This is a genomic window from Geomonas paludis, from assembly GCF_014193585.1.
Taxonomy (GTDB): domain Bacteria; phylum Desulfobacterota; class Desulfuromonadia; order Geobacterales; family Geobacteraceae; genus Geomonas; species Geomonas paludis.
Genome location: NZ_BLXY01000004.1, coordinates 115,344 through 229,394, shown reverse-complemented (window position 1 = coordinate 229,394; position 114,051 = coordinate 115,344). Strand labels below are relative to the sequence as shown.

The 114,051-nt window shown below is 63.7% G+C and carries 107 protein-coding genes and 2 tRNA genes (1 of these 109 cut by a window edge); 31 read left to right on the top strand and 78 right to left on the bottom strand.

Annotated features, from left to right (window positions below; genetic code table 11):
* The 3 genes from glnA to H7687_RS13060 all read right to left on the bottom strand — a co-directional run.
* Positions 1–574, bottom strand: the 5' portion of a protein-coding gene (gene glnA, locus H7687_RS13070; protein ID WP_183348026.1) for a type I glutamate--ammonia ligase. The gene continues 839 nt to the left of window position 1, outside the view; only the first 574 of its 1,413 coding nucleotides appear in the window; the start codon lies at positions 572–574; the stop codon falls past the left edge of the window.
* A gap of 38 nt (positions 575–612) precedes the next feature.
* A complete protein-coding gene (locus tag H7687_RS13065; RefSeq protein ID WP_012531513.1) occupies positions 613–951 on the bottom strand; it encodes a P-II family nitrogen regulator in 339 nt (112 codons plus the stop codon).
* A gap of 166 nt (positions 952–1,117) precedes the next feature.
* Positions 1,118–3,199 carry a glutamine synthetase III family protein gene (locus tag H7687_RS13060; RefSeq protein ID WP_281376707.1) on the bottom strand — a complete coding sequence of 694 codons (2,082 nt, stop codon included), beginning with the start codon at positions 3,197–3,199 and terminating at the stop codon, positions 1,118–1,120.
* Between the two features lie 430 nt (positions 3,200–3,629).
* On the opposite strand from H7687_RS13060, the gene H7687_RS13055 reads away from it, so the two are divergent.
* Positions 3,630–4,361: a M23 family metallopeptidase gene (locus tag H7687_RS13055; RefSeq protein WP_183348023.1), complete on the top strand. Its 732-nt coding sequence runs from the start codon at positions 3,630–3,632 to the stop codon at positions 4,359–4,361.
* A gap of 188 nt (positions 4,362–4,549) precedes the next feature.
* Here H7687_RS13055 and hrpB read toward each other — a convergent pair whose 3' ends face one another.
* From hrpB to H7687_RS13010, 9 genes are all read right to left on the bottom strand, one after another.
* Positions 4,550–7,030, bottom strand: coding sequence for an ATP-dependent helicase HrpB (gene hrpB / locus H7687_RS13050; RefSeq protein ID WP_183348140.1), 2,481 nt, complete (start codon positions 7,028–7,030; stop codon positions 4,550–4,552).
* Positions 7,031–7,034: 4 nt separating this feature from the next.
* Positions 7,035–7,709 carry an HAD family hydrolase gene (locus tag H7687_RS13045; RefSeq protein ID WP_183348021.1) on the bottom strand — a complete coding sequence of 225 codons (675 nt, stop codon included), beginning with the start codon at positions 7,707–7,709 and terminating at the stop codon, positions 7,035–7,037.
* Between the two features lie 239 nt (positions 7,710–7,948).
* A complete protein-coding gene (locus H7687_RS13040; protein WP_183348019.1) occupies positions 7,949–8,851 on the bottom strand; it encodes a phosphatase PAP2 family protein in 903 nt (300 codons plus the stop codon).
* Between the two features lie 131 nt (positions 8,852–8,982).
* Positions 8,983–9,057 (bottom strand) — tRNA-Glu (locus H7687_RS13035).
* A gap of 38 nt (positions 9,058–9,095) precedes the next feature.
* Positions 9,096–9,169: transfer RNA gene (locus H7687_RS13030), tRNA-Gln, on the bottom strand.
* Positions 9,170–9,210: 41 nt separating this feature from the next.
* Complete coding sequence (locus H7687_RS13025; protein ID WP_183348017.1) at positions 9,211–9,765, bottom strand: 2-oxoacid:ferredoxin oxidoreductase subunit gamma family protein; 555 nt, start codon at positions 9,763–9,765, stop codon at positions 9,211–9,213.
* Positions 9,766–9,831: 66 nt separating this feature from the next.
* Complete coding sequence (locus tag H7687_RS13020; RefSeq protein WP_183348015.1) at positions 9,832–10,572, bottom strand: thiamine pyrophosphate-dependent enzyme; 741 nt, start codon at positions 10,570–10,572, stop codon at positions 9,832–9,834.
* Between the two features lie 22 nt (positions 10,573–10,594).
* Positions 10,595–11,665, bottom strand: coding sequence for a 3-methyl-2-oxobutanoate dehydrogenase subunit VorB (locus H7687_RS13015; RefSeq protein ID WP_183348014.1), 1,071 nt, complete (start codon positions 11,663–11,665; stop codon positions 10,595–10,597).
* A gap of 114 nt (positions 11,666–11,779) precedes the next feature.
* Complete coding sequence (locus H7687_RS13010) at positions 11,780–11,983, bottom strand: 4Fe-4S dicluster domain-containing protein (protein WP_183348012.1); 204 nt, start codon at positions 11,981–11,983, stop codon at positions 11,780–11,782.
* Positions 11,984–12,176: 193 nt separating this feature from the next.
* On the opposite strand from H7687_RS13010, the gene H7687_RS13005 reads away from it, so the two are divergent.
* Positions 12,177–12,683 carry a Ros/MucR family transcriptional regulator gene (locus H7687_RS13005; protein ID WP_183348010.1) on the top strand — a complete coding sequence of 169 codons (507 nt, stop codon included), beginning with the start codon at positions 12,177–12,179 and terminating at the stop codon, positions 12,681–12,683.
* Between the two features lie 190 nt (positions 12,684–12,873).
* Here H7687_RS13005 and H7687_RS13000 read toward each other — a convergent pair whose 3' ends face one another.
* Entirely contained in the window at positions 12,874–13,662 is a 789-nt protein-coding gene (locus H7687_RS13000) for a pseudouridine synthase (protein ID WP_183348008.1), read from the bottom strand.
* 491 nt (positions 13,663–14,153) lie between these two features.
* Here H7687_RS13000 and H7687_RS12995 point away from each other — a divergent pair, with 491 nt between their 5' ends.
* Positions 14,154–15,125 carry a beta-propeller fold lactonase family protein gene (locus H7687_RS12995; protein ID WP_183348006.1) on the top strand — a complete coding sequence of 324 codons (972 nt, stop codon included), beginning with the start codon at positions 14,154–14,156 and terminating at the stop codon, positions 15,123–15,125.
* Positions 15,126–15,376: 251 nt separating this feature from the next.
* Entirely contained in the window at positions 15,377–16,639 is a 1,263-nt protein-coding gene (locus H7687_RS12990) for a DUF445 domain-containing protein (RefSeq protein ID WP_183348004.1), read from the top strand.
* A 109-nt stretch (positions 16,640–16,748) separates the two neighbouring features.
* Here the strand turns inward: H7687_RS12990 and H7687_RS12985 are convergent, their stop codons facing one another.
* From H7687_RS12985 to dnaE, 3 genes are all read right to left on the bottom strand, one after another.
* Entirely contained in the window at positions 16,749–18,437 is a 1,689-nt protein-coding gene (locus H7687_RS12985) for a hypothetical protein (protein ID WP_183348002.1), read from the bottom strand.
* 663 nt (positions 18,438–19,100) lie between these two features.
* On the bottom strand, positions 19,101–20,060 hold the full coding sequence (locus H7687_RS12980) for an acetyl-CoA carboxylase carboxyltransferase subunit alpha (RefSeq protein ID WP_183348000.1): 960 nt from the start codon (positions 20,058–20,060) through the stop codon (positions 19,101–19,103).
* Positions 20,061–20,110: 50 nt separating this feature from the next.
* A complete protein-coding gene (gene dnaE / locus H7687_RS12975; RefSeq protein ID WP_183347999.1) occupies positions 20,111–23,587 on the bottom strand; it encodes a DNA polymerase III subunit alpha in 3,477 nt (1,158 codons plus the stop codon).
* Between the two features lie 249 nt (positions 23,588–23,836).
* Between dnaE and H7687_RS12970 the strand changes: the two genes are divergently transcribed.
* Positions 23,837–24,535, top strand: coding sequence for a pirin family protein (locus tag H7687_RS12970; RefSeq protein WP_183347998.1), 699 nt, complete (start codon positions 23,837–23,839; stop codon positions 24,533–24,535).
* A 366-nt stretch (positions 24,536–24,901) separates the two neighbouring features.
* Here the strand turns inward: H7687_RS12970 and hisS are convergent, their stop codons facing one another.
* The 3 genes from hisS to H7687_RS12955 all read right to left on the bottom strand — a co-directional run bounded on the left by hisS (position 24,902) and on the right by H7687_RS12955 (position 30,175).
* A complete protein-coding gene (hisS, locus tag H7687_RS12965) occupies positions 24,902–26,155 on the bottom strand; it encodes a histidine--tRNA ligase (protein WP_183347997.1) in 1,254 nt (417 codons plus the stop codon).
* Positions 26,156–26,362: 207 nt separating this feature from the next.
* Positions 26,363–27,742, bottom strand: coding sequence for a GGDEF domain-containing response regulator (locus H7687_RS12960; protein WP_183347995.1), 1,380 nt, complete (start codon positions 27,740–27,742; stop codon positions 26,363–26,365).
* Positions 27,743–27,817: 75 nt separating this feature from the next.
* Entirely contained in the window at positions 27,818–30,175 is a 2,358-nt protein-coding gene (locus tag H7687_RS12955) for a DNA internalization-related competence protein ComEC/Rec2 (RefSeq protein ID WP_183348138.1), read from the bottom strand.
* 370 nt (positions 30,176–30,545) lie between these two features.
* Between H7687_RS12955 and H7687_RS12950 the strand changes: the two genes are divergently transcribed.
* Positions 30,546–31,001 carry a DNA-binding transcriptional regulator Fis gene (locus tag H7687_RS12950; protein WP_183347993.1) on the top strand — a complete coding sequence of 152 codons (456 nt, stop codon included), beginning with the start codon at positions 30,546–30,548 and terminating at the stop codon, positions 30,999–31,001.
* A gap of 3 nt (positions 31,002–31,004) precedes the next feature.
* Here the strand turns inward: H7687_RS12950 and H7687_RS12945 are convergent, their stop codons facing one another.
* The 12 genes from H7687_RS12945 to sppA all read right to left on the bottom strand — a co-directional run bounded on the left by H7687_RS12945 (position 31,005) and on the right by sppA (position 41,323).
* On the bottom strand, positions 31,005–31,889 hold the full coding sequence (locus tag H7687_RS12945) for a radical SAM protein (RefSeq protein WP_183347992.1): 885 nt from the start codon (positions 31,887–31,889) through the stop codon (positions 31,005–31,007).
* 224 nt (positions 31,890–32,113) lie between these two features.
* On the bottom strand, positions 32,114–33,361 hold the full coding sequence (gene glyA, locus H7687_RS12940; RefSeq protein WP_183347991.1) for a serine hydroxymethyltransferase: 1,248 nt from the start codon (positions 33,359–33,361) through the stop codon (positions 32,114–32,116).
* 130 nt (positions 33,362–33,491) lie between these two features.
* Positions 33,492–33,938, bottom strand: a complete 447-nt coding sequence (rpiB, locus tag H7687_RS12935) for a ribose 5-phosphate isomerase B (protein ID WP_183347990.1) — start codon at positions 33,936–33,938, stop codon at positions 33,492–33,494.
* A 1-nt stretch (position 33,939) separates the two neighbouring features.
* Entirely contained in the window at positions 33,940–35,172 is a 1,233-nt protein-coding gene (fabF, locus tag H7687_RS12930; RefSeq protein WP_183347988.1) for a beta-ketoacyl-ACP synthase II, read from the bottom strand.
* Between the two features lie 84 nt (positions 35,173–35,256).
* Positions 35,257–35,490, bottom strand: a complete 234-nt coding sequence (gene acpP, locus H7687_RS12925; RefSeq protein WP_012531540.1) for an acyl carrier protein — start codon at positions 35,488–35,490, stop codon at positions 35,257–35,259.
* A 137-nt stretch (positions 35,491–35,627) separates the two neighbouring features.
* The gene (gene fabG / locus H7687_RS12920) at positions 35,628–36,368 is read right to left on the bottom strand and encodes a 3-oxoacyl-[acyl-carrier-protein] reductase (protein WP_183347986.1); all 741 of its coding nucleotides are present in this window, start codon (positions 36,366–36,368) and stop codon (positions 35,628–35,630) included.
* On the bottom strand, positions 36,368–37,300 hold the full coding sequence (gene fabD, locus H7687_RS12915; protein WP_183347984.1) for an ACP S-malonyltransferase: 933 nt from the start codon (positions 37,298–37,300) through the stop codon (positions 36,368–36,370). Before fabD ends, fabG begins: the two co-directional genes overlap by 1 nt.
* Before the next feature lie 177 nt (positions 37,301–37,477).
* Positions 37,478–38,458 (bottom strand): beta-ketoacyl-ACP synthase III, encoded by a 981-nt coding sequence (locus H7687_RS12910; RefSeq protein WP_183347982.1) that lies wholly within the window; start codon positions 38,456–38,458, stop codon positions 37,478–37,480.
* On the bottom strand, positions 38,455–39,507 hold the full coding sequence (plsX, locus tag H7687_RS12905; RefSeq protein ID WP_183347980.1) for a phosphate acyltransferase PlsX: 1,053 nt from the start codon (positions 39,505–39,507) through the stop codon (positions 38,455–38,457). Before plsX ends, H7687_RS12910 begins: the two co-directional genes overlap by 4 nt.
* Before the next feature lie 53 nt (positions 39,508–39,560).
* A complete protein-coding gene (gene rpmF, locus H7687_RS12900; protein WP_015721360.1) occupies positions 39,561–39,743 on the bottom strand; it encodes a 50S ribosomal protein L32 in 183 nt (60 codons plus the stop codon).
* Between the two features lie 13 nt (positions 39,744–39,756).
* Entirely contained in the window at positions 39,757–40,293 is a 537-nt protein-coding gene (locus H7687_RS12895) for a YceD family protein (RefSeq protein WP_183347979.1), read from the bottom strand.
* A 148-nt stretch (positions 40,294–40,441) separates the two neighbouring features.
* Complete coding sequence (gene sppA / locus H7687_RS12890; RefSeq protein WP_183347977.1) at positions 40,442–41,323, bottom strand: signal peptide peptidase SppA; 882 nt, start codon at positions 41,321–41,323, stop codon at positions 40,442–40,444.
* A gap of 345 nt (positions 41,324–41,668) precedes the next feature.
* Between sppA and H7687_RS12885 the strand changes: the two genes are divergently transcribed.
* The gene (locus tag H7687_RS12885; RefSeq protein WP_183347975.1) at positions 41,669–42,133 is read left to right on the top strand and encodes a metallophosphoesterase family protein; all 465 of its coding nucleotides are present in this window, start codon (positions 41,669–41,671) and stop codon (positions 42,131–42,133) included.
* A gap of 10 nt (positions 42,134–42,143) precedes the next feature.
* Here the strand turns inward: H7687_RS12885 and H7687_RS12880 are convergent, their stop codons facing one another.
* The 12 genes from H7687_RS12880 to H7687_RS12825 all read right to left on the bottom strand — a co-directional run bounded on the left by H7687_RS12880 (position 42,144) and on the right by H7687_RS12825 (position 52,188).
* Positions 42,144–42,533 (bottom strand): hypothetical protein, encoded by a 390-nt coding sequence (locus tag H7687_RS12880; RefSeq protein ID WP_183347973.1) that lies wholly within the window; start codon positions 42,531–42,533, stop codon positions 42,144–42,146.
* A gap of 36 nt (positions 42,534–42,569) precedes the next feature.
* Positions 42,570–42,956 (bottom strand): response regulator transcription factor, encoded by a 387-nt coding sequence (locus H7687_RS12875; RefSeq protein WP_183347971.1) that lies wholly within the window; start codon positions 42,954–42,956, stop codon positions 42,570–42,572.
* Positions 42,957–42,972: 16 nt separating this feature from the next.
* The gene (locus tag H7687_RS12870) at positions 42,973–43,938 is read right to left on the bottom strand and encodes an ABC transporter substrate-binding protein (RefSeq protein WP_183348136.1); all 966 of its coding nucleotides are present in this window, start codon (positions 43,936–43,938) and stop codon (positions 42,973–42,975) included.
* 14 nt (positions 43,939–43,952) lie between these two features.
* Positions 43,953–46,211, bottom strand: coding sequence for a porin family protein (locus tag H7687_RS12865; protein ID WP_183347969.1), 2,259 nt, complete (start codon positions 46,209–46,211; stop codon positions 43,953–43,955).
* Between the two features lie 14 nt (positions 46,212–46,225).
* Positions 46,226–47,227 (bottom strand): DmsE family decaheme c-type cytochrome, encoded by a 1,002-nt coding sequence (locus H7687_RS12860; RefSeq protein ID WP_183347967.1) that lies wholly within the window; start codon positions 47,225–47,227, stop codon positions 46,226–46,228.
* Positions 47,228–48,061: an ABC transporter ATP-binding protein gene (locus H7687_RS12855; RefSeq protein WP_183347965.1), complete on the bottom strand. Its 834-nt coding sequence runs from the start codon at positions 48,059–48,061 to the stop codon at positions 47,228–47,230.
* A gap of 183 nt (positions 48,062–48,244) precedes the next feature.
* Positions 48,245–48,508, bottom strand: coding sequence for a hypothetical protein (locus tag H7687_RS21950; RefSeq protein WP_246404844.1), 264 nt, complete (start codon positions 48,506–48,508; stop codon positions 48,245–48,247).
* A gap of 209 nt (positions 48,509–48,717) precedes the next feature.
* Positions 48,718–49,122, bottom strand: coding sequence for a CoA-binding protein (locus H7687_RS12845; RefSeq protein WP_183347964.1), 405 nt, complete (start codon positions 49,120–49,122; stop codon positions 48,718–48,720).
* Between the two features lie 55 nt (positions 49,123–49,177).
* A complete protein-coding gene (locus H7687_RS12840; protein ID WP_015721372.1) occupies positions 49,178–49,273 on the bottom strand; it encodes a twin-arginine translocase TatA/TatE family subunit in 96 nt (31 codons plus the stop codon).
* Positions 49,274–49,281: 8 nt separating this feature from the next.
* Positions 49,282–50,226 carry a tetratricopeptide repeat protein gene (locus H7687_RS12835; RefSeq protein ID WP_183347962.1) on the bottom strand — a complete coding sequence of 315 codons (945 nt, stop codon included), beginning with the start codon at positions 50,224–50,226 and terminating at the stop codon, positions 49,282–49,284.
* Positions 50,227–50,246: 20 nt separating this feature from the next.
* Positions 50,247–51,053, bottom strand: coding sequence for a hypothetical protein (locus tag H7687_RS12830; protein WP_183347960.1), 807 nt, complete (start codon positions 51,051–51,053; stop codon positions 50,247–50,249).
* Entirely contained in the window at positions 51,031–52,188 is a 1,158-nt protein-coding gene (locus H7687_RS12825; RefSeq protein WP_183347958.1) for an acetoin utilization protein AcuC, read from the bottom strand. Before H7687_RS12825 ends, H7687_RS12830 begins: the two co-directional genes overlap by 23 nt.
* Before the next feature lie 238 nt (positions 52,189–52,426).
* On the opposite strand from H7687_RS12825, the gene H7687_RS12820 reads away from it, so the two are divergent.
* Both H7687_RS12820 and H7687_RS12815 read left to right on the top strand, forming a co-directional pair.
* A complete protein-coding gene (locus H7687_RS12820; protein ID WP_183347956.1) occupies positions 52,427–53,647 on the top strand; it encodes an ammonium transporter in 1,221 nt (406 codons plus the stop codon).
* 133 nt (positions 53,648–53,780) lie between these two features.
* Positions 53,781–54,626, top strand: a complete 846-nt coding sequence (locus tag H7687_RS12815) for a response regulator (RefSeq protein ID WP_183347954.1) — start codon at positions 53,781–53,783, stop codon at positions 54,624–54,626.
* Positions 54,627–54,681: 55 nt separating this feature from the next.
* On the opposite strand, the gene H7687_RS12810 is transcribed toward H7687_RS12815, so the two are convergent.
* Positions 54,682–55,980 (bottom strand): aspartate aminotransferase family protein, encoded by a 1,299-nt coding sequence (locus H7687_RS12810; protein ID WP_183347952.1) that lies wholly within the window; start codon positions 55,978–55,980, stop codon positions 54,682–54,684.
* A gap of 198 nt (positions 55,981–56,178) precedes the next feature.
* Between H7687_RS12810 and H7687_RS12805 the strand changes: the two genes are divergently transcribed.
* On the top strand, positions 56,179–56,451 hold the full coding sequence (locus tag H7687_RS12805; protein ID WP_183347950.1) for a PilZ domain-containing protein: 273 nt from the start codon (positions 56,179–56,181) through the stop codon (positions 56,449–56,451).
* A 53-nt stretch (positions 56,452–56,504) separates the two neighbouring features.
* On the opposite strand, the gene hypE is transcribed toward H7687_RS12805, so the two are convergent.
* From hypE to H7687_RS12730, 15 genes are all read right to left on the bottom strand, one after another.
* Positions 56,505–57,515: a hydrogenase expression/formation protein HypE gene (hypE, locus tag H7687_RS12800; protein WP_183347948.1), complete on the bottom strand. Its 1,011-nt coding sequence runs from the start codon at positions 57,513–57,515 to the stop codon at positions 56,505–56,507.
* Between the two features lie 76 nt (positions 57,516–57,591).
* Positions 57,592–58,683: a hydrogenase formation protein HypD gene (gene hypD / locus H7687_RS12795; RefSeq protein WP_183347947.1), complete on the bottom strand. Its 1,092-nt coding sequence runs from the start codon at positions 58,681–58,683 to the stop codon at positions 57,592–57,594.
* On the bottom strand, positions 58,680–58,910 hold the full coding sequence (locus H7687_RS12790) for a HypC/HybG/HupF family hydrogenase formation chaperone (RefSeq protein WP_183347946.1): 231 nt from the start codon (positions 58,908–58,910) through the stop codon (positions 58,680–58,682). Before H7687_RS12790 ends, hypD begins: the two co-directional genes overlap by 4 nt.
* Before the next feature lie 149 nt (positions 58,911–59,059).
* Complete coding sequence (gene hypF / locus H7687_RS12785; RefSeq protein WP_183347945.1) at positions 59,060–61,339, bottom strand: carbamoyltransferase HypF; 2,280 nt, start codon at positions 61,337–61,339, stop codon at positions 59,060–59,062.
* A 21-nt stretch (positions 61,340–61,360) separates the two neighbouring features.
* Positions 61,361–62,218, bottom strand: a complete 858-nt coding sequence (gene hypB / locus H7687_RS12780; RefSeq protein ID WP_183347944.1) for a hydrogenase nickel incorporation protein HypB — start codon at positions 62,216–62,218, stop codon at positions 61,361–61,363.
* Positions 62,219–62,236: 18 nt separating this feature from the next.
* A complete protein-coding gene (locus H7687_RS12775) occupies positions 62,237–62,419 on the bottom strand; it encodes a twin-arginine translocase TatA/TatE family subunit (RefSeq protein ID WP_183347943.1) in 183 nt (60 codons plus the stop codon).
* Between the two features lie 175 nt (positions 62,420–62,594).
* The gene (locus H7687_RS12770) at positions 62,595–63,080 is read right to left on the bottom strand and encodes a HyaD/HybD family hydrogenase maturation endopeptidase (RefSeq protein WP_183347942.1); all 486 of its coding nucleotides are present in this window, start codon (positions 63,078–63,080) and stop codon (positions 62,595–62,597) included.
* 309 nt (positions 63,081–63,389) lie between these two features.
* Positions 63,390–65,069 (bottom strand): nickel-dependent hydrogenase large subunit, encoded by a 1,680-nt coding sequence (locus H7687_RS12765; RefSeq protein WP_183347941.1) that lies wholly within the window; start codon positions 65,067–65,069, stop codon positions 63,390–63,392.
* Positions 65,070–65,103: 34 nt separating this feature from the next.
* A complete protein-coding gene (gene hybB / locus H7687_RS12760) occupies positions 65,104–66,441 on the bottom strand; it encodes a Ni/Fe-hydrogenase cytochrome b subunit (protein ID WP_183347940.1) in 1,338 nt (445 codons plus the stop codon).
* A complete protein-coding gene (hybA, locus tag H7687_RS12755) occupies positions 66,441–67,367 on the bottom strand; it encodes a hydrogenase 2 operon protein HybA (RefSeq protein ID WP_183347930.1) in 927 nt (308 codons plus the stop codon). Before hybA ends, hybB begins: the two co-directional genes overlap by 1 nt.
* Complete coding sequence (locus H7687_RS12750; protein ID WP_183347928.1) at positions 67,351–68,457, bottom strand: hydrogenase small subunit; 1,107 nt, start codon at positions 68,455–68,457, stop codon at positions 67,351–67,353. Before H7687_RS12750 ends, hybA begins: the two co-directional genes overlap by 17 nt.
* 215 nt (positions 68,458–68,672) lie before the next feature.
* Entirely contained in the window at positions 68,673–69,005 is a 333-nt protein-coding gene (hypA, locus tag H7687_RS12745) for a hydrogenase maturation nickel metallochaperone HypA (protein WP_183347926.1), read from the bottom strand.
* A 64-nt stretch (positions 69,006–69,069) separates the two neighbouring features.
* The gene (locus H7687_RS12740) at positions 69,070–69,990 is read right to left on the bottom strand and encodes a sensor histidine kinase (RefSeq protein ID WP_183347924.1); all 921 of its coding nucleotides are present in this window, start codon (positions 69,988–69,990) and stop codon (positions 69,070–69,072) included.
* A 361-nt stretch (positions 69,991–70,351) separates the two neighbouring features.
* On the bottom strand, positions 70,352–71,722 hold the full coding sequence (locus tag H7687_RS12735; RefSeq protein WP_183347922.1) for a sigma-54-dependent transcriptional regulator: 1,371 nt from the start codon (positions 71,720–71,722) through the stop codon (positions 70,352–70,354).
* A gap of 27 nt (positions 71,723–71,749) precedes the next feature.
* Positions 71,750–73,591, bottom strand: a complete 1,842-nt coding sequence (locus tag H7687_RS12730; RefSeq protein WP_183347920.1) for an MEDS domain-containing protein — start codon at positions 73,589–73,591, stop codon at positions 71,750–71,752.
* Positions 73,592–73,805: 214 nt separating this feature from the next.
* On the opposite strand from H7687_RS12730, the gene H7687_RS12725 reads away from it, so the two are divergent.
* Complete coding sequence (locus H7687_RS12725; RefSeq protein ID WP_183347918.1) at positions 73,806–74,087, top strand: hypothetical protein; 282 nt, start codon at positions 73,806–73,808, stop codon at positions 74,085–74,087.
* Positions 74,088–74,211: 124 nt separating this feature from the next.
* Here H7687_RS12725 and H7687_RS12720 read toward each other — a convergent pair whose 3' ends face one another.
* Positions 74,212–74,934 carry a spermidine synthase gene (locus H7687_RS12720; RefSeq protein ID WP_183347916.1) on the bottom strand — a complete coding sequence of 241 codons (723 nt, stop codon included), beginning with the start codon at positions 74,932–74,934 and terminating at the stop codon, positions 74,212–74,214.
* A 16-nt stretch (positions 74,935–74,950) separates the two neighbouring features.
* Complete coding sequence (rsgA, locus tag H7687_RS12715) at positions 74,951–75,871, bottom strand: ribosome small subunit-dependent GTPase A (RefSeq protein WP_183347914.1); 921 nt, start codon at positions 75,869–75,871, stop codon at positions 74,951–74,953.
* Positions 75,872–76,177: 306 nt separating this feature from the next.
* Between rsgA and H7687_RS12710 the strand changes: the two genes are divergently transcribed.
* A complete protein-coding gene (locus tag H7687_RS12710) occupies positions 76,178–76,615 on the top strand; it encodes a GSU0071 family protein (protein WP_183347906.1) in 438 nt (145 codons plus the stop codon).
* Here the strand turns inward: H7687_RS12710 and H7687_RS12705 are convergent.
* The 6 genes from H7687_RS12705 to H7687_RS12680 all read right to left on the bottom strand — a co-directional run bounded on the left by H7687_RS12705 (position 76,564) and on the right by H7687_RS12680 (position 83,528).
* Entirely contained in the window at positions 76,564–77,220 is a 657-nt protein-coding gene (locus H7687_RS12705) for an HAD family hydrolase (protein ID WP_183347904.1), read from the bottom strand. The genes H7687_RS12710 and H7687_RS12705 overlap by 52 nt on opposite strands.
* Before the next feature lie 187 nt (positions 77,221–77,407).
* Positions 77,408–79,579, bottom strand: a complete 2,172-nt coding sequence (locus tag H7687_RS12700; protein WP_183347902.1) for an alpha/beta fold hydrolase — start codon at positions 79,577–79,579, stop codon at positions 77,408–77,410.
* A complete protein-coding gene (locus H7687_RS12695; RefSeq protein ID WP_183347900.1) occupies positions 79,576–80,337 on the bottom strand; it encodes a glycerophosphodiester phosphodiesterase in 762 nt (253 codons plus the stop codon). The genes H7687_RS12700 and H7687_RS12695 overlap by 4 nt, the downstream gene beginning before the upstream one ends.
* An 88-nt stretch (positions 80,338–80,425) precedes the next feature.
* Positions 80,426–81,916, bottom strand: a complete 1,491-nt coding sequence (locus H7687_RS12690) for a phosphate acyltransferase (protein ID WP_183347898.1) — start codon at positions 81,914–81,916, stop codon at positions 80,426–80,428.
* On the bottom strand, positions 81,900–82,985 hold the full coding sequence (gene buk / locus H7687_RS12685) for a butyrate kinase (protein ID WP_183347896.1): 1,086 nt from the start codon (positions 82,983–82,985) through the stop codon (positions 81,900–81,902). The genes H7687_RS12690 and buk overlap by 17 nt, the downstream gene beginning before the upstream one ends.
* A gap of 75 nt (positions 82,986–83,060) precedes the next feature.
* On the bottom strand, positions 83,061–83,528 hold the full coding sequence (locus H7687_RS12680; protein WP_183347895.1) for a pyridoxamine 5'-phosphate oxidase family protein: 468 nt from the start codon (positions 83,526–83,528) through the stop codon (positions 83,061–83,063).
* A gap of 395 nt (positions 83,529–83,923) precedes the next feature.
* On the opposite strand from H7687_RS12680, the gene H7687_RS12675 reads away from it, so the two are divergent.
* Both H7687_RS12675 and H7687_RS12670 read left to right on the top strand, forming a co-directional pair.
* Entirely contained in the window at positions 83,924–85,960 is a 2,037-nt protein-coding gene (locus H7687_RS12675; protein WP_183347893.1) for a HAMP domain-containing methyl-accepting chemotaxis protein, read from the top strand.
* Positions 85,961–86,162: 202 nt separating this feature from the next.
* The gene (locus H7687_RS12670) at positions 86,163–86,657 is read left to right on the top strand and encodes a chemotaxis protein CheW (protein WP_183347891.1); all 495 of its coding nucleotides are present in this window, start codon (positions 86,163–86,165) and stop codon (positions 86,655–86,657) included.
* A 285-nt stretch (positions 86,658–86,942) separates the two neighbouring features.
* Here the strand turns inward: H7687_RS12670 and H7687_RS12665 are convergent, their stop codons facing one another.
* The 10 genes from H7687_RS12665 to H7687_RS12620 all read right to left on the bottom strand — a co-directional run bounded on the left by H7687_RS12665 (position 86,943) and on the right by H7687_RS12620 (position 96,420).
* Positions 86,943–88,646 (bottom strand): methyl-accepting chemotaxis protein, encoded by a 1,704-nt coding sequence (locus H7687_RS12665; RefSeq protein WP_183347889.1) that lies wholly within the window; start codon positions 88,644–88,646, stop codon positions 86,943–86,945.
* Between the two features lie 283 nt (positions 88,647–88,929).
* A complete protein-coding gene (locus tag H7687_RS12660; RefSeq protein WP_183347888.1) occupies positions 88,930–89,565 on the bottom strand; it encodes a response regulator in 636 nt (211 codons plus the stop codon).
* 126 nt (positions 89,566–89,691) lie between these two features.
* Entirely contained in the window at positions 89,692–90,342 is a 651-nt protein-coding gene (locus H7687_RS12655; RefSeq protein WP_183347886.1) for a response regulator, read from the bottom strand.
* Complete coding sequence (locus H7687_RS12650) at positions 90,339–91,433, bottom strand: PAS domain-containing sensor histidine kinase (protein ID WP_183347885.1); 1,095 nt, start codon at positions 91,431–91,433, stop codon at positions 90,339–90,341. The genes H7687_RS12655 and H7687_RS12650 overlap by 4 nt, the downstream gene beginning before the upstream one ends.
* A gap of 1 nt (position 91,434) precedes the next feature.
* Positions 91,435–92,322 carry a Rossmann-like and DUF2520 domain-containing protein gene (locus tag H7687_RS12645; protein WP_183347884.1) on the bottom strand — a complete coding sequence of 296 codons (888 nt, stop codon included), beginning with the start codon at positions 92,320–92,322 and terminating at the stop codon, positions 91,435–91,437.
* A gap of 279 nt (positions 92,323–92,601) precedes the next feature.
* The gene (locus H7687_RS12640) at positions 92,602–92,826 is read right to left on the bottom strand and encodes a hypothetical protein (protein ID WP_183347882.1); all 225 of its coding nucleotides are present in this window, start codon (positions 92,824–92,826) and stop codon (positions 92,602–92,604) included.
* Positions 92,827–92,973: 147 nt separating this feature from the next.
* Positions 92,974–93,261 (bottom strand): DUF3553 domain-containing protein, encoded by a 288-nt coding sequence (locus H7687_RS12635; protein ID WP_183347880.1) that lies wholly within the window; start codon positions 93,259–93,261, stop codon positions 92,974–92,976.
* Positions 93,262–93,498: 237 nt separating this feature from the next.
* On the bottom strand, positions 93,499–94,377 hold the full coding sequence (locus H7687_RS12630) for a L,D-transpeptidase (RefSeq protein ID WP_183347878.1): 879 nt from the start codon (positions 94,375–94,377) through the stop codon (positions 93,499–93,501).
* 166 nt (positions 94,378–94,543) lie between these two features.
* Positions 94,544–95,182, bottom strand: a complete 639-nt coding sequence (locus H7687_RS12625; protein WP_183347876.1) for a hypothetical protein — start codon at positions 95,180–95,182, stop codon at positions 94,544–94,546.
* 320 nt (positions 95,183–95,502) lie between these two features.
* Positions 95,503–96,420 (bottom strand): PLP-dependent cysteine synthase family protein, encoded by a 918-nt coding sequence (locus H7687_RS12620; RefSeq protein ID WP_183347874.1) that lies wholly within the window; start codon positions 96,418–96,420, stop codon positions 95,503–95,505.
* Positions 96,421–96,633: 213 nt separating this feature from the next.
* Here H7687_RS12620 and H7687_RS12615 point away from each other — a divergent pair, with 213 nt between their 5' ends.
* The 3 genes from H7687_RS12615 (at position 96,634) to H7687_RS12605 (ending at position 101,502) form a co-directional block, all read left to right on the top strand.
* Positions 96,634–99,351, top strand: coding sequence for a carboxypeptidase-like regulatory domain-containing protein (locus H7687_RS12615; protein WP_183347872.1), 2,718 nt, complete (start codon positions 96,634–96,636; stop codon positions 99,349–99,351).
* A gap of 67 nt (positions 99,352–99,418) precedes the next feature.
* Positions 99,419–100,558 carry a M23 family metallopeptidase gene (locus H7687_RS12610; RefSeq protein ID WP_183347871.1) on the top strand — a complete coding sequence of 380 codons (1,140 nt, stop codon included), beginning with the start codon at positions 99,419–99,421 and terminating at the stop codon, positions 100,556–100,558.
* A 200-nt stretch (positions 100,559–100,758) separates the two neighbouring features.
* Positions 100,759–101,502: a substrate-binding domain-containing protein gene (locus H7687_RS12605; RefSeq protein WP_183347868.1), complete on the top strand. Its 744-nt coding sequence runs from the start codon at positions 100,759–100,761 to the stop codon at positions 101,500–101,502.
* A gap of 12 nt (positions 101,503–101,514) precedes the next feature.
* Here H7687_RS12605 and H7687_RS12600 read toward each other — a convergent pair whose 3' ends face one another.
* Positions 101,515–101,961 (bottom strand): DoxX family protein, encoded by a 447-nt coding sequence (locus H7687_RS12600; RefSeq protein WP_183347866.1) that lies wholly within the window; start codon positions 101,959–101,961, stop codon positions 101,515–101,517.
* A gap of 417 nt (positions 101,962–102,378) precedes the next feature.
* On the opposite strand from H7687_RS12600, the gene H7687_RS12595 reads away from it, so the two are divergent.
* The 14 genes from H7687_RS12595 (at position 102,379) to H7687_RS12535 (ending at position 114,037) form a co-directional block, all read left to right on the top strand.
* On the top strand, positions 102,379–102,789 hold the full coding sequence (locus H7687_RS12595; protein ID WP_183347864.1) for a YbjN domain-containing protein: 411 nt from the start codon (positions 102,379–102,381) through the stop codon (positions 102,787–102,789).
* Between the two features lie 275 nt (positions 102,790–103,064).
* Positions 103,065–104,171, top strand: coding sequence for an enolase C-terminal domain-like protein (locus H7687_RS12590; protein WP_183347862.1), 1,107 nt, complete (start codon positions 103,065–103,067; stop codon positions 104,169–104,171).
* Entirely contained in the window at positions 104,168–105,337 is a 1,170-nt protein-coding gene (locus H7687_RS12585; RefSeq protein ID WP_183347860.1) for a DUF819 family protein, read from the top strand. Before H7687_RS12590 ends, H7687_RS12585 begins: the two co-directional genes overlap by 4 nt.
* The gene (locus H7687_RS12580; protein ID WP_183347858.1) at positions 105,316–105,666 is read left to right on the top strand and encodes a hypothetical protein; all 351 of its coding nucleotides are present in this window, start codon (positions 105,316–105,318) and stop codon (positions 105,664–105,666) included. The genes H7687_RS12585 and H7687_RS12580 overlap by 22 nt, the downstream gene beginning before the upstream one ends.
* 17 nt (positions 105,667–105,683) lie before the next feature.
* Positions 105,684–106,343: a transthyretin-like family protein gene (locus tag H7687_RS12575; protein ID WP_183347856.1), complete on the top strand. Its 660-nt coding sequence runs from the start codon at positions 105,684–105,686 to the stop codon at positions 106,341–106,343.
* The gene (locus H7687_RS12570) at positions 106,344–107,045 is read left to right on the top strand and encodes a retropepsin-like aspartic protease (protein WP_183347854.1); all 702 of its coding nucleotides are present in this window, start codon (positions 106,344–106,346) and stop codon (positions 107,043–107,045) included.
* 18 nt (positions 107,046–107,063) lie between these two features.
* Complete coding sequence (locus tag H7687_RS12565) at positions 107,064–107,819, top strand: M23 family metallopeptidase (RefSeq protein WP_183347852.1); 756 nt, start codon at positions 107,064–107,066, stop codon at positions 107,817–107,819.
* 116 nt (positions 107,820–107,935) lie between these two features.
* Entirely contained in the window at positions 107,936–108,352 is a 417-nt protein-coding gene (locus H7687_RS12560; protein WP_183347851.1) for a hypothetical protein, read from the top strand.
* A gap of 321 nt (positions 108,353–108,673) precedes the next feature.
* Positions 108,674–108,808 carry a hypothetical protein gene (locus H7687_RS22115; RefSeq protein ID WP_281376704.1) on the top strand — a complete coding sequence of 45 codons (135 nt, stop codon included), beginning with the start codon at positions 108,674–108,676 and terminating at the stop codon, positions 108,806–108,808.
* A gap of 26 nt (positions 108,809–108,834) precedes the next feature.
* The gene (locus tag H7687_RS12555) at positions 108,835–110,529 is read left to right on the top strand and encodes a hypothetical protein (protein ID WP_183347849.1); all 1,695 of its coding nucleotides are present in this window, start codon (positions 108,835–108,837) and stop codon (positions 110,527–110,529) included.
* 54 nt (positions 110,530–110,583) lie between these two features.
* Positions 110,584–111,285: a flagellar biosynthesis protein FlhF gene (locus H7687_RS12550; protein WP_183347847.1), complete on the top strand. Its 702-nt coding sequence runs from the start codon at positions 110,584–110,586 to the stop codon at positions 111,283–111,285.
* A 181-nt stretch (positions 111,286–111,466) separates the two neighbouring features.
* Positions 111,467–111,940: a nucleoside 2-deoxyribosyltransferase gene (locus tag H7687_RS12545; RefSeq protein WP_183347845.1), complete on the top strand. Its 474-nt coding sequence runs from the start codon at positions 111,467–111,469 to the stop codon at positions 111,938–111,940.
* A 239-nt stretch (positions 111,941–112,179) separates the two neighbouring features.
* A complete protein-coding gene (locus tag H7687_RS12540; protein ID WP_183347843.1) occupies positions 112,180–113,406 on the top strand; it encodes an MFS transporter in 1,227 nt (408 codons plus the stop codon).
* A gap of 25 nt (positions 113,407–113,431) precedes the next feature.
* Positions 113,432–114,037, top strand: a complete 606-nt coding sequence (locus H7687_RS12535) for a transglutaminase-like domain-containing protein (protein ID WP_183347841.1) — start codon at positions 113,432–113,434, stop codon at positions 114,035–114,037.
* Positions 114,038–114,051 lie beyond the last annotated feature (14 nt).

Here is a 114,051-nt window from a genome sequence, read left to right as displayed (position 1 = left end):
GGAGATCGTTCTGGGAGTCGGTCGGGGCAACCGGGAAGTAGCCTTCCTTGTGGCGCGGCTTGTAGCCGAGGTTCGGGAACTCTTCACGGCCGGTGTTCCACGCGCCTTCCACGGAGTCTACGGCGTAGAAAGAGGAGTTCGCGGTGGAGTCGTAACGGACGTCGTCGAAGATGAAGAATTCGGCTTCCGGTCCGAAGTAAGCGGTGTCGGCGAGGCCGGTGGACTTCACGTAGTTCTCCGCCTTCTTGGCGATGTTACGCGGGTCGCGGGAGTAGCTTTCCTTGGTGATCGGATCGAAGATGTCACAGATCAGGGAGAGGGTCGGCACCGCGGTGAACGGATCCATCTTTGCGGTGGTCGGGTCCGGGAGGATGATCATGTCGGAAGCGTGGATCGGCTGCCACCCGCGGATGGAGGAGCCGTCGAAGCCCTGGCCTTCCTCGAAGGTGTCCTCGCCGAACTCGCTCATCGGCACGGTGAAGTGCTGCCAGATGCCGACGAAGTCCATGAATTTGAAATCGACCATCAGCACGCCGTTTTCTTTGGCAAACTCCACTACTTGTTTTGGTGTCATCTACTATCTCCTTTCGAATTAAGTAAAGGATCAGCCAATTAGAGAGCGTCTTCGCCCCTCTCACCGGTCCTGATCCGGACTACCTCTTCCACAGGGGTGACAAAGATCTTGCCGTCGCCGATGCGTCCAGTTTTTGCAGCCTGCTCGATGGCATCAACGACCTTGCCGACAACTTCGTCGGAGACGATGATCTCCATCTTGATTTTGGGAATGAAATCTACGACGTACTCGGCGCCGCGGTAAAGCTCGGTGTGACCCTTCTGACGACCGAAGCCTTTGACCTCACCGATGGTGATGCCCTGGATGCCGATCTCATTGAGTGCTTCTTTCACTTCATCAAGCTTGAAAGGTTTTATGATTGCTTCGACTTTTTTCAAGGCAGTTTCCTCCGCTTGTCGTTCAGTGCGCCGCGAATTATAGATACCTTACAATGTAATTGCAAGTTTTAATAAACCGCGGGCTCATGGTTCGTTTCGTTAAGGCAAAGCTAAAATAGGAGCCCCACTAGGAGGCTCCTATCTGGCAGACAACTGAGGTTACCAATTACAGGACGAAAAGCATTTCCCTGTAGGTCGGCAGCGGCCAGTACTTGGCAGCAATGATCTTCTCCAGCGCGTCGCCGGTGGCCCGCAGTTCACCCATCTTGGTGAAAACGTTGGCCCTGAATGCGGCGGCCTGCTTCTCGGCATCGGCGATGTTGAGAGCGTCTTCAAGCGCCTTCTCCAGCGCCTTGGTGTTGGCGCTCATGGCGGCCAGCTTGTCGCTGAGCTCTTCCAGCAGTTCCTTCTGGGTGGAGACGTCCAGCTTGCTGGACACCGCGGTAACCGCGTTGATCGACGATGCCACGGTGGTCGCATACTCGATGGCGGTGGGGATGATGCTGTGGTTGGCCATGTCGATCATGGTCAGCGCTTCGATGTTCAGGGTCTTGACGTACTGCTCGACCATGATTTCGTAGCGTGCGTGAACTTCTTTCTCGTTGAAGACGTTGTGAGCAGCGAACACCTCGACTGCTTCCTTGGAGACCAGTTCCTTGAGTGCATCGGGAGTGCTGGGGATGTTGGGCAGGCCGCGCTTGGCTGCTTCCTGGACCCACTCGTCGGAGTAGTTGTTGCCGTTGAAGATGATGCGCTGGTGCTTTTTCGCGATTTCCTGCAGCAGCTTGTCGAGGTCGGCGTCGAAGTTGGTGGAGTTCTCCAGGGCGTCGGCGATTTCCTTCAGCGCCTGGGCGATGATGGTATTGATGATGATGTTCGGGCCGGAGATGGAGAAGGACGAACCGAGCATCCTGAACTCGAACTTGTTGCCGGTAAAGGCGAACGGCGAGGTCCTGTTCCTGTCGGTGGCGTCCTTGGGCAGTGCCGGAAGGGTGCTGACACCGATGTCCATGTGACCGCTCATGGAGGAGGATTTTGCTACGCCCTTAACGATCTGGTCGATGATGTCGGCCAGCTGCTCGCCGAGGAAGACCGAAATGATCGCCGGCGGTGCTTCGTTGGCGCCCAGGCGGTGGTCGTTGCCCGCGTTGGCGCAGGAGCAGCGCAGAAGGCCAGCGTAGGTGTCGACAGCCTTGATGGTTGCCATGAGGAAGGTCAGGAACTGGGCGTTGTCATGCGGGGTGTGACCCGGCTCGAGCAGGTTCTGGCCGTCGTTTGAGCTCATGGACCAGTTGTTGTGCTTACCGGAGCCGTTGACGCCTGCAAACGGCTTCTCGTGCAGCAGGCAGACCATGTCGTGCCTGAGGGCGACGCGCTTGAGAACGTCCATGACCATCTGGTTGTGGTCGGTGGCGATGTTGGTGTTTTCGAAAATCGGAGCGATTTCGAACTGTCCGGGCGCGACCTCGTTGTGCTGGGTCTTGGCGGTGACACCGAGTTTCCACAGCTCTTCGTTCACTTCCTTCATGTAGGACAGCACTCTTTCCTTGATGCTGCCGAAGTAGTGGTCTTCCAGCTCCTGCCCCTTGGAGGACATGGCGCCGAAAAGGGTCCTGCCCGCCATCATCAGGTCGGGCCTTTGCAGGTAGAAGGACTTGTCGACCAGGAAGTACTCCTGCTCGGCGCCGACAGTCGAGGTAACCCTGGTGACGTCGTTGTTGCCGAACAGCTTGAGCACGCGCACGGCCTGCGTGGAAAGCGCTTCCATGGAGCGAAGCAGCGGAACCTTCTTGTCCAGTGCCTCACCGGTGTAGGAGCAGAAAGCGGTAGGGATGCAGAGGGTGATGACGTCAGCCTCTTCCCTCAGGAATGCGGGCGAGGTGCAGTCCCAGGCGGTGTAACCCCTGGCTTCGAAGGTAGCCCTCAGGCCGCCGCTGGGGAACGAGGAGGCATCCGGCTCGCCCTTGACCAGTTCCTTACCGGAGAACTCCAGCAGTGCACCGCTCTCGGTGGGGGAAAGGAAAGCATCGTGCTTTTCCGCGGTGATGCCGGTCATCGGCTGGAACCAATGGGTGAAGTGCGTTGCGCCTCTTTCAACGGCCCACTCTTTCATTGCCGCTGCGACAACATCTGCGATGGAGGGATCCAGCGGCAGACCTTCGTCTATGGTTTTCTTGAGGTTCTTGAAAACAGCTTTCGGCAGCTTCTCTCTCATTACAGTCTGGTTGAATACGTTTTGCCCGAACATCTCCACGGTACAGCCTCCTTTTTGTGCAGCGGTGTCTAAAAAATAAGCACAATGCTTATCGAAGGGAATGAGGTTCCAAGGACTTACAGAACCAATGCGTTGAACATCCAGTGTAGTAGCAAGAGAAGTGCCCAGTCCGCCCCCCTCTTGATTATTATTTCCCCACAGGCCGTCCTCCGGGAACGACCGCGACGCCGTTGGATCCGACGCGCAGGCGCGACGATGGCCGGCAGTGCGGGCATGCGTGGATTTATTGAGTTATTTCAAGGGATTGTCGCACTGCCGGCCATTCTGGAGCGGCGTCTGCCGGGTAGTGACCGGCCGACGCCCCGGCGAAGTGCGACTTGCCAAGCGCCGGCAATCCTACTATAGTACGGGTGCTTCTGCGCGGCACCGGGCGGGCTCGGGGCGTTGGGCAAAGGATCACGTGATGAAGAAAAAGGCATACGTACGTCGATGGAAGGCAACATCACGACTGGCGGGTACACTCCTGCCGGCAGCGGTGCTCTGCGCGCTCTCCGCCGCGCCGGCACAGGCCGACTTTTTCCGCTACACCGACGAGAACGGCGTGGAGGTCTTCACCAACACCCCTACCAACAGCGGCGCGGTCCGGGTACTGCGCGAAGCCAAGAAGCCCAAGCAAACCGCCAAGCTGCAGCAGCCGGCATCGGGCAAGGAGGCGCCCGACCTCTCCGGCATCGAGGGGAAACTTCCAGTACAGGGGGTGATCACCTCGGGGTACGGCATGCGGCACGACCCGATCGACGGCAGCCCGAAGCACCATAACGGTGTGGACATCGCGGTACCCACCGGCACCAGGGTGAAGGCGATTGCAGCAGGCAGGGTCGTAGAGAGCGGAGCGCGCGGCGGCTACGGCAACCTGGTCACCATCCAGCATGCCGACGGCATGGTTTCCATGTACGGCCACAACTCGCAACTCGAGGTCAGGGCAGGGGACCAGGTGGAGGCGGGGCAGACCGTGGCATTGTCCGGGTCGACCGGCAGATCGACGGGGCCCCACGTGCACTTCGAACTCTGGAAAAACGGCGTCAACGTGACGCGGAACTACCTCGAAACCGGGGCCGGCATCCCCGAAGTCACCGGCAGCATCAGAAGCTACCTGCACAAGGACGGGTCACTGGTCTTCACCAATATCAACTAACTCGATTTCTCCCAGCCATAGAGTTGATCTTCGCCACATACGTCCACATCCCCTCTCCCCCGGGAGAGGGTCAGGGTGAGGGCGTTGCCAAGAGCAAAATGTGAGCAGTGGGCAGCCCCCTCACCCGCCCTTCGGGCACCCTCTCCCAAAGGGAGAGGGGTGGCGGAAGATCATCGTTGTCAACCGTCTTACATCCTCTTTTTCACATGCCTGGTCGCCGGTGCGTTCCACGGGTCGTCCGGCCAGGGATGCTTCGGGTAGCGTCCTTTCAACTCCTTGCACACCTCACGATAGGCCCCATTCCAGAAACTCTTGAGATCGGCGGTGACCTGGATCGGGCGCCGCGCCGGCGACAAAAGGTGGATCACGACCGGCACCCTCCCCCGCGCCAACCGCGGCGTCTCGGCCAACCCGAACATCTCCTGAAGCTTCACCGCCAGAAAGGGTTCCCCCTGCGCCGGGTACTCCAGCGCGATGCGCGAGCCGCTGGGAACCTGCAGGTGCGTGGGCGCCTCCCGCTCCACGAGCTGCTGCTGCCGGTAGTCGAGCAGCGACTTCAAGGGCTGCAGCAGATCCACCTTGGCCAGCTGGGCCAGGCTGCGCACCCCCTGCAGATAGGGGAGGAGCCACTGGGCAACGCTTGCGGCGAGCGCCTCATCGGAGAGGTCGGGCAACTCCTCCTCGGGCAGGGCCCGGGCCAGGAAGCGCACCCGGTTGCGGTACTGCGCGGCCTGGTCGCTCCAGTTCAGCCCACCGATGCCCGCGCCGGAGAGGATTCCCTGCAGGAGTGCCGCGGCCACCTCTTCCTTCTCGGGAACCGCCGCCCGCTCGGAAAGCACCACCGCGCCGAGGCGCTCCTCGTCGCGGGCCACCACCCTCCCCTCACGCTCGTCCCAGAAGACCCTGCGCTCGCGGGTAATGCCGGCCGCGCATCCTGAGCGGACCGCTTCCAGCGAGACGGCGCTGGCCATGTGGATGTCCGCCTCGCCGGCGCCCCCCTCGACCTCGACGGCCACGATGAAGGGTTGCGCCCTGAGGTTACTGCGCGGGGAGAGCTTGGCGCCGGTGCCGTTGGCCATCAGGTAGCGCCCGGAGCCGGGACTCCGCTCGCGCGCCACCCGGTCCGGGTACGCCATCAGGAGCAGTCGTCCGACCGTGGCCGCATCTGCGTGCGCCACGGTGTCCGCCACCCCGAGGGTGCCGCGAAAATAGGCAGCGAGCCGTTCCACCGTGCGCGCCCCCTGCGGGTCTCGCCGTTCGCGCACCGCGTCCAGTCGGTCCAGCAGGTCGCTGTCGGAGATGCTGCCGCTGCCGCGCGGCAGGATGTCCCGCTCAGAGAGGATGGCCGCCAGCGTACAGGCGAGCGCCGCGCAGCCGGCATCGAGAGAGCCGATCAGCATGGCGGCCAGGCGCGGGTGCATGGGGAGGGCAGCCATCCTGCCGCCGAGGCCGGTGATGGCGCCGCGCTCATCGAGTGCGCCCAACGACCGCAGCAAGCCGCGACCCTCGGCGAGATGGGCAGCCGGGGGCTCGTCCAGGAAACTGAGCGAGGCGGGGTCGGCCACGCCCCACTGCGCCAGGTCGAGCGCCAGGGGCGCCAGGTCGGAAACCTTGATCTCGGGCGGAGTGAAAGGGAGGAGGGTGTTCTGGGTGTGCTCGGTCCAGAGGCGGTAACAGACGCCGGGGGCCACCCTGCCGGCGCGGCCGGCGCGCTGCTGGGCGGAGGCGGCCGAGATGCGCATGGTGACGAGGCGGTTCAGTCCGGTCGAGGGATCGTAGCGGAGCTGGCGGGAATAGCCGGCATCGACCACCACCCGCACCCCTTCGATGGTGAGGCTGGTCTCGGCGATGTTGGTGGCGAGCACCACCTTGCGGCGCTCTCCCGGGAGGATGGCGCGCTCCTGCGCTGCGAAAGGGAGGTCACCGTACAGGACGGCGATGGTCACCTGCGAGCCGACCTGTCCCTGCAGGATGCTTTCACAGCGCCTGATGTCCCCCGCGCCGGGGAGGAAAACGAGGACGTCCCCTTCGGTCTCGGCAAGGGCCTTCATCACCCCGGCACAGGCCGTTTCGGCGAGGCGGGTCGTGGGCTCCGTCTTCAGGTAGCGCACGTCGACGGGGAAGTGCCGCCCCTCGCTGGTGATAAGCGGCGCGCCCCCCAAAAGGCTCGCTACCGGGCCGGCGTCGAGCGTCGCCGACATGACCAGCAGGCGCAGGTCCTCGCGCAGGCCGAGTTGGACGTCGCGGCACAGGGCAAGGGAAAGATCGCAGGTGAGGCTTCGTTCGTGGAACTCGTCGAAGATCACCGCCGCCACCCCTTCCAGCAGCGGGTCGCTCTGCAGGCGGCGGGCCAGGATCCCCTCGGTCACCACCTCGATGCGGGTCGCCTTGGAGACCTTGCGCTCGAAGCGGATGCTGTAGCCGACGGTTTTCCCCACCTCCTCGCCCAGACACTGCGCCATGTAGCGGGCGGCGTTGACGGCGGCCAAGCGGCGCGGTTCCAGCATGATGATGCGGCCGCGGTCGGGAAGCGGCGTATCGAGCAGGGCCAGCGGCACGCGGGTGGTCTTGCCCGCTCCGGGAGGCGCCTGCAGCACGGCGACGTTGCCCTTTTGCAACGCCGCAAGCAGTTCCGGGAGTATGGTGTCGATGACGGCCGGTTTCAGCATGGCATCAGACGAGCAGGCGCAGCCCCTCGAGGTCGACACCGGCCAGCGTCTCCACCACGCGGCAGGCGCCGGTCAGCCGCTCGCCGGGGTAGCTGTTGGTGACGGCAAGCACCTTCAAGCCGGCGCCGGTCGCCGAGGCGATGCCGGCCGGGGTGTCCTCGACGGCTATGCTGCCCGCCGCATCGACGTGCCCGGGGAAGCGTTCCTGGAGCCTTTGCACGGCGAGCCGGTAGCTCTCGGGGTCGGGCTTGCTCGCCGCGACCTCGTCGGCGGTCACCTTGACGTCGAAGGCGTCGGTCAGGCCCAGTTGCTCCAGGATGGGCTTGATATCGCTACTGAGGGCGCCGCTGCATAGGGCAAGCGGGAGGTTGCCGGAGATGGAGCGGATCAGTTCCACCACGCCCGGATACGGCGCCACACCCCCGGAGACGATATCCAGAAATGCCGCAGCCTTCCCCTTGATCAGTTCCTTCAGTTCCTGGTCGGTCAGCGTCCGGCCGTGCACCCGGAAGGCCTCGCGGAAGGCGTCCCGGTCGTCGAAGCCGATGTAGAGATCGAGGTACTCCTGCCAGGAATAGCCCAGGCCAAGCGGCACCAGCAGTTCCTGGAACGCCTTGTAGTGCAACGGCTCGGTGTCCACGATGATCCCGTCGAAATCGAAAACTACTGCCTTCAGCATGCGAAGCTCCTTATAATCAATGTCCAGTTTAAAACTGCCGATTAGCGACTCTCTTCCGCTACCTGCCGCTCCCTTATCTTGCTGGAGAAAGAGGGGGTGCGACGAGGGGGACCGGCTCCGTCAGGTGCCTGTCCCTCTAGCGGAACGCTCCTTTCAGCCCAGCCACCTTCACGAAGCGATAAGGAGACAAAGCAATAAGGGGACAGGCACCTGGCGGAGCCAGTCCCCCTCGTCGCCGCTTAGAATCTGCCCAACAGCGCCAGGGCGGGCGCCCCTTCGATGGACATGGGCGCCACGGTGACGCTTCCGGCAGAGGCGTTACGATACCTGGTGACGGCGGCGCCGGCCAGCTCACCAATGGCCGCCCCCAGGACGACGTCGCTGGCCCAGTGCTTGTTCTGGTACACCCGGGAAAATCCGGCCAGGGTGGCGGCGGCATAGCAGGCGGCCTTGCCGTAGAAGCTCTCGGTCTTGTCGGCAACGACGTGGGCCAGGGCGAAGGAGCTTGCCGTGTGCATCGAGGGGAGCGAATCGTAGCCGTCCTTGAACTGGAGCGGACGGTAGCTCGTGCTGCTGTCGACCTGGTACGGACGTCCCCGCCCGATCACCCCTTTGAGCACGAAGGTGGCGCCGTCGGCTAAAAGCAGCGCTTCCCCCATCTCCTCGCCCAGTTGCATGATGCTGGTCCGGTCGGTGACGGCGCCGGCGCCGTAGAAGGCGGCGGCGACGCCAAGGTGGAGCAGCGGGTTGCTGACCGCGTTGCCGGCATCGGTGATGCCCCTCATCACGCCATGGTGCGAGCCGGCAAACTCGTCCCGGATCTTCTCGTCGAAAAGGTAGGTCAGGCCGAAGACCCCGGCGGTCACGACGGTTCCGGTGAGATAGGGATCGACCGGCCCCTTCAGGAACAGCTTCCCCTCTCCCGCGAAGCGCACCGCCTCTTCCTTGATGGCGTTCGTGCTGGTGAAGACATTCTCGGCGGCATGAAGCGGCGCGACCAGAACCAGTTGGCAGATGCCCAGCAGGACGAGGAGTAACACGGGAAGGCCGGCCCGGGGGCGGCGGATAGTGGTGGGGGTGACGGGTGCTGCAGACTGCTGCGCTGGCGAGGTCCTTACTGAAACGGGCACTGTCTTCGTCATCGACTTCTCCGTCCTATTCTTTATCTCACTCTTCGAGCAACTCCCGGGAGGGAACGGCGGCCACTGACCTGCGGCAGCACCGGCACAGCTTAAAAAAAAACAGCGCCCTGCTTCTGGCGCTGTTTTTAAGGTGGTGATCCCAAGGGGACTTGAACCCCTGTTACCGACGTGAAAGGCCGGTGTCCTAACCACTAGACGATGGGACCTAATTATGTAGCAGCTTGCAATGAAGCTGGGGATGGTATGGCTGGGGTACAAGGATTCGAACCTTGGATGACGGAGTCAGAGTCCGTTGCCTTACCGCTTGGCGATACCCCATCGCGAGAGACCAGTTAAATACCAGAACTGGGATGCCAAAGTCAAGCTTCTTTTTTTGCCCTGGCCGCCTCGGCCCCGGTTTCAATCGCCTTGACGTTGGCCGGGATGAACTTGTGATTGCGCTCGGGGAGCGCCTGGGAGAGCGCCGCGGCAAGCGACGGGAGCTTGACCGCGTCAGTGAGGGCGACGTAGGCGCCCAGCGCCACCATGTTCACCATGCGGGGATCGCCCAAGTCGGTGGCAATCTCGTTCATGGGGACCGACACGATCTCGATGTCGGTGCGCCCCAGGGCAGAGACGTCGACCAGGGACGAGTTGACGATGAGGACGCCGCCGGGGCGCACCCGGGCGCCGAAACGCTCCAGCGAGGCCTGGTTCAGCACCACCAGCACCGAAGGCTGCCCCACCACTGGCGAGCCGACCGCGCCGTCGGCGATCACCACCGTGCAGGTGGCGGAACCGCCGCGCTTCTCCACGCCGTAGGCGGGAAAGTAGCTGACGTTCTTGCCTTCATCTATCGCTGCATAGGAGAGCAGGTTGCCGGCCAAAAGGACCCCCTGGCCACCGAACCCTGCAATCAAGACATCTTTACGCATCCGCGTCCCTCCGAAAACATCAGAACATGTTCTACGTTCTATGTTCTACGTTCTAAGTTACCTGCGCTACGCCTCTTCCTTCTTGAACACGCCCAGCGGGAAGTAGGGGATCATCTCTTCACCAATCCTGGCGTTGGCCTTGAGCGGATTCATGCCCCAGTTGGTCGGGCAGGCGGAGAGGACCTCGACGAAGGAGAACCCTTTGCCCTGGGCCTGGTAGCCGAATGCCTCGCGCATCACCTTCTTCGCCTCCAGGACGTGCTTGGGCGAATCCACGGCGACCCGCGCTGAGTAGGCGACGCCCCCCAACTGCGCCATCAACTCCGCCATCCTGATCGGGGAGCCGTCCTTGGACTTGTCCCTGCCGTAGGGGGAGGTGGAGGTCTTCTGCCCCACCAGCGTGGTCGGGGCCATCTGGCCGCCGGTCATGCCGTAGGTGGTGTTGTTGACGAAGACGACGGTGATGTCCTCGCCGCGGTTGGCGGCGTGGATGATCTCGGCGGTGCCGATGGCGGCCAGGTCGCCGTCACCCTGGTAGGTGAAGACGAAGCTGTCGGGCCGGGCGCGCTTGACGCCGGTGGCCACGGCGGGCGCCCTGCCGTGGGGAGCCTCGACTACGTCGATGTCGAAATAGCCGTACAGGAAGACGGAGCACCCTACCGACGCCACGCCGATGGTGCGGTCCTGGACCCCGTAGAGGTCCATGGCGTCGGCCACCAGGCGGTGGATGGTGCCGTGGTGGCAGCCGGGGCAGAAATGGGTCTGCACGTCCTTCAAGCTCTGCGGTCTTTTAAAAACCTGTTGCATATCGATCAACCCCTTTCCCGGCCTAGCGCGCCGTCTCCTCGTAGTTCTTCCTGATCACTTCGAGCAGCTCCTCCGGTGACGGAAGGGAGCCGGCCCCCGGCGGCCTGCCGTAGAAGGAGACCTGCGCCGCGGCGCCTACGCTGAGACGGACGTCCTCGACCATCTGTCCGGTGTTGAGCTCCACCACGAGCACCTTGCCGGCCCTGGCCGCGGCCTGTGCCAGCGCCTGTTCCGGGAACGGGAACAGGGTGACGGGACGGAACAGCCCCACCTTCATCCCCTCGGCACGCGCCATGGTCACGGCGGTGTGGGCGATGCGGGACACGGAGCCGAAACCGGCCACGATCAGGCGGGCGTCGGCGGTTTCGTATTCCTCGGAGATGCACTCCTTCTCTTTCATCACCTGGTACTTGGCGTGCAGATGCCAGTTGTGGGCCTCCAGTTCGCCGTCGCCCAGGAACAGGGACTTGACCACGCGCTGCTCGGCGCCGCTCTTGCCGCGCACCGCCCATCCCTTGGCCGGAAGCTCGCGCACCGGGCGCGGGTTGGGGATGAGGGCCTCCTTCATCTGCCCGATGACGGAATCGCCCAGGAGCATGACCGGGGTGCGGTACAGGTCAGCCAGGTCGAAGGCGTGCATGGTGAGGTCGTACATCTCCTGTACGGAGTTGGGGGCGAGCACCGGGATATGGTAGCCCCCGTGGCCGCCACCTTTCACGCACTGGAAGTAGTCGGACTGGGAGGCGTCGATGCCGCCCAGACCCGGGCCGGAGCGGGAGATGTTGATGATGACGCCGGGAAGCTCGGCTCCGGCCATGTAGGAGATCCCCTCCTGCTTCAGCGAGATACCGGGGCTCGATGAGGAGGTCATGGCGCGCGCACCGGTAGCGGAGGCGCCCAGGAGCATGTTGATTGCCCCTATCTCGCTCTCGGCCTGGATGAACTCGCCGTTCAGCGGGGGGAGTTCGCGCGAAAGGTACTCCGGGATGTCGCTTTGCGGGGTGATGGGATAACCGAAGTAGTAGCGGCAGCCGGCTTCGACCGCGCCCATGGCGGCGGCCTCGTTCCCCTTGACAAAAAGCCGTTTAGACAATTGACCCTCCCACAGATCCTGCCGGCCGAGGCACACCTCGGGCTGTCGGCGCGGTCCGGGCGATGCGCCGGTCCGGGTCGATCAATCAGCAGGCAACACTTTTCAGTGTGATAATTACTTAAAGACTGTTATGGCAACGTCGGGACAGATTTCGGCGCAGAGAGCACACCCGGTGCACTGCTCCTGATTGGGAGCCTCAGCCGGTGCATACCCCTGGATATTGACCTTTTCGCACAGCCTGATCAGCTTCTTTGGGCAAGCAATGGTGCAGATACCGCAGCCCTTGCAGCGCATTTCGTCTATTACAATTCTACCCATGCCTTATGTCCCCTCATTGTCTCGCGGCCTGTTCCGGCCATGCAATCAGCGCTGGAAACTAGCAGAAATTTGTGAAGCCAGTCAACTTTTTTGTTTACACATGTCATTTATCACTTGCTTTTAAACCTGTGTATAGTTTAATAATAAGCGTCTCATTTACGCACTCTAAAACTCTAAAAGGAGGAGCGAAACGATGGCATCATCACTACTCGAATTGACGGCGACCATTGTCTCTTCACATGCCTCGGTTACAGAGATGTCAGGCGAAGATTTGCTTCTTGAACTGCAGAAGGTGCATGGCGCCCTGCAGAAGCTCGAAGTGGAGACTGGTGAGGGGGTGGAAAGGGGCGAGGGCAAAGGCCCGGCCGTTACCCTGAAGAAGGCCTTCCAGCCTGACCAGATAAGCTGCATGCTGTGCGGCAAGAGCGGCATGAAGACCCTCGCACGCCACCTGGCACAGGTGCACGGCATCAAGCCCGGCGAGTACCGTAAGCAGTTCGGTATTCCCAGCAACCAGGCCCTGACCGCGAAAAACTTCTCCGAGGCGCGCAGAAGGATGGCGCAGGAGAAGGGGCTGGCGGACAACCTGGCCAAGGCGCGCGCCGTACGGGCGGCGAAGCTGGCGGCCAAAGGCGGTGCTGAAAAAAAGCCCGCGAAGGCGCCGCGCGCGCCGAAACAGAAGCAGCAGATGAGCGCTTGACCCCAAATGTGATGCTACCTGTCTGCTTCCAGTGGGACGGCTCCGGATTTCCGGAGCCCGCGCAGGACGATTGCGACGGGAATTCCTCCGCCCCGGCCTGAACCCGCCAGTGCGTGCAGTTTTAATATATCTATAAAAAAAGCCGCCCCCGGGCGGCTTTTCTTGTTTGCGCTGCGGCACGAGTGCCGGTTTACCTGCGCGGTGCGGTCTTTCTCCTTGCCACTACTCCGGTTTTCCTGGGTCCGCGTCCTGTGCCGCCGGGAACCGTCTTGCGCTTCAGTTTCGCCACCTCTTCGGAGGTGAGGTGCCTGAACTCGCCCGGCTTCATGTCCCCGATCTCCAGGAAGTCGTAGCGCGATCTCTTCAGGCGCACGACGTTCAGCCCCACCGCCTCGCACATGCGCCGCACCTGCCGGTAGCGTCCCTCGTGGATGGTGATCGAGATCCAGGAGTTGTTGTCGCTTTCACTGACCGGAAGGACCTTGGCCGGGGCCGTCATGCCATCCTCCAGCTTCACCCCTTCAGCCAGCTTCTGGATCTGCGCCGGCGACACGTGCCCGCTCACCCGCACCAGGTAGCCCTTGTCCACCTCGTGGCTGGGGTGCATCAGCATGTTGGCGAAAGCCCCGTCGTTGGTCAAAAGCAGCAGCCCTTCGGTGTTGTAGTCCAGGCGCCCCACCGGGTACACCCGCTCCTGGATCCCCTTCAACAGGTCGGAAACGATGGGACGCCCCTCGGGGTCCTTCATGGTGGTCATGTAGCCGACCGGCTTGTAAAGGAGCAGGTAGACCCGCTTCTCGGCGACCGTGATCGGCTTGCCGTCCACGGTGATGGTATCGGTGTCGGTATCGGCCTTGGTGCCCAGCTCGGTAACCACGACGCCGTTCACGGCCACCCGCCCGGCAGCGATGATGGTCTCCGACTCGCGGCGTGAGGCGATACCGGCCTGTGAAAGTATCTTCTGCAAACGCTCCTGCATCTATTCTCCTTACCCGGTCTCGCCGGTTCTCTGAACGAAGCTAGTCATAACATGCTGCTGTAGCAACCGCAAGCTTTAACCCGACTTCGGCAGGTTGAGGCGGCAGCCGCCGGCAAAAAGCAAATCCCCCCTGCCCCCAGTTGTCCGTTAGGATGTTGCAGCGGCTAAAAAATCCCCCCTCCCCAAGCGGGAGGGGGTTAGGGGGTGGGGGTAGGTGCCACATTTGCGGTCATGGCAAGGTCACCCCCCCCTGCCCCCTCCCGCCTTCGCGGACCGAAGCGCTACGGCGCGCAGGCCCGTCAAGGGAGGGGGAGAACTGGTCCCGGATGAGCCTTCGCAAAAGGGGCTCTGGTTCTCCTGAGCGCTTCGTGGGCCACACCGCAGGCACGATTATAGATTTTTAATCACACTTTGATACCCTTGGTTGGTTCCAAAGCAGGCGCCCCCGCAGCGCGGCGGAGCCCTACCCTCACTGAAAGGAGACCTTGCACATGACCAATCCCCATAGAAGAAACGGACAGCAGTACCTCTACTTTTCCCAGAAAACCGGCGACAGCGTCCGGGTCATGGACATCGGCAAAGACAAGCCCAAAGAGGTGGAGACCATCAAGGTGGGCATTCAGCCGGAACACCTGGTGACCAACAGGAGCAAGACGCGGCTCTATGTCATGAACAGGGGATCGAACAGCATCAGCATAATAGATACAACGACGGCTCCCATGGAAGTGATCGCCACGGTCGCGCTGGGAGCAGAGCCATACGCGATAGCTGTCGATCCCGAACAGTCCAGGGCCTTCGTCAGCTGCGGACCCATGGATGACGGCAGCATCAAGATCATCGACCTCAGCGCCGCTTCTCCGGTCCTGCAGAATTCCACGCCGGTGCGCGGCCTGTTGTTCAGGGGCCTGGCGGTGTCGCCCGACAGCAAACGCCTGTTCGTGGCCGGCGGCCCCAAGGACGACACCATCAACGACAGCATCTCCGTCTACGACATCACCGGCAGCGCGCCGGTCCTGATCGCCGCAGTGGAGGGGCAGAATGAAAGCCCCGAATTCGTCTATGTCAATCCGGCGGGATCCTTTGCCATCGCGAGCTTCCGCCAGGGAGGCATCAACGTCTTCGATGCGGCCGCAACCCCGCCGGTGCTGCTGTCGACGGTCGGCAGCGGCGAAGTCAACGGCTCGGCCCTCAGCCCCGACGGCAAACTTCTTGTCATGGGATACGCCGAGCCCGCGGGGGGAGAGGGGAATTATGCCATTTACAACGTCTCCGCCATCCCGCTCGGCACCGGCCTGTTTTTCACCAGCACCTACGCCCCCGGGCCGATGACCTTCAGCCCGGACGGGGCACGGCTGTACATGATCAGCGGCACTGAACTGGTCACTTATGACATGACCATGCACCCTCCGGAGGTAAAAGATCATGTCACACTGACCGGACCGGCCGGCGGGATCACGTTGTGATTACCGTCAATCATCCTCTTGTCCCTCTCCCTCTGGGAGAGGGTGCCCAACGGGCGGGTGAGGGCTTTGCCGGCACAGATAATCTGCTCAGGCCCTTCGCCCTCACCCTAGCCCTCTCCCCGAGGGAGAGGGGACATAGAAGATTTATAGAGCCACTCCATCCGGATATTGCCTTGTTTCCGGCAACCTGATAAAAAGGTGGGCCGCCCCTGTGGCAACAGACACGCCAGGAAACAAGGAGTAGAAGCTAGATGGATACGAGACAAGCAGCACTTACAAAGAACAAGACCATTGCCGGAGCCCTGCTGGTCGGCGCCGCCCTCCTGTTCATCGTGGCCCGCCTGAACCACGGCACCGGGGCCTGGGGCTGGGTCGCCGCCTTCGCCGAGGCAGCCATGGTGGGCGCCCTCGCCGACTGGTTTGCCGTGGTCGCCCTGTTCCGGCACCCGCTGGGACTCCCCATCCCGCACACCGCCATCGTCGCGGAAAAGAAAGAGAGCATCGCCGACAACATGGGGCGCTTCATCCAGGAGAAGTTTCTCGCCACCGAGGTGCTGGTGGAGCGGATGCGCCAGTTCGATCCCGCCCGGCACCTGTGCAACTACCTCCTGTCCCGGGACAACGCCGAAGGCTTGGCCCGGGGGATCACCCGCGTCATCTCGGAATCCATCGAGTTCCTCGAGGACGAGCGGGTCAGCAAGGTGGTGAGCGCGGCCCTTGGCGATCGCATCGACAGGTTCGACGCGGCGACCTCGGCGGGAAACCTGCTGGAGAGTCTGAGGAAGGAGAACCGGCACCAGGTGGTGCTGGACGAACTGCTGAGGCGCCTGGGTGGCTGGCTGGCGACGCCGGAATCTCAGGAGAAGGTGGCCCTCGCCCTGGACAACTGGGTGGATGCGGAGTTTCCGCTACTGAGCAAATTCATCCCGAACCGCCCCCAGTTCTCCCGTAACGCCGGCGAAAAGATCGTCAGGAAGGTGAGCGGGTTCCTGGACGCGGTCAACGCCGATCCGGGCCACGAACTGCGCCACGAGTTCGACCGTGTGGTGGGGGATTTCATCCTGAAGCTCAAAGAGGACGAAGGGATGCGGGCCAAGGTGGCAGAACTGAAGCAGGAACTGGTCAACAACCAGCAGCTTGCCGACTACGCCAAGGGCTTGGTCAGTGACCTGAAGAACTGGATGGTGCAGGACCTGGGGCAGGACCACTCCAGCATCCAGAGAAAGATTGCCGACGCGGCCGTGGCACTGGGCAACACCCTGTCCCGGAGCGGCGAATTGAGCGACTCCATCAACGAGCATCTGGAAGGTGTGGTGAGAAGGTACGCCGGCGATCTGAGAAGCGGCCTGGCCAAGCACATCTCCGGAACGGTGAAGGAGTGGGAGAACGAGGAATTCATCAACGAGATCGAGCTCAGCATCGGTTCGGATCTTCAGTTCATCCGGATGAACGGCACCCTGGTCGGCGGCATGATCGGCATCCTGCTGCACGCCGCATCGCTGGTCATCGGTTAGTCCCCCTCTCCTCCCCCCTCACGTCACATACACGGCTAGCCGATTGAACAAAAAAGAGGCGGGTTATGCACCCGCCTCTTCCATTTCATCACAGGCTACAGTCGATCTGTCATTCCGGAGCCATGAACGTGGCTAACGTCCCCTGCGGCAGCGAGACATAGCCTGCGCTGTCTTTCACCCAGAGGTAAAGTGCTTTGGTAACCGGGAAGGAAGTTACCCCAGGGTAGGTAAAGGGGACCGGGGTGGTCGGCTTAGCACCCATAACCCAACCTGTCTCAGGCTGCACGTTGGTGGTGGTCACAGCATAGCCACCAAAAGTTCTGCCCGAGGCAACTACGGCATCCATGGTAATAGAAACCGTCGTCCCGGCGGGTGCAGGCGTTGCGGTGAAGGCGGTTATCTGCGGAATGTCGTGTACGGCTGCCGTACGTGAAACAGCCGGGGATATTTTACCGGCACTGTCTTTAACCCAGGCGTACAGCTTAACCACCATTTTCACACCCTCTGCAGGCGTGTTAAGTGCCGAGTACAGTCCGGTGTAAGTTGCCGGTTTGGTAAGAGTCGGGGCGGACATCGGCAGCCAGGTCGGGTCGGCAGGCAGGGTGTCTGTCTCGGTTATAGCGCACTCAAGGATGCCGGTCCCCGCATACCCCTTGCCAAAGATTGTGACAGGAATCTTGGTGCCATCGATTACAGCTGCCGACGGAACACCGAAGCCGGTGACTACAGGGGAGTTATTGAAGACGATTTGTCTGCTGGTGGCCGCACTCTGCAGAGAGACGTTGTTGTTAAAGTCCCTTGCCCAAGCATAAAGCGTGACCACGGTATCGCTATCACTAATGGGCCCGCCATACGAGAAAGAAGCTGGGTATTTCCAATCGGTGCTATTCGCAGCCGGTTCAGTATCGGAGGTCGTAATGGCATAGTCTTTAACGCCACCATTGTCGGTTGCCAGGACGCTGATGCCCAAGACATTTGCCACGCCCTGCTTTTCACCCGGTACACTGAAAGACTTCACGACAGGCTTCTGTGTATCCGAGATGCCGAGATGCGTAACGTCTACAGGGAGGCCGGCCGCGTTCAATACAACAGAATCCCCGGTGAAGAAAGCGAAGTCAGTCGCCGCTTCACCCGGATTGATAAGGCTGGCCTTCGCGAAAAACTCGCCCTGCAGATACATGGTCCCGGACCCGGTGGGGGCTGTCATCGTCAGGTGGGTAGCAGACGGCGCCTGAGCGAGGTGTTTCCGGCCAATAAAAGCGGAAGTGCTGCTTGCGAGGGACCACTTCTCCTGCAACCCGGCAGCCAAAAGATCGGCCGCGGGGACGGCAGCCACGCTGTAGCTGCCACCGGAGTACACCGGGTCGGTGGGAACCGGCAGTGTTACCGCAACAGGCGCCACAGCCAGCGCAGCAGAGTTACCAGTCTGACCTACCGCCACGTTATTGGCGATGCCGTAATCGGTCACAACGTTAGGATATCCCTTTTCGTAAAGAACAGCCTCGACAGTGTATGTACCAAGCGGCAGTGAGAAGTTGGCCGTAGTAGTAACCCCCAACGCCTGGTCTACATAGGCACGGTAACCGGTAGTGGTTTCCGTTACGACCACCCTCACACGACCAGGACTAGCCGGCACCGCTGTCGGAGCAGCAACAGTCTTGGCAACCGGCCCCGCCGCTTTTACGACTTCAAGAGCGAGGGTGCCTTTCCCCCCCGCCGGGGCATCTGCACTAGTACCACCACCGCCGCCGCACGCGGCGAGTAGCAACATCATGAAAAGCCAAAATATCTTCCTCATTCCCTTCCTCCTATTCATTAAGTTTAACTACCAAAAAAAACAATTCACGACAGGAACTCACCCCTCCCGAAACCTCACCTCCTTTTCTAATTATTTTTGACACACAATCTATCCTGCTTTAAGCACACGCCCGACTCTGACAGTCGGCGTAAAGGAATGATGTAATGCCTCCCCCCAAAGAATAAAGCCTGTCGTTGTCGCATCTTTTAATGAAGCACAGGAACCGGAACAGGGCATTCGCAGAATGAACTATCGCCACAGGATAGGCCGTACCTGAGAGATGGTTAAATAGCGGCAGCTTTTAGTGATATGGCCAGACCCTAATGCTACCCCGTATACAGGCCCCACTGATATCACTATCTTAGTGACCAAGATCACAAATCCTGCAAATACCATACTCAAAAAACACGCTGTGGTTAAAAGTACTCAATCAATTATTACAAACCACGCCAGACAACTGTTGCGCAAGTTAATGAAGGAGGTTTGGAGAAGGATAGGGTCTACGAGGAGAACAGATTGGAGAGAGGTAACAGGTGAACTGCGGATCAGCCACCATGGCCGATCTATGGCATGTCAACACCACCCGTCAAGGGAGTGTGCAAACAAAAAAGGGGGCACGGCCTGTGGCCGTACCCCCTTCTCCGTATCTTCCAGTTTTTACTTTTAGTCGGCGAAGCGACTCATCTTTCTGAACTTCTGGTAACGCTGCTCGATCAGTTCCTCGGGGGCGATCCCTTTCAGCTCCTTCAGGTTCCTGGAGAGCGCCTCGTGCAGGTTCTTGGCCATCGCCTCGTGGTCGCGGTGCGCGCCACCGGCCGGCTCGGGGACGATCTCGTCGATGACCTCGAGTCCCTTGATGTCCTTGGCGGTCAGCTTCAGCGCCTCGGCGGCCTGGGCACCCTTGGTGCCGTCGGACCAGAGGATCGCGGCGCACCCTTCCGGTGAAATGACGGCATACACGGAGTGCTGCAGCATGAGAATCCGGTCGCCCACGGCAATGGCGAGCGCGCCGCCGGAACCACCCTCGCCGGTGATGACGACGATGATGGGCACGGTGAGGCGGGACATCTCCCTGAGGTTACGGGCGATCGCCTCTGCCTGGCCGCGCTCCTCGGCGCCGATGCCGGGGAAGGCGCCCGGGGTGTCGACGAAGGTGATGATGGGGAGCTTGAAGCGCTCGGCCATCTCCATCAGGCGCAGAGCCTTTCTGTACCCTTCCGGGTTGGGCATGCCGAAGTTGCGGAACACCTTCTCCTTGGTGTCGCGCCCCTTCTGGTGACCGATGACCATGACCGGCTCGCCGTCGAGACGGGCCAGGCCGCCCACGATGGCGTGGTCGTCGCCGAAGTTGCGGTCGCCGTGCAGTTCCACGAACTCGGTGAAGATGAGGCTTAAGTAGTCGAGGGTGAAGGGACGGTTGATATGGCGGGCCACCTGGGCCGTCTGCCAGCGGGAAAGGTTGGCGAACATCTCTTCGCGCATCTTCTCGGCCTTCTCCTCAAGTTTGGCGACCTCGCTGGAGAGATCGACCCCCTCGGTGGAAAATGCGAGCAGTTCCTGGATCTTCTTGTCCAGTTCCGCCAGCGGCTTCTCAAAATCCAGATAGCTTTGCTGCAGTGCCATATATCTCTATCTCCTTGTTTTCAAATGAAATCAACTCAAACGTCCTGAGGCTACTCGAAGGACACGGCATTATAGCCGAAGAGGTTACTCACTTCCACTGTTAATTCTTCACTGGCCGCCACTTTGTATACGTCGGAGAGACGGATGGTGACTCGCGAACTGTTCTCTATGTCGAGGTGCAGGAAGCTGCGACAGATTCCCTGGTAGCGCGAGATGATCTCTTTGAGTGTCTTGAGCTTGCCCGGATCGGCTCCCTTCGCGTCGATGGTGAAGTTCACCCTGCGCGTCTCACGTTCCACCAGGTCGCGCAGGAGCACGATGTCGCTGGCCATGATCTTGGCACCCTTCTCGCCGTGCTCGACCGTGCCGGTGATGTGCACCGGGTCGTCGCCCTTGAGAAACTCGGAGCAGCGGGCATAGACGTCGGAGAAGACCACCACCTCCAGCGAGCCGACCAGGTCTTCCAGGGTCACGAAGCCCATCCGGTCACCCTTCTTGGTCATGATCTCCTTGAGGCTCGCCGGCACGCCGCAGATCTTCACCTCGCTCTTGTCCTTGGCCTCGTTGATCGATGAGCAGTCGACGTTGGAGAAGCGGCGCATGTCGGCCACGTAGCGGTCCAGTGGGTGGCCGGTGATGAAGAAGCCGATCGCGTCCTTCTCGCACCCCAGGCGGTACTTCTCGTCCCACTCGGGAATGTCGGGCAACCGGTTGCCCGACCCGTTGGAACCGCGCTGGATCTCGGCCATGCCGAAGAGCGACACCTGGGCGCTCTCGCGCTCCTGCTGCACGCGCTGCCCCTGGGCGGCGGCATCCTCCAGAACGGCCATGAGTTGAGAGCGCTTCGCCTTGGTGCAGTCGAAGGCGCCGCTTTTGATGAGCGCCTCGATGACCCTCTTGTTGCAGCGGCGCAGGTCGACCCGCTCGCAGAAGTCGAAGATGTCCTTGAAGGGCTCGTCGCCGCGGGCCTCCAGGATGGCCTCGATGGCTCCCTCCCCCACGTTCTTGACGGCGCCGAGGCCGAAGCGCATGGCGGTGTCCAGCACCCGGAAGGAGCGCAGCGACTCGTTGATGTCCGGCGGCAGCACCTCGATGCCCATCTCGCGGCAATCGCCGATGCTCTTGATCACCTTGTCGGTGTTGCTCATGTCCTCGGTGAGGAGGGCGGCCATGAACTCTACCGGGTAGTGGGCCTTCAGGTAGGCGGTCTGGTACGCGACCAGGGCGTAGGCGGCGGAGTGCGACTTGTTGAAGCCGTACTCGGCGAACTTGGCCATGAGGTCGAAGATGGCGGCGCACTTCTTGGAATCGAGCCCCAGTTTCTCGGACCCTTCCATGAACTTCAGGCGTTCCTTCGCCATCTGTTCGGCGTCTTTCTTACCCATGGCGCGGCGCAGGAGGTCCGCGCCCCCGAGCGAATAGCCTGCCAGGGAACGGGAGATCTGCATGACCTGTTCCTGGTAGACGATGACGCCATAGGTGTCCTTGAGGACGGGCTCCAACTGAGGCAGATCGTAAACCGTCTGTTTGCGGCCGTGCTTTCTTTCGATGAAGTCATCCACCATGCCGGAGCCGAGCGGACCCGGACGGTAGAGGGCGCAGACCGCGATGATGTCCTCGAAGCAGGACGGCTTGAGCTTGACCAGAAGCTCCTTCATGCCGCTCGACTCGAGCTGGAACACGCCGGTGGTGTTGCCGGCCTGCAAAAGCTTGTAGGTTTCCGGATCGTCATCGGTCAGGAGCGTGATGTCGAAGTTGGGATCCTTGCCGTTACGGATGTGCTTGCAGGCGTTGTCGATGACGGTGAGGTTCTTGAGACCGAGGAAGTCGAACTTCACCAGGCCCACCTTCTCCACGTACTTCATCGAGTACTGGGTGGTCAGCGAGCCGGTCTTCTGGTCCTTGTAGACCGGGCAGAAGTCTTCCATCTGCCTGGGCGCGACCACGAGGCCGGCGGCGTGGGTCGAGATGTGGCGTGCGAGCCCCTCCAGGCGCAGCGCGACGGTCATGACCTCGTTCACCTTCGGGTCGGCCGCCATCAGTTCCTTGAGTTTGGGCTCCTGCTCGATCGCCTTGTCCAGCGTGATGCCCAGCACCTCGGGCACCAGCTTGGCGATCTTGTCCACGTCGGCAAAGGTGAGGTCGAGCGCGCGCCCGACGTCGCGGATGACGCCGCGGGCGGCCATGGTACCGAACGCCGCGATCTGGCACACCTTCTCCCGGCCGTAGCGCTCGACCATGTACTGGATCACCTCTTCGCGGCGGTCCTGGCAGAAGTCGACGTCGATATCCGGCATGGAGATACGTTCCGGGTTCAGGAATCGTTCGAACAGCAGGTTGTAGGGCATCGGATCGATGTCGGTGATCCTGATGCAGTAGGCGACCAGCGAACCGGCCGCCGAGCCCCTGCCCGGTCCGACCGGGATGCCGTGATCCTTGGCCCAGTTGATGAAGTCCGCGACGATGAGGAAGTAGCCCGGGAACCCCATGTGCCTGATGCAGTCCAGCTCGATGCGCAGGCGGTCGTGATAGGCCTGCTCCTGTTCCGGGGTCAGGTCCGGGTACTTGATCTTGATTTTCTCGAGGCGCAGCTTGAGCCCCTCGATGGACTCGCGCTCGAGCTGATCGTCGAGGGTTTCGCCCGGCGGCGCCTCGTAGGCGGGAAAGTGATAGGTCTTGAAGTCGAACTCGTAGTGGCAGCGTTCGGCGATCTTGACGGTGTTTTCCAGCGCCTCCGGGCAGTAGTGGAAGTCCCGCGCCATCTCCTCCGGGCTCTTCACGTAGAAGGCCTCGGTGGTGAAGCGCATCCGGCTCGGGTCGCTCATGGTCTTGCCGGTCTGGATGCAGAGCAGGATCTCGTGCGCCTTGGCGTCTTCCTTGTTGAGATAGTGACAGTCGTTGGTGGCGACCAGCGGCAGGTTGAGCTCGCGCGCGATCTCCATCACCCGCCGGTTGGCAATGGTCTGCTCCGGGATCCCGTTCTCCTGGATCTCGAGGTAGTAGCTCCCCGGGAACATGTCGGCGTACCAGATGGCGGCAGCCTTGGCCTCCTCCATCTTGTTCCTGCCGGCCAGATAGGCGACCTCTCCCTGGAGACAGGCGGAGAGGCAGATTAAGCCTTCCCTGTGCTTCTCCAGCAGTTCCTTGTCGATGCGGGGGCGGCGGTAGAAGCCGTCCTTGTAGCCCGCGGAACTGAGGTAGCAGAGGTTCTTGAAACCGGTCATGTTCTCGGCCAGCAGGATGAGGTGGTAGCTGGTGACCGGGTCTGCGGCGGTGGGGGCCTTCTTGTCCAGACGGGAGCCGGGGGCGATGTAGACCTCACACCCGAGTATCGGCTTGATCCCCTTGTCCTGGGCCTTCAGATAGAACTCGAGGGAGCCGAACATGTTGCCGTGGTCGGTGACCGCCACCGCCGGCATGTGATACTCCTTGGCCTTCTTGACCAGGTCGCCGATACGGATGGCGCCGTCCAGCAGGGAGTACTGGGAGTGCAGATGAAGATGTACGAAATTGGCAGGTGAATCCATAAATCAAAAGGCCCTAGCGAGAAGCAAAACTGATTGAATTGAAAAGACAAAAGGAGCCGTGACTCAGCGGGCTCCAGGTGCTGACGAGAATAAAATAAGGGAAGTTTTAGCACTAGGCGGCTGTCTATGTAAAGGCCAAAGTATGACACCCCGTTGACAAACCGGAGACATATAATTTAATATCAAATCATACGAAATCAAATCGTGTTGGTTTCGTAAGGATTCGTGAACGTTAGGCTGGAGGACGCCATGATCACCATCAGAAGAGCAAACGACAGAGGCCACGCCGACCACGGCTGGCTCGACACCTACCACACCTTTTCCTTCGCAGACTACTACGACCCGCGCCACATGGGGTTCAGAAACCTACGGGTCATCAACGAGGACCGGGTGAAGCCGGGAGTGGGCTTCCCCACCCACCCGCACCGGGACATGGAGATCATCTCCTACGTGCTCGAGGGTGCACTCGCCCACCGCGACAGCATGGGCAACGGCTCGGTAATCCGTCCGAGCGAGGTACAACGCATGAGTGCCGGCACCGGCATCACCCACAGCGAGTTCAACGACAGCAAAGACGAAGGTCTGCACTTTTTCCAGATCTGGATTCTGCCGGAGCGGACCGGGATCACTCCGAACTATGAGCAGAAATACTTCGCGGACCAGGAAAAACGGGGCCGCCTGCGCCTGATCGCGTCCCCGGACGGCCGAGACGGATCGGTCACCATCCACCAGGACGTGAGGCTATACTCAACGCTCCTGGACCCGGGCGAAGAGATCGTGCATCGCCTTCCGGCGGGACAGCATGCCTGGGTGCAGGTGGCGCGGGGCAAGGTGCTCGTGAATGGGCATCTTCTGGGAGCAGGGGACGGGGCGGCGGTCAACAACGAAGACCTGCTGCGGCTGACGGGGAAAGAAGCGGCCGAGGCGCTGGTGTTCGAACTGCCTTAGATATGGGTTGCCCCCTCCCCCTCTGGGGGAGGGTGGCTGAAGGCCGGGTGAGGGCGCTGCTATCTGCGACTCTCTTTTTGGGTGCACCGCCCTCCCCCCAACCCTCTCCCAAAGGGAGAGGGAGCGTTGGCGTAGTTTAAGATAAAAAGGGGACAGGCTACTTTACGGTAAAAAAGTAGCCTGTCCCCTTTTTCGTTAGCGCAGATTCGTCCCCCTCCCCACCCCTCCCCCTCCGGGGGAGGGTGGCCGAAGGCCGGGTGAGGGCGCTGCCATCTGCGACACTCTTGCTTGGTGCACCGCCCTCACCCCAACCCTCTCCCAAAGGGAGAGGAGAGTTGGCGGAGAGAGGAGTTGCCCCGGGGTATGTTACGCCCCGCCGGTCATGGCGGACTGGATGCTGGCTGCATCGAGCGCCACTTCGTCCTGGGTGCCGCCGTCCATGTTCTTCAAGGGCGCGGTGCCGCTGGCAATCTCGTCTCCGCCGATGATCAGGGTGAAGCGGGAGTTGAACTTGTCGGCACGCCGCATCTGGCTTTTCAGGCTCTTCCCCTCGTAGTCGATTTCGACGGCAAGTCCCAGGCGCTGCAGGGCGCTCATCAGGCGGAAGGCCTCGGCATGGGCTTCCTCACCAAGGGCGGCGATGAAGAGGTCGGGGCGGCGGGAGAAATCCTTTTCGGCCAGAAGCAGCGCCACGCGCTCGACACCCATGGCGAAACCGATGCCCGGGATCTGCGGGCCGCCGATCGAGGAGATCAGGCCGTCGTAACGGCCACCGGCGGCAACGGCGCTCTGGGCGCCCAGCATGGTGGTGACCATCTCGAAGGTGGTCCTGGTGTAGTAGTCGAGACCGCGCACCATCCTCTGGTTGATGCTGTACGGGGTGCCGACCAGCTCCAGGTGCTTACGGGTCTTGTCGAAATGATCGCTGCACTCGGCGCAGAGGTGATCAAGCATCGAGGGGGCACCCTTCGTTGCTTCCTGGCAGCCGGCGGACTTGCAATCCAGCGCCCGCAGCGGGTTGGTGTCGTAGCGACGCTTGCAGTCGTCGCAGAGCTGGTCGATGCGATCGAGCAGGAACTTCTTGAGCGCCTCGCGGTAGGCGGGACGGCAGCAGGGGCAGCCCAGCGAGTTGATCTGCAGCGAAGGCTCGGTGAGCCCCAGTTCCTGGAAGAAATGGGTCAGCATGGTGAGCACCTGGGCATCGACCGTGGGAGCGGCAACACCGGTGATCTCGGCGCCGATCTGGTGGAACTGGCGGTAGCGTCCCTTCTGCGGGCGCTCGTAGCGGAACATCGGCCCCATGTAGTACAGGCGCGCCACCGGGTCCAGGGCGTGCATCTTGTGCTCGACGTAGGCGCGCATCACCGACGCGGTCCCCTCCGGGCGCATGGTGACCTTGTTGCCACCCTTGTCCTCGAAGGAGTACATCTCCTTTTCCACGATGTCGGTGGCGTCACCGATGGAGCGGCAGAACAGTTCGGTCTTCTCCAGGATCGGGATCCTGATCTCGGAAAGTCCGTAAAGCTCGAAAACCCGGCGTGCCGTGGCCTCTATGTGCTGCCACTTCTCGACCTCGCCCGGGAGGATGTCGTTGAAACCTTTGATGCCTGTGATTGCCACGGTTAATCCCTCTCCTCAAACCCGAAGTAAAAAAACAAAACCTGATTTTTAACGCAAAGCCGCAAAGGCGCAAAGAAACCTTGAACGAGCAAAAAATAAAGACTGGTTTTTTATACCTTTGCGACTTTGCGCCTTTGCGTTAAAAACAAAAAAACCGGCAAGACTACTGTCCGGTCTGATGCAACGTTAGTGTCATCCCGTGCCCGGTCAGGGGGGCGTGGTGAGCCTTTCGGCGTGGAAGGCGCGGTTCTTGCCGGCGCTCTTGCCGCGGTACATGGCCTGGTCCGCCATCTCCAAAAGTTCCGCCTTGGTCGTGGCATCGTCGGGGGCACAGGCGTAACCGAGGCTCACGGTGAGCCTGATGGCAAGCCCGTCGGCCTTGGCGAAGGTGTGCCCCTCGATGGTCTTCCTGATACGCTCGGCAACGATAGCCGCCCCCTCCATCCCGGTCTCTACCAGTACGATGGTGTACTCGTCACCGCCATAACGGATGACGGCGTCCACGTCGCGCACGCTTTTCCTGACCAGCGAGCCTACCTCACGCAGGACGCGGCTGCCGATCAGGTGCCCGAAGTTGTCGTTCACGGACTTGAACAGGTCGATGTCGAGGAAGAGGATGCCCAGGTTGGAGCCGTAGCGCTCACAGCGCTTGAGCTCCCGCTCCAGCACCACGTCCAGGTAGCGGTAGTTGTACAGGCCGGTCAACTCGTCTATGTAGAGGAGATCCTTGGCGATGTTGTAGCGCGCGGCGTTGTCCAGGGCCAGCGACCCCTGGTCGAGCAGGAAGGAGATGTGCCTGCGGTTTATGTCCCTGGGCAAAATGACGCCGGGGTCGTTGAACAGGATGATCACGCCCTGCAGCTCGTTCTTCTGCCGCAGGTAAAGGCACATCGCCTCGGTCACCTCACTGCCGTATTCGGCGTCGTCGGCGAGAAAGTTCCTCAGAAGCAACAGGTTGGTGCTGCCGTCATCGCGCAGATCGCACTCGCTGATCACTGCCTGTCCCAGCAGGTGCGCGTTCAGCTCCTCGATTCCTTTCAACTCGCGCAGCGTGAGCTGCCCGTTGTCCATGAAATACCCGAGCGCCCGGGTCACGCCTACTTCCTTCACCACGGCGTCGGTCAGCATGGAGTAGATCCGCTCGAGCTCGAGACAGTTGGCGATGTTCTGGCTCACCTGGAACAGGTTGACCAACCCCTTCAGCTCGAGGTTCTCGTCGAGAAGCCTGCGCTGCTCCATGCAGTGCGCAACGATGTGGCGGAACTCGTCCTGGTTGATCGGCTTGATGAGATAGTCAGTGGCGCCGTTTTTGAGGGCGTAAATGGCGGTTTCTACGTTTGCGTGGCCGGTGACCATGATCACCGCGGTGGCAGGATCTAGCCTTTTCACCTCGGAGAGGATGTCGAGGCCAGACACATCGCGCATCACCAGGTCGGTGACGACCAGGTGATACCCTCCCCTGCTGATCATTTCCAGCGCCTCCTCTCCGGAAGCGGCCACTTCGACGCTATAGCCGTCTTCCTTGAGCAGGTCGGTATAGACCTCTCGGAAAAAGCTGTCGTCTTCGACTAAAAGAATTCTTTCCATGCAAAGAATCTCCTGGATGATCGGGTGATACAGGGGGCAATGCCAGCATAAACTAGCAGATAGAACTCTTGAGTGTCAATTAAAATGCCCATACGGAGCGGATAATATAACATCACCATCCGCTTTGCAGACGGCCTCGATGGTGCCTTCCAGGTCGGTCCGGTAGATCCTGACGCCGTGGCTTTGCAGTGTGTCCAAGGTATCAGCCGCAGGGAGCCGGAAGGCGTTACCGTGTCCTGCGGATATGATCGCAGCGGCCGGCCGCACCGCTGCTACGAAGGGCTCGCAGGAAGAATACCTGCTGCCGTGGTGCGCCACCTTCAACAGGCTGCACCGCTGCACAACACCCCGGTCGAGAAGTTCCCGCTCTTCCCGCATGCCGGTATCGCCGGTGAAGAGAATCGAACTCCTGCCGTGGACCAGCCTGAACACCAGTGACGTCGCGTTGGCGTCCGACTGCGGCGCCTGCCCGACGACCGGCCATAGCGGCTCGAGCAGCGCTCCCCCCACCTGCAATGGCGTCAGGTCCCCTCCAAGTTGCCGCACCGTCACCGCCCGTGCGGCCAGCACCCATTTCAACTGCTGCAACTCAGGGGCGGCCAGGGTCTCGCGGTGGACGACGAATTGCCCCACTTCGAAATTCGCCGCCAGGTACAGCACACCCTGCAGGTGGTCCGGATGTCCGTGGGACAGGACCAGGTAATCGATGCGCCGTACCGATAGGGCCCTCAGCGCAGGGAGCAACAGGCGCGAACCTACCCTGGTATCGGTGTCGGTGGCATTGCCGCCGCCGTCGACCAGCATCCACTTCCCGTCCGGCAGATGCACCAGCGCGGCATCCCCCTGCCCCACGCTCAGAAAGTACACCCGCATGTTGCCATCGTTAGCCTGGGCAGCCGGCGCCGCACGCACGACGAGGATGGCAAGCAGCGCCATAACCGTCGTGCATCGCCACCCTCTCGACTTGAAGAAGGTGATCGTGCAGAGCACCAGGCATGCCAGCAGCAGGTCCAACCGGGTCGGGACGTACCCGGTAAAAACGGGTGCGTGGAAGAGTTGCTCGACCACCTGATCCGACCAGCGCACCAACATGGCGGCAAGATGGAGCAGTACAGTGGCAGGGGCTTGCCACAGGCAGCTCAGGACCAGGGCGCTGAAGCCGAGTACGACGGCGCCATAGCCCATGAGCGGCACCACCAGGAGATTGGCAAGCAGGCCCACCAGCGAAACCCGCTGGAAATAATAAGCCACATGAACGGAGGTGGCGATAATGGCTGCCGCGGAGGCGACGACAACTAGCAGCACCCAGCGCCCCATTCTTCCCGCCTTGTGCTGCGGGTTGGGCAAAGTAGGGGTCAGGACGGACAGCCCCCAGATCGCCAGGAAGGAAAGCTGGAACGAAACGTCGAATGCAATTTGCGGTGCGGCAAACAGGATCGCGCAGGCGGCCAGCATGATGGTGTGCACGGGGTCCACTTCGCGTTTCATCTGCAGTGCTGCCACGACCACGCAGATCATCAGCACGCTGCGCAGCGTTGCGGGCGCCTGCCCGGACAGGAACAGGTAGAAAACCACCATGGGCAGGGAGGCGAGCATCACCAGCGGTCTCAGCTTGAGATGCAGGGCGAGCCACTCGGAGCGCCGGGCCAGGTAATAGAGGAACTGGCACAGAGACAGGAACACGATGCCGACATGGAAGCCGGAAATGGAAAGGATATGGTTCACCCCGCTGCGGGCAAAAGCCTCTTGCAACTGCTCCGGCACGTCACCCCGATCGCCCAGGAGCAGCGCCTTCAGGACTCCCCCCTCCGCCCCCGGCTCCACCTTCACGATGAAACGCCCCAGCCTTTCCGCCAGCAGGTCGATGTCGTGCAGCCACCCCTCTCCGGCGCGCAGCAACACCAGGTCATCAGCCGTCAGCACAAATCCGGTGACGTGCACCTGCTGGTAGGCCAGTCGGCGCACCCAGTCTGACTCGCCGGGAAGCCCAAGGTTGCGCGGCACCCTGAGCCGGGAAGAGAGCTTAATGCGGTCTCCGATGTGCAGTGCCGCGCGCCCCTCTTTCACGAACACCAGCAGCCGCCCCGACGCACTCTGTTCCCGGCCGTCGACACTGACCCTCTTCACCTGCAGATACACCCTGCTCCCTCCCGTCGAGCCTGGTTCGGGCCGAGCGTCCAGCACCCCCTGGATCGCCACCAGCCGGTCCGAGGCGAAGCGCTCCAGACCCGGTGTCGGTCTCAGGAAAGGCTGCAGCGACAATTGTCCCCACACGAAGAAGAGCAGGGCCAAGGCCATCAGAAAGGGGTATCGCGAGCGGAGGAAGGAAGCGGCCAGAGTCAGGCCAAGAAGGGCGCCGAGGCACCAGGTGGGGGGGAAGGTATCGAGCAGGTCAGTGGTGGCCAGGCCTGCGATCAACGCGGCAAGGGGCACCAGCAAAGGTCTTTCCAGAGTTCACCTCCCCGCTTCCGGAGTGTGAGCGCCATCACCAAAACAATTAAAAACAACACACGTTATAGCAGACGGCAAGGGTTGCACAACGCCGGCTGTGCATTCCCATACTGCTGTTCAGACTTCGCAACAGGCGCAAATACTCGATATTTCACCGCAAATCAAATCTCGAACAGGCTCGTTGTGCAGGTTTAGCACAGACAGGCCTTTTCCGAGCCCATCGGACACAGCCCCACGCACCATCTTTTTTTACAATAAGATCAATCAGTTACCGCACACACTCCACCACGGTCAGTTTTGGTACGCCAGTTGTAAAAGAAGAGGAAAACGGCACAACATCCGGGAGGACATCATGGCATACAGAGATCGCAGCACCAATGAAAGGTCTGGCTCTTACGCTTATACCATCATGGAAGTACGCCTGAGGAAGAAGGGAGCACCGGAAGGGACCAAGGACGACCTGCGCTACATGTCCGTGGACAGCCACTGGGACACCCTGCGCTTCGTGCAGGACAACATGGACCAGTGCGTGGGTAACGTGGTGCGGCTCAAGCGGACCGAACCGGTGCGTCACACGGTGAACGAGAGTGCCGAGCTGTTCCAGAAAAACCTGGAGCCCCTGGTTTCCACCCTGGCGGCAACCCAGGGCCAGGGCGTGATGGACAAGCTCTCGGCCTCACTGAAGAAGGCCCTGCTGCTGATGGTCATGGAGCGCTACCAGAGCGACCGCGAGAAAGCCTGCCGGGTGCTCGGGATCTCCCGGGAGAAGTTGGAGAGCGAACTGAGGCTCTGCGGCGTGGCGAGATAGGACCTAGTAGTATTCCTCTTGATAAGAAGGGATCTCCGCATACCAGCGGGGGTCTCTTTTTGCTTTCAGGAGCGCAGCGTCCACGGTATCGATGAGACGCTGCCGGTCCTTGGGATAGCTCCCGGCCAGGCAGAGAAAATTGGAGACGTGGTTGGAGCGCAGGATGGTCCCCTGCGGCGCCAACCGTTCCAGCAGCGCGCGGGTTTCCAGCAGGATCTCTCCGTGGCTCAGCGGCTCGATCAGCTTCAGGAAATCGTCGTTGTGGCGTTGGAACATGGTGAGCAGGGAAAAGTATTCCGGTGACAGCGCCGTGATCCACTCCGCGGTGGCGGCAGCATGCTCGGCGCTGCGCTTTCTTCCCGCCAGCCCGAGGATCGCGGTAATGGAGAGTTTCATCCCGGCAGCCTTCGCCTTTCGGCACTGCTCCAGCATCTGTTCCGGCTCGAATCCCTTGTCGATCAGCCGCAAGGTTTCCGCATCGCCGCTTTCCAGGCCGTAGTACAGGATGCGCAGCTTCTTGCCCCGCAGGGAGGCAAGATCATCGCCGCTCTTGAGGTTGAGGCTGTTGGGCGAGGCATAGGCGCCCACGCGGGTCAAGGCAGGGAAGACCTGATTCAGTTCATCGAGAATCCGCTCCAGCCCCTGCTGCGGGTAGACCAGGGCATCGCCGTCAGCGAGAAACACCCGCCGCACGCCCGGACGGTAGCGCGGCGGGATGGACCGGATCTCCGCGAAGATCTCGTCCAGCGACCGGACCCGGAACTGCTTCATCTTGTACATGCCGCAGAATTTGCACCGGTTCTGGGAACAACCGATGGTGATCTGGAAGATGAGGCTGCCGGCCTCGGAAGGCGGGCGAAAGAGCGGCTCGTGGTAGGTGAAGAACATGTGGCGGATCCCCTGAGTGTGGCGGATTTCAGTCTGCGGCAGGTAATGTAGCTGATAAGCGGCCAAAGGGCAAATCCCCTCTGTCTCCCCTTCGCAAAGGGGAGGACGTCAGTTCGCGTGCAGTGCTTGATAGGATGCACAAGACGCACTTTGCTCCCAAATAAATAAAAAAAAGGGGACGATGACATCGTCCCCTTTTTCGTTACTGCAGTAGCGGCCGCTCCCTACTTGAGGCGGTCGGCGTAGAGCGGGAAGCGCTTCATCAGCGCGTTCACCTGGGTCTTCACGGCGGCGAGCTTGGCTTCGTCGTTGACGTTGCCCAGGACCTCGGCGATGAAGCCTGCCACCTGCTCCATCTCGGCTTCTTTCAGGCCGTGGCTGGTGGCTGCCGGGGTGCCGATGCGGATACCGGAGGTGATGAACGGCGAGCGGGTATCGAAGGGGATGCCGTTCTTGTTGACGGTGATGCCGGCGCGATCAAGCGCCTCCTCGGCTACCTTGCCGGTCAGCTCGGTCTGGGAGAGGTCGACCAGCATGAGGTGGTTGTCGGTGCCGCCGGAGGTGAGCTTGAAGCCGCGGCTCATGAGGCCGGCGGCGAGCGCCTGGGCGTTCTTCACGATCTGCTGCTGGTACTGCTTGAACTCCGGGGAGAGCGCCTCTTTGAAGGCGACGGCCTTGGCGGCGATGACGTGCATCAGCGGGCCGCCCTGGATGCCCGGGAAGATGTTGGAGTTCAGGGTCTTGGCCCAGTCCTCGCGGCACATGATCATGCCGCCGCGCGGTCCGCGCAGGGTCTTGTGGGTGGTGGTGGTCACGAACTCGGCGTAAGGAACCGGGCTCGGGTGCAGGCCGGCGGCAACGAGACCGGCGATGTGGGCCATGTCCACCATGACCACGGCGCCCACCTTGTCGGCGATGCGACGGAAGGCCTCGAAGTCGATGATGCGCGGGTACGCGGAGGCGCCCACCACGATCATCTTCGGCTTGTGCTCGACGGCGAGGCGCTCGCACTCCTCGTAGTCGATGGTCTGGGTCTCCTTGGAGACGCCGTAGGGGACGATGTTGAAGAGCTTGCCGGAGAAGTTGACCGGCGAGCCGTGGGTCAGGTGGCCGCCGTGGGCGAGGTTCATGCCCAGCACGGTGTCGCCCGGCTTCAGCACGGAGAAGTAGACCGCCATGTTGGCCTGGGAGCCGGAGTGCGGCTGGACGTTGACATGATCGGCGCCGAACAGTTCCTTGGCGCGCTCGATGGCCAGGTTCTCGACCTTGTCCACCTCGTGGCAGCCACCGTAGTAACGCTTGCCGGGATACCCCTCGGCGTACTTGTTGGTAAGAACCGATCCCTGCGCCTCGAGGACGGCCGGGGAAACGAAGTTCTCCGAGGCGATCAGTTCGAGGTTGTACTCCTGGCGCTCAGTCTCGTGCCTGATGACTTCCGCCACTGCCGGGTCGAATGTTTCCAGTACTGACATGTCTGACTCTCCTAAGTGAAAAAGTGCTGTTGAAATGAGAAAACGGGACTCTGGGAGTCCCGTTCTGTGCTTTAGAATCGTTTGTCTTACCAGTGCCGCTGTGCTGATCCGCTCGCTTTTGGGTGGTGCATCATCCCTTGAGTTCGCGCTCCAGTTCGGCGATCTTGTCCAGCCGATTCTGGTGCCTGCCCGCGGCGAACTCGGTGTCGAGCCAGGCCGCCACCATCTCGCGGGCCTTCCCGGTCTCCAGCACGCGGCCGCCCAGCACCAGGATGTTGGCGTTGTTGTGCTCCTTGGCCATGGTCGCCATGAAGACGTCGGTGGCCAGGGCCGCGCGGATGCGGGGGAACTTGTTGGCCACGATGGACATGCCGATGCCGGTGCCGCAGACCAGGATCCCCTTCTCGGCGCTCCCCTCGGAAACACGGCGGGACACCGCTATCCCGAAATCGGGGTAGTCGACGGAATCGCCGTTGTGGGTGCCGAGGTCTTCGCAGGGAAGACCGCGCTCTTCGAGCAGTTTCCTGATCTCGTTCTTCAGTTCGAGGCCGCCGTGATCGCTACCGAGGACTATCATGCTAGACCCTCTTGAAGAGCAGCGACGCGTTGGTGCCGCCGAAGCCGAACGAGTTGCTCATGGCGTACTCGAGCTTCGCCTCGCGCGCCGTGTTGGGCACGTAGTCGAGGTCGCACTCGGGATCCGGATCGGTGTAGTTGATGGTCGGAGGTACCACCGAGTTCTTCATCGCCATCAGCGAGAAGACGGCCTCGACGCCGCCGGCGGCGCCGAGCAGGTGACCGGTCATCGACTTGGTCGAGGAAACCATCAGCTTGGTGGCGTGATCGCCGAAGACGGTCTTGATCGCCGTGGTCTCGCCGACGTCCCCGAACGGAGTCGAGGTGCCGTGGGCGTTGATGTAGTCGACCTGCTCCGGGTTGATGCCCGCGGTGCGCAGTGCCATCTTCATGCAGCGCGCCGCACCCTCGCCGCCCGGGGCGGGAGAGGTCAGGTGGTAGGCGTCGCCGGACAGGCCGTAGCCCACGACTTCGCCGTAGATCTTGGCCCCGCGCGCCTTGGCCGCCTCGTACTCCTCGAGCACCACGATGCCGGCACCCTCGGAGAGGACGAAGCCGTCCCTGCCCATGTCGAACGGACGGGAGGCGCCAGCCGGGTTGTCGTTGTTGGTGGAAAGCGCCTTCATCACCGCGAAGCCGCCGATGCCCAGCGGGGTCACGGTGGACTCGGTGCCGCCCGCGATCATGGCGTCGGCGTCGCCGCGCTGGATCATGTGGTACGCGTCACCGATGGAGTGGGTGCCGGTAGCGCAGGCGGAAACGGAAGAGACGTTCGGGCCTTTCGCGCCGTATTTGATGGAGATGTGTCCCGGAGCCAGGTTGATGATCAGCATCGGGATGAAGAACGGGGAGACCTTCTTGTACCCCCCCTCCAGCAGCGCGGAGTGGTAACGCTCGATGGCCGGCAGCCCGCCCAGGCCGGCGCCCACCAGGACGCCAACGCGCTCGGCGTTCTCCTCGGTGATCTGCAGACCGGAGTCTTCCATGGCGAAGTGTGCCGCGGCCAGCGCGTACTGGATGAAGAGATCCATCTTCTTGATCTCTTTCTTGTCGATGAAATCCTCAGCGACGAAGTCCTTAACCTCGCCAGCGATCTTCACCGGCAGGTCGGAGGCATCGAAACGGGTGATGGGAGCGATGCCGGACGTGCCGGACACCAGTGCGTCCCAGTTCTTGCCGTTACCGGTCCCCAGCGGGGAGACCACGCCTACCCCCGTGACAACAACTCTTCTCATACTCTGAACTCTCCTTAGGTACTGTTGACTCATGGCCGCCCGGAGGCGGCATGAAAAAGGGGAAGCATAACTCCCCCCTCTCTACTAGGTGTGATCAGTGATGTAGTCGATTGCGTCCTGTACCGACTGGATCTTCTCGGCGTCCTCGTCGGAGATCTCGATTTCGAACTCTTCCTCAAGGGCCATCACCAGTTCCACGGTATCCAGGGAGTCGGCGCCCAGGTCGTCCATGAAGGAGGACTCGTTGGTCACCTGAGCCTCGTCAACACCAAGCTGCTCAGCGACTATCTCTTTAATGCGTTTCTCGATCGAAGCCATTCAATTACCTCCATTTGATTGTAACGTTAGACGTTATTTGATTTGTTTTGCCCAAGACTGCTATTTCATAGCATGAAAAGTAGAATTTGCAAAAGGTATTTTTGGCGCTGAAAGTAAAAACAACGCCGTCAGCCAGCTCACATGTACATGCCGCCGTTCACCGAAAGAACATGACCGGTGACGTATGCCGCTGCGTCGGAAACGAGGAACAGCACAGCCCCCGCTATGTCATCCGCACTGCCCAGTCTGCCCATGGGAATCTGCTCCTGGAGCGCTTCCCTGGTCTTGTCGGAGAGTTCCGAGGTCATGTCGGTCTCGATGAAGCCGGGGGTGACCGCGTTGACTGTGACGTTTCTCCTGGCGAGCTCCTTGGCCACCGACTTGGTCAGGCCGATCATGCCCGCCTTGGAGGCGCAGTAGTTGGCCTGGCCCGGGTTGCCCATCTCGCCCACGACGGAGGAGACGTTGACGATCCTGCCGTAGCGCGCCTTGGACATCAGCTTGGCCGCCTCGCGGGTGCAGTTGAAGCAGCCCTTCAGGTTGATGTCGAGCACCGCGTCCCAGTCCTCTTCCTTCATCCTGAGGAGCAGGCCGTCCTTGGTGATGCCGGCGTTGTTGACCAGGATGTCGACCTTGCCGAAGGCTTCCACCGACTGCTTGAAGAGGTTCTCGACCTCGGCGGCCACCGAGACGTCGACCTTGACGGCCAGGGCCTTGCCACCAGCGGCGACGATCTCGTCGGCGGTCTTGGCGGCGCCCTGCTCGGTGGTGGCGGTCACCACCACGGCTGCGCCCTGTTGCGCGAGTTTGAGGGCGATGGCCCGACCGATGCCGCGGGAGGCGCCGGTTACGACTGCTACCTGTCCGTTCAGACTCATTACGCCACCTCCGTGATTGCTTTTACGCCTGCCGCGTCCTGCACGTTCACGCAGGCCGCTTCCTTGTCGATCCTCTTGACGAGGCCTGCCAGCACCTTGCCCGGGCCGATCTCGACGAAGTTGGTGACGCCGGCGGCGACGATGTTCTGGATGATCTGCTCCCAAAGGACCGGCGCGCAGACCTGCTCCACGAGGAGCGGCTTGACGCGGGCCGCGTCGGAGTTCGGCTTCGCCTCGACGTTGGAGACCACCGGGGCGGAGAGCGCGTGCACCTGCACCGCCTCCAGCGTCTGGGCCAGCCTGTCGGCGGCGGGCTTCATCAGCGCGCAGTGGAAGGGTGCGGAGACCGGCAGCAGCATGGCCTTTCTGAAGCCCTTGGCCTTGGCGATCTCGATGGCGCGGGTCACGGCGCCGGTATGGCCGGCGACCACGATCTGGCCCGGGGAGTTGAAGTTGGCCGGGGAGACCACCTCGCCCTGCGCCGCCTCGGCGCAGATTTCTTTCAGCACGTCCGCCTCGGCGCCGAGGATGGCGGCCATGGCCCCCACCCCGACCGGTACGGCGTCCTGCATGTAGCTGCCGCGGGCCCGCACGGTCCTGAGCGCGTCGGCGAAGTCGAGCGCGCCTGCGGCGACCAGCGCGGAGTATTCACCCAGCGAGTGGCCGGCCACGAAGGAAGGCACCAGCGGCGACTCCTCCTTGAGCACCCGGAATGCCGCGACGCTGGCGGCCAGGATGGCCGGCTGGGTGTTCGCGGTGAGTTTCAGATCCTCCTCGGGCCCCTCGAAGCAGAGTTTCGAAAGGGAGAAGCCGAGCGCGTCGTCGGCCTCCTCGAAGGCGACCTTGGCGGTCTTGAAGTTATCCGCCAGATCCTTCCCCATCCCGGCGTGCTGGGAACCCTGCCCCGGGAAGATGAATGCATAGGATTGCATAGGTAACCTCTTTTCTTTTGCTGATTAGGCGTAATTTCCGCCAGATACGTCCATCTCCCCTCTCCCTCCGGGAGAGGGTCAGGGTGAGGGCGTCCGCAGCTGCAACTACTCAATTCCGGGCAACTCCCTCACCCGCCCTTCGGGCACCCTCTCCCGGAGGGAGAGGGGACGAAGCACTTACCAGCGCACCAGCGCGGAGCCCCAGGTGAGGCCGCCGCCGAAGGCGTCGAGCAGCAGCAGGTCGCCTTCCTTGAGGCGTCCGGCGCGCACCGCCTCGTCCAGGGCGATCGGGATCGACGCCGCCGAGGTGTTGCCGTAGCGGTCCAGGTTGACGAAGACGCGCTCGCCGGTGATGCCGAGGCGCTTGCCGACGGAGTCCACGATCCTCTGGTTGGCCTGGTGCGGGATGAACAGGGTGACGTCGTCGGGGGTGAGACCGTTGGCCTCGAGTGCCTCCAGGGCCACTTCGCCCATGGAGCGCACGGCCAGCTTGAAGACCTCGTTGCCCTGCATGGTGAGGAACACCAGCCCGTCGTCCACGTTCTGGTGGGTGGCCGGGTTACGGCTGCCGGCCCCTTTCTGGTACAGGATGTCCCAGTAGTTGCCGTCGCTGTGCATGTGGGTGGAGAGGATGCCGCTCTCCCCTTCCTGCGCCTCGAGCACCACCGCGCCGGCGCCGTCGCCGAAGAGCAGGCAGGTGTTGCGGTCGTTCCAGTCCACGATGCGGGACAGCACCTCGGCGCCGATCACCAGGGCCTTCTTCACCTGTCCGGAGACGATGAACTTCTGGGCGGTGGCGAGGGCGTAGATGAAACCGGAGCAGGCTGCGGAGAGGTCGAAGCAGAAGGCGTTGGTGGCCTTGATGGCCTGCTGCACGATGCAGGCGGTGGCGGGGAACGGGAAGTCCGGGGTGAGCGTGCCCACCACGATCAGGTCGATTTCCTCCGCCTTCACCCCGGCGGCGGCCAGCGCCCGCTCTGCGGCGAGGGTGGCGAAGGTCGAGGTGTATTCCCCCTCGGCGGCGATGCGGCGTTCCCGGATACCAGTCCTGGTGACGATCCACTCGTCGGTGGTGTCCACCATCTTCTCCAGGTCGAAATTGGTCAGCACTTTCTCCGGCACGGCGGAGCCGGTGCCGGTGATTCTCGGTCTAATCATGAAGCAACCCTTTCTGTGGCGTCCGGGTTCTGGCCGGTACGCTCGCGTGTCTCACCGGGGAAGCTCTCGTTGAGCTTTTCGGCCATGCGGCCATTGACCCCTTTGAGTGCGTATTCATGGGCAAAGCGGATCGCGTTCTTGATTGCCTTGGTGTTCGAACCGCCGTGGCAGATCATCCCCACGCCGTTGATCCCAAGCAGAGGCGCGCCGCCGTACTCGGCGTAGTCTACGGTCTTCTTGAAATTGTTGAAAGCCTTGCGGCTTAAGAGGTAGCCGATCTGGGACAGGAAGCTGCGCTTGATCTCGGCCTTGAGCATCTTGCCCACCGCCTCGGCGAGCCCCTCGGAAAGTTTCAGCGCGACGTTGCCCACGAAGCCGTCGCAGACCACGACGTCGACCGAGCCGTTGAAGATGTCACGGCCTTCCACGTAACCGATGTAGTTGATGGGCTTGTCGCGCAGGAGGGCGCTGGTTTCCCGGGTGAGCTCGTTCCCCTTGCTGTCCTCCTCTCCGTTGGAGAGCAGGCCAACCCTGGGCTTGTCCACCCCCATGACGAACTTGGCGTACACCTCGCCCATGACGGCGAACTGGACCAGGTGGATGGGCTTGCAGTCGACGTTGCCGCCGACATCGAGAACGAGGGTCTTACCGGTAACGGTGGGAAAGAGTTGGGCGATTGCGGCGCGGTCGATCCCCTTCATCCGTTTCAGGACGAACATGCCGGCCGCCATGGTGGCGCCGGAGTTGCCGGCGCTTACCACCGCGACGGCCTCGCCACCCTTGACCAACTCGAAGGCGACGCGGATGGAGGAGTCCTTCTTCTTGCGCACCGCATCGGAGGCGGAGTCGTGCATGCCCACGACTTCGGAGGCGTGCCAGAGTTCGATGTCCAGCCCCTTGCAGTCGTGGCGGGCCAGTTCGGCCTGCACCTTTTCTACGTCGCCGACCAGAGTTACGGGGATGCCGAACTCTCTGGCGGCGGCTACCGCACCTTCTACTTCAACATGAGGGGCGTTGTCGCCCCCCATTACATCGACAGCAACTCTCATATTTCCCCTAGGGAGCGGATTCCGAACAGTCACGGCTTAGGTGAAACGAAATCCTAGAGCTCTTCAGCCTTGAGCACCTGACGTCCCTTGTAGGTACCGCAGGACGGGCAGACGCAATGCGGCAGCTTCGGGGCCTTGCACTGCGGGCAGGTCGAAACGGTCGGAGCGGTGAGGAAATCGTGTGCACGCCTCATGTTTTTGCGCGACTTGGAGGTCTTCTTCTTAGGTACAGCCATGGTGTTCTCCTTTTTACTTTTCTATCTTGATCTTCTTCAGGGCGGCCATCTTCACATTTATCCCGCCGCGATCGCAGCCGCATTCTCCGGCGTTCAGGTCAGCTCCGCACTCGGGGCACAGCCCGCGGCACGACTCGCTGCATAACGGTTTATAGGGCACTTCCAGCGCGACCTGCTCGGCGATTTCGGGATCCACGTCGATCTCGTCGCCGCTGTAGGTGGCCGAAATGAGTTCCTCGTCGGAAAGCTCGACTTCCTCGTCCAGTTCCTCACCCTTGCTCTCGGTGTAGAAGATGGTGAAGTCGGAAGAGATCGGGTAGTCGTACTCGGTCAGGCAGCGGGAGCAGGTCAGCCGCACCGCGCTCTCCACCTTGCCCATGGCCCTGACGTGGTCGTACTCCCAGATGGCGCTGACCTGCGCGTTCACCGGTGCGGTGAAGACACACTCGCCCGCTTTTTCCATCTCTACCAGGGCAGGGAAGTGCGAGGCAGGCTCCGACTCCGAAAGGTCGAGCTGCTTCTTTTTCACCTTATCTATCTCTATCTTCAAAGGAAGATCTCCCCTTTTTCAAAGTTTCCCAGTATATAGATGGCGGTTTTTTTGTCAAGGTAAATCTAAAGAGAGCGGAGGGGCCACAGGCAAGGGCTCAGCCTCTGTCAGAACCGGCGATAACGTGCGCTGATAGCGTACCGGATCACTACCAACCGAGGCGATAATCGACGCTGACCCCGCTCTCCGAATCCGCGAGCACCCCGATGCGTTGGGCCGCGCTTTCCACCAGGTAATCGAGGGCGCGTTCCTTCTTCTTGGGCAGGCGGATCAGCCTGGGCTCCCCCTTGATGCCCCCTAGCCGGGCTGCCTCGTCGATGGCGTCCTGCATGGAGCCGATGCGGTCCACGAGCTTCAGGGCCAGCGCCTGCTCGCCCGAGAAGATCCTGCCGTCGGCGATGCCCCTGACCTGCTCTTCCGGAAGCCTCCTACCCTGCGCCACCGCCTTTACGAACTGGCCGTGGGTGGAGTCGATCACCCCCTGCAGCATCGCCTTCTCCTCGTCGGTCATGGTGCGCGAGGGGGAACCGGTGTCCTTGAACTTGCCGGTCTTGATGGTGAAGGCCTTCATGCCCACCTTGTCCATCAGCCCCTCGAGGTTGGAGAACTTCATCAAGACGCCGATGCTCCCGGTGATGGTGCCCGGGTTGGCGTAGATGAGGCTGGCCGGCGCCGAGACGTAGTAGCCGCCGGAGGCCGCCACGCTCCCCATGGAGACCACGACCTTCTTGGTTTTGGTCAGGTCCTTTACCGCCGCGTAGATCTCCTGCGAGGGGCCGACGACTCCGCCGGGGGAATCGACGCGCAAGACCACGGCCTTGGCGTGGTCGTCCTTCTTCATGGCCCGCAGTTGGCGTATCGTTTCCTGCCCGTCGACGATGACGCCTTTGACTTCCACGATGCCGACCCCGTCCCCTCCGGCACGGGTGTCTTCGTCGCCTAACAGTGCGGTGACCACCGCGACGCAGGCGCTGAAAAGGAGGAACAGGCCGACAACGAAGGCGGCGATCCACAGTAGCAGTTTTTTCATCACTCCTCCGTCTCTTCCATATGCAGACATGTTACGCATTGAATGATCCCCCCTCCCGTCAAGGGAGGGGGAGCACAAGGGCAAATAATTATTTGCCCCTACAGGATCAAACGCCTGTAGTAGGCCAATATTAATTCGCCCCTACTGGATCAAACGTTTACAGCTTATTTTGCTTGTCTTTTACCGGGGCTCTGTCCTATATCTGAACAGTAGGGTGACGTAACGACGTTGCGCACGCCGCCAACAACTCTACACTATGCAGGGCACTGCGCAAAACCAAATCTCCCGCGGCAGGGTCTCGGCTGAGTATCCTGCTGGCGTGAAAGAGATACGGGAAGAGGGACTATGAGAGTACTGGTAATCTCCGACAGTCACGGCAACTACGCCCACGCCTTCAGGGCGCACGAACTAGCCGGCCCGGTGGATCACATCGTTCATCTTGGGGATGGCTGCGATGATGCTCGCATGATGGAGGAAGTGCTGGAGGTGCCGGTACACCGGGTGGCCGGCAACTGCGACCTGGACCGGCAGGTACCGGCTGAACTCACCCTGGAGCTCGGGGAATGCCGCTTCCTGCTGACCCACGGCTACCGCCAGCACGTGAAGAGCGGCCTGTCTCAGCTGATCGGTCGGGGGGTGCAACTGGGAGCCTCGGTGGTGCTCTACGGCCACACCCACCTGGCGGACGTGCAGTCGGCGGACGGGATGCTGCTGGTGAACCCGGGCGCCCTGAAGGAGGGACTACCCGGGAGCTACGCCATCGTCACCATCGAGGGGGCCACGGCAAAGGCCGAGATCTTCCCTCTCTAGTTTGCCCACTCTAGCAGCCGCAGCCGCAGTTGTGGCAGACCTTGCGGTTCTCGTCATCGGGAGCCACGGTCTCCGGTGCGAACGCGATGCGGTTCACCGCGCGCCGGATGTCCTCCTGGAGGTCAAGCCGCGGGCTCTGCCCGATCACATGCCCGATGCAGATGTTGCTGATGCCGTCCGACGGCGAGGCGATGCGGATGGAATTTAGAAGATCGCCGTAGCCGTTCACCTCGATCACCTGCCCGGGGTCCTCCCCCAGTTCCAGGGTGATGCCGAAGCGCTGCAGTTCCTGCGCCAGTTCAGCGAAGAAGATATCAAAGGTGAATCCCGAAAGGATCGCTTCCCATTCCGGTTTGCTCTTGCTGCGTCCGTAACAGGTCAGTCTCATCTGTTTTGCCATACTATCCAACTCCTGAAACAGGGCGAACCCCGATATTTAACTTGCCGCGGCCTTTCTCTGCATCGAGCTGAAGATCATATCCAGCACCGCCTTCTGCTTCGCCTCGTACTTGTTCAGCACCGCCAGACAGGTCCCCATGGGAAACTGCTCGTGCAGGTAATCCGAGTCACGCCCGGAAAGGATCACGATGCGGTTCTTGTCGACACCGACCGAGAGGGCGTAGCTGAAGATCTTGGAGCCGTCCAGGGTCGGCATCTCCAGGTCCACCAGCAACAGGTCCACCCTCCCCTGCCTCAGTATGGTCAGCGCCAGCAGCGGTTCCGTGCAGGTTATCACGTCCAGCAGCGGGTAGAGCGCCTGGATCTTGTCCTTGAGCGCTCCTACGAAAGCCGCATCGTCATCAACGATCAAAATTCTTCCCATCAATACCTCGATGTATCTACTTAAGCACCCGGGTCGCCGCGCTGAGCACCGGGAAGGGAACGTTCAGGTCAAGCAGCCGCGCCGCTTTCAGGTTGACGATCAGATCCACCCGCCTCGGCGTGACCACCGGCAGCTGCGACGCCTTCTTGCCGCTCAGGATGCGCGCGACGTATTCGGCAGCCAGCTGCCCCTGTTCGACGGGGTCCGCCTCCAGGGACACCACCGCCCCCTTGTGTGCCGCGCCCGGCATCTGCGATATCACGGGGATCTTCAGCTCGTTGCAGCGGTGCACGATCTTTTCAAAGGACCGGCTCCCGGCGGTGCATTCGGTGACGTAGACGCAGTCGACCCTGGTGGCATAGAGGGTGGCCAAGGCTCCGTCCAGCGCCCCCATCGAGCCGACGTTGGTTTCCACCAGCACGATCCCCGACTGGGCGGCGATCTTGCGTGCCTCCTTAAGCTGCACCAGCGCCCCTTCCTCGCGGTTGGCGCTGATGATGCCCAGGGTCTTGATCGGTTTGAGCTCGGTGGCGGTCTTGATCAGCGTGACCAGGGGGACCTTGGAGCTCACCCCGGTACTGTTGCGCCCGCTGGAGGACATGTTCCTGGCCACCCCGGTCTCCACCGGCCCGTACACGTCGGCGTACACGACGGGGATATCCTGCGCCTCGCGCAGGGCGGTCAGCGTGGCGGAGGTGCCGTAGGTGACGATGACGTCCGCGCCGATGGCGTTGAACTTCCTGACGCTGTTGGACCAGGAGATGAGGTCCGGGTTCGGGGTCTGGGTGATCACCTCGACGTTGCTCTGATCGTACCCCTTCTGCACCAACGCCTTCACGAACGCCTTGTGGGCCTCGCGGTAACGCGGCAGGTCGCAGGTCAAAAGAGCCGCAACCAGCTTTCCGGCCGCACGGGAGTCCGCCGCGGGAATCACCGCGCCAAGCAGCAGGAGCAGAACTATGGAACGTAGCAGTGTCTTGATACGTTACCCCTTGGTCACCACCTGGCCGCGAGGCCGGCGACGACGGTGTGGACGGTGCCGCTGTAATCCTTATAGGCGGGCTTCATCTCGTTGTAATCGTTGAGGGTGTATTCGAGCGTGGTGGAAAGTGTGCTTGTGAAGCGGTACTCGCCACGCGCCGAAAGCGTAGATATCACGGTATCCTGCGCGGAGATCTCCTTGATGCCGGTCGTGCTGCCGGGGATCACGGTGAAGGTGGTGTCCGTCGGCGTGAAGGCGGCGGACGACCTGATCTGCTGTGCCGCCACCGCGAGGTCGCTCTTCTCGCTCACCGCGTAGGAGGCGTTCACCGCGTAGACGTGGGACCTGCTGGAAAACTGCGAGGCGGCCTGGCTGCCGGTGAACACGCCGGTGAAGAGGATACCCTGCTCCACCTCCTGGTGCAGGTAGGCGTAATTCACGCCCAGCGTGAGCCCCTGCAGCGGCGCCCACCAGAGTCCCAGGTTGGCGTTCTCGCTGTTGGTGCTGCGCGCGGTCAAAGGAGCCAGCGAGAAGGAGAGCGGCTCGAACGGGACGTTCACCAGGTACTTGCGCACCTCGTCGTTCTGGTCGCGGCGCAGGATGGCATGGCTGATGAGCCCCCAGCGGTTGTTGACCGTGTAGGTGGCCAGCAGCTTCGCCTCGTGGCGTTCCTGGAAGGAGGCGCCGTAGGCGGGGTGGTCGGCGCTGGCATAGCTGTAGTGCGCGCTGGTCCTGAGCCCCCTGACGGGGCGGTAGTAGACCGAGAGCGACCCGGTGTGGGTCGAGGTGCTCTCCGGCACGGCCCAGGTGGTCTCCGACGGCAGGTCGGTCACGTTGTTCCTGCGCAGGAAATCGCCCCGGTACTCGCCGACCAGCGCGAGATGCAGCGTGGGGCGATAGGACATCGTGCCGGTTACCAGGTCGCGGGTAGACTCAGTGGGGGTCTTGGCGACTACCACCGGGTCGGTGAAGGCGCTGTTGCTGAACGGGCCGCGCTTGTTGTGGTCGATCTCCTGGCGCCGGTACTTGACGGCGAAGGTGTACTCCCGGCTGGGGGTATAGACCAGGTCCCCGGCGGCGTTTTGCAGGTAGCTCTTCATGTGCCGGGCGCCGCTCGTGTCGCTCAACTCCGAAAGGTTCTCGCGCTGCTCGAAACTGTACGAGCCGGAGCCGATCAGGCCGCCGGCCAGCGAGGTGTGCAGCTTGATGGTGTGGGAGAAGAAGCTGCTGTCCGGATTTTCGTTGTGCTGCCGGGCGCCGCCGAGAAAGTCGGCCGCGCCGTTGAAGTGGTTGCGGGCCTCGTACGTCTGCACCGGGATCGGCAGCCGGTCCTCGAAGTAGCGCACCTTGAAGTCGTAGACCAGGTCCACCGGCCCCAGGTGGGAGTCGAGCCCCACGCGCCCTTCCTGGACCTGCTGGTCGACGCCGCGGCGCTGCGCGTAGATGGTGTTGGTGGCCCCTTCGAAGGCGGTGTCGGCGAAGCGCTGCTGGATGGTCCCTTCCTTCACGTAGCGCCAGTAACCGAGGTTCACGTGCAGGGGGAAATTGTGCAGCCGGTAGCGGAAGTCGGCCCGGTCCTGCACCACGCTCACCCCGTAGTTCGCCACCGGGCCCTGTACCGCCGTGTAGGTGGCAGGGGTGCCGGCGTCGGTCCGCCCGGTGGTGAAAGAGGGGGAGAACAGGATCTCACGGTCCAGGTTGTGGTACAGGGACTCGGCCCTGAGATGCAGGCGGTAATCCCCCTTGTAGTCCATGAGCAGGTCGGCGTGGTAATCGTTCTCGTTCAGGTAGAACCCTTCCAGCTCGAGGTTGCTGTCCTTCTCCATGTGCCGGTAGAAGAGCCCGCCGCTGCGGCTGGACTTCAAAAAACCGTACTCGAGCGCGCGCCCCTGGTTGTCCTCTCCGAAGACGAAGTTGTAGCCGAGCGATCCCCCCTTTTGCTCCAAGACCTCCACCTGGCGCTCATCCTCCGGCAGCGGAATCGCCTCGATCGACGGCTGCACCGGTGGCTCCTCGGCGGCCGGGGCAGGCGGCTCGGCGCCCTCGGCAGGCGGCTGCTCCGTGGCGGCGGGAGAAGTCACGGCGGCCGGCTGCTCCTCGTCGGCGACGGTGCCGGCGGGTGCGTCGGCGGGGGCATCCTTTTCCGCAGCCGCGGGCGCCTCCTGGCTCGCCGCCGGAAGCGGCTCCTGGTCTGCGGCAGCCACTCCCCCGGCGGCCAGCAACAGCAGCAGCAGAGGCGAGACGACGGTTTTCATGAGCGGTTTTTCCACCATCGGGCTCCTTTCTGTTACTGGCGCAGCGTGCCCCTGCCGGTTATGGCCGGGGACGGGGTATCGGTGCCATGCACCTGGGAATGACAGTCCGTGCAGCGGTTGACGAAGAGCTGCTTCAGCCCCGGCGTGTTGCTGGCCAGGTGCCCCGTGTGGCACTGCAGGCACAGAAACGGCATCGCGGCGTTCAGGAGGTTGTTGTTCACCGACCCGTGCGGCGTATGGCAGTTCATGCAGTTCTCGGTGACGTCTGCGTGTTCGAAGGCGAAGGGCCCCTGCTTCTCCATGTGGCACCTGGTGCAGGTCTCCTTGGGGGTGTTGCCCCTGAGCAGGCGGTCCTGGGTCGAGCCGTGCACCTCGTGGCAGTCCACGCAGAACATCTTCTTCTCCCGCAGCGGATGGTGCGAGAACAGGGAGTTTTCCGCCTGCACCTCCGGGTGGCAGGTAAAGCACATCTCCGACATCTGCTGCCGGCTCACCTTCTGCTGCGGCCCCTGGTGCAGCTTGTGGCAGTCGAAGCACCCGACGTCGTGCAGCGCGTGCGGCCCTGCGCTCCAGTGGGACAGCACGGGCATCGACGCCGCCGAGTGGCACTTCAGGCAGATCAGGGACTGGGCCTGGGCCGGCAGGTGCATGATGTCCAGGAAGGTCGAGGTATCGCACTTCTTCTTGAGGCGGGTGTTCTCCTCGCCGTCGTCGCTTAGGTGGGCGATGGCGAGGCTGCCGGGACCGTGGCAGGATTCGCAGTTGACCAGCGGCAGCCCGGTCTCGGGCTTGATCTGTTCACCGTGCACGCTGTGGCTGAAGTCGTCGGTGATCTTGTCGTGTGCGTGGCACTTGGAGACGCAGTTGTTGGTGCCGACGTACTCGGTGTCGAGGCGGCCTACGATCATCTTCTCGTAGTCGCGGATGGGGAGGATGGGCTTGCTCTGCTTCAGATCGGCGCAGGAGACCGAGAGCAGGGGGAAGAGCGCCATGAGGATCACGAATTTGCCGCGGCGCAGAAGACGTGCTGCCATCTATTCCCCCCTTATCCCCTTGGTCGTGGTGTAGATGAAACCGCGCACGATGGGATTGTCGCTTATCTTGATCTCGCGCGGGGTGCCCACCTCGACCACGGAGCCGCCGTGCATCATGGCGATCCGGTCCGAGATGTACAGCGCGAAGTTCAGGTCGTGGGTCACGATCACCGTGGTGTTCCTGGTGCTCTCCTTGAGCTTCAGGATGGTGTTGGCCAGTTCGTCCGTGGTGACCGGATCGAGCTCGGCGGTCGGCTCGTCGTACAGGATCAGGTCCGGGTTCATCGCCAGCGAGCGTGCGATGGCGACGCGCTTCTTCATGCCGCCGGAGAGCTCCGAGGTACGCAGCTCCTCCTTGCCGACCAGCCCGACCATTTCCAGCTTCTGCTTGATGATCTCGCGGACCTGCAGCTCCTTGCAGACCCTCTTCTCACGCAGCCACAGCCCCACGTTCTCCCCGACGGTGAGGGAGTTGAACAGTGCCGAGGACTGGAACACCATGCTGTAGCGGTAGTCGTGGGCCGAGGGCTGGGCGCCTTCCCCGAAGAGGGGGAGATCGTCGATGTAGATCTCGCCGCTGTCCGGGGTCTCCAGCTTCACGATGTGTTTCAAAAGGACGCTCTTGCCGGTGCCGGAGGGACCGATGATGCTGAAGGTCTCACCCGCCCGGATCTCGAGGTTCACGTTCTTGAGCACGTGGTTGGGCCCGAAGGACTTGTTCAACTGCTCGATCCTGATGCCCACGCCCCGCGTGTCGTGCAGGTTCACCGGCTGGTGGCCGTTCTCTGAATGAAAGAAAGAGCCGGGGAGGCCGTGCTTAAGCTTCTCGAACATCGGTATCCTTTTGAGAACGAAGTGTCACGCCGACCATCGTGATAAGACCGGCTTTGCCAGTAAATTCTGTCACCTGCCGTTGCAAGGAAGCGCGCACATAGTACCAGAGTTGTAAGCCCGCTGGCAAGGGGGAATATTTGAGGACACTTAACGTTTACACAACCTTCGCGGGACTGGTCACAGTCAGAAAAGATAGGGAGAAGGGTTGTCGAACTCTCGCCTCACCCTGAAGATGTACACGTTCATCAGGATCAGGGCGATGGAGGCGAGCAGCGTCGAAGACAGGAGGTCCCCTTCGGGGACGGGTGCATCGGCCAGGCGCGCGTACTCCGCCGCGGGGATCAGGGAGAGGTTGACCCAGGCGTTGCAGATGTCGAGCAGGTTGTAGCCGATCAGCAGCCACACGGTGAGACGCTGCCGCTTGAGCACCCCGAGCAGCAGGTACAAGGAGATGAGGCTGTCGCCGAAGACGAAGCGTTGTGCGCCCCCCCCTGGTAAAGGGTTCCCATGAAGGGAAAGGGGTTGCCGTAACTGGAGAAGCAGAGCAGCAGCGAGAACGAGGTGAGCAGGACCAGGGGCCAGAGCGAGGCGGGGCGCCTGCCGCTTTCATCGGGCATGAGGCACCCCGCCGTTTTGCCTGACCACATGCAGCAGTATCAACGTTTCACCCACTTTACGTGTTCCTTCAACATGCAGCGGTCCATCACCACCGCGAGCCCGGCCTCGCGGGCGCGCTGCGCGGCCGCCTCGTGGACCACCCCTTCCTGCAGCCAGAGCACCTTGGCCCCCTTGGCGATGGCCTGCTCCACGATCTCCGGGACGAACTCGGAGCGGCGGAAGACGTCGACGATCTCCACCGACTCGGGGATCTCGGCCAGGGTCGGGTAGCTCTTCTCGCCGAAGACCTCGCTGACCGCCGGGTTGACCGGGATGATGCGGTAGCCGGCCCGCTTGAGATAGGCGGCGACCTCGTGACTGGGCTTGCCGGCGTCGGGGGAGAGCCCCACCACGGCGATGGTACGGTACTTGGTCAGTATCTCTTTGATGTCAGGAACTTGCATAAGCACCTCCCTCATCCGGTCCGGTTGCCGGCGGGAAAACACCCGCCATGGTTCATCACCGTTTGCGCATGCCGCTCACGGCAACGAAGAAGAAGATTACCACCATTACGCCGGCGATGAAGATCCAATCTGCCGGGCTGAATCCGAACATGACTCCTCCTACTGTTCCAGTTGCTGCAGTGTCGCCTTGGCCTCTTCAAACTCGGGGTTGATCTTGAGGGCCTGGCGCAGGTAAAAACGTGCATCGCCGGCAGCGCCCAGGTCCTTGCAGCAAAGCGCCAGCAGATACGGGATTTCCGCCATGGGGAATTCCAGGGCGAACCAGGCGTCGGCCATGACGTCGTTCAGGATGGCGGTCGCCTCCTGGTAGCCGCCGTCCTCACGCAGCGCCATGGCGCCCGCGATCGCCTCCAGGTAGTCCACCGCGGGCACCCGGGGCACCTCGCCGCGCTCGATCCTCTCCAGGCGTGCCCTCAGCTCGGCCTGGGCGGTCGCCTCGACCTGGGGCAGCAACAGGCTCCAGAGCGAGGCCGCCTTGTCGTACTTGCCCAACAGGAAGGAGACCTCGGCCAGTGTGGTGAGGCAGCGGGGCTGGTCGCCGCCCAGCTCGCGGGCCCGCTCCAGGTACCCTTCCGCCTTGAACAGGGTGACCGTGGAGAGGTGCAGCGCCGAGAACCGGCAGGCCTGCTCCAGAAGGGTCGCCCCGATCTCCAGCGGGAAGTGCGCGTTCTCCGGCTCCATCAGGGCGAAGATGCGCAAAAGCTTCACGCGCCGCTCCAGGTAGGGGACCTCGACGTCCTTCTCCCCGAGCATCAGGATGTGGCTGGCCAGCTCGGACACGTAGTGCGGGTACCCCTTGAGCATCTCGGCGTACAGCTCGCAGTAGCGGCAGCCCGGGTCCGTGCGCAGGGCCTGGTAGATGCCGCGCCCGACGGCGTCGTAGCCGGGGAGCTGTCCCTCCAGCGCCTGGTAGTCGTCATCGAGCAGCGGGATCGGCTCCGGCCCGACGGTGAAGACGACCTTGCCGTCCAGCCCGCTCACCTCGGTCCCCTGGGGGGGGCGGTAATAGGTTATCCCCGCGAGCGGGGTCATCTCTCTCTCCATGCAACGCACTCCTTTTTCCGCTAACGCTCCCGTCCCGGGAACGTGTTGACACCGGCGTGCACGCCGATGGTCTTGTAGATGCGCACCTCGTCCCAGGGCTCGTCGAGGATGCCGTCGTGGACGGCCCAACTGCGCCCCTGCACGCTTTTTTCCATCCCGGGGCGCCGGAAGGGGGTGGAACCGTCCAGCCTGCGGTACAGGACGCCCCCCGGGGCGAAGCCGGCGTCGATCTCCTGCATCAGCCTTTTGCCCACCACGTAGTCGAAACCGTACCCCTCGTAGCGGATGGCGTTGTCGTAGCTCAAGGGTTCCGCAACGATGAGCTGCATGCCCAGGCCTGCCACCAGGCGCTCCAGGCGCGGCAGGAACTCCCCGAACATCCTCAGGCCGCGGCGGGTCTGGTTGGGAAAGAGCCCCGCCTCCATGGCGCGCTCTTCCTCGGCGAGGTTGCGTCCCAAGGTGGCGAACAGGTTGTTTTTCCCATGCTCGTCCAGGTCGACGTCGAAGCGCGGCGCGGCCGGATCGGCGATGGTGCAGTAGGAGAGCTCCATCTGGCCGTGGTGCGTGTCGCACAGATCCAGCACGAAGGCGGGATCGGCAGCGCCGGGGGTGCAGCGGGCGACCAGGCGCAGGAAGCGGTGCCCCTCCGGGGCGATCACCTCGACGCTCCCGCCCCCCTCGCCGACCATGGACAAAAGGCGCTCGGGGAGCAGCGACCGGTAGATCGCCTCCTTCTCGGCGGCGGGCAACCGGTTGATGTCGTACAGGGAGAAGAGCTGCCTCCCCCCGCTGTCCTTCAATACCTCATGTCCGGTATCGTTTGCCATAGTCGCCGATCAGGACCGGGAAGATGTGGTCGCGCACGTAGGCGATGCTCTTTTCCACCGCGTCGAGCGCCCGGTTGCGGTCGTCCTCCTCGGCCCAGTGCATGGCGTCGAGGAGCATCCGGTGCGGGTAGCCAAGCTGCGAGATCAATTCGACAAACCGGGCGGGGAGCCGCGGGGAAAGCTCCCGGTCGTTCATGATGCCCCAGGCGATGGTCCAGGCCCGCGCCACGTTCATCTGGTCGTACCCCCCTCCCCCCACCGCGACCCAGGGGATCTCCAGGGCGCGCAGCTTCCTCATTATATACGAGTAGGCGTGGGTGGTCACCTCGAGACGGGTGAGCGGGTCGGTCCTGAAGGTGTCGGCCCCCAGCTGGGTGAAGAGGACGTCGGGGTCGAACGCGGCGATCAGGGGGAAGGCCACCTCGTCGAAGGCCTTCATGAACAAGGCGTCGTCGGTGTGGGCCAAAAGGGGAATGTTCACCGAGTACCCCCGCCCCGCCCCTTCGCCGGTCTCGTTCTCGAAACCGGTGCCGGGAAAGAAGTAGACCCCGCTTTCGTGCAGGGAGATGGTGAGCACCCGGTCGTCGCCGTAGAAGGCGTTCTGCACCCCGTCGCCGTGGTGGGCGTCCAGGTCCAGGTAGACCACCGTCTTGCCCTGCTCCAGTAGGTAGTTGATGGCGACCACGGCGTCGTTCAGGTACGAGAAGCCCGAGGCGCGCCCGGCCTGGGCATGGTGGTAGCCGCCCAGCGGGTTGAAGGCGGCGGCGAAGCCGTCCTCGGCAACCAGCCGCGCCGCCTCCAGTGTGCCGGAGACCCCGAGGCAGGCCCAGTCGTAGACGCCGGGGAAGACGGGATTCTCCACGTCACCTAAGCCGTAGCGGAAGTCGGCCCTCGGCTCCTCGGCCGCGCTGAACTCCCGCAACCGCTCCAGGTAGTCGGCGCGGTGCGCCCCCAAAAGCTGCGGTTCTGTCACCGCGCGGGGCCGCACCTCCGCCATGGCGGGGAGGTTGAGCAATCCGTAAGCGTCCATCAGGTCGCGCGCCAGGCGGTAGCGCTGCACCTTGAACGGGTGCTGCTCACCATAGCAGTACCCGGACAGGTCGGTACAGGCGATGAGTGCGGTCTTGCGCGACAACGGGCTACCTCCGGCGAAAGTGTGCACAAATTTACCTGCTGGCCGTTTACAGGTCAACCTTTAAATCCTGCCCAAGCCTTAGGCACCGCTGCCTGTTTTCCGGGCAGTTTGCCGCGCGCCTCTCATTAGGAGAAAAACGCCACCCGCGTCATTTCAAAGGGATAGCGGCTTGGCAGAGTGCTTGCTAGGGTGTGGCGTTCTCCAACGACGGGGAGCGAGATACCAACGGAGGTAGCAAATGAACGGGATGTCGACGATGACGACTCTGGCCAACAGCAGCGATGTACTTTTCCTGATGCTCGGCGCGGTCATGGTATTTGCCATGCACGCCGGATTCGCCTTTCTCGAAGTGGGAACGGTACGTCAGAAAAACCAGGTAAACGCCTTCGTGAAGATCCTGACCGACTGGTCGGTATCGACCGTGGTCTACTTCCTGATCGGCTTCCCCATCGCCTACGGCATCAGCTTCCTGAGGCCGGTGAAGGAACTGCTGGGGCCCAACCAGGGCTACGACATCACCCACTACTTCTTCCTGCTCTGCTTCGCGGCCTGCATCCCGGCCATCATTTCCGGCGGCATCGCCGAGCGCGCCAAGTTCTGGCCGCAGGTGATTGCGGGCGCCATCTTCGCCGGCCTCACCTACCCCCTCTTCGAATCCCTGATCTGGGGGCAGCACTGCTCCTCGCTGCAGGGGCTCTTCAAGCAGTTCGGCGGCGCCGAGTTCCACGACTATGCCGGGTCCGTGGTGGTGCATTCCATCGGCGGCTGGCTGGCGCTTCCCGCCGTCCTGATCCTCGGGCCGCGCATGGGGCGCTACATCAAGGGCAAATCGCACCCGATCCCGGTCAGCAACATCCCCTTCCTGGCCCTGGGCTCCTGGATCCTCGCCGTGGGGTGGTTTGGCTTCAACGTGATGAGCGCCGGGCACCTGGACAAGATCTCCGGCATCGTCGCGGTCAACTCCCTGATGGCCATGGTGGGCGGCGTGCTGGCGGCCCTCATCGCCGGCAGGAACGACCCGGGCTTCGTGCACAACGGCGCCCTGGCCGGCCTCATCGCCGTCTGCGCCGGGTCCGACATCATGCACCCCCTCTTCGCCTTCGTTACCGGCGCCATCGCCTCGGTGATCTTCGTGTACGGCTTCCACATCGAGCAGGAGAAGCTCAAGATCGACGACGTCCTCGGCGTCTGGCCGCTGCACGGCATCATCGGCTCCTGGGGCGGCATCGCGGCCGGCATCTTCGGTCACGAGGCGCTGGGCGGTATGGGCGGGGTCACCTTCGTGTCCCAGCTGCTCGGTTCGCTCTCCGCCATCGTCTTCGCACTGGTCAACGGCTTCCTCGTCTACGGCGTGCTCGCCAAGACCGTGGGGATCAGGCTGAGCCAGGAGGAGGAATTCGCCGGTGCCGACCTCTCCATCCACAGCATCGGCGCTTACCCGGAGCAGCACATCCGTTAATCCGCCGCTCCCCTTTGCGCAACCAGAGAGGCCCCGAGACCGGGGCCTCTTTTTTTGTTTTGTATTTTTTCCAGAAGAATGTATTATTTGCGATGTTAATAAATTCTCATTACCGTAAAAGGCGTACCTTATCATGAAGATACCCTTGGGACAGTTGCTGGTTCAGTCCGGCATCATAACGGTAAAAACACTGGACCGGGCCCTGGCACGGCAGCAAAGCTGCGGGCTGAGGCTGGGCGGGGTGCTCCTGGAGATGGGAGTGATTACCGGTGAGGAGCTGCTCGAGGCCCTGGGCCAGCAGTCGGGACTCGAAACGGTGAAGAGGATCCCGCTGGACCAGTTCTCGCCGGAGCTCCTGGCGCTGGTGCCGGGGGAACTCGCCCTGGCCAGGCAGCTTTTTCCGCTCAGGCAGCAGGACGGGACACTCTTCGTCGCGGTCGGGGACCCGCTCGATGCCGAGACGCTGGGGCGGTTGGAACGCTGCAGTTCGCGGCGCGTGGTACAGCTGTTGGCCGCCCCGGAAGAGATCGCCAACGCCGTGAAGCAGTATTACCGCCAGGCCCAGGCGCTGGCAGAGATGAAGATCCTGCTGGTGGACGATCCTGCCGCCATGAACTGCGACGTGGAAGGGGCGCTCAAGAAGGAGGGGTACCAGGTTTTCATTGCGCGGGACGGAGTGGAGGGGCTGAAGATCGCCTTCTCGCAGAAACCGGACCTGATCCTGTGCGATGCCAGCTCCCCCAGGATGGACGGTTACGCCCTGATGCGCGCCATCAAGGCCAACCCCGCCAGTGCCGGCACGCCGATGATCCTGCTCACCTCCAAGGCTTCCCCCGAGGAGGAGCACCGTGCGCTGAAGGCGGGGTTCCACGACTTCATCGCCAAGCCTGTTATGACCATCCGCGTGGTCTCCCGCGTCAAGCGCGCCTTCGAGATCATGGACAAGTACCGCGAAACCCAGGCCGCTCCCCCCGCCTGATCAGCTCTTCCTCGTCACCCGGCAGCATCACCTGTTGCTGCCGGGCGCCTTTCTGTCAGTTCTTCCTCCTGGTCAGTTCTACCAACGCGTCGGAAAAGATTCCCAGCGCCTGCTTCAGTTCGGCGTCGCTCACGTTCAAAGGTGGTATCAGGCGCACCACGTTGCGTTTGAGCCCGCAGCCGATCAGGATCACCCCCTTGGCGAGGCACTCGTCGATCAGGTTCTGACAGAGCCTGCCGTCTGCGGCGCCCGCCTCGTCTACGAACTCCACCCCGATCATGCACCCCATCCCCCTGACTTCGCCGATGCTCGGGTTGTGCATGGCCACCTCCTGCAGGTAGGAGACCATCTTGGCGCCGGCCACGCAGGACCGCTCCAGGAGCCCCTCTTCCTTGATGGCACGCAGCGTGGCCAAGGCCGCCGCGCAGGAGACCGGGTTGCCGCCGAACGTGGAGCCGTGGGAGGGGGAATCCCATTTATTCATGAGCTGCCTGGAAGCGATCACCGCCCCCAGCGGCAGGCCGGAGGCGACCGCCTTAGCCGTCACCAGGATGTCCGGCTTTACTCCGGCGTTCTCGCAGCAAAACCACTTCCCGGTCCTGCCGATCCCCGACTGCACCTCGTCGAAGATGAGCAGGATGCCGTACTGGTCGCAGATCTTGCGCAGCCCCTTGAGGTAGCTCCTCGGCGCCGGGTAGTATCCTCCTTCCCCCAGGAAGGGCTCGATGATGATGGCGGCAACCTCCTCTGGGGGGACCTGGCGCTGGAAGAGCCGGTCCAGCTCCTCGAGGCATTTGCCGCCGCACGCCTCGGCGTTCATGCCGCACGAACAGATGAAGCAGGCCGGATAGCTGACGTGATAGACGGAGGGGAGCAGCGGGTGGTAGCGCCGGCGGTAGGCGGAGGAACTGCTGGTGAGGGACAGGGCGCCCATGGTGCGGCCGTGGAACCCCCCGGTGCAGGCGATGATGGTCTGACGGCCACTGGTGTAGCGCGCCAGCTTCAAGGCCCCTTCGACCGCCTCAGCCCCGGAGTTCCCGAAGAAAAGCATGTCCAGCCCCTGGGGTGTGACCGAGGTCAGCTCCTCGGCAGCCGCGACGGTGGCTTCACTGTAGTAGATGCCGCCGGCATGGAGGTAATGGTCTGCCTGTTTCTTGACCGCCTGGATCACCTTGGGATGGTTGTGCCCCAGGTTCAGGACAGCGAGTCCGGAGGAGAAGTCGAGAAACCGCCTGCCGTCGATGGATACTACTTCCGTCCCTTTGCCATGGGCGATGGTGATCGGGTAATAGTGATGCGCCGGCGGCGCTATGACAGCCAACGCCCTTTGAACCAGCCTGTCGTCTTCGGTCATCATGCACCCCCAACTCTACATTAATTATAACAAATGAAGAGTAGATGATAGCAGAGTCATGAGGGTGCGCAAGACGACCGCTAATGCTCCCGGAGAAGTTTTTTTGCGGTTGTTGCAAATAAAAAAGATTAGACTACACTAACGTCTGTGCCGAAAACGCCGGTCAAAAAACCAATGAAGGACAAAAAAGGAGGGGCGATGTACAAGGAAAAAAGAAACTTCGCCAGGCTGGCCTTACACGCGAAAGCGAACCTCCACCAGGGCGACCGCACCATCGAGGGAGAGGTCGAAAACCTCAGTATGAAGGGGGTGTTCGTGACGGCGGCACGGAAACTGGAGCTAAACGACACGGTAGCCGTGACCATCTACCATACGCTGACGCCGCAGGTGCTGTGCGACCTGAGGGCGAAGGTGGTCAGGATCACCGACCAGGGAATGGGACTGCAATTTGAAAAGACCCTTCTCGACTGAGAAGGGTCCTGGATTTCCTGCCAAAAGGGGAGTCGGTCGAGGCCGGCGCGGCCTTAACAGATGCGGGGGAGTTGCTCCCCAGCCAGCATCTCCACTCCCCTAACTCCACCAACCAGAGTTTCCATCTGCACCTTGCCGGCCGAGGTCTCGGTGACCTCGCCGATGATGGCTGCGTCTTTCCCCAGCGGATGCCGGCGCATGGCGGCCAGGGCCGCTTCGGCCTGCTCCGGCGCCACGAATGCCAGCAGTTTCCCCTCGTTGGCCACATAAAGCGGATCGAGCCCCAGGATGGAGCAGACGCCCTTCACCCCCGGGTTGACAGGGAGGCTCTTCTCGTCCAGGGTGATGGTCACGCCCGACTGCAGGGCGATTTCCTTCAAGGTGGTTGCCACACCGCCGCGGGTAGGGTCGCGCAGCACATGGAGCGCGGGACCAAGCGGCAACAGGTCGGCCACCAGGCCGTTCAGGGGAGCGGAGTCGCTCTGGATGCCGCTGTCGATCTCCAGCCCTTCACGAGCCGAGAGGACGGCGATGCCATGGTCGCCGATGCTGCCGTTGACGATGACCTTGTCGCCGACCTGCGCCGAGGCGCCGTCGATGTGCAGGTTGTGCTCCACGGCCCCGATGCCGGAGGTGTTGATGAAGATGCGGTCCCCCTTCCCTTTCGGCACCACCTTGGTGTCGCCGGTGACGATGGCGACCCCGGCGGCGTCCGCGGCCTCCCGCATCGAGGCGAGGATCCTGGCAAGTTCCGCCTTGGAGAAACCTTCCTCCAGGATGAAGCCGACGGAGAGGCACAGGGGGCGGGCGCCCATCATGGCGAGGTCGTTGACCGTGCCGTTGATGGCGAGGTCGCCGATGTTGCCGCCGGGAAAAAAGACCGGGTCGACCACGTAGGAGTCGGTGCTGAAGGCGAGCTTGATGCCGCCGATGTTGAGCAGCGCCGCGTCGTTCTGGCCCGCCACCGGCACGCTGGAGAGCTGCGGGATGATCAGCTCGTCGAGGAGCTGGTGCGAAAGCCTCCCGCCGCTGCCGTGGCCGAGGAGGATGAGGTCGTTGTTCAAGGTTTGCTCCTTTTTGTCTGACCAGTCAGACTGGTCGGACTAGTCGGGCCGGTCGGACCGGTCGGACGTGAAATTTTTAGCGGCCGTACTTGAAGGCCGCGGCGCAGGTCCCCTCGGAGGAGACCATGCAGGCGCCTACCGGGGACTCGGGGGTGCACTTGCCGCCGAAGAGGGGGCAGTCGAAGGGGGAAACCTTCCCCTTCAGGATCTCGCCGCACAGGCATCCCTTGTGCTCCTTGAGCTCTTCCACCTCGACCGGGATGGCCAGTTCGGCGTCGAAGTCGGCATACTTGTCCGCGATTCGCAAACCGCTGCCGGGGAGCACGCCGATACCGCGCCATGGCGCATCGAAGGGGGTGAAGACGTCTGCCAGCATCGCCTGCGCCTTGGCGTTCCCTTCCCAGCGCACCACGCGCGAGTACTGGATCTCCACCTTGCTCTCGCCGGCCAGCGCCTGGCGCACCAGCAGTTCCACGCCCTGCAGCACGTCGGTCGGCTCGAAGCCGGTCACCACGCACGGCACCTTGTATTCTTCGCACAGGAAACGGTAGGCATCGGCACCGATGATGGCGCTGACGTGGGCCGGGCAGATGTAACCGTCGACCTGCAGATCCGGGTCGGCGGACAGGATCGCCATCGGCTGCGGCATGGTCTTGTGCGAGGCCAGCACGAAGTAGTTCGTCAGCCCCTGCGCCTTGGCCGCCAGGATGCTCCCGGCGATGGTGGGGGCCGTGGTCTCGAAACCGACACCGAGGAACACCACGCGTTTGGACGGGTTCCTGGCGGCGAGTTGCACGGCGTCTAGCGGCGAGTACACCACGCGGATGTCAGCCCCCTTGGCGCGCTCTTCCATGAGCGAGGAGCTGGAACCGGGCACGCGCAGCATGTCACCGAAACTGGTGATGATCACGTCCGGGAGCCGGCACAGGGCGATGGCCCGATCGAGATAGCTGTTGGGGGTGACACAGACCGGGCACCCGGGACCCGAGATCAGTTTCACCTCGGGGGGGAGCAGGCTTCTCAGGCCGAATTGGTAGATGGCCATGGTGTGGGTGCCGCAGACTTCCATGAAGACCAGCGGTTTGCTCAGCCCTCTGGTCAGCTCTGCGATGCGCCGCGCCAGCCCCTGGACCAGTTCCTTGTCGCGAAAGCTGTCCGAGTAGTTCATCCCATCAACTCCGGCGAATATACTTCACGCATCAGTTCCAGGGTCGCCTTAGCATCTTCCTCGTCCAGCTTGGAGATGGCGAAGCCGGCATGAACGATAACGAAATCGCCGACCTTGATTTCCTGGTCCAGCATCATCAGGCTCGCCTCGCGCTTGACGCCATCGACCTCGGTCATGGCGAAATCGCCGTCAATGCTGATCACCTGCATCGGTACACCTACACACATATTGAGACTCCTCTTTACAATGTCGCTTGCCAAGGTCCCCGCCCCCGGAGGGGGAGGGATAGGGAGGGGGCGCGTAGCGGCTGTGGAAGCAATGCCCCCCTCCCAACCTCCCCCCTCCGGGGGGAGGAGCGTGAAAACCGTCCAAATATTTATTTGCCCCTACAGCCGAAAAGCCTGCCAGCTATGACCGCCTGCCCCAGGGCCAAACCGCCGTCATTAGGCGGCACCAGCCGGTGGCAATAAACCAGAAAATCCGCCGCGGCAAGCCGATCCGCCACATCCTCGGTGAGCAGCCGGTTCTGGAACACCCCGCCCGACAGGACCACCCGGTCCAAACCGGTCGTCGTCCTGATCCGCCCGCAGACATCCACGATCCCGGCGGCGACGGTGCGATGGAAAGCGCGGGCGATGTCGGCGCGGCTTCTGCCCGCGGCAAGGTCGGTGCAGATGGCGACGACGGCCGGCGCGAAATCCAGCACCTCTCCGGCCTCCCCTGTCACCAGGTACGGGTACGGCTCGTCGGCACTCCCCGTTTCCGCCAACGCCTCCAACTCGATGGCTGCCTGCCCTTCGTAGCTGATCCGGTGCCGTACACCGAGGAGGGCGGAGACGGCATCGAAAAGCCTGCCGCAACTCGACGTGAGCGGCGCGTTGATCCCCTTCTCCAGCATCTTCAGAAACAGCGGCCGGTCGGATTCCTGCACCTGCTCGCACACCGTCAGCGGCTGCCGGAACAACTGGTCCTCGTGCAGCCGGTACAGCGCCGAGAGGGCCATGCGGTAGGGTTCCTTCACCGCCGCATCGCCGCCGGGCATGCGCAGTTGAGCGAGATGGCCGCGCCGTTCGAAGCCACCGTAGCCACCGACCAGGAACTCGCCCCCCCAGATGGTGCCGTCGCTGCCGTAGCCGGTGCCGTCAAGGATCACTCCAATAACGTCCCCGTCCAGACCGTTTTCAGCCATGCACGACGCCATGTGCGCGTGGTGGTGCTGCACCGCGACGCACGGGAGCCCCAGGCCCTGCCCGTAGACAGTAGAGAGGTAGTCCGGGTGCAGGTCGTGGGCGACCACTTCCGGCGTAATTTCGAGAAGGCGTTGCAAGTGCCCTGCACTTTCCTCAAGCGAGGCCATGGTCGCTGCGTTCTTCAAGTCACCGATGTGCTGGCTCAAAACCCCTTTCGCACCGCGGCTGAGACAGAGGGTGGCCTTCAGCTCCGCCCCCAGCGCCAGCACGCTGGCCTGTTCGTCCGGCAGCGCCAGTGCCCGCGGCACGTAGCCGCGCGAACGGCGCAGAAAAAGCGGCTCGCCCCGGTACAGGCGGATGACGGAATCGTCGGTGCGGGTGTGGATCTCGCGGTCGTTGGTCAGGAACATATCGGCGATGCCAGAGAGCATCCGCAGCGCCTCGTCGTCACGATAGGCGATCGGCTCGTCGGACAGGTTGCCGCTGGTCATTACCAGCGGACCGCCGAAGCTGCGCGCCAGGAGGTGTTGCAGCGGATTCCCCGGCAGCATGAAACCAAACCAGCCGTTGCCGGGGGCCACCAGTTGCGCTATCGGGGTCTGCGGCAGCTTCCTCATCAACACGATGGGGCGCTCCACCCCGGCGAGGAGCCGTCCTTCCAGGTCCGAGCACCTCACGTGGCGCCGCACCGAGTCGAGGTCGGCGGCCAGCATGGCAAAGGGCTTCTCGTCCCGCTTCTTGCGCCGGCGCAGCAGACTGACGGCGGCCTCGTTGCAGGCGTCGACGGCGAGATGGTATCCCCCCACCCCCTTCACCGCGACGACGCGTCCCGCGCACAGCGCCGCAAGCGCTTGTCCCAAGGGATCCCCGGCGACAGGGGTGCCGTCACGGTCGACGAGGCTCAGGCGCGGACCACAGACCGGACAGGCGTTGGGCTGGGCGTGGAAGCGGCGGTTCAGCGGATCGTGGTACTCGGCCAGGCAGTCGTCGCACATGGCGAAGCCGGCCATGGTGGTGGCGGGGCGGTCGTAGGGAATGCCGGTGATGATGGAATAGCGCGGGCCGCAATTGGTGCAATTGATGAACGGATAGAGGTAACGGCGGTTATTCGGGTCGAACATTTCGGCGAGGCAGTCGTCGCAGACGTCGCAGTCGGGGGATATCTCGCCCCCCTTCCCCGCCTTGGCGCTGTCCATGATGACGAACCCCTCGCCGCCGGCCGGGGCGATCTTCTCGAACTTGACGGACCCGATCACGGCCAGCGGGGGCGCCTCGTCGCGCAGCGCATGGCTGAAGGCAAGCAGGTCTTCCCCCTCCCCCTCGGCCTCGATCTGCACCCCCTTGCCGGTGTTGCGCACCCAACCGGAGAGCCCGAAACGCAGGGCGAGACGGTACACGAAGGGGCGGAAACCCACCCCCTGCACGATGCCGTCGATCTCCAGGCTGGCGCGCTCGCGTGAGGTCATCTCGTCACCGAAAGGTCCGGACTAGGCCTTGGACCGCTCCATCCCTTTCTTGAGCCAGGCGTACCACTCGTCCATCCCCTGGCCGGTCTTGCTGGAGACCTCGAGAATGTGGATGCCCGGGGAGACCCGGCGCGCCATTTCCTTGCACTTCTCCACGTCGAAGTCGAGGTAGGGGAGCAGGTCGACCTTGTTGAGCAGCATGATGTCGGCGGCGTGGAACATCTGCGGGTACTTGAGCGGCTTGTCTTCGCCCTCGGTGACGCTCAGGACCACCACCTTGTGGTGCTCACCCAGATCGAAGGAAGCGGGACAAACCAGGTTGCCGACGTTCTCGATCAGGAGCAGGTCCAGGTTGTCCAGGTCGAAGCTCTCCGTGGCGTGCAGCACCATGTGCGCGTCGAGATGGCAACCCGCCCCGGTGTTCACCTGTTTCACCGGCACGCCGGTCGCCGCGATGCGCATGGCGTCGTTGTCGGTCTGCTGGTCACCCTCGACCACGGCGCAGCGGCAGGTTGCGGAGAGGTCTCTCAGCGTCCTCTCCAGGATGGTGGTCTTGCCCGAACCGGGCGAGGAAACCAGGTTCAGCACGAACAGCCCCTTCTCACGGAACAGGGCGCGGTTGCCCGCTGCCATCCTGTTGTTCTTGGAGAGGATGTCGGTCTCGATCACCACCTTCCTGGCAGGCTGCTCCTCGCCGGGATGCTCGTGGTGATGGTGGTGTTTATGCCCCTCACCGTGGTGATGGCCATGGTCATGGTCGTGCCCGTGATGGTGGTCATGACCGTGGTGGTGCCCATGGTGGTGTCCGTGATGGTCGTGATCATGATCGTGATCGTGGTCGTGGTCGTGGTTCGGGCCGCAGCCGCAGTCTACGCACATATCGGTTCAACCTCCGGTTTAGCCTTCCTTCTTCTCGCTCTTCTCGTTGATCTGGACCACGTCTTCGCCGTTCATGGCCTTCTTGAAGCCCCTGATGCTGCTCCCCAGAGCCTGGCCGAACTGCGGCAGTTTGCTGGGACCGGCAACCACCAGCAGGATGACGGCTACGATGATCAACTCGGGCAAACCAAATCCAAACATGTCGTTCTCCTTTACGCCGATCCGCTGACCGGATCGACTGTTTTCCAACATTCGTCCACATCCCCTCTCCCTGTGGGAGAGGGTCAGGGTGAGGGCGTCGGCACAGGGCAAATGGCTGCAGTCGGCAGCGCCCTCACCCGCCCTTCGGGCACCCTCTCCCGGAGGGAGAGGGAACCTAAGCGGCTTTCTTTTTGAGTTCCACGCCGACCTTGGCCAGTTCTTCGACCACGAGCCCGGCCACCTTTTCGAGCCCGGCCTGCAGCGGCGGGGTGAGCTGATCGCCCGGGTCCAGCGACTGGGCCACGATGCCGAAGAAGGTGAGGTCCGGCTTGGGTGCGTCGCGCATCTCCGAGATCAGGAGCATCTCCTGCAGCCCGATCTGGTGCGGCGACATCTTGACGGGAATGTTCTTCAGCATGATGTCTTCGCGCTCGTAGCGGAAGATGTCACCCGGTTCTCCCTTGGCCTGCACCACGTCCACCAGGATGACCTTGTCGGCCTCCTCGAACTTGAAGTGCACCATGATGCCCAGGGTGCCGCCGTCGTAGAGTTCGACGTTGTCCGGGATCTGGTAGTGCTGCTCTAAATGTCTGACGAAATGGACGCCGAACCCCTCGTCGGAGAGGATCAGGTTGCCGGCGCCATAGATGAGGACCTGCATGTAACCTCCAGAAAAAAGAAAAGGCCGGGGGAAAACCAGGGGCTAGGGAGCAGGGACTGGGGCTAGCAAAACCAGGCTATAAATTAAACGAGTACCGGCGGCGGCACAAGCTTTTTTCGCTGGTGCGCCCCCCTATAGCCCTTCGGATTTACCGAATTTTTGCAACCCCCAAACCATCTCTAACCGCTGTCTTTCACTACCGGCCACCAGCTATGGGAGGGGGACAGGCACCTTGCGGAGACAGTCCCCTGCCCGTTCTACAGAGGGGGACTGGCTCCGTCAGGTGCCAGTCCCCTTTCGTTGTTACAGCTACAGCACCTTCACCTTGGTGATCTCCGCGCCTTCCGGATCCACGGTGTGGACGGCGCAGGCGATGCACGGGTCGAAGGAGTGCACGGTACGCAGCACCTCGAGCGGCTTGCTGGCGTCGGCGATCGGGTTGCCGACCAGCGATGCCTCGTAGGGACCGAGCTCGCCCTTGTCGTTCCTCGGCGCCGCGTTCCAGGTGGAGGGAACCACGGCCTGGTAGTTCTCGATCTTCTTGTTCTTGATCACGATCCAGTGGGACAGGGTGCCGCGCGGAGCCTCGTGGAAGCCGACGCCGCGGTACTCGCCTTTCGGGATCACGGTGTGGTTGGCATAGGTCTGGTCGCCGGAAGCGATGTTGGCGATCAGCTTGTCCAGGTTCTCCAGCGACAGGTCGGCCATGACGTGGGCGCGGGCGCCGCGGCAGAAGAGACGGCCCATGGTGGAGTGGATGTCCTTGAGCGAGATGCCCAGGGTGGACACGGCGCCGTCCACGAGCTTCTTCACCTTCGGGTTGCCTGCGGCGTAGGCGGCCATGATCTGTGCCGGCGGGCCGACCTGGACCGGCTTGCCGTCGAGGGTCGGAGCCTTGCACCAGGAGTACTTGCCGTTTTCTTTGAAGTCGGTGTAGTCCGGCTTGGTCTCGCCGTCCCACGGATGCAGGGTGCCGTTACCCTCGTACCAGGCGTGGGTGACGTTCTCCTTGATGTTCTTGATCAGGTAGTCGTCGCGGTGATCCTTGACCATCCTGATGCCGCCGATGTTGCCGCCCATGACCACGCCGCCGGGGAGCTGGAACTTGGTGTTCTTGGTGTCCTCCGGGAACTCAGGCACGGCCATGTAGTTGGTGACGCCTGCGCCGTACTTGAACCAGTCCTTGTAGGCGCCGGCGATGGCGAGGAGGTCCGGGTAGTAGACCTTCTGCACGAAGTCGCGGGTCTCTTCCATGAGGGTTCTGAGGTAAATCAGGCGCTCCATGTTGAGGGTGGCGATGTTCTCGGTGTTGATCGCGGTGGCGACGCCGCCGACCACGAGGTTCTGGATGTGCGGGTTCTTGCCGCCCAGGATGGCGGTAGCCTGGGAAGCCTTCCTCTGGTAGTCGAGCGCCTTCAGGTAGTGGGCGACCGCCATCAGGTTCACTTCCGGGGAGAGTTTCATCGCCGGGTGGCCCCAGTAGCCGGTGGCGAAGATGCCGAGCTTGCCGCCGGCCACGAACGCCTTCAGCTTGTCCTGCACCGCCTTGAACTCCTTCTCGGAGTTGCCCGGCCAGTCGGAGATGCTCTGCGCGATCTGCGCGGTCTTCTTGGGATCGGCCTTGAGCGCGGAGACGATGTCGACCCAGTCCAGGGCGGAGAGGTGGTAGAAGTGGACGATGTGGTCCTGCACCGAGTGCTGGGCGATCATGATGTTACGGATGTACTGCGCGTTCAGCGGCACCTCGACGTCGAGGGCGTGCTCGACGGCGCGGATGGACGAGATGGCGTGCACGGTGGTGCAGACGCCGCAGAAACGCTGTACGAAGCTCCAGGCATCCTCCGGGGCGCGCCCCTTGAGGATCACCTCGATGCCGCGCCACATCTGGGCGGAGGACCAGGCGTTGGTGACCTTGCCGCCGTTTGCTTCGACATCGATCCTCAGATGTCCTTCGATTCGGGTGATGGGATCAAGCGTGATTCTAGACATTTATTCCTCCAAAAGGCTAATTGCTTAATTAATGTTAGTGCGCGTGCGCCTCGCCGGCCGGCAGATGTTTCTCCGCCTCGCTTCCCTTGTGCTTCTTGGCGTGCCCTTTCTTCTTGTGGGCGCCGTGCAGGTCCATGTTGGGCAGAACCGGGAACAGCGCCACGAAAACCTTGTAGCCCAGGATCTCCAGGGCCACGATGCCCACGGTGATCATCACCTCGGCGAAGGAGGGGAAGTACCTCCACCCCTGGCCCGGGTTGAAGCCGATCAGGTAGACGTTGAAGCGGTACAGGGCGCCGCCCAGAACGATCATGGAAGCCGAGATGAAGAGCCAGCGCGCCGACTTCCTGGCCTTCTTGACGAAGAGGATCAGCGAGCCGCAGGCGACCAGCAGGAACTCGGTCATGAACCAGCCGGAGTAGAAGTCGCCCTTCAGCGCCGCGTGAATCTGGCCGCGGTAGGAGAGGTCGCCGATCACGACGGTGAGCCAGATCACGGTCACGAACGGGATCAGGCCGGCCAGACCGGAGAGTTCCTCGATCTCGAAGGGACGCTTGAAGGAGTAGCTCGAGATGATCGACTCCAGGATGGCGATGGCGTAGCCGATGAAGACGCAGTTCAACAGGAACAGCAGCGGCAGGAAGCCGGTGTGCCAGAGCGGATGCAACTTGGTCGAGGCGATGAGGAGCAGGCTCCCCAGCGAGGACTGGTGCATGGTCGGCAGCGTGATGCCCAAAACGATGAAGAAGATGAGGACCTTGTTCAGGCGCGGGTTGAGCCAGGCAGCACCCAGGCGCACCATCTCCAGCTTGTCCTCCATGGTCTTCTTGTCCGGCGCGATCTTCGGGTGCAGCCAGTTGCGGATCGCGTTCATGCGGTCCCACTTGCTCTTCTCGATCGAGGTGAGGATCGCCGGGAGGAACTCCAGGATCAGGACGGTGGAGTAGGCCATGACGCAGAGTGCCACCTCGAACATGGCGGAGTTCGCCTGCCACTTGCTCGGGATGAAGAAGTTGTAGGCGTTCCAGGGACGGCCCAGGTCGACCATGACCGAGAAGCCGGCCAGGCCGTAGCCGAACATGGAGGTGAGGATCGCCGAGCGGATCATCGGGTGGTACTGCATCCTGTTGCGGATGTAGACCAGGATGGCGACCGCGTAGCCGCCGCAGGCGATGGCCGTGCCGGTGGCGACGTCGTAGGTGATCCAGATGCCCCAGGGGTAGCCGTCGCTCATGTTGGAGACGGCGCCGATCCCTTTCACGTAGCGCACGCCCACGAAGTAGAAGCCGAGCAGCACCACGGAGAGGAGGATGAAGAAGGATTTGGTAAAGATCTTACCTTCCAGCTTCTGGTATTCTTCGCTGTGTCCCATTACTTATCCCCCTTCTGGTGATCGTCGTCGTGCCCCTGGTGTTTCTTCATGTTCTTCACCGCGATGAAGCAGAGGGTGCTGTACAGGGCCAGCGGGGCGATGAAACCCTTGTAGATGGTGTGCTGGATCTTCTCGGAGAACTCGGCCGGCGCTTCCGGCTTGATCTCGGGGAGCCCGAGCTTGTTGAACGGCATGGAGGCCAGGTAGAGGTGGTTGGTGCCGCCCCCTTCGTGCTCGCCGTAGACGTGGGCCACGTACTTGTCCGGGGTGTCCTTGAGCCTCTGGTGCGCCTCCTCCAAAAGGTCCTTTCTCTTGCCGAACTTGATGGCGGCCGCCGGGCAGACCTCGGCGCAGGCCGTGATCCCCTTCTCGCGCAGGTTGGTCGCCTTGCACAGGTCGCACTTCACGATCTGCGGCACCGCCTTCTCCCACTGGAACTTCGGGATGTTGTACGGGCAGGCGATCTGGCAGTAGCGGCAGCCGATGCAGGTGTTCTTGTTGTAGTCGACGATGCCGGAGATCTTCTCCTTGGTCATGGCGGAAACCGGGCAGACCGAGACGCAGGAGGGTTTCTGGCAGTGCATGCAGGAGTACTTCACGTAGCTCCAGCGCTTCTCGCTCTCCTTGAAGAGCTTGATCAGGGTACGGGTCGAGCCGGAGAGGTCGCTCGGGGCATCCCACAGGCCATCCTCGTCGAACTTAGCCTTCTCGTAGGAGAGTGAGCCGTAGTCGGAGTTGACCCGCTTGCAGGCCGACATGCAGGCCTTGCAGCCGACGCACTTGGTGGCGTCGTAGAGCATGCCCAGCTCGTCGTTGTTGACCTGGAGTCCCTCGTTGGCCAGGGCGTTACCCGCGCCGCAGGCCAGAAGGCCCGCGCCGGTAGCACCGGCCAGCTTCAGGAAGTCGCGTCTACTTGTCTTTTTCATGGGCACCCTCCTGCGCCTCACCCGGAAGCTTCTTGGCGAGCATCGCGCCGGCGCCGAGCGCCGCACCTGCCGCGAGACCGACGAAGCCGGTGGTCAGCGGGTCCGGACCCTTCCCTTTTTCCTTCAGGTCCACCGGAGCGTAGCTGTCAAACGGCGTCGGCTCGTGGATCTGTACCTTCTCGGCGATGGCGGTCTTGAAGAGGATGTCCGGCTCGGTGCAGCCGATGCAGGGGTGACCGATGGATACCGGCCAGGCGCCCACGTCGTTGAAGCGCTGCACGGAGCAGTTGGCGTTGGTCGCGGGCCCCTTGCACCCCAGCTTGTAGAGGCAGTACCCCTGGGCGTGGGTCGGGTCGCCGTAGGCCTTGGCGAAGCGGCCGGCGTCGAAGTGCGGACGGCGCTCGCAGTGCTCGTGGATCTTCCTGCCGTAGGCGAACTTGGGACGGCCCAGCGCATCGAGCTCGGGCACCTTCTTGAAGGTCAGGTAGTAGAGCACGGTGGAGAGGAAGTTGTAGGGGTTCGGGGGGCAGCCGGGGATGTTGATGATCGGCTTGTCCTTGATGATGTCCTTGACGCCGACCGCGCCGGTCGGGTTCGGGGAGACGGACTGGATGCCGCCGTAGGAAGCGCAGGTGCCGATGCTGATGATGGCGGCGGCCCCTGCGGCTGCGTGCTGCAGGGATTCGAGGGCGGTCCTGCCGGAGACCTTGCAGAAGATGCCGTTCTGCTTGGTCGGGATGGCGCCTTCAACGACCAGGATGTACTTGCCGTGGTTGGCTTTCATGGAATCATGCAGCGCCTGCTCGGCCTGGTGACCGGCGCCGACCATGAGCGTCTCGTGGTAGTCCAGCGAGATCATGTCCAGGATCAGCGTGGAAATGGTCGGGTGGGACGAGCGCAGAAGCGACTCGGAGCAGCCGGTGCACTCCTGGAAGTGGAGCCAGATCACCGCAGGGTTGCCGTTTTTCTCAACGGCCTCGGCCACCTGCGTATGCATGGCGAAGGGCAGCCCCATCATCGCGGTGGCGGTGACACAGGCCTTCATGAAACTCCTGCGGGTGACCCCTTCGCAAAACATCTCTTCTTTCATAACAAGCCTCCTCGAGATAAATCAAACCGCCCGTATACGGCAACACCCGTGCCAATTGAGTAAACAAAATTTCAAAATGTAATACACTGAAATCATTGCGCAAAAAAAATGGCGCCCGCGGATGCTTTCCGCGCGGCGCCTTTCACTGCTTCATTTTGTTGGGTACTTCTGTCCCGGTTTTGTATCATTTTGTCCCGAGGCCGGGACAGAAAGGGTCACTCCAGTTCCAACTCCTTCACCCTCAGTTCCTCGCCCGAGACGATGGCAAGACCGAAAGCGCCGCATGCCGGGCAGGGGGAAAAGAGGCTTTGCAGCGGGAATTCACCGTGGCAGGCGGGGCAGTTGCCGCGCCCCGGCACCTCTTCGATGGTCAGCTTGGCCCCCTCCAGCAGCGTCCCTTTGGTGCAGGCCTCGAAGCAGAATTCCACGCTCTCCGGCACCACCCCGGACAGTTCCCCGATCTCGAGGACCACCTCCACCACCTTGCGCCCGGCGGCGTGACCTTCGCAGATCTCCACCACGCTCTGGGTTATGCTCATCTCGTGCATGCCCGCCTCCGATTTTAATGTGGAGGGATCATAGCAGATCGGGCTGCGCAGCAAAAGGGGCTTTTCAGGTGATGCACGACTGCAGCGTGAAGAAGAAGGTGGCCCCCTTGTCCACCTCCCCCTCGGCCCAGATGCGACCGCCGTGTCGGTTGATTATGCGCTGCACCGTGGTGAGCCCGATGCCGTTGCCGGGGAACTCGCTGGAACTGTGCAGGCGCTGGAAGGCGTGGAACATGCGCTCGGCGTTGGCCATGTCGAAGCCGATGCCGTTGTCCTTCACGAAACAGGTCTTGTCCGCAGCGCTCTCCTGCGCGCCGAACTCGATGCGGGCCACCTCGCGCATCTGGGAGAACTTCCAGGCGTTGCGCAGCAGGTTCTTCATGGCGATCTCCAGCAGGTTGTGGTCCCCGAAGGTGCGGATCCTGGGCTGGATTACAAACTCCACCTTGCGCTCCGGGGTCCCCTGCGCCAGGTCCGCCGCGGTGTCGCTGACGATCTCGGAGAGGTCGACCACCTCCCGCTTCAGGCTCAGGTAGGAGAGCTGGGACAGCTGCAAGAGCGCCTCGATCAGTTCGTTCATGTGCTGGCTGGATTTGAAGATGCGCTCGAGGTAGTCCATCCCCTCCAGGTCAAGCCGCCCGGCGTACTGCTCCTGCAGTGCCCGGGTAAAGCCGCAGATGCGCCTCAAGGGCGCGCACAGGTCGTGGGCCACCGAGTAGTTGAAGGCTTCGAGGTCCCTGTTGATCGATTCGAGCCGCTCGGTCTGCTCGGTGAGCAGGCGCTCGACCTGCTGGGTCAGCAGGCTGATCTCCTCGTTGTTGGGCCTCTCCAGGAGCATGTTGCGTATGGTCTCCAAGGAGGTATGGACAGCCGACTTCAGATCTACCGCGTACGACGCGTTCAGCATGCTGGACGCTATTTCCTTGTCTATGGTCAAATACCGACCCTCCCCGTTGTTCCTCTTCGCCTTGTACGCATCGGTCATGGGGCACCCCCTGTTGACCTGCACCCCCTGAGGGGCTCGCCGGCACGGTTTGTCTCGGTGCACCTCGAAGCGGCCCTGAAGCCCACTTCCCGGAACAGCCCTGCCAGCTACCGTTTGAACATCCTTTGCTGCGCCATTGTCGCTGGGTCCATCGTGATATATCAGCAGCAACCGTGCCCACCTTGCCTTCCCGACATGCGCGTGTAATTCCAACCACTTCCCCAAGCCGGGGCCTCGGCGTCGCGCCGGGGTCCGGCAATAAAGGTTTACCTTTTTCGTGGCAGATGGCGCCGGGGCCTTGCTGGCGGCGCTGTGCGGGGAGGCAACGTTTGTGGCAGGTGCAACATTCGTTGCAGGCGGCTCAGGCGGATTTCCTCCTGAGCCGGTTGTTGAGGGCTTGCCTGGAGATCCCCAGCAGACTGGCGGCCTCGCCCTGGTTCCCGTTGGACATGCGCAACGCCTCGCTGATCAGGTGCGATTGCGCTTCCTTGATGCTAGGGAAGCCGTTGAAGATGACGGTGACGACCTCGTGTCCCTCCACGGTGAGCCCCTTGCCGGAAGGGATGCTCATGTTGGAGCGGAAAGCCGCCAGGGTAAGGGGGCCTTTCTCGTGCAGGGCGACCGCGTCGTACACCATGGCCTGCAGCTCGCGGACGTTGCCCGGGAAATGGTACTGCTGCAACAGCCGCGGCAGTTCGGAGGGATACCAGGGGCGCTTCTTGCCCATCTGCCGCGAGGCCAGGGTGACGAAATGCTCCAGCAGCAGGGGAATGTCCCCCTGCCTCTCCCGCAGCGGCGGGATGTGCAGCCGGTGGCAGCTGAGCCGGTAGTAAAGGTCTTCGCGCAGCTTCCCCTGCTCCAGGAGCAGTTTCAGGTCGCGGTTGGTGGCCACGACGATGCCGGCGTCGGTCTTCGCCGCCGCATCGGAGCCAAGCGGCAGGTACTCGTGTTCCTGGATCAACCGCAGGAGCTTCACCTGGGACCCCTCGCTCAGGTCGCCGATCTCGTCCAGGAACAGCGTCCCCCCCGCCGCCTTCCTGATCAGCCCTTCGCGGTTTTCCTGGGCGCTGGTGAAGGCGCCCTTGCGGTGCCCGAACAGGGTGTCGGAGAAGACGGCGTCATCCACCCCCGCCACGTTCACCGTCACCAGCGCTCCCTTTTTCCCCGAACAGCGGTGCACCGCCTCGGCGAAGAGCTCCTTGCCGACGCCGGTCTCCCCGGTGATCAGCACCGGCTGCCCGCTGTGCGAGACCGCCTGGGCCCTTTTCATGAGCCTGAGCATCTGCGGGTCTTCGGTGACGATGTCGGGGAAGGGCATGCGCCGCCAGCGCAGCCGGTGCTCGTCCTCGCACGGGCCCAGGGCGCGGTCGATGGCCGCGAGGAAAAGACCGTTGTCGATCGGTTTCAAGAGGTAGTCGCAGGCGCCGGCGCGCATGCAGGAGACCGCCTGTCCCACCTCCGCCATCCCGGTGATGATCAGTACCGGCAGGTGCGGGAACTCTTCCACCAGGCGGGGCAGAAGGTCGCGCCCGGTCACCGTGGGAAGCGCCAGGTCCAGGACCACCAGGGCCGCCTCGTGGCGGCGCAGGTAGGGAAGCAGCCCGTCGCCGTCCTCGAAGGTGAGGACCGGGCCGACCCCGTGCCCCTGCAAAAGCGCCCGGTAGATCTGCAGCATGTCCTGGTCGTCATCCACCACCACTACCGGCAGCGGTGTCGCTTCGTTGCTTTTCATGACCAGCCTCTCTGCATTACGACGTCGCTAGACCTGGAAGTAGAGTGTCGCCCCCTTCCCGGCCTGCTCCGCGCTCCAAATCCGCCCCCGATGCAGGTTGATGATGCGCTGCACGGTGGCGAGGCCTATGCCGTGGCAGCTCCGCTCGCTACCGCTCCCGCCGGCCACCTCGCGCAGGGTCGCGCTCAGCCGCGGGCCGTTGTCGCTCACATAGCAACTGCGCTCGCCCTCGACCTGGGCGGTACCGAACCTGATCACCGGGTGTTTCACGCCGATGGTGCAGTGCCAGGCGTTCTCCAGCAGGTGTTCCATCGCCAGCCGCAGCATCTCCTTGTCGCCGGTCACGGTGACCCCGTCCTCGATGCGGAAATCGACCGGGCGCTGGGCGTGGCCGCTCAACTGCGCCGCGATCTCCGAGGCCATGGCGCTCAGGTCCACCTCCACCGGCTGCAGTTCCGCCGCCGTCAGTGCGGTCATGCGCTCCAGGGCGGCCACGGCCCCGCACAACTCGCGCGCCGCCGCCCCGATGCTTTCCAGGAGCTCGCGGCCGGCAGGGTCGAGCCGGCTTTTGCTGAGCTTATGCAGCCTGCCGCAGTCGCCGGTGATCCGCTCCAGGCGCGCCCCGAGGTCGTGGGACACCGCCTGCCCGAGCGCCACCAGTTCGGCGCTGCGGGTCTCCAGTTCCACCTTGAGTACCCTGAGCCCGGTCTCCGCCTGCACCCGCGAGGTCATGTCCAGGCCGATGATCCAGTTCACCCACCCGGTGATGGGGACGTAGCGCGAGATGTTGGACCAGGAGATGAGCTTGGGGGAGCCGTCCCTGCAGCGCAGGTTCCATTCCCGCCCCCGGTAGTCCCCCCCCTGCGGCGGATGTGCCGCCACCACGTCCTCGCGCAGCGCCCCGTCGACCTGGAGCAGCTCCAGCATCGGTTTGCCCATCACCTCCTCGACGCGGAAGCCGGTGATGCGCTCGTACTCGTGGTTGCAGGCGGCCAGGCGGTCCCCGTTGTCGAAGGCCATCATGATCACCGGCAGGTGCTGCAGGATGGTCTGCAGGCGCCTGCGGTTGGCCAGAAGCGCCTCGTCCTTCTCGTGGATCTGCTGCTCGTTGGCGCGCAGGGTGTCCTCTTCCTGCCAGTTCTCGTAGATCTTGCGGGCCAGTGCCGCGTAGGCCTGTTCCAGTTCCTGCTTGAGCCGCTCGCTTTCCGCCTCCACCATGGTCATGTGCTGCGCGGCGGCCAGGAAGACGTCGAGCTCGCACACGGCGGCCTTCTTGCGGTGCGGCAGCCCCGGCGGGATGAAGAGCGGGTTCTGGCACACCCTGCCGCCGCTGACCAGCCCGGGGTGGATACGGACCAGTTCCAGGAGCAGTTCCGGGCTGAACAGGCGCCGGTCGTACAGACAGAGCAGGGCCGTGTCCTGCTCCTCGGCAAACGCGGTCAGGTCGCGCTCGAAACGGTGCAGCAGCTCCTGCGACTTGGGATCCTTCACCGCCCAGGCCATGTCGCAGATGATCCGGGTCCCGCTGAAGCCCTCGGTGGCGGCGCCGGCGCAGATGTTGCGCAACAGCTCCATGACCCGCTCCTGCTTGAAGGCCCCGCCGCTGAACCAGGCCTGCTTGACCGGCAGCAGGACCAGCGCGCCGGTGTCCTGTTTTTGCACCTCGACCACGCTCTGCAGCAGACGCTCCAGTCTATCCTGGGCGGCATGGAGGTAAACACAGCGCTCCCCTATCGCCACCCCCTTCTGGATGAAGGGCAGCACCAGGTTCAGCACCTCCCCCTCGTCCTGGTACAGCAGGCAGAGGTGATCGTGGCTGTTCACGACTCCGATGTCCGCGATTTCAGATGCGCGTTTCTCTTCTTCCATCGGGGCTATCTCCTCGCTCGGGTGGACATTAAAAAACACCAACACAATATACTGGAAGGCGACACCTTTGCAATAAGGTCAAGGGCGAATTAGCCCACGGGAGGGGGTGAACTCGGGCGGTAACAGCGATTTTTTGACCGGGGTCAAGGAAGGGGGCAGCGGCGCCGTGCTAGCCTGCGTCACGCTGGTGATCCAAAGCTAACGAGGAGGAACGATGTGCGATTGCGGTTCGGGTAGCTCGAGGGGCGGTGGCCCCTACGCTACCGGCAGGGAACTGGTTGAGTTTGTGCTGGCGGCGCACGGCGGGCGGGTGGCGTGTTCGCCGCTGCCGACCGCGCTGGAGGTGTGCTGCCAGGAGTGCGGCAGGGATTTCGTGCTGCAGACCTTCGTGCAGGGTTGCCCCTCCTGCGGCGGCGTGCACGCGGTGTCGCCGCCGCGGGCCAACGACCCCGCTGCGGTACAGTATGCGGGGGCCGGTTTCGGCGCGGCAGCTTGAGGGGACTGGCTCCGCAAGGTGCCTGTCCCCTTAGGGCTTGGTAAGCCGGCAGGGCGGAATGTAGCGTTCCGCTAGAGGGACAGGCACCTGACGGAGCCAGTCCCTTCTGCAACTGTATGATCTTTTACCGGCGGCCGGAGCGCTTCGGACGCCCTTCGGGACGGGGTTCGGGACGGGAGGCCAGTCGGGCCAGGTAGACCACGTGGCGCAGTCCGCCGCGGCCGGGACGGTCGCAGGTGACCGAGAAGCCGGCCTGGCGCAGGCGCTTGTCGAAGCCCTGGTCGTAATTCTCCCCCCAGACGGCGAAGACGCCGCCGGGTTTGAGGGCCCCCTTGCTCATCTCGATGGCGATCTCGCCGTAGAGCGGGTCCATGATCTTGTCGGTCCTGGCATGCGGCCCGGTGTACAGGTCGAGCACGATGGCGTCGAAGCGGTTGTTGCTCATGGCGCTTCTCCTGATCACGTCGGCCACGTTGGCGATTTCCACTTCCACGCGGGGGTCATCCGCCGCACCGGCGGTCAAGGGCGCCAGCGGCCCGCGGCACCACTGCAGCACCACCGGGTTCAGTTCCGCGACCAGGACGGCCGCGTTGTGCGGCAGCTGGTCCAGCACCGCCCGCAGGGTGATCGCCATCCCCAGTCCCCCCACCAGCACCCGCGGCGCCGCCGCGTCCTTCAGGTGACCGCAGGCCACCTCGCCCAGGGCCACCTCGGAGCGATGCAGCGAGCTGTTCATCAAGACCAGCCCGTTCACGGTGATCAGGAAGTCCCGCTCGCCCCGTTGTCTCAGTTCCAGGACCCCGTCGCCGGTAGTCACGCTTTGCAATACTTTCCAGGGTACGGCCATGTATCTCCTCTTCTGATTATTTCTTCCAGTTGCGCCGCTGCGCCGCCTCTTCCAGGGCCTCGACTTCGCCCAGAAGCAGCAGGTAGGTCTGGTAGCGCTCCTGCGTGATTCCGCCCGTGGACAGCTCGTCGCGCACCGCGCAGCCCGGCTCCTGGCGGTGGCGGCAGTCGTTGAAGCGGCAGCGGTGGTCCTGCAGCGCCTCGAAGCCGGGGAACCAGGCGGCAAGTTCGGGAACGGTGATGTCGACCAGGCCGAAATCGCGGAAACCGGGGGTATCCACCAGTTCACCGCCACCGGGCAGGGCGTGCAGCGACGAAACGGTGGTGGTGTGCCGGCCGGTCCAGTTGTAGTCGGACAACTCCCCCACCTTCAGGTTCAGCTCCGGGCAGAGCGCGTTCATCAGCGAGCTTTTCCCCACCCCGGTGGTGCCGACGAAGGCGCCCCGGTGCCCCTGGCGCAGGAACTCCCGCAGCGGCTCGATGCCGGCGCCGGTGACGGCGCTCAAGGGGAAGAAGGGGACAATGCCGCCGTAGACGCCGGCGGTGGCATCGCTTAGCTCGGCGGACTCGGGGAGGTCGCACTTGTTGAAGACGACGAAGGGAGCAAGCCCGGCGGCGCGGGCGGCAACGATGGCGCGGTCCAGAAATCCCGACGGGGTGCCGGGAGCGAGCACCACGCCGAGCACGTCGAGGTTGGCGGCCAACAGGTGAACGCCCCCCCTGGCGTCGCGCCGGCTCAGCTCGGTCCTCCTCGGTAGCCGGTTCAGGACCTCGCCGGCCACGGTGACCTGGTCCCCGACGACGTGGCCGGAGTTGCGCTTCACCTTCACCATGCGCCGCTCCCCCGTCTCGAAGAGCACCTCGACGGCCACCCCGAAATGAGAAACGATGAGACCCTGCTCGGCCCCGCTCTCCCCCTGCTGCTTACGGTTACCCATACCCCTCCAAGTCGAAGTTTCAGGCAGTTACGCCCCGGTTCACTTCCAGACAGGCTCCGAGAGTACGGCAGGAGTGAAAAGTTGTCAACTAAAGCAAATTTGCGCCGATAAATGCGGCAGATGAGTGCGCCGGGAGCGGTTGACACCGGCATCGTTTTGCACCATAGTTTGCCTTATGCAAGAGCCGGGACCGCCGGTGCCGGAACCCTTTTTCACTACTTGACTCGACGGGCAAAGCAACGCCCCTCACATAGAGATCCGATGGGACGCAGGAACATCACTACCAGGCGTCCAAAGGTGGCGGCTATGAGTAAAGAGACAGTGGATGAAGCGATCGACATGTACGTGAAGGAACGGATGGTGAGAGGAAAACAGATGGCCATTACCCATTTCCTGGCCAGCCTGTACCTCAAGGAACAAAGCGAAGGGATCATCGACTGCATGCGCAGGGTGCGGGGGCTCACCCGCTACTACATGGACCTCACCAAGGTGATGCTCAACCCGTTCAAGGGCCCCGAGGTGGCGTGGCTCTTTTCCATGGTGAACATCGCGATCTACGCCTGCTTCCTCCTCTCGGTCGAGGACCAGCGGCTGCTGGGCATCGCGCTCCTCTCCGGGACCCTGGTCAACGGCGGCTACCTGATCCACAACATGACCAGGAAGTGGTGCGACATGCACGTCATGCTGGCCATCTACGACGAGATCGTGCAGATCGCCGACCATGAACTGGAGACGCTGGTCTGAAGCGCCTGCGCCAGCTCGGCCAGGCTCCCCACCGCGAGGTCGGTGAGCTCGGGCCAGCGGAAGGCGCGGGCAGGGTCGACGTGAACGGTGCCGGCGCCGGCCGCGCGACCGGTCTCCAGATCGAAGGCGTAATCACCTACCATCACCAGTGCCGCTGCGGGAACTCCCCAGCGGCACGCCAGTTTGTGGATGCCGTCCGGGTCGGGCTTGGCCCGCGCGTCGTCCCGCCCCAGCACGTCCCCCGCCCCGATGAAGTTCATGAGCCCGATACGCGCCAACGTGGTCAGCGCGTTCTCCTTCGTGTTGCGGGTCAGCACGCCGATGCGGGTGCCGCGCCCGTGCAAAAGCTGCACGAGCTCCAGCGCCCCCTCGGCCGGCTCGGTCCGCCCCGCCAGTTCCTCCTCGATCGACTGCAAAAGCGCCCGCGCCCGCATCCCCTCCGCCTCGGGCAATCCGTCCAGGTGCCCCAGGATGTCGCTCCCCTGCGGGACTCCCAGCACGTTCCTGATGTGGGCGAAGTCGTGAATGGCGACGGTAAGGGTGCCGTCCAGGTCGAAGACCCAGTGCCGTTTCTGCAATATGCCCTGCGCTTTGTCGTTTTCCATACCACCTTTGTAGCAGATCCCGACAGATCTGAAAAGCCCGCTCCCCCTCCATGTTGCAGCGGCTACAAGTCCCCCCTCCCCCTTGCGGGAGGGGTTAGGTGTGGGGGAACTAGCCATCATTTCCGCAGCTTGCGGCTTCCCCCCCGCCCCCTCCCGTCAAGGGAGGGGAAGAACTGGAAACGGTTCGCTAAGGGGTCTGCGCCACGCCCCCTGAGCCAAGCAGTGTGTCGACGAACGCCCCCACCGCGGCGTGGACCTCCTCGGACCCCGCGCCGGCCAGGATGCCGTGGCGCTGGAGCGGGAACCTCTGGTAGCTCTTCTGCTCGCTCCCCAGCATCTCGAACAGCCGCTGCGAGCCGCGCGGATCGACCACCGGATCCCCCTCGGCCTGCAGCACCGCGACCGGCATCCTGATACCGGCCAGCCTGGGCTCCAGCTCACTCATGAAGCGCTCCATGGCGCGCAGCGCGCTGACCGGGATCCTCGAGTAGTTGAGCTCCGGGCGTTCCGGCACGCTCTCCACGAACTCCTTCTTGGCCCACTGGTAGCTGAAGACGTCCATGACGCGGTTCCAGACCGTGACCGCCGGGGCAAAGCGGGAGGAGATGTCCAGCAGCCGCTGCGGCGGACAGACCGCAAAGACTCCCGCCGCGTCGCCGACCCGACTGGCGCAGTCGAGCGCCACGCCGCCGCCGAAGGAGAATCCACCCACCACGACCCGGTCGCACAGCGACTTCATCAGGGCATAGCCCAGGTCCACCGACTCCATCCAGTCGCTGCCGCTTCTGAGGGCCAGGTCCTCGGGGGAGGTGCCGTGCCCCTTCAGGCGCACCAGGTAGACCCATAGTCCCTTCTGCTGCAGGTAGCGGGCAAGTTCCAGCATCTGCGCCGGGACCGAGAGGAGGCCGTGCACCAGCACCACGCCCAGCCGGCGCAAGTCCCCTTTCAGCAGCACGGGCATCCCCACCTCGCTCTCCTTGCTCTCCCCCTCGCGGTAGTACTCGCGGTAGTCGGCGTCGAACTCCTCCAGGGCCTGGCGTTCCAGGATCTGCGCCACCTTCCTGCGCACCAGCCAGACCGGCAGCCAGTCGATCAGGTGCACCTCGCGCTGCAGTTGGGTGAGCGGGAGCACCTCGTTGGCAATGACGCCGATGGGGTTGTCGATCCTGGCACGCTGCATCTCGAAGGGTGCCGAGAACTTGGCGCGGTCCTTCACCAGCATCCCGTCCTTGGCCACCACCACCCCCTTCTCCAGCGCCAGCTCGCGGAACTCCCGATACTTGTGATAGCGGTCGTCGGTCAAAAGCGAGACCTGGTTGGTGCTGAGGCTCTGGTGCAGTTTGCAGGTGATGTGCCTGGGGCATAGCTTGGTCAGGAGAAACGCCCTGCGCCGGAAGTCGTCCTCGTCGATGGTCTTGAAGGGGTAGGCACGTAACAGAGAAGCGAAGAGATGGTCGTGGTTCACCGTGGTGAGGTCGTAGATGCTGCTCATGTAGCGCTGCATGAGGCGGTTCGCCTCGTACTTCATCTCGTTGATGGACGGCAGGCGATCGTCGAAGCCGTAACTGGCGGTGGAGACGATGTCGGCCTCGACCTCCCTGCTCCTCAGGTAGGTGGAGGGATCGATGGGGCTGCCGAAGCGGATGTCGATATCCACGCCGGAGAGGAGCATGCTCCCCTCGGTGAGGATCTCCTCCTTCAGGTGCTGGGGCGCCTCGCGCAGGAAAAGTTCGCTGAGCTTGCTGAGGGCGTTCTCCCGGGCGCGCAGCGGGTAGTAGGTGATGTTCACCGGGACGATGTGGCACTTCCCCTTCCTGAGCGGCCCGAGGTCGGGGATCTGGAACATCCCCTGCAGCCGCGCCACCTCCTCCGGAGCCACGCTCTGCAGCCTCAGCATCCTCTGGCGGTAGAACTCGGTGCGCAGCGCCAGCGTCGCGGCGCCGGAGCGGGGACGCACCCCGCTGGAGGGGAGCAAAAGCCGCTTGCGGAACAGCTCCTTGTCCTTCACCATGCGCCCTTCCGGGAAGATGATCCAGCTCGCCTCGCCGGTCAGGAGGGTCTTCACAATGACCCGGTCGCGGTCCGGGTTCTTGGTTGATACCGCACCCATCAGGTCCAGGAAGCTCCCCAGCGGCCCCGCAAACAGTGAAGCGTCGGCGAGCGACCAGACGGGGATCTTGGTCAGGCGGTAGATGTGGTAGGGGAGCAGCACTGTCTCGATGCGGGTGAAGTGGTTCACCACGAAGATGACCGCCCCCTCGGGGATGTGCTCCTTGCCGTGCACGTTCACCCGCAGCTTGGAGAACCCCTGCAGCATGGCGATCATGCGCCCGGTGGCTAGATAGGCCTTGCGGTTCATGCTTTCTCCCCGGGGAGCCCCAGGGCGCGGCGCAGCCAGCCCGGGCGGTTGGTCATGATGGAGTCGACGCCGAGGTCGGCGAGCCTCGCCGCGCCGCGAGCCGAATCGACGGTCCAGACGTGGATCTCCAGCCCGCGTTGGCGCAGTTCCCGGACCAGCGCGGCGTCCAGGATGGCGCGGTCGCGACTGGCCAGCCCGTCGGCGCCGGTCTCGGCGAGCCGCGCGAGCACCTGGGCCGGTGACGGGTGCCAGCCGCCGCGCCAGCGGTAGTCGCACAGCCAGCAGACGCGGTAGTCCGGGAGTCGTTCCTTGAGCGCGGCCACCAGCAGGTGGTCGAAGGCGAGAAAGCGGATCCGGTCCGCGGGGACGGCGGCGCGTGCCAGGTCGGCGGCCAGGGGAGCGATGATCTCGGTGCCGCACTTCAGTTCGACGAAGAGCCTCTTGCCGGCGGGGAGCATCCCGAGCACCTGGGCCAGGGTCGGGATCGGCTCGCCCCGCCACCGCTCCCCCTTCCGGCTCCCGGCGTCCAGGCGCTGCAGTTGGGCCAGGGTGGCGTCGGCCACGGCGAGGTCCATCCCCGTGGTGCGGGAGGTGCCGGGGTCGTGCAGGCAGACGATGTGGCCGTCGCGGGTGAGCCGGAAGTCGGCCTCGATGCCGTCCGCCTGCTGCGTGAAGGCAAGCCGGAACGAGGCGAGGGTGTTTTCGGGAGCGTCACGGGAGGCGCCACGGTGGCCGATGATGAGCGGGGTGCTGGGCATGCGTTCCTCGCGTCGAAGTGATCAAACGTTCATTAGCATACCCGGCCGCTGTCGGGAAAGCAAACAGCAAAGGGAAAGAGAGGGCTTTTCACTGCTCACGGCGCAGGTAGTGGCCGTAGAGGGAACTGGCGCAGATGGTGAGGAACTTGGTGAGGTCGCTGTCGCTCCTCGAGGTGAGGATGATGGGTGCTGAGGCCCCCAGGACCACGTTGGCCACCTCGGCCCCCATGGTGAAGACCCAGCTCTTGTAGAGGAAGTTCCCCCCGGAGATGTGCGGCACCACGATGATGTCGGCCTGTCCCGCCACGGGGTTGCCGGTCAGTCCCTTCTTGCGCACCGAATCGGGATAGAGGGCGAGGTCGTAGGAGAGCGGGCCGTAGACGTCGGCCTGCGGCCATTGGCGCCGGGACAGTTCCTGCTCCAGCAGCGTGGTGGGGATGTTGGCGGAGGGAACCTCGTTCGCCTCCAGAAGCGCCACCTTGGGACGCTCGACGCCCAGGGCGCGCGCCACCTGGATGGCGTTGTCGATGATGTCGATGGCGGAGGCCGCCTCCTGGTGCGCGAAGAGCTCGGGGTTGATGGCCGGGTCGGTCAGGAAGATGAGCCGCTCCACGCCGGGAAGCTCGAAGATGCTCACGTTGGAGAGCCTTCTGCCGGTGCCGATGCCGGTCTCCCTGGCGAGCACCGCCTTCATCAGGATGGCGGTGTTGATCCCCCCTTTCATGAGCAGATCCCCCTGCCGGGTCGCCACCAGTTCCACGCCGACGCGCGCCGCCTCCCGCTCGTAGTCGTCGCCGTTGCCGACGGGGACGAAGCGGTACTCTCTCTCGAAGATCATCAGGTCGGCGCAGCACTCGCGCACCCGGTCCGGGTCACCCACCAGGAGGACCGACTCCAGGATCCCTTCCTCGATCCCCTTGTTGACCGCCTTCAGCGATCCTGCATCCGGGCAGACCAGCACCACCTTCTGGCGCGGGGCGAGCCTGGCCGCCTCGATCAGGCTCTTCATGCCGTGCCCCTTGGTGAGCTGCAGCATGGACTCGCCCTTGTAGAGCACCGCCATCAGCCGGGTGTGGTCGCTGAGGGAGACCAGCACGTGCGGCAAAAGCGAGTCGAAGTAGAGCGAATCGCCCGCCTCCAGGCGGAAGGGCTCGCCGTCGACGGTGACCTGCAGCTCGCCCGAGAGGACGAACAGGAACTCCTCGCCGGGGTGGCGGCTCAGGTCCGGCTCCGTTTCCGGGGCGCGGTACAGGTCCACCACGAAGGGCTCCAGGTGCCGGCCGGCATAGGCCTGGGCCAGGCTCTCGTAGTGCAGGGCGTTACGGCGGTCCACGCCGACCCGCTCGTCCCTGCCGGTCTTAACCGCCCGCTGCCGCGACTCCTGGCCCCCCCCCAGAAGGCGGGAGATGCCGACGCCGAGGAAGGTGGCCAGCCGCAGCAGCTCCGATATCCCCGGGGAGAGCTGGTCCGCGAGCACCCGGTCCAGGGTCTCTTCGTCCCACCCCAAGGCCTCGCGCACCTCGTCCATCGGCACGCCCTTGGCCGCGACCACCGCTCTCAGGTTAGGCCCGATCTTCATCGGCTCCTCCCGGGTAACGGCTCGCCTGTTCGGTGCCGCTGAGCACCCTGAGGGCGCCGTCGATCAGCGCCTCGATCTCGAATTCGCCGGGGCGCACGAAAACCGGCGCGATGAACTCCACCCGCTGCCGCACCCCCTCCACCACGGTCGCGCTGAAGGCAAGCCCCCCGGTGAGGACGATGCCGTCCACCGCGCCGGCAAGGGCGGCGGCCAGGGCGCCGATCTCCTTGGCGATCTGGTAGACCATCGCCTCCAGCACCAGGGCGGCCCAGTGGTCGCCCTCTCTGGCGCTTTCCTCGGCCTCGCGCAGGTCCACCGTCCCCAGGTAGGAGAAGACGCCCCCCTTGCGGGCCACGATGCTCTTCAGCTGCTCGGTGGTGAAGGCGCCGCGCTCCACGAGTTGCAGCACCCCGATCACCGGCAGCCCGCCGGTGCGCTCGGGGGAGAAGGGGCCGTCGCCGTTCAGGCCGTTGTTGACGTCCACCACCTGCCCCAAGCGGTGCGCCCCCACGGTGATGCCGCCCCCCAGGTGCGCCACGATCAGGTTCAGCTCCTGGTAGGGCCTCCCCAGCTCCCGCGCCACCTCGCGCGCCACCGCCTTCTGGTTCAGCGCGTGGAACATGCTGCGCCGCTCGATGCCCGCCATGCCGGAGATGCGCGCCACCGGCCACATCTCGTCGATGACCGGCGGGTCCACCACGTAGGCGGGTACGCCCAGGCGCGCCGCCACCGCGTGGGCCATGACCCCGCCCAGGTTGGCGGCGTGCTCGCCGTTCACCCCGCGCATCAGGTCCTCCAGCAGGGGCTCGTCCACCAGGTACACGCCGCTGGGGACCGATCGCACCAGTCCGCCCCGCCCCACCACCGCGTCCCAGCGCACCTGCTCGACGCCGGCTTGACGCAGGTAGCGCACCAGGTGCTCCATCCGGTAGTCCAGCTGTTCCATCACGGCGTGGAAGCTCTCGATCTCGCGGCGGGGGTGCTCGATGGTCGCCTTGACGAGTTTCCCCGCGCGCCGCACCCCTACCTTGGTCGACGTGGAACCGGGATCGATAGCCAGGATGTTCATGCGGACCTCGCTTGTTGAGCTATCAGTGGTGCTCCTGGGGGTCAGTGGTTGCCGGTCAGTGGTTATTGGTGACGGTCAAAGGTTGCTCTTGGCTGCCATGGAGGAGATGTCGACGGCGAACACCGTCGTTGCGGCCAGGGTCCCCTCCGGGAACTGGAAGGTCTCACCGGGAGCGTACTGAGCCATGATTATACCGAGCGCCTCGCATTTTTCCCGGTAGCCGTCGATCACCCGCGCGGTGCCGAACCCGACCACGCTTCTGTACTTCATGGTGAAGTCGCAGGGCTTTTCCGCCGGCAGCACCGCCCCGTGCTCGACCACGGTGAAGCAGACGCGGTTGTTCTGCTCGATGATCTCCAGCTTCTTCCCCGCCGCGGCGCAGTGGAAATACAGGGTCGACTCACGGTAGCCGTAGTTCATGGTAACCAGGTAGGGCTCGCCCTGTGCCGCCAGCGCCAACTGGCAGACCGTCCCCTTCTCCAGGATCTCGTTGGTCAGCTGTGCCGAGAGCCGGCGGTCATTCCTTCTCATGGTGTCGTCCATATCACCCTCCAGTATTTCCTCTATCCTCATTCATGGCGCAGGTCAATAACTTAGTCATTTCATACGACTAAGGTGGCCATAATGCCTGTGTTGCCAAACAATGTCTAGGTGTTTTAGACATGCAGGCGTCCGATTCTCCTATTGCTCCAGAAAAACTATCTCTTAACTCCGCCTAAGCTGCGCCGATACATGTACATAGACATCGCAACCCGCCCCCTTTGACACACCTTTGCCGCTCCGACAGAGTCTCACCAGCATCACAACGGAACAGGAGAACGTCCCATGACTGTAATCCGGCCATCATCCGTTGCCTGACTTCGACACGCACCGTTCGCTCGGTCTGGGAACACCGGGCTGCACCGGCGAACTGATCCCAAAGCACACAGGAGAGAAACATGAAATGGTTCAATGACATGAAGATCGGTGGGAAAATCCTGGCGGTCGTAGCGTCGGTACTGCTGCTCGCCACGGCACTGGGGCTCTTCTCCATCTGGCAGCTGGCACGCCTGAACCAGGACACAACCGAGGTAACCACGCAGTGGCTGCCGGGTGTCAACGCGCTGGACGACATGCGCATCGGCATGGGGGACGTGCGCAACGCGGAGTTCCAGCACGTTCTGGCCACGTCGCCGGAGGAGATGAAAAAATTCGAGAAGACCCTGGAAGAGGAGATCACCGGCGTTAAAAAGGTGACGGCCCAGTACGAGAAGCTGGCCGAAACCGCCGAGGAGAAAAAGAGCCTGCAGGAGTTCACCGCGGAGTGGGGCCAGTACCTGGCGGACCACCAGAAGGTCATCGAACTTTCCCGGCAAAACAAGAAGCAGCAGGCCCTGGCGCTTTTGCAGGGGGACGGGGCCAAGAGCTTCACCGACGCGGTGGCCTCCATCGAGAAAGGGGTGGCCATGAGCGACAAGGGAGCTGAAGAGGCGGGACACCGCGCGACCCAGACCTACCAAAGCTCCCGCTGGATGATCATCGCCGCCCTGGTGGCCGCTGTGCTGATCGGCGCCTTCCTGGCCGTCATGGTCTCGCGCAAGATCAGCCGCGCGCTTGGCACCGGCGTCGACGTGGCGGAAAAGCTGGCCCGCGGGGACCTGTCGGTAACCATCGAGGAGACGGGAAAGGACGAGACGGGGCAGCTTCTGGTCGCCATGCAAACCATGGTGGCGAGCATCAAGGCGCTGGTGGCGGACACCATGGCTCTCTCCGGCGCCGCCATGGAAGGGAAGCTCGCCAGCAGGGCCGACGCCTCCCGGCACCAGGGGGCCTATCGAGAGGTGGTGGAAGGGGTAAACGGCACCCTCGACGCGGTCATCGGCCCGCTCAACATGGCAGCAGAATACGTGGAGCGCATCTCCAAGGGGAACATGCCGCCCGAGATCTTGGAAGAGTACAAGGGTGACTTCAACGAGATCAAGAACAACCTGAACGTGCTGATCCGGGCCACCGACACCATCACCGCCGCCGCCAGGGAGGTCGCCGACGGCAACCTCACCGTCACCATCACCGAGCGCTCCGCCGAGGACGAACTGATGCGCTCCCTGGCCAACATGGTCCGCAAGCTCTCCGAGGTGGTCAACGACGTCAAGAACGCCGCGGACAACGTGGCGGCCGGCAGTCAGCAGATGTCCTCCAGCGCCGAGGAGATGTCTCAGGGGGCCACCGAGCAGGCCGCGGCCGCCGAGGAGGCCTCCAGCTCCATGGAAGAGATGTCCTCCAACATCAGGCAGAACGCGGACAACGCCCTGCAGACCGAGAAGATCGCGGTGAAATCCGCGGCGGACGCGCAGGAGGGGGGCAAGGCGGTGGCGCAGACGGTGACCGCCATGAAAGAGATCGCCGGCAAGATCTCCATCATCGAGGAGATCGCGCGCCAGACCAACCTGTTGGCCCTCAATGCCGCCATCGAGGCGGCCCGCGCCGGCGAGCACGGCAAAGGGTTCGCCGTGGTCGCCTCCGAGGTGAGGAAACTGGCCGAGCGCTCCCAGAAGGCCGCGGCAGAGATCTCGGAATTGTCCTCCTCGAGCGTCGAGGTGGCCGAAACCGCCGGGGCCATGCTCACCAACATGCTGCCGGACATCCAGAGAACGGCGGGGCTGGTGCAGGAGATCACCGCTGCCAGCAGGGAGCAGGACACCGGCGCCGAGCAGATCAACAAGGCCATCCAGCAACTGGACCAGGTGATCCAGCAGAACGCCTCGGCCGCGGAGGAGATGTCGGCAACCGCGGAGGAGCTCGCCTCGCAGTCGGAGCAGATGCAGAACACCATCAGCTTCTTCAAGGTGGCGCACTCCGCCTCGACGGCTGCCGCACCGCGCAAGGCGGCTGCCAAGCCGGCGAAGAAGGCTACCGCGCCGCCCCGCCCGCTCACTCATGCCGCTCCCCACGCCGTGGAACTGGAGCTGAACGACGAGGCTTTCGAGAGCTTCTAGAAAAATCGTTGCCTGCGGCGCAGCGGCTCCCGGGATTATAAGTTTGTAACCATGATTTTTTGACTCAATTTAGAGCGCAATGTGTCGATATGTTTGATGGGTTCCGGGCGCACAATGGGCGGAACCGGTTCGAGCTTAGCCTGATTGGTCGTTACTCATAGCGGGGCGCACCGACAGTCAAAACTGAGAGAGGAGAGAGAACATGGCGGTCGAGACAATCACGGAAACTACCCAGTATCTGACCTTCAAGCTGGAGGACGAGCTGTTCGCCCTGGACATCGGCAAGGTACGCGAGGTGCTGGACTTCACCTCCATCACCAAGGTGCCGCAAACGCCCGACTACATGCGCGGCGTCATCAACCTGCGCGGCAGCGTCGTTCCGGTGGTGGACCTGAGGCTTAAGTTCGGCATGGCGATGGCGGAGCAGACGGTCAACACCTGCGTCATCATCGTCGAGGTGGAGTTGGAGGGCGAGAGGGTGGTCATGGGGGCCATGGCGGACGCGGTCCAGGAGGTGATGGACCTGGAGCCGGACCAGATCGAGCCGCCGCCGCGCATCGGCACCAAGCTCAACACCGACTTCATCAAGGGGATGGGCAAGCACAACGAGCAGTTCATCATCATCCTCGATATCGACAAGGTCTTCACCAGCGGTGAGTTGGAGTTGGTCCAGGAGTTGGAAGGCGCCGCCGCCTAGCAGCTCCGGCCCAAGACCCCACAGTCGGGAAGGGGGCAGTCGCTGATGCGACTGCCCCCTTTTTTGCGCCTCGTCGCAGGTCATCCCCCCTCTCCCACCGGGAGAGGGGCCGGGGGTGAGGGCGCCACAATCGGCGCGATCTCGCTTCGGCCTTCTCCCTCACCCGCCCTTCGGGCACCCTCTCCCGGGGGGAGAGGGTACAGACGAAAAAAAGCGCCGTCCGGGGGGACGGCGCTGCATGGCATGGCATCACAGGCGGCCCTCAGGCCGCCGATACAATCAAAGCTAGTACTGCTCGAAATCGGCGTCGCTCATGCTCTTGTCGTCCAGGTTGAAGTCGTGCCCCACGGCCTTCTTCACCGCCGCGGCCGCACCGGGGGCCGCAGCCTTGGCACGGGTCAACTGCTTGCCCTGCGCCGCGGCCGGCTTGGCGGAGGGAGCAGCCTTGGCCGCCGGCGCACCCCTTCTACGCTCGTCGCCGATCTTGAAGAAGGAAACCGCGCTCTGCAGCTGCTCGGCCTGGCTGGAGAGCTCCTCGGCGGTGGAGGCCATCTCTTCGGAGGCGCCCGCGTTGGCCTGGATCACCTGGTCCAGTTGCTGGATCGCCCTGTTGATCTGGTCCGCGCCGGTGTCCTGCTCCTTGCTCGCCGCGCTGATCTCCTGCACCAGTTCGGCGGTCTTCTGGATGTCCGGCACCATCTTGGCCAGCAGCTCTCCCGCCTTCACCGCTACGTCGACGCTGCTCGCCGACAGGTCGCTGATCTCGGCGGCCGCCTTCTGACTCCGTTCCGCCAGCTTTCTCACCTCGGAGGCGACCACGGCAAAGCCCTTGCCGTGCTCCCCTGCCCTGGCCGCCTCGATGGCCGCGTTCAGGGCCAACAGGTTGGTCTGGCGCGCGATCTCCTCGATGATGCCGATCTTGCCGGCGATCTCCTTCATGGCGCTCACCGTCTCCTGGACCGCCGTCCCCCCTTCCCGGGCGTCCTGGGCCGACTTCACCGCGATCTTCTCGGTCTGCATGGCGTTGTCGGCGTTCTGGCGGATGTTGGAGGACATCTGCTCCATGGAAGACGACGCCTCCTCGGCGGAAGCCGCCTGCTCGGTGGCGCCCTGCGACATCTCCTCGGCGCCCGAGGAAAGCTGCTGGCTCCCCGCCGCCACGTTGTCGGAGGCGCTCTTCACTTCGGCCACGATCCCCTTCAGGCGCGCCACCATGTTGTTCAGGGCCGCCGCCAACTGGCCGACCTCGTCCTTCTGGTCGATGTCGATGGTCTGGGTCAGGTCGCCGTCGGCCACGGCTGAAGCGAACTCGACGCCGCGCCTCAGCGGCACGCTGATCATGCGCGAGATGATGATCCCCAGCGCCAGGCCGAGCAGCACGCCTCCCGCCACCAGGCTCACCATCAGCGTAAGGCTCGCCTTGTAGATCCGGGTGGTCTCCAGCGACGCCTCCTTGGCGTTCTCCTCCTTCAGGCGGGCCAGTTCGGTCAGCGTGTCGTCCACCACGGTTTGCTTGGTGCGCGCCTCACCGAAGGAGAGGGTCACGGCGGCCGAACTGCTGTTCAGCTTGTCCCGGCTGCCGAGCTCGACCACCTTCTGCTGCAGCGCGAACCACTCTTCGTTGGCCGCCTCCAGCCGCTTCAGGATCGCCTTCCCCTTTTCGGAGTAGAACAGCGGCTTCGCCTTGTCCAGCCATTCCTTGTAACCGGCCTTGTACTTGTTGATGTTGGTGACGTACTTCTCCCGCTCCTGCTGCGTGGTGGCGAGGAGGAAGTTCTTCTCGGCGCGGGAGATGTAGATCAGGTTGATGTTGGCCTCCTTGATGTAGGAGATCCCCAGCAGCTCCTTCATGTACATCTCGTCGGCCATGTCGTTGATGGTGCCCATGTTGCGGATGCCGATGATCCCTACCACGGCCGTGATGACCGCTACCGCTACAAACGCCGCAACAAGCTTAGTGCCGACCTTCAGATTGGTGAACCATTTCATGCGCGCTCCGTCCTCCCAGTGTAGTTGTCGCTGCCGGGGCGCCTCCAACGGTGGTCCCCCCGACGACGTTCCCATGCCTCATCGACGCAATGGGACCGTGATGAATCAGAAAAACGCCTGCCCCGGGCGGATTTTTGGCCGAGGCAGCAGTGGGAGACGGCGCGACGACAAGAAACGGCGCGCGACGGGAGAGCGCGAGAAGCGAAGGGAGAACACAAGGCAATAAGAGAGTCGAAAACAGGGGTAGAGGCGGAAGGGAGATGGGGACGCCGAGGCCCCGTCACTACTCGAGGGGGAGCAGACCTTCCCTGATGGCGAACTTGGTGAGGCTGGCGATGTTGGTGAGGTTCAGCTTTTTCATGAGGTGCATGCGGTGGGTCTCCACCGTCTTGGGGCTGATCTGGAGCTGGGCGGCGATCTCGCGCGAGGTCTTCCCCTGGGCCATCAGCACCAGCACCTCTTCTTCACGGGAGGTGAGGGGCAACTTGCCGGCTGCCGGGTGCAGCTCGTGCTCCAGGACCCCTTGCAGGTGGGAGCTGAGGTAGAAACCGTTGTCGGAAACGACCCGCACCGCCTCGAGGATCTCTTCGGAGGGGCAGCTCTTGACCAGGAAGCCCTTGCCCCCCGCCTCCAGGGCCTGGCGCACCGAACGCGCGTCGCCGTACATGGAGAGCATCAGCACCTTGGTATCGGGAAAGGCGCTCAGGATGCAGCGGCTCGCCTCGATGCCGTTGCCGTCGGGCATCACCAGGTCCATGAGGACCAGGTCAGGCTTCAGTTCGTAGGTGAGGCGCACCGCCTCCATGCCGCTGCCGGCCTGGGCCACGACTTCGAGTCCTGGTGCTTTCTCGATCATCGCGATCAGGCACTCGCGGATCAGCGTATGGTCGTCAGCAAGGAGGATTTTGGTGGTCCGCATCGTGTCCCGGTAGTTGCTGCACGCGAAGATATTCATGAACGCAAATGAGCGGCAACTCTAACAAATAAGACACGTGTCCCGATATCAGGGTTTATATGAGACGCAGCGGAAATTTTCCTGAGGCATTCAGTTGTCGAGGCTGGTGAACCCCTCCCGGATGGCGAACTTGGTGAGCTCGGCGACGGAGTGCAGCTTCAGCTTCTTCATGATCTGCTGGCGGTGGGTGTCCACCGTCTTCACGTTGATCTTGAGCAGGAAGGCGATGTTCTTGGCGTTGTTCCCCTCGGCGATCAACTGCAGCACCTCCCTTTCCCGCGGGGTCAGCGCCGCCTCCCCCTGGTGCAGGGAATCCGGGATGCGCTTGATGTAGTCGTCGATCACCACGCCGATGATGCCCGAGCAGACGTAGATCTCGCCCGCCGCCACGGAGCGCACCGCATGCACCAGTTCGGCCGAGGTGCAGTCCTTGAGCAGGTACCCGCGCGCGCCGGCCCGGAAAGCCTGGGCGACGAAACGCTTGTCCTTGTGCATGGAAAGGATCAAGACGCGCGCCGAGGGGCACTCGACGCTGAGCCTTTGGGTCGCCTCGATGCCGTTCATGCCCGGCATGCTGGTATCCATGACGACCACGCCGGGCGCTGCCTTGGCCGCCACGTCCAGGGCCGCTCTGCCGTTGTCGGCGTCGGCGACCACCATGATGTCGGGGAACTTCTCCAGGAGGATGCGTATCCCCTCCCGGACTATGCTGTGGTCGTCGACTATCATCACGCGTGTCATCGCGAACTCCCTGTGTTGGTCTGATCGGCGTCGGCCATGGGGACCCGGACCGTTACCTCGGTGCCGCCGGTGCCGGAGCTGAGCTCCAGGTGGCCTCCCAGATGCTGCACCCTCTGCCGGATGTTGAACAGCCCGAAACCGGACATGCCGCGCTCCTCCCCGGGCTGCGCCGGAAAGCCCTTGCCGTCGTCGGCGACGGTGAGCTCCAGGTGGTCGCCCCCCTGTCTGCTGGTGATGGAGACCTTGCCCGCCTCGGCGTGCTTGACCACGTTCACCAAAAGCTCGCGCGCCACGTGGTACAGGGTTCCCCCCAGCTCCTCGTTGATTTGGCAGGTCAGGTCGCTCTGCACGGTCACCTGCAGCTTGTGCTTGGCCTGGAACTGCTCCGCGAGCCAGTCCAGGACAGCCTCGAGCCCCACCTCGTAGAGTAGCGGCGGGCTGATCTGGAAGGTCAGGGTGCGGACCTCCTGGATGGTGCGCTCGAGCAGCAGCTCCAGTTCCCTCACCGTCCGGGTCGCCGCGGCGGGAAGCTTGAAATCCTGCCGGCAGTCGCTGAGCTTCAGCTTGGCCAGGGCCAGGTTCTGCCCGATCTCGTCGTGCAGTTCGGCGGCGATGCGGCGGCGCTCCTTCTCCTCCGCCAGGGACAGCTCGATGGCCAGGGCGCTCAACTGCTCCTGGTTGGCCAAAAGCAGCTCCTGCGCCTGCACCTGGTCGGTGATGTCCCGGGAGATGTTGAAGATGCCGCTTACCCTGCCGTTGCGGTCGAAGAGCGGCCCCTTGGTGGAAAGGAACACGCACGGCCGGCCCGTCCGGTCCACCACCTGCTCCTGCAGCGTGGAACTGACGCCCGACGCCATCACCAGGTGGTCGTTTTCGCGCAGCGCCTGCACCACCTCGTCGGGAAAGAGGTCGCTGTCGTCCAGCCCCACGATCTCGTGCGCCGGCCTGCCGTACCACTTGGCGGCCTGGCTGTTGATGAGCAGGTAGCGCCCTGCGAGGTCCTTGGCGTAGATCAGGTCCGGGGTGCCGTTCACCACGGCGTCGAGCAGTTCCTGAGTTGTCCTCGGCTCATGGTCCAAGAGGTGGGACATGTTACGAAGCTCCTGCCTTTCGTGCTGCCAGTAGTTCCTCGATAGCGGCCAGCCCGGGTGCCGATGCCTGGCCGCGCTCGCGCGACAGTTCCACGGCAACCCGCCCCAGGGCGCGGTAGATGAGCGCGAGGTCGGCGTCGAAGCCGTCCAGCGCGTCCAGTTGCCGCTCCACCACCCCGGCGTCGCCGCGGGCGATGGGTCCGGTCAGGGCGCGGGCGGTGCCGGCGCGAAAGATATTGTCCACCGTGCCGCGCACCAGCGGCTCCATCACCGAGAGCGCGGTGTCGCGGGGCACTCCCCCCTTGTGAAAGGCCCGAAGCCCCGCCTCCATGAGTGCGGTGAGGTAGTTGCAGACCAGCACGGAGCCGGCGTGGTAGACGGTCTTGAAACGCGGGTCGATGGGGAAGACCCTGCCGCCGATGGCGCCGAAAAGCTCCGCCAGGAACTCCCGCGCCTGCGGGTCCCCCTCGATGCCGCACCAGGTCCCGGCGAAATCCCCGACACAGACGGCAGGATCGGCGAAGCTCTTCACCGGGTGCACGCTCGCCACCTGCGCCCCCAGTTCCTTGACCGGGTAGAGGAGATCGCTCCCCAGCGACCCGCTCAGGTGGCACACCGTGGTGTCCGGGTCGAGAAGGTCGGCGCGGCACAGTGCCCGGGCACAGGCGGCGATGGCGTCGTCGGGACTGGCGACCAGGTACAGGTCGGCGCGCGCAAGTTGGTCGAAGCCGGCCACCGGTCGCCCCGCGCCGATGAACCCGGCCGCGGCCTGCGCGCTCGCCGCAGAGCGGGTCAGGATGTCCTGGACCTGCACGGCTCCCGACTGTTGCAGCAGGCGCCCCACGGTCTTGCCGACGGCGCCGCAACCGATGATGCTGAAGGTTTTCATCACTTCTCCCCCTGGGTCCGGACAACCTGCTCAGGGTACGATACATCAAACGGCGATGTCAACGGTACCGGCGCCGGCGGGAGAGGAGTTGCGAAAAGTATGAGGGAAAAGGCACCAAGGAGGGAGGGGACTGGCTCCGCCAGGTGCCTGTCCCCTTGGTTGGGATTGTTGTGATTGTCTGGTTGAGCTGAATGGAGCGTTCCGCGAGAGGGACAGGCACCTGACGGAGCCAGTCCCTTCTGGGGGATCTCGGGTGGCGGGACAGGGGGCTGTGGGACGCTAGGGTTTGCCGTCCATGTTCAGGCTGTAGTCGTCCCCCTCGACGCACTCACTGGAGGCCTGGAGAAAGGAGTGGTCCTGGGGGTCCTTGACGATCTCGACCACGCCGTGGTTGGCGGACCAGACCGCGCCGCAGACGCTGCATTCCGTGATCCCTTCGTGGAAACCTTCCGAGTCCAGATTGGTGTCGACCTGCGCATGGTTCTTACATACCGGGCATTTCATGGCTCTCCTCCTCCCGCGGCAGCTGCGGTCGCTGATCTCATGAGAGAGATTATGACGGCATTTCCCGGCGTGGCAAGCGACAATTATTCCCGCTCGAGCACTGGCCGCGGACGTCGCCTCCGGCGCGGGCGCGCAGTGGTCACCCCGTCACGGCTGCACCGGCGCCGGGGCCGCCGCTTTCTTGGGGCGGGGCGTTTTGGCGCGAGGAAGCCCCGTGCGCCCCTTTCCCCTCCCCTTCTGCGTCTTCTTCACCGGGGGGAGGTAGCTGGCCGGGTCAGCGGGATGGAGATCGTCGAAGTGCGAGGAAATGATCTTCCTGACCGTGCCGTCGCTGAAGCGGATGGTCGCCCGGACTTCGTCAACCTCGACCACCTTGCCGGTACCCCATTGCTGTGCCAATGCATGACTCACCACGCTGCCGCGTTTGACGATCATCTTAGTACCCTCGCTGGTGACGTTATTTCGGTCCAGTGCGGACGCGTCGACACGCTCGGCCGGAAAGGTCGAGACTGCTGGCTGCGAACTCGGATCGATGTTGGAAAGACTGATCAAATGATCAAGAGACGTGACGACTGCTGCTGCAGGGAACGGCGCCCCGGAAAATGGGCACCATGAGAATATACACCGGAAACGGGAAATGGACAGGGGGAGAGGATTTTTTCCGGCAACGGGTCACCGCCCCGGCGCCCGCCCCGGCGCCCCGGCCTGGGCAGGCGACACCACGGTGGACGAGGAGACCGGCCGCAGCTGTTCGGGCGGCACCTGCGGCTCGCCCATGATGATGACCGCCGGTCCGCGCAGTCTCTGCAGGGCGCCGGTGTCCCGGTTCCCCACCGCCCACTGGTACAGCTTCTTCGCGTCCATGAGCAGGGGCTTGGCGGGCTCGCCGTAATACGCCAGCTGCATCTCCTCGTCGGTGAGCCCGATGCAGCCGTGCGAGGCGGGGTAACCGGGGAGGTCGCGGCCGTGGATCCAGTAGGAAGTCCAGCCGTCGTCCCTCTTGTCGACGTGGAAGCGCAGGCCGTAGTGCATCGGGTAGGGCCGGTCGGTCCCCTCCACCGGGTAGAGGCTCGACTCGTGCACCGGGTCCACGCTGTCGACCCGGTAGCTGCCGTTTTTGAGGCGGTACTCGTCCACCCCCACCGCGACGGGAGCGGAAAAGACCAGCACGCCGAACTCGTAGGCGCCCAGGAACATCTCGTTCTGGTCGATGAGGATCAACTGCGGCTCCTTCTCGGCCTCGTAGTAGAGGGGGGGCATCGGGTTGAAATCCCTGATGTCCTCCATGTGTCTCGGGACCTTGACCGACATCCCGGCCAGGAAATGGCGCCGGTCCATGCGGTTGAAGCGCAGGCCGTCCTGCCACTGTTTGCCGAAGATCTTGTACGGGGTGTCCTTGCCGGTGACCTTGACGCAGTCCCACTCGTAGAGGTAGTCGGTCGGGTAATGGAGCTCACACAGGGATCGGATCTTGTCGGCGGCAAAAGAGGGAAGGGCGGCGGTGCCGAGGAGAATCAGCAGGGTGCAGAGTGTGCGCAGCAGGGGTTTCATCGTGCGCCTCGTTCCTTGGCCAGTGAAGCGGCTGGCCTCCGGTTGTGAGACGAATTCATTGTACCAAAACTCTCATGAAAGTGGAAGGAGCGTCTCGGGTCATGAGAAACAAGAAGCCCCGGGGCTGGACCCGGGGCTTCGGTGTTGCAAAGCTGCGGCCCACCGCTCAGACGGTGGAGCGCAGCAGGCGGTTCACCTCGCCCCACCCGCCGTGGGCGCCGGTGGCGGCCATGAATTCCTTCACCAGCGGCTTCATCTCCTTGGCGATGTGGCTCACCTCGTCGTTGAGCCGGAACACGCCTTTGCCGGTCACGGCCTGGCTGTCCGCGCCGGCCGAGAGGGAGAAGCTGAAGCTCCTGCTGGTGAGCTCCGCCGCGTCCCCCTGGTAGCTGAGGGAAAGACCGTCCGCGCCGGATTGGAAGGTGGCGGAGTGCTGTTGCACGGCGACGTGGTCGTATTGAAGCTGCAGATCGAAGCCCACGCTCTTGCCGTCCCGGGTGGCGATGGACCCGCTGAACGAGAGCGAGGCGGACTCGGCCGCAAGCTCCGTTTCCTGGTAGCTCAACTGCCGCACGGTGCTGCCGGTCACCTGGTTCAGGAGCTCTCCCAGCATCTGCAGCGTGCTGTCCGATGCGGCAGATGCATCCGCCGTCGCCTGCCTGGACGAGGCCAGTGCCTGGTCCGAGACCGTTACCTGGTCCGTGCCCGTCCGGGCCGCGGGTGTCTTAGCTGAAACGGAGGCGCTTGCCTGCTGTGTGGCGGCAAGGGGAAGAGCGGTCGCGCTGCGCGTGGTCGAAATTTCCATACCCTACCCTCCTTACGGTTTTGAGCCAATACGGTGCGTATCGGCCGAACCGGTCCCGGACTTGAACACTTTTACTCCCCGCCGGCACCCCTTCTCCCCCCGGGAGAAGGTGCCCGAAGGGCGGATGAGGGCGTTGCCCGCGAAAATGAGGGTATTGCTCAAGGCGACGCCCTCACCCCCGCCCCTCTCCCGGAGGGCGAGGGGAGAACTGCTGGGGACATGCACAGGTGGCAGTCTCGCGACCAACAAAAAAAGCCCCGCCGGCTGGTGCTGCCGCGGGGCTTCTTCGTTTCGGGTAGCTTCAGGTTGCGCCGTCCGGGCTACGGCGGGCACTGCGCACACATGGACTTGAACAGGTTGGTGCTCAGGTAGCGGTCGCCGCGGTCGGGGAGGATCACCACGATGGTCCCCGACTCCAGCTCCCTGGCCAGCTTGAGCGCGCCGAACACGGCGGCCCCGCCGGACATGCCGCAGAAGATGCCGTGCTGCGCCGCGAGGAGCCGCGCCGTTTCGAAGGCGTCGTCGTCCTCAACCACGAGTTTGCGGTGGTAGGCGGTCGGGTCGTAGATGGGAGGGACGATGGCCTCCTGCATGTTCTTGAGCCCCTGGATCTTGTGCCCCAGCACCGGCTCGACGCCCACCACCTGGACCTGCGGCGCCGTCTCGCGGAAATAACGGGACAGCCCCATGAGCGTGCCGCCGGTTCCCATGCCCGCCACCATGTGGGTCACGGCGCCGCCGGTCTGCCGCCAGATCTCCGGCCCGGTGGTCTCGTAGTGGGCGAGGACGTTGTTGGGGTTCGCGTACTGGTTGGGCATGTAGTACTTCCCGGGGTGCTCCTCGAAGATCTTGTGCGCCAACCGGATGGCGCCGTCGGTCGCCTCGCAGCCGGGGGAAAGGACGATCTCGGCGCCGTAGGCCTCCAGCACGCTGCGGCGCTCCATGCTGACGCAGGCCGGCATCACCAGCTTGATGCGGTATCCCCTCGCCGCGGCGATCATGGCCAGGGCGATGCCGGTGTTGCCCGAGGTAGGCTCCAGGATCACCTTGTCCACGGTCAGTTCGCCGCTCTTCTCGGCGGCCAGGATCATGTGGCGGGCCGGGCGGTCCTTGACGGAGCCGCCGGGGTTGCTCCCCTCCAGCTTGGCCATGATGCGCACGGCGGGATTGTCACAGAGTGAGTCGATCTCGATCAGCGGCGTGGAGCCGATGGATTGTATCAAGCTTTGCCCTTTCAATGCATGCCCTCGCTTTCATCAAGAAATCAGACTATGCCGGTTTGCCGGACAGCACGGCAGCATAGCACGGCAGCCGGGCATTCAACAAACATTAATTTCCCTGCCCGTGCCGGCCCCGGGGCGCCGCGGTTAATGTAAAACTTTTTAATTTACAAGGACTGAACATTGCCATATATTCCGCTGCACCGCAGCCGTCACCGATCCGGAGGAATGATGATCAAGTTGCTGAAACTGGCAGTCGCCGTGCTGTTTTTCCTGCTCCAGGTAGCCGCCCCTCACCCCGCCCCCGCCGCGCAGAAAGAGGGCGCCACCAAGGCCGCCGGCGCCATCGCGGGAAGGGTCACCGACGAAGCGGGGACCCCGATCTACGGCGCCGACGCGGAGGCCTATCCCTGTGCCGCCGACGACACCCTGGCCGGCTCGGCCGTCACGGACCAGTTGGGCGAGTACCAGATCAAGGGACTGGCCGACGGCTGCTACCGGGTCCGCTTCAGCGGCAAGGAACAGGAGTCGTCCTGGCACGGCGGCAAACAGCTCAAGGACGACTGCGCCGAGTTGACGGTCAGCGGCGACAAGGTACAGGGGATCGACGGCAAACTCTCCGAGGCGGGCGCGCTCATCACCGGCCGGGTCACCTCCACCGAGGGGACCGCGCTCTCCGGGGCCTGGGTCACCGTGATCCAGAACAGCGGCTCGGAGCAGGGCCCGACGGTCAGCGACGGCAGAAGCGACGAAAAGGGCGCCTTCACCGTGCGCATCCTCCCCGGCAAGTGCATCGTGCTCTTCTCCCGCAAGGGGTACGTGGCCACGCTGCACGGCAAGTCCCCCACCGAGCCCACCGTCCTCGACACCGCCAAGGGGAAGACGGTGGCCGGCATCAACGCCGTGCTCGCCAGGGGAGGGCGCATCACGGGGAGCGTGACCGACGGCAGCAAGGCGCTGCCCGGCATCTACGCGGTCGCCTACGCCGGCGACATGAAGACCCTGCCGGTCTACGCGCGCAGCGACTCCGCGGGCAAGTTCGTCCTCGACGGCCTGGCCAGCGGCAAGTACCGGATCGCCTTCGGGGACCGCGACCAGAAGTTCCTGCTGCAGTGGCACGACGGCAAGAGCGACCCGGAGGAGGCGACCGTGATCACGGTGACCGCGCCGGCAACCGTCGCCGGCATCAAGGGGGTGCTGCGCCAGTCGGGGGGCATCTCCGGCATGGTGACCGACGAGAGCGGCAAGGCCATCCCCGAGGTACTGGTCCTGGCCGAGGGGCTGGACCACAAGGCCCGCGGCGGCAGCGCCATGACCGACGAGACCGGTTCCTACGTCATCAGCGGGCTCGATTCCGCCCCCTACCACCTTTCCTTCCGCCCCACCTCGAGCCAGCACCTCCCCGTTTTCTACCGTGACGCCGCGACCAAGGAGGGAGCGCAGGCGGTGGAGGTGGTCGCACCGCAGATGGTACTGGGGGTGAACCAGGTCCTCCAGCAGGGGGTGATGCTGACGGGCAGGGTCTCCGGCAGTTCCGGCGAACCGGTCCCCGCCATGGTGGTGGTGTACCGGGCCAACGACAAGGAGGAGACGGGCGGTGCGGAATACCGGGCCACCCAACCCGACGGCACCTTCTCGGTGCCGGTGCCGGACGGGAGCTACCTGGTGCTCTTCGAGGCCCAGGGCTACCTCTCCCAGTGGTCCGGCAAAGGCGCCACCAGGGCCGAGGCCGCCCCGGTCGCCGTTTCCAGGAAGGAGGGCGCCCAGCCGCTGGAGGTGGTCCTGGAGCGCGGCGCCACCATAGCGGGCACGGTCAAAGACCGCACCGGCGCCGGCCTGGCCCGGGTGCGGGTCTCCGCCAACGATGCCGCCACCGGGGAAAGGGGCGCATCCGCCGTCACCGAAGAAGGCGGCAAGTTCACCATCGTGGGACTGAAGTCCGGCTCGTACCGGCTCAAGGCCGACGGCACGGAGCAGGGGTACATGGAGGCGAAACTCCCCCAGCCGGTCCAGGTCACCGCCCCGGGGGGCGCCGAGAACATCACCATCGTGCTCGCCCCCGGCGGCGCCCTGTCCGGCAAGGTAACCGACCCCGCCGGGGCCGCCCTGACCTCGGTCAGCGTTGCCGCCTACGACCCCGCCACCTGGGACGAGGTGGGGAGCGCCTACACCGGGCTGTCCGGCGAGTACAAGATCGGCGGCCTTCCCGAGGGGAGCTACGCCATCCGCTTCGAGAAGAGCGAGTCCAAGTACCCGGTACAGTGGCACAAGGGCAAATACCGCCGCGAGGATTCGGCGCGGGTGGAGGTGACGGGGACGGCCACGGTGAGCGGCATCGACGCGGTGCTGCAGCCGGGGATCTCCCTCACCGGCACGGTAACCGACAGCGGCGGCGCGCCGCTGGCCAACGCCAAGATCGAGGTCTACGGCGCCAGCGAAGACGAGCCCTTCTCCGACACCCGTACCGACTACCGCGGCGCCTTCACCATCGCGTCGCTGGCCCCCGGGAGCTACCGCGTCCTGTTCAGCCACTCGGACCACGTCTCCCGGTGGTATGGGGGGAGCGACCGCAGGAGCGCCACCCGCCTCACCGTGAAGGAGGGGACGGTCCCGCCGCTCTCGATCGCCCTCGCGCCGGCGCAGGGAAAGTTCTCCGGCAAGCTCAGGAATCCGGAAGGGAAGAAGATCGGCCAGGCCTGGCTGACCGCCATCGACGCGCTCACCGGGGCCGCCGTCGCCGACGAGCGCATCTGCGAGTGCTCGGGCGAGTTCCACACTCCGGTCCCCGGGGGGATGTACCGGCTCCGGGTGGAGCGCCACGGCCAGGTGACCTGGTACGGCGGCAACACCCAGGAGGAGGCCCAGCAGCTCCCCGCGGTGGGCGAGATAGCGGGGCTGGAACTGGTGATAGACGACAAGGGCGTGCGCGGCAAACAGTCACAGCGCTAGGAGCGCGCCCGGGGGGAAGCGCCGCCGACACGGGCGCCGCCCCACCGGGTCTGATCAAGGAGCGAGCATGGAGGCGAAATATTACAGATTGGCGGTGGCATGCTCCCTCATTGCCCTGGCCGGTTGCGCCGGCGGGCTGTCCAACTCCAGGGGATCCTGGCCTTGGGAGTATGACGGGGATTACGGTAAAGCCCGCACCGGCAACTACATCGGCGTAAGCGGTGCGGTGGCCAAGTTCGGGGACCCGCCTGCCGCTGCGCCCAAGGCGGCGGTTTCCCACAGCATCGCCTCGGGCCTCGTTGTCGAGCAGAAGAGCGCCACGGCCGAACAGGCGGCGGTCTCGACCGGTTCTCTGCCGGGAGAAAGGACGCCGGCCAAGAACCGGAACCGCTATGACTTCACGGTACGCGACGTGAAGAACGTGCCCCCTTCCTACCTGCCGCAGGGGGCCGCCGACACCACCCACGCCATCACCGCGGTCAACCACGGCATGGCCCCGGTCTCGGTGGTGTTGGAGATCGACCGGGAACGATCGGAAAACCTGAAGCTGGACACGGAGGTCCCCCTTTACGCCGTGGTGCCGCCCAAAAGCGAACAGGTCCTGTTTCTGGCCAAGCCCGAGCAGAAAGGGGTCTCCTACCGGGCGCGCTACGCCTACTCCTGGGGCATCGGCACCTACAACGCCAAACACGACTGCCCGGAAGGGTACCGCTTCCCCTTCAATAGCGGCATAAAAGGGTACGCCCTGGTGGCCGAGGCCGGGGAGCCTGCCGCGGAACGCTTCGCCATCACCTTCTCCATGCCTGCCGGCACCACCATCGTGGCGGCACGCAAAGGTGTCGTCAGCAGGGTCAAGGAAAACAACAGCATCGACATCCTCCATGACGACGCCACCATTGCCACCTACGAGCACATCGGCAAGATCGGCGAGGACATCACCGAAGGGAAGAGCGTCCCGGCCGGGGCCCCGCTGGGCGTGCTCAAGCCGATGGGACAAAGCGACGACGCCTACCTGCGCTTCGTGGTGTGGCGCCCGGAACCGCTGCCGGCCCAGGGCGGTGCGGCACAGTCGCTTTCCCGCGGCTTTACCTCGGTCTCCGTTCCCGTCGAATTCTGCACCGGCACCGGACCATGCTCGGCGCTGACCAAGAACCAGCCGGTGCCTTTCGCGCCCCCGGCCACCTCGAAAAACCGCGGGAAATCGTGACGGGGCGGGCCCGGGCAGTACTGCGCCGGGCCCGGCTCCATGGCGCCGCAGTCCGGTCGATCAGGCAGCCCCACTCTATCTGCAAAGCCGTATCTCCGCCTGTGTCAGTACAATTCTCCAGTTGATGAATGTGATTTTCTGTTTTACTTTCCTCGAACAATACCCTATATTCCGACCACTGGATGTAACACGGGGGTGGAATGAAGAGTACTGTTTTAGCGGTGCTGTTGTGCATTGCGCTGAGTGTTCCGGCTATTGCCGATGAGATCAAGATCGAGGGGGGCGGGACCGCGATAAGCACGGTGTTCCTGCCCATCAAGAGAAGATACGAGAAGATGCACGGCGATTACCTCACCATCGTGCAGTCCTCCGCGGTAAAGGGGCTGATCGCCCTGAGCGAAGGGAAGGTCGACATAGCGGCGGGCGCGCACCCGCTGGAAGACATTATCGCCGGCGCAGCCAAGGAAGGGGTGGTCCTGGACCGGTCCAAGTTCGTCTCGACCCAGGTCGGCGAAAACGAACTCGTCGTCATCGCCAACCGTGCCAGCGAGGTGACCCGGCTGTCCAAAGAGCAGCTGAAAGGGGTCTTCACCGGCAAGATCAGCAACTGGAAAGAGGTGGGGGGCAAGGACATGGCCGTCACCGTGGTGTGGGGCAAGGAAACGGAGGCGCAGAACGTCCAGTTCACCCGCATCGCCCTGGACGGGGAAGCGGTGACCGGGGCCCGGCACGACGCCACCACCTACCGTAACATCGCCGAAACCGTGGCCGGGTTGCCGGGGAGCATCGGCGTGACCTCCCACGAAATGACCACCGCCGCCACCCGCTCCATCGACACCATCGCCATCGTCAGTCCGATCTACGCCATCACCAGGGGGAACCCCAATCCCAAGGTGCAGTCGGTAATCGACTTCTACAAGACCGAGTACGGCTTCCTGCAGTAGGAAGCCGTCAGGTCAGCTGCGCCGGGACAGGGTCCGGTCCAGCGACCACCTCCCGCCCCCGCCTATCAGCAGCGCGAGCGCCATCCCCACCACCAGGACGTGGTACTCGAACCCTTCACCGGCCTGCTTGCCGGTCCAGTTCATGAAGAAGCCGTTGTGCAGGTGCACCAGCGCCGCGGCCACCACCATCTCGCCTGCCAGCACCAGGGCCGCCACCCTGGTGGCCAGTCCCGCAATCAAGAGCAGCGGCCCGACGAACTCGGTCAGCACCGCCATCAGGCCGAAGAGGTAGGGGATGCCCATCATCCCGGTGAACATGTCCATGGTGGCGGAGAACCCGGGGCCGCCGAACCACCCCAGCACCTTCTGCGCGCCGTGAGGGAACATCACCACTGCAAGAAACAGTCTCAGCACCGTCAGGCTAGCCGTATCCTCCGTTGCCAATACTCTCGCCCACATAGCGCCTCCCGGTCCGCCTAAAGTTAAAACCCGTCAACGATATCATTCCAAGCGGGAGCTGCAACCGGATCCATCCTCCATCTCGACTATGGTGCCAGGGTCCACATCCCCTCTCCCGCCGGGAGAGGGTCAGGGTGAGGGCTTTGCCCGGGGAAAAATGTCGGCCGGCGGCAGCGCCCTCACCCGCCCTCCGGGCACCCTCTCCCAGAGGGCGAGGGAACTGAACGCGGCAGCGCCCTCACCCTGAGCTATCTCCACTTTAGAGGGCACACCGAATATCCACCGGGCACCCTCTCCCGAAGGGAGATGGAAATGGCGCAGGATCATCGACAATGGAAGGTTCTTTTTAATTTACATCACATAAATATTCACATATATTCCCGCAAACGACCGTGCAGCAACTATCCGGAGGGAACAATGGCACAGAACGCGACTGCGTTTGAGGAATACCTGAAGGGGCAGCAGATCACTCTGGAGAAGAACGCTCACGAGGACAACACGCTGTACGTGATTCACGAGAATCTTGAAGCAGTGGGTCCGGTTTCTCTCATGGCCCTCTTCAATGACAGCGACAGGTATGTTACCCTTATCTGCTACAAGTATTTCGCCTTTCCGCCGGAGAAGAAACCGGCGCTGCTCGAGATGATCAACACACTCAATGCCGAGTACACCATGGTGAAGTTCGTGGAGACCGGGAACGCACTCTCCATCCAGGTGGTGGTACCTTTCCACGACAACTTCTCCAGTGAAGTGATCGTCGACATGATCGCGCTCATCTTCCGCGCCATGCAGGAAGAGCACCCGCGCGTAGTGAAGGCTTTACAGTAATCACGGCCGCCCCCTCAGCCCATCCCCTCCACATCCCCTCACCGGGAGAGGGCCAGGGTGAGGGCGGCGCCAAGGGCAAAATCCCCGCAGCGGGGCCCGGCCCTCACCCGCCCTGCGGGCACCCTCTCCCGGAGGGAGAGGGACTGACAGACGCCAACCCGGCAGCAGTTTGGCAGAGCCCGCACCAGTAGCCTTGCTTCAAATTGCCTTGTTGTTATGTTCCGCACTACCACGAGCTTCGACAGGTAAGCCACCGCCCCCGGAGGAACATTGATATGGAGAAGGTCTCCTTTGTAATAGACGATGCGCAGGCTTCCATCATTCGGGCGCCGCTGGCGACACCGTTTCGCATCTCCACCGGCCAGCACGACGAACTGGAAAACGTCTTCATCCGGCTGAGGGCCAGCGACGGCGCCTTCGGTTTCGGAGAGGCGGCGGTCGCCACACATATAACCGGGGAAACGGTCCCCGAAACCCTGGAGAACCTGCAAAGCGCCGCCTCGGCGCTGCGCGGGCGCAGGATCAGCGACCCCGCCGCGGTCTGCCGCGAGTTCGCCCCGGCGTTCGCCGGCAACCACGCGGCGCTGGCGGCGCTGGAGATGGCGCTGCTCGACCTCTCCGCCCGGGTCCAGGGCATCCCGTTCTACCGGTTGTTCGCACCGGTCGCGCCCATGCCGCAGCTTTCCTTCAAAACCGACATCACCGTCGTCATCGGCACGGTGGCGGAGGCCCGGGCCACGGCCAAGCTGTTCGCGGAGCGCGGCTTCACCTCCTTCAAGATCAAGATCGGCAGGGACGAGGAAGAGGACCTGCAGCGCATCCTGGCGGTGCGGGAAATGGCGCCGGGGTGCGAGCTCATCCTCGACGCCAACATGGCCTTCAACGCGCAGCGCATGCTCGCCTTCCTGGACCGGCTCGACGGCCATGAGGCGCGCCCGGTGCTTCTGGAGCAGCCGGTCCCGAAACAGGACTGGGAGGGGCTTGCCGAGATCACCGCGGCCCTGGAGGGAAGCGGCACCCTGGTCTGCGCCGACGAGAGCGTCGGCTCGCTGGCCGCGGCGCGGCGCGCCGTCGAGACCAACGCGGTCTCCGCCATCAACATCAAGTTCATGAAAAGCGGCATCCTCGAAGGGGCCGAGATCGCCCGGCTGGCCGCCGCCAACGGCAAGCGCCTCATGCTGGGGGCCATGATGGAGAGCGCCCTGGCCATCACCGCCTCGGCCCACTTCGCCGCGGCATTGGGGTGCTTCGACTTCATCGACCTCGACACCACCTTCTTCCTGAAGGGCGAGCTGTCGCGTTCCCCCTACCTGGACGACAGCGGCAGGTTCGACCTGACCGGGGCGGGGAGCGGCATCGGGGTCGTGCCCGAGCTGCCATGATCAGCCACCCGCTGCTCATCGTCGCCTCGCTGCTGTCCATCGAGGCCCTGGTGCTGTGGCTGTCGCGCCACGAGCGCACCGCGCGCTACTTCGACCTGTTGCCCGCGGTGTTCTGGATCTACTTCCTCCCCATGCTGGCGGCGACCTTCGGCATCATCGCCACCGACAGCCCGGTCTACGCCCTGATCCGGACCTGGCTTTTGCCGGCGAGCCTGGTGCTGTTGCTGCTGCCGGTGGACGTGAAGGCGATCCTGAGGCTCGGGCCGACGGCGCTGGCCATGTTCTTCATCGGCGCGGCCGGCATCATCGCCGGCGCCGGGATCTCCTTCGCCCTGTTCCGCCCGGTGATCGGGGCGCAGTTCTGGTCCGGCTTCGGCGCCTTGTCCGGGTCGTGGACCGGGGGGAGCGCCAACATGATCGCGGTCAAGGAGGCGCTCGCCATCCCCGACGCGGTGTTCGCGCCCATGGTCATCGTGGACACCGTGGTCCCCTACCTCTGGATGGGGTTCATGATCGCCATCGTCGGGCTGCAGCCGGCCTTCGACCGCTGGAACCGTTCCGAGCGCGGGGTGCTGGAGCACCTGGGTGAACAGGCGGCGCAGCACCTGGCCCAAAAGGGCGGGCGCAGGACGCCGGGCGGCATCGCCGGCTCGCTGGCCATCGCGCTGGCCGGCGGGGCTCTGGCGCACCTGGCGGCAGGGCTGTTGCCGCAGGTCCCGGACGTGATCACCCGCTACACCTGGACCATCATGCTCGTCACCCTGCTCGGGATAGCGCTCTCCTTCTCGCCGGTGCGCAAACTGGAGCGCGCCGGGGCCTCCCGCACCGGCTACGACCTGCTCTATTTCGTGCTGACCGCCATCGGCGCCAAGGCCTCGGTCGCCAGCATCGGCTCGGCGCTGGTGCTCATCGCCGCCGGGCTCTTGATCGTCGCCGTCCATGCCGTCTTCCTGCTGGTCGGGGCGCGGCTTTTGAAGGCGCCCATGTTCCTGGTGGCCGCCGCCAGCCAGGCCAACGTGGGGGGTGTCGCCTCGGCGCCGGTCGTGGCCGAGGTGTACCATCCGGGCCTGGCGTCGGTGGGGCTTTTGCTGGCCATCCTGGGCAACATCGTGGGGACCTGGCTCGGCATCCTGGCGGCGCAGCTGTGCCGCCTCTTCGCGGCATGATCACGCTGCGGCGCCTGAAACTGCTGCTGGCGGCGGCGCAACTGGCCTGTGCCGCAACGTCGCTCACCGCCGCCTGGCAGGCCGACGCCGCCATGGACAAGAGCGGGCTGGGCGACCTGGAGAGGTTCGCGTTCTGGAACAGCATCGTGGGGCTCAGCCTGATGCTGTTCTTCCTGCTCTGGGTGGCGGCGCTGTTGCTCGCGCTCTTCGCCTGGCAGCGGGACCCTTCCGCCGGGGCCTGGCAGCGCTGGAAAGACCTGATTCCCGACGTGTTGTGCCCGCCGGTTCTCCTCGCCGCGGGCTGGCTCGTATTCGCACTGTTCCACTGAGCACAACGAGGTACGCAATGCACATGGTTAGGCTGGTACTCGCGCTGATTTCCCTGCTCTGCCTCTCGGCCACGGCTTCGCACGCCATGTGGCCGGTCTACCACGAACCGGCCTTCGACGGCCAGGTGCTGGACCTGGAGAACAAGCAGCCGGTGGAAGGGGCGGTGGTGGTCGCCATCTACAATAAGAGGTCGATGGGCGCCGGGAAGGGGCAGTCCTCCACGGTGATCAACATCAAGGAGGCGCTCACCGACAAGGAAGGGAAGTTCCACATCCCCTCGTACACGACCATCCTGGCGCAGCCCTTCACCCGGCAGGACCGCACCGGCTTCCTGATCTACAAGCCCGGCTACGCCGCCGTCCAGCTCCCCCTCAAGAACCACTTCACCGCCAAGACGACCGCCGAGCGCGAGCTCTCCCCCTGGTACGACCCGGTGCTGAGCGGCAAGTACAAGATCAGGCTGCGCGGCGCCGGCATCGTCGAACTGCCGAGGCTCGCCACCAAGGACGAGCGGCTGAGGAACCTGCCGGCGCTGCCGGACCAGTTGGAGAACCTGGGCAAACAGAAGAACCTGACCAGGCTGATCAACGAGGAGAAGAAGGAACTGGGCGAGCCCGCGTTGGATCCCTACAAGGTGCGCCAGAACCTCTTGGCCCCGCCCAAGGGACAGAAGTAGATGAAGCTGCGCCCCGCGCTCGCCGCGCTACTGCTGCCCCCCCTCCTGTGCCCGCTCCAGGCGGGTGCCGAGTTCTATTCCTACCAGGACAAAAACGGCACCATGCATTTCGTGGACGACGCCGCCAAGATCCCCCGCGAGTACCGCAGGAAGGTGCTGGTGCGCAAGGATCAGTACGACGACCTTCCCCCCGAGGAGCGCGCCCGGATGCAGCAACGGGACCGGGAAGAGCGGGAGATGGCGCAGCGCCAGGAACAGGAGCAGTCCCTGCAGCGCCAGGCCCAGGCCCGGCGGGCTGCCCAGGAGGCGCGCACCAGGGCGCTCACCACGCGGGTGTTGATTGCGGGACGGCAGGTCTTCGTGCCGGTCCGGCTCAGTAACGGCTCCGTCCAGACCGACGCCATGCTGCTCCTCGACACCGGAGCGACCTCCTCGGTGATTTCCCCGGCCATCGCGGAGCGGCTGCAGCTGCAGGAATCGAGCAACGTCCGCATTGGCGTGGTCGGCGGCAGGGTGATGAACGCGCGCAAGGTCATCCTGAGCCAGATGGAGGTGGGGCCGGTGAGGAGATCGAACCAGGAGGCGGTCGTGGTGCGCCAGGGACGCGGCGAGTTCGGCGACGGGCTGCTGGGCATGAGCTTTCTGGCGGGCCTCAAGTACACCATCGACTTCAACACGCAAACCATCAACTGGATTCCCTGACCGCAGCACCGACTATCAATGATCCCTCTTCTTTTTTGCCGGCACCTGGCCCTACTCTTCATCACCGTGCTGCTGTTGTCCGCGCCCGCTCCGGACGCGCGGGGCGCCGACACGCAAGCGCTGCGCGCCCTAGCCGTGGAGTTCAACACGCTCAACACGCGCATCCGGGACAACCAGGTGGGCAAGGCCGAGGCCCGGGAACGCTTTCGGGAACTGGTCCAGGCCCTGGCGCGGGAGTACCGGGAGGCGGGAGCCGCGGAGTACCCGGCCGAGACCTGGTGCTTTCCCCTCAAGGGGTACGACCACCGGGCCATCGGAGGGCGCGGCAACGGCTACCAGTTGGGGGGCTACGACTACTTCGCCGGCAACCGGCACAGCGGGCACCCCTCGCACGACATCTTCATCCGCGACAAGGGGCAGACCGGTCTCGACGACCGCACCGGGAAACCGGTCCAGGTGCTCTCCGTGACCGGCGGCGTGGTGGTCGCCGCGGAGAGAGAGTGGCAGCCCGGCAGCCGCCTGCGCGGCGGCAAATACCTCTGGATCCTCGACCCGGCCACGCAGTCGCTGGTCTACTACGCGCACAACGCCGCCCTGCACGTGGCGGTGGGGGACCTGGTGCGCCCCGGCGACCTCATCGCCGAGGTGGGCCGGACCGGCCTCAACGCCTACAAGAAAAGATCGCCCACGCACCTGCACCTGACCCTGCTCTCGGTGGCCAGCGGCCTCCCCGTGCCCATCGATCCCTACCGGACACTGTCAAAGGCGAAATAGGGGACTGGCTCCGCCAGGTGCCTGTCCCCCTTGAACTGGGTGATACTTTCTCTGGAGGTTTGTGGTGACTATCGGGTAGAATACTGCTCGACACAGCACACACAGGAGGTGTCCCGATGATCTCAGCACTCTCGGCATACAGGGCGATGATACTGGAGTCTGCCAAGGGAAAGGACGCGGTCAAAGAGAAGAGCCCGGTTGCCGCCGCCTCTATGCCTGCCGGCAGCGAAGAAAGTTCGGCAGCCGATGCCGACCTGGTCAACATCTCCACCTCCCAGGACGTCTTCAGCGCCGTGGACAGCTTCTTCAACCTGGGCGCGTCCAACCGCTTCGACGCCTTCCATAAGCTCTCCCCGCAGGACAAGGAGCAGTTCGTACAGATCGTCGCCGACCTGGCCAAGGCGGGCTACATGGGGTACGAGGAGCTCGTGGTCAACAACAAGGTCGAGCGGCACGACCTGGAAAACAAGATCGGCGACCAGCGCATCCGCGGCGCCAGGGTCTACGACAGCAGCCACGAGTCGAAGCGCTGACCCCGGCAGCGCCCGCGGCCTCGATACCTTCCGCTACTTGAGGCCGCGGCACCAGGCCACCCCCTCCCCCCACAGTCATTCCTGCATCTCCGTCGTCCCCGCCACTGTCTCACTCCAGTCATGCGTCTCTCTCTATTCCGCCCCCGCTGTACTAATTTTTCACTGCCTGTTCAAAGCCTGCACAAGAAATTTTTTTACGGACTAAAGAATTTTCTATGTTTTCCGAGGAGTTGGGGAATGGCATGCAAACTGCTGTAAGCCGGTATCGATACTTGCCGATCAACTGGTCCACCAGCGGTTAAAACACACAGGAGGAGTTTTATGAAGAAATCAATGACTTTGGCGGTGGCAGCGATGACAGTGTTGGTCCTTTGTTTGGCAGGATGCGGCGGTGGCGGCACGCAGCAAAACCCGGGTGGCGGAGCGAAGGGCACCATCCAGGGCAGCGCCAAGTAGCCGGACCCCACAAAGGAGATCGAACCATGAAAAAAATTTCCAGCTCCATACTTGCCGCCGCCACCCTGCTCAGCTTCGGGGCCGGCACCTGTTTCGCCCTCACCGCCAGCAGCAACTACACCATCACCACCAGCAAGCTCAAAAGCGACGGCACCCTGGCCACCATCGAGACCAAGCCTGCGGTAACGGACGCGGACGGGAAACTTACCTTCACCCTGACCACCCTCCCCACCAACGCCGAGGTCAACTTCATCGCCTTTACCATCAAGGACGCCGGAGGCGCCATCGTGCGCCAGGGCGTCGCTCCCGCGCCTCCCGACGGTGACGTGAACCAGCTCGGCATCAACGACCTGGCCACGGTCCAGGCCGCCACCTTCCTGAAGGCCGCGGAGCTTGCCGGCACCGACGACCCCATCCTGGCCGCCTATCTCCTGACGCTGCTGCGCTCCCCCGATATGCAGGCGGGCGACCTGCTCAAGCTGGCGGCCCTTGGCCAGGGCGCCATCAAGGGCCAGGGCGGCTTCGAGTCATACCTTTTGGCCAACGGCGTCTCCGACGCCAAGCTCGCCGCCCTCAAGGGGTGTCTCATCTACAACCCGGACAGCACCAAGTCCACCCTGCGCGACTTCACCAAGGGGTACTACGCCGCCGTGCAAAGCGGCAGCACCGCCACGGAAACCAGCGAGACCCAGAAGGCAGGCGGCCTCATGGCCGACGTCTTCATGAACGCCGCGGCCTGCGCCGACGTGGAACTGGAACAGATCACCAACGCCCACGAGGCGGCGGGCGCCGCCGCCGATGCCACCGGCCTGTTCAGCGGCCCCGGCGGTATCTCCACCAACCTGCGTGACTCCATCGACCAGTCCATGTCCACCTTCAACCGCAAGATCAGCATGGTGAAGATGGTCACCGACTACACCAACGCGCTCAACACCCTGCAGGCCAGCGGCGCACAGGTCGCCACCTTCATCGCTGCCGCCCAGGCCATGGCAGCTTCGACCGCGAGCGTGGACGCAACCTACGGCGACTTCTTCCGCGATCCCGCCGCCTACCTGGCCGCGCACCCCGGCACCGATGCCGAAACGGTACAGCAGGCGATCAATACCGTCTTCCAGAACGCCTGGACCACCTTCCAGAACGCCATCGCCGCCAGTAACGGCGACATCGCGGCGCTGAAGGCGACCATCATGAGCGCCTTCCCCGGCATCATGCTCCCGCCCGACTTCGGGACCAACTACATCGGGCCGCAGACCCAGGTCAACTGGCCCATCCAGCAGGTGGTCATGGTGAACTGGATGCTGAACCTGATCCAGGGGGGCGGCAGCATCAGCTACACCCGGGACACCACGCCGATTCCGCCCATGATGCAGCAATGGCTCGGCTCCTGCTCCAATACCCAGTACTGGGACCAGCAGAGCTGCACCGGTCACGGCGGCACCTGGACCTCGCAGCGCAGCACCTTCGACACCCCGTCCACGGCCTTCAACGCCTACCTCGCCATCCAGCAGGACGTGAACGTCGTGGACATGGCCAGGAATTCCATCTGGGACAACAACAACCAGCCGACCCAGGAACAGCGGATGCAGGCGGCTTCCAATTTCATGACCCGGCTCGGCATCATCGAGGGTAAGATCATCGCCACCAAGGCCGGCGGCGCCCCGGCAAGCTCCGCCGAGAAGAAGGCCATCATCAAGCTGATGCTGCAGCCCAACGCCAACTAGGGATGTGGCGCCCTGCCCTGCTCCGCGGGGGAAGGGCGCCACTCGGGTACGACCATGAAATCAACCCCTCTGCTCATATCGGCACTGCTGCACCTGGCGCTCGGCGCAGCCGTCTGGTGCTACAGCGAGGCCAGGCCGGCGGTCAGGCCGCCCGTGCTCTACGTCGACCTGGCGAGCATCGATGCTGCCGCGCACGAGACGGCTCCGGTCGCGCGGGTCGAAGCGCCCGTCGAGCCGGCCGCCCTGCAGCATGACGCGCCCGAGAGGGGCGAGGTGGAGCCGGAGCCGGCGCGGGTGCCTGCCGCCGAGGCCGTAAAGGCGGAGCCGGAAGCGGCACAGGTGGCCGCAGCCGGGCCTGCTGCCGGCGAGGTACAGCCGCAGCAGGCGCAGGTGGCGCCGGAAATCAGCCGTGCCTTCGCCGGGGCCTGGCATGCGCAGCAGATGATGTACAACACGCGCCGCTACCTCCAGGTCGCCGGGTTCGCCATGCGCCAGGTGCTGGAAGGGAAACTCGCCGCCGCCGAGCGGGAGCGGCTCGCCGGCGCCAAGGTCCGGATTACCGCGAGCTACGACGACGGCGCGCCCCCCGACTTTGCAGTGCAGACGGACAGCGCGGAACTGCGCGCCCTCTTAAACGACAACACTGCCTGGTCGCGGGTCCCCTCTCCGGGAGAGTGCAAGGTGCAGTACAAGAAAGTCGCCTTCGTGGTCAGCCTGGAGCGCGGAACGATTCAGGTCGGTCTCTCGCCCCAGTAAAGAGCCAGGCAGGTGCAACGTCCTCCTTCCGTCGCTTTGGGTCCCCTGCGACGGATTTGGCCCCCGGTGTCATGTCGGGGGCCCTTTTTCATTTACATCCCCCACGCCTCGACCTATATTCTCACTACCCTTGCCTGGATCACCCGAAGCCACCCCGGCGCAGCCGCAGATGGAGATTGCCATGACCGAGAAACGAGCCACCGTCTACCTCGCCTCCCCCCTGGGCTTCAGCCGCGAGAACAACCCGTACCGCGAGCGGATCAAGGAGCGCCTGGACCGCCTGGGCTGCAGCGTCTTCGACCCCTGGGAGCAGGAGGAAGTGGCGCAGCGGATCGAAGAGGCCATGTCCGTCGAGGATGGTGGCGAGCGGGCACGGGCCATCCGGGAGGCGGCCCGCTTCACCGGCGCGGTCAACGCGCGGGGACTCAAGGGGAGCGACGTGGTACTGGCGGTCCTGGACGGCACCGAGCCGGACAGCGGCACGGTGGCGGAGTTGGGCTACGGCGCCGGGATCGGGAAAAGGTGCTACGGCCTGCGCACCGACTTCAGGGACTGCGGCGACTTCCCCGGCGTGCCGCTGAACCTGCAGGTGCTCCATTTCATCGAGGAAAGCGGCGGCCGGCTGTTCCGCAAGATCGAAGAGATCGAGCTGTAACGGCTGCCCAGCAGTCTCCCCCTTCCCCCTCTCCCTCCGGGAGAGGGTGCCCGAAGGGCGGGTGAGGGCTCTGCCGGCTGCGGTCATGTTGCCCATGGCAACGCCCTCACCCTGGCCCTATCCCGGGGGAAGAGGGAATGTGGACCTACGGTGCTGGAGGCGTCCTGCCTCGTCTGCCTCGTGCGGAAATCAGCTTTAATATTGACAGCGCTCACCGTTGCGGCTAGCTTGGCCGGACCATGAGCGACGCCGATCACGACATCAACCTTACCGGACAGTTCCGCCCCCCCAATCACCGCCAGAGCGTGCAGGTGCTGACCTGCTGCGTCATCGGCTTCATCTGTTTCCTCGGTGCCTACATGCGCATCCCGGTGCTGCCGCTTCTGGCCAGCAGCATCGGCGCCGGCACCGCCCAGATCGGGCTCATCAACGCCGCCTTCATGCTTTCCGCCGGCATCCTCGCCGTACCGTCGGGACTCCTCTCGGACCGGATCGGCATCAGGCCCGTCCTCATCACCGGCCTCGCCCTGATGAGCTGCGCCTCCCTGATCATCCCCTTCTGCTATACGCCGCTTCTTTTGGGCGCCGTCTATCTCGTCTTCGGCATGGGGCTCTCCGCTTTCACCCCCACCATGATGTCATCCGTGGCCCGCGTCGTGCCGCGCTCCCACGTCGGGCGCGCCTACAGCTGGTACACCACGGCGGTCTACCTCGCCATGACCTTCGGGCCCGCCAGCGGCGGATGGTTCGGCAAGGCGCTCGGGATCAGGGAAGTCTTCTTCGTTTCCGGGGGCCTCATCGTGGCCGCCCTGGTCGCCGTACTCTCCTTGCTGCCCCGCGAGGAGGAGCAGCCCCACGACGAGCACGCCGAAGAGGTTCCGTCCGGCATCCTCTCCAACCGTCGCCTCCTGGCGGCGCTGGTGGGGACGCTCGGGGGCTGCTTCGGGTTCGGCATGTTCATCTCGTTTCTCCCCCTGCACGCCCGCGCCCTCGGTCTCAACGTGGGGCAGATCGGCGTCATCTTCGCGGCGCAGGCCCTGGTGAACGTGCTGCTGCGCATCCCGTTCGGGCACCTGAGCGACCGGGTGGACCGGGGACTCATGTCCGGCATCGGCCTCGTGCTCTGCGCGCACGCCGTGGGCGCCGTCGGCCTGGCGCACGGCATGGGGACGCTGCTCGTCTGCGCCTGCGTCCTCGGGGCCGGCATGGGGATCGGGTTCACCGCCCTGAGCGCGCTGGTGGTGGTCGTGATGCCCCCCAGGCAGCGGGGACTCGGGCTGGGGCTGTACAACAGCTGTATCTACCTCGGCATGATGCTCAGTTCAGCCACCATGGGCATGGTCATCAAAGCCGCGGACTTCGCCACCGGCTTTTTCACGGCCGGTGCCGTCACTTTTGTGCTGACAGTACTTTTCTCTTATATATACCGTGATACCATGTTGAGTCTGGCAGGAAAGGATCAGTAACAGCCACAGACAGGAAGGATGGAGCATGGAACAGTACCTGGAGGCCACGGAGTATATCGATTGGCGACATCCGGCCGTAGTCGACAAGGCGCAGAGCCTGTCGGCCGGTGAACTTAACAAGACCGTGATAGCACGACGCTGCTTCGAGTTTGTCCGCGATCGGATCAAACACAGTTGGGACTACCAGTTGGACCCGGTGACCTGCCGCGCCTCCGAGGTCCTCGAGCACGGCACCGGCTACTGCTATGCCAAGAGCCACCTGCTGGCCGCCCTGCTGCGCGCCAACGGCATCCCCGCCGGGTTGTGCTACCAGCGCCTGTCCCTGCACGACGGCGGCCCGCCGTACTGCCTGCACGGCCTGAACGCCGTCTGGCTGCCGGACCACGGCTGGTACCGGGTCGATCCCCGCGGCAACAAGCCCGGCATCGACGCGCAGTTCGCGCCCCCCGACGAGCGTCTTGCCTTCCCGATCAGCGAGCGCCTGGAAGCCGACCTGCCCGAAATCTGGCCCGAGCCGCTGCCGCTCGTGGTCCGGGCGCTCACCACGCACCGGACCATCGCCGAGGTGTACCACAACCTCCCCGACATCGAACTGGTCGGCAGTTACAACTCCGAAACCATCACTTTCTGAAAAAGGAGAATGCA

Coding starts and splice junctions, on each gene's coding strand:
- H7687_RS12790 (WP_183347946.1), bottom strand. CDS start 58,910: ATGTGTGTAGGTGTACCGATGCAGGTGATCAGCATTGACGGCGATTTC.
- H7687_RS12720 (WP_183347916.1), bottom strand. CDS start 74,934: ATGGCCGTACCCTGGAAAGTATTGCAAAGCGTGACTACCGGCGACGGG.
- H7687_RS12855 (WP_183347965.1), bottom strand. CDS start 48,061: ATGTTCGAGAAGCTTAAGCACGGCCTCCCCGGCTCTTTCTTTCATTCA.
- H7687_RS12660 (WP_183347888.1), bottom strand. CDS start 89,565: ATGCGGACCACCAAAATCCTCCTTGCTGACGACCATACGCTGATCCGC.
- H7687_RS12615 (WP_183347872.1), top strand. CDS start 96,634: ATGATCAAGTTGCTGAAACTGGCAGTCGCCGTGCTGTTTTTCCTGCTC.
- H7687_RS13010 (WP_183348012.1), bottom strand. CDS start 11,983: ATGGGTAGAATTGTAATAGACGAAATGCGCTGCAAGGGCTGCGGTATC.
- H7687_RS12565 (WP_183347852.1), top strand. CDS start 107,064: ATGATCCCTCTTCTTTTTTGCCGGCACCTGGCCCTACTCTTCATCACC.
- H7687_RS13005 (WP_183348010.1), top strand. CDS start 12,177: ATGGCATCATCACTACTCGAATTGACGGCGACCATTGTCTCTTCACAT.
- H7687_RS12820 (WP_183347956.1), top strand. CDS start 52,427: ATGAACGGGATGTCGACGATGACGACTCTGGCCAACAGCAGCGATGTA.
- H7687_RS12710 (WP_183347906.1), top strand. CDS start 76,178: ATGAGTAAAGAGACAGTGGATGAAGCGATCGACATGTACGTGAAGGAA.
- rpiB (WP_183347990.1), bottom strand. CDS start 33,938: ATGATAGTCCTCGGTAGCGATCACGGCGGCCTCGAACTGAAGAACGAG.
- H7687_RS12635 (WP_183347880.1), bottom strand. CDS start 93,261: ATGATCGTCAAACGCGGCAGCGTGGTGAGTCATGCATTGGCACAGCAA.
- H7687_RS12875 (WP_183347971.1), bottom strand. CDS start 42,956: ATGGGAAGAATTTTGATCGTTGATGACGATGCGGCTTTCGTAGGAGCG.
- H7687_RS12845 (WP_183347964.1), bottom strand. CDS start 49,122: ATGCAAGTTCCTGACATCAAAGAGATACTGACCAAGTACCGTACCATC.
- H7687_RS12545 (WP_183347845.1), top strand. CDS start 111,467: ATGACCGAGAAACGAGCCACCGTCTACCTCGCCTCCCCCCTGGGCTTC.
- H7687_RS12910 (WP_183347982.1), bottom strand. CDS start 38,458: ATGATTAGACCGAGAATCACCGGCACCGGCTCCGCCGTGCCGGAGAAA.
- rpmF (WP_015721360.1), bottom strand. CDS start 39,743: ATGGCTGTACCTAAGAAGAAGACCTCCAAGTCGCGCAAAAACATGAGG.
- H7687_RS12960 (WP_183347995.1), bottom strand. CDS start 27,742: ATGGAAAGAATTCTTTTAGTCGAAGACGACAGCTTTTTCCGAGAGGTC.
- H7687_RS12610 (WP_183347871.1), top strand. CDS start 99,419: ATGGAGGCGAAATATTACAGATTGGCGGTGGCATGCTCCCTCATTGCC.
- dnaE (WP_183347999.1), bottom strand. CDS start 23,587: ATGGATTCACCTGCCAATTTCGTACATCTTCATCTGCACTCCCAGTAC.
- sppA (WP_183347977.1), bottom strand. CDS start 41,323: ATGAAAAAACTGCTACTGTGGATCGCCGCCTTCGTTGTCGGCCTGTTC.
- H7687_RS13000 (WP_183348008.1), bottom strand. CDS start 13,662: ATGCAGGAGCGTTTGCAGAAGATACTTTCACAGGCCGGTATCGCCTCA.
- hypD (WP_183347947.1), bottom strand. CDS start 58,683: ATGAACTACTCGGACAGCTTTCGCGACAAGGAACTGGTCCAGGGGCTG.
- H7687_RS12945 (WP_183347992.1), bottom strand. CDS start 31,889: ATGTTCTTCACCTACCACGAGCCGCTCTTTCGCCCGCCTTCCGAGGCC.
- H7687_RS12840 (WP_015721372.1), bottom strand. CDS start 49,273: ATGTTCGGATTCAGCCCGGCAGATTGGATCTTCATCGCCGGCGTAATG.
- H7687_RS12680 (WP_183347895.1), bottom strand. CDS start 83,528: ATGGACGACACCATGAGAAGGAATGACCGCCGGCTCTCGGCACAGCTG.
- H7687_RS12690 (WP_183347898.1), bottom strand. CDS start 81,916: ATGAAGATCGGGCCTAACCTGAGAGCGGTGGTCGCGGCCAAGGGCGTG.
- H7687_RS12865 (WP_183347969.1), bottom strand. CDS start 46,211: ATGGTGGAAAAACCGCTCATGAAAACCGTCGTCTCGCCTCTGCTGCTG.
- H7687_RS12970 (WP_183347998.1), top strand. CDS start 23,837: ATGATCACCATCAGAAGAGCAAACGACAGAGGCCACGCCGACCACGGC.
- H7687_RS12640 (WP_183347882.1), bottom strand. CDS start 92,826: ATGAAATGCCCGGTATGTAAGAACCATGCGCAGGTCGACACCAATCTG.
- hypB (WP_183347944.1), bottom strand. CDS start 62,218: ATGTGCGTAGACTGCGGCTGCGGCCCGAACCACGACCACGACCACGAT.
- H7687_RS12670 (WP_183347891.1), top strand. CDS start 86,163: ATGGCGGTCGAGACAATCACGGAAACTACCCAGTATCTGACCTTCAAG.
- H7687_RS12740 (WP_183347924.1), bottom strand. CDS start 69,990: ATGACCGATGCGTACAAGGCGAAGAGGAACAACGGGGAGGGTCGGTAT.
- hrpB (WP_183348140.1), bottom strand. CDS start 7,030: ATGCTGAAACCGGCCGTCATCGACACCATACTCCCGGAACTGCTTGCG.
- glyA (WP_183347991.1), bottom strand. CDS start 33,361: ATGTCAGTACTGGAAACATTCGACCCGGCAGTGGCGGAAGTCATCAGG.
- H7687_RS13025 (WP_183348017.1), bottom strand. CDS start 9,765: ATGCGTAAAGATGTCTTGATTGCAGGGTTCGGTGGCCAGGGGGTCCTT.
- H7687_RS12980 (WP_183348000.1), bottom strand. CDS start 20,060: ATGGCACTGCAGCAAAGCTATCTGGATTTTGAGAAGCCGCTGGCGGAA.
- H7687_RS12860 (WP_183347967.1), bottom strand. CDS start 47,227: ATGGCAGCACGTCTTCTGCGCCGCGGCAAATTCGTGATCCTCATGGCG.
- H7687_RS12735 (WP_183347922.1), bottom strand. CDS start 71,722: ATGAAAAGCAACGAAGCGACACCGCTGCCGGTAGTGGTGGTGGATGAC.
- H7687_RS12645 (WP_183347884.1), bottom strand. CDS start 92,322: ATGAAAACCTTCAGCATCATCGGTTGCGGCGCCGTCGGCAAGACCGTG.
- H7687_RS12775 (WP_183347943.1), bottom strand. CDS start 62,419: ATGTTTGGATTTGGTTTGCCCGAGTTGATCATCGTAGCCGTCATCCTG.
- fabD (WP_183347984.1), bottom strand. CDS start 37,300: ATGCAATCCTATGCATTCATCTTCCCGGGGCAGGGTTCCCAGCACGCC.
- hypA (WP_183347926.1), bottom strand. CDS start 69,005: ATGCACGAGATGAGCATAACCCAGAGCGTGGTGGAGATCTGCGAAGGT.
- H7687_RS13055 (WP_183348023.1), top strand. CDS start 3,630: ATGAAGAAAAAGGCATACGTACGTCGATGGAAGGCAACATCACGACTG.
- H7687_RS12805 (WP_183347950.1), top strand. CDS start 56,179: ATGTACAAGGAAAAAAGAAACTTCGCCAGGCTGGCCTTACACGCGAAA.
- H7687_RS13020 (WP_183348015.1), bottom strand. CDS start 10,572: ATGCAACAGGTTTTTAAAAGACCGCAGAGCTTGAAGGACGTGCAGACC.
- H7687_RS12700 (WP_183347902.1), bottom strand. CDS start 79,579: ATGAACCGCAAGGCCTATCTAGCCACCGGGCGCATGATCGCCATGCTG.
- H7687_RS12950 (WP_183347993.1), top strand. CDS start 30,546: ATGGCATACAGAGATCGCAGCACCAATGAAAGGTCTGGCTCTTACGCT.
- H7687_RS12625 (WP_183347876.1), bottom strand. CDS start 95,182: ATGGAAATTTCGACCACGCGCAGCGCGACCGCTCTTCCCCTTGCCGCC.
- H7687_RS12605 (WP_183347868.1), top strand. CDS start 100,759: ATGAAGAGTACTGTTTTAGCGGTGCTGTTGTGCATTGCGCTGAGTGTT.
- H7687_RS12995 (WP_183348006.1), top strand. CDS start 14,154: ATGACCAATCCCCATAGAAGAAACGGACAGCAGTACCTCTACTTTTCC.
- H7687_RS12730 (WP_183347920.1), bottom strand. CDS start 73,591: ATGGAAGAAGAGAAACGCGCATCTGAAATCGCGGACATCGGAGTCGTG.
- H7687_RS12585 (WP_183347860.1), top strand. CDS start 104,168: ATGATCAGCCACCCGCTGCTCATCGTCGCCTCGCTGCTGTCCATCGAG.
- H7687_RS12695 (WP_183347900.1), bottom strand. CDS start 80,337: ATGCCCAGCACCCCGCTCATCATCGGCCACCGTGGCGCCTCCCGTGAC.
- H7687_RS22115 (WP_281376704.1), top strand. CDS start 108,674: ATGAAGAAATCAATGACTTTGGCGGTGGCAGCGATGACAGTGTTGGTC.
- H7687_RS12705 (WP_183347904.1), bottom strand. CDS start 77,220: ATGGAAAACGACAAAGCGCAGGGCATATTGCAGAAACGGCACTGGGTC.
- H7687_RS13045 (WP_183348021.1), bottom strand. CDS start 7,709: ATGCTGAAGGCAGTAGTTTTCGATTTCGACGGGATCATCGTGGACACC.
- H7687_RS12750 (WP_183347928.1), bottom strand. CDS start 68,457: ATGAAAGAAGAGATGTTTTGCGAAGGGGTCACCCGCAGGAGTTTCATG.
- fabG (WP_183347986.1), bottom strand. CDS start 36,368: ATGAGTCTGAACGGACAGGTAGCAGTCGTAACCGGCGCCTCCCGCGGC.
- H7687_RS12725 (WP_183347918.1), top strand. CDS start 73,806: ATGTGCGATTGCGGTTCGGGTAGCTCGAGGGGCGGTGGCCCCTACGCT.
- H7687_RS12560 (WP_183347851.1), top strand. CDS start 107,936: ATGATCTCAGCACTCTCGGCATACAGGGCGATGATACTGGAGTCTGCC.
- H7687_RS12665 (WP_183347889.1), bottom strand. CDS start 88,646: ATGAAATGGTTCACCAATCTGAAGGTCGGCACTAAGCTTGTTGCGGCG.
- H7687_RS12650 (WP_183347885.1), bottom strand. CDS start 91,433: ATGTCCCACCTCTTGGACCATGAGCCGAGGACAACTCAGGAACTGCTC.
- hypF (WP_183347945.1), bottom strand. CDS start 61,339: ATGACCTCACGCGAGCGCGCCAGCCTGGAGATCGACGGCATCGTGCAG.
- H7687_RS12535 (WP_183347841.1), top strand. CDS start 113,432: ATGGAACAGTACCTGGAGGCCACGGAGTATATCGATTGGCGACATCCG.
- H7687_RS12550 (WP_183347847.1), top strand. CDS start 110,584: ATGAAATCAACCCCTCTGCTCATATCGGCACTGCTGCACCTGGCGCTC.
- H7687_RS12595 (WP_183347864.1), top strand. CDS start 102,379: ATGGCACAGAACGCGACTGCGTTTGAGGAATACCTGAAGGGGCAGCAG.
- hybB (WP_183347940.1), bottom strand. CDS start 66,441: ATGGGACACAGCGAAGAATACCAGAAGCTGGAAGGTAAGATCTTTACC.
- buk (WP_183347896.1), bottom strand. CDS start 82,985: ATGAACATCCTGGCTATCGATCCCGGTTCCACGTCGACCAAGGTAGGG.
- H7687_RS12570 (WP_183347854.1), top strand. CDS start 106,344: ATGAAGCTGCGCCCCGCGCTCGCCGCGCTACTGCTGCCCCCCCTCCTG.
- H7687_RS12985 (WP_183348002.1), bottom strand. CDS start 18,437: ATGAGGAAGATATTTTGGCTTTTCATGATGTTGCTACTCGCCGCGTGC.
- H7687_RS12770 (WP_183347942.1), bottom strand. CDS start 63,080: ATGCAGGTCCTCATCTATGGCGCCGGCAACCTGATCCTCTCCGACGAG.
- H7687_RS12885 (WP_183347975.1), top strand. CDS start 41,669: ATGAGAGTACTGGTAATCTCCGACAGTCACGGCAACTACGCCCACGCC.
- H7687_RS13040 (WP_183348019.1), bottom strand. CDS start 8,851: ATGACGAAGACAGTGCCCGTTTCAGTAAGGACCTCGCCAGCGCAGCAG.
- acpP (WP_012531540.1), bottom strand. CDS start 35,490: ATGGCTTCGATCGAGAAACGCATTAAAGAGATAGTCGCTGAGCAGCTT.
- H7687_RS12555 (WP_183347849.1), top strand. CDS start 108,835: ATGAAAAAAATTTCCAGCTCCATACTTGCCGCCGCCACCCTGCTCAGC.
- plsX (WP_183347980.1), bottom strand. CDS start 39,507: ATGAGAGTTGCTGTCGATGTAATGGGGGGCGACAACGCCCCTCATGTT.
- H7687_RS12675 (WP_183347893.1), top strand. CDS start 83,924: ATGAAATGGTTCAATGACATGAAGATCGGTGGGAAAATCCTGGCGGTC.
- H7687_RS12590 (WP_183347862.1), top strand. CDS start 103,065: ATGGAGAAGGTCTCCTTTGTAATAGACGATGCGCAGGCTTCCATCATT.
- H7687_RS12655 (WP_183347886.1), bottom strand. CDS start 90,342: ATGACACGCGTGATGATAGTCGACGACCACAGCATAGTCCGGGAGGGG.
- H7687_RS12810 (WP_183347952.1), bottom strand. CDS start 55,980: ATGACCGAAGACGACAGGCTGGTTCAAAGGGCGTTGGCTGTCATAGCG.
- H7687_RS12830 (WP_183347960.1), bottom strand. CDS start 51,053: ATGGCAAACGATACCGGACATGAGGTATTGAAGGACAGCGGGGGGAGG.
- rsgA (WP_183347914.1), bottom strand. CDS start 75,871: ATGGGTAACCGTAAGCAGCAGGGGGAGAGCGGGGCCGAGCAGGGTCTC.
- H7687_RS12990 (WP_183348004.1), top strand. CDS start 15,377: ATGGATACGAGACAAGCAGCACTTACAAAGAACAAGACCATTGCCGGA.
- hybA (WP_183347930.1), bottom strand. CDS start 67,367: ATGAAAAAGACAAGTAGACGCGACTTCCTGAAGCTGGCCGGTGCTACC.
- H7687_RS13060 (WP_281376707.1), bottom strand. CDS start 3,199: ATGTTCGGGCAAAACGTATTCAACCAGACTGTAATGAGAGAGAAGCTG.
- H7687_RS12765 (WP_183347941.1), bottom strand. CDS start 65,069: ATGTCTAGAATCACGCTTGATCCCATCACCCGAATCGAAGGACATCTG.
- H7687_RS12630 (WP_183347878.1), bottom strand. CDS start 94,377: ATGAAACCCCTGCTGCGCACACTCTGCACCCTGCTGATTCTCCTCGGC.
- H7687_RS12880 (WP_183347973.1), bottom strand. CDS start 42,533: ATGGCAAAACAGATGAGACTGACCTGTTACGGACGCAGCAAGAGCAAA.
- H7687_RS12600 (WP_183347866.1), bottom strand. CDS start 101,961: ATGTGGGCGAGAGTATTGGCAACGGAGGATACGGCTAGCCTGACGGTG.
- fabF (WP_183347988.1), bottom strand. CDS start 35,172: ATGAGAAGAGTTGTTGTCACGGGGGTAGGCGTGGTCTCCCCGCTGGGG.
- H7687_RS12835 (WP_183347962.1), bottom strand. CDS start 50,226: ATGGAGAGAGAGATGACCCCGCTCGCGGGGATAACCTATTACCGCCCC.
- H7687_RS12540 (WP_183347843.1), top strand. CDS start 112,180: ATGAGCGACGCCGATCACGACATCAACCTTACCGGACAGTTCCGCCCC.
- H7687_RS12815 (WP_183347954.1), top strand. CDS start 53,781: ATGAAGATACCCTTGGGACAGTTGCTGGTTCAGTCCGGCATCATAACG.
- H7687_RS12575 (WP_183347856.1), top strand. CDS start 105,684: ATGCACATGGTTAGGCTGGTACTCGCGCTGATTTCCCTGCTCTGCCTC.